This window comes from Comamonas sp. MYb21 (assembly GCF_037479395.1).
Lineage (GTDB): Bacteria > Pseudomonadota > Gammaproteobacteria > Burkholderiales > Burkholderiaceae_C > Comamonas.
Genome location: NZ_JBBGZC010000002.1, coordinates 192,489 through 306,173 on the forward strand (window position 1 = coordinate 192,489; position 113,685 = coordinate 306,173).

Sequence of the window (113,685 nt, forward strand, 5' to 3'; positions counted from 1 at the left end):
TGGTGGTCGTAGTGGGACTTGAACCTACGACATCAGCATTATGAATGCTGCGCTCTAACCAACTGAGCTATACGACCGACGAGCTCCATTGTAGGGGCGGATGGCTGCGAAGCCGCGCGCTGGCCGCGACTTTTTCGGCACGACTTGCAGCCATCAAAACGGATGCGCCAAAGAGAAAAGCCGCAGTGATCATGCAATCACTGCGGCTTGAAACCTGGTGGTCGTAGTGGGACTTGAACCTACGACATCAGCATTATGAATGCTGCGCTCTAACCAACTGAGCTATACGACCGGCAGAACGAAATTATATACCGAAAATTTGGGCCGGCGATCAATGTCGCCAGGTTTTGTCAAAATTGGGCCATTTGGCGTGGCGGGCGCCGGCCGTGCCTGTACTGGCCGTGCCTGTACTGGCCGTGCCTGTACTGGCCGTGCCTGTACCGGCCGTGCCTGTACCCATTGGCCTGGCGCCAACGGCACCGCTACGCCGATCAGCTGTTGCTGAACTGGGCCGGGCGCTTGTTGACGAACGCGTCCATGCCTTCCTTCTGGTCATTGGTCGCGAACAGCGCGTGGAACAGGCGGCGCTCGAACATCACGCCATCGTTGAGGCTGCCCTCGAACGCGCGGTTCACCGATTCCTTGGCGGCCATCACGGCCAGCTGCGAGAAGCCGCTGATGATGATGGCCGCGCCCAGCGCTTCTTCCATCAGCTTATCCACCGGCACCACGCGGCTGACCAGGCTGGCACGCTCGGCCTCGTCGGCGTTCATCATGCGGCCGGTGAGGGCCAGGTCCATGGCCTTGGCCTTGCCCACGGCGCGGGGCAGGCGCTGCGTGCCGCCGGCGCCGGGGATGACGCCCAGCTTGATCTCGGGCTGGCCAAAGCGGGCGTTGTCGGCGGCGATGATGAAGTCGCACATCATGGCCAGCTCGCAGCCGCCACCCAGTGCGTAGCCGCTGACGGCGGCAATGACGGGTTTGCGGATGCTGCGGATCGCTTCCCAGTTGCGGGTGATGTAGTCGCCGCCATAGGCATCGGCAAAGCTGTACTTGGCCATGGCGCCAATGTCGGCACCTGCGGCAAAGGCTTTTTCGCTGCCGGTGATGATCATGCAGCCAATGTTCTTGTCGGCGTCAAAGGCCTTGAGCGCCTCCCCCAGCTCATTCATCAGCTGGTCGTTCAGCGCGTTCAGCGCCTTGGGGCGGTTGAGCGTGATGATGCCCACCTTTTCGGCTTCGACGCGCACTTCGATCATTTCATAGGCCACGGTCTATCTCCTTGGGTTTGTGGGGCAGCAGCGGCCTGCTGGCGCCCGCATGGTCGACAGGCATCCTACACCAAGCGGGCTGTTGCGGCGCAGCAGCCTGCGCAAGATGGCGCTTTTTGGGTGCAGGTGGGCGCGCCGCTATCGGCGATCAGCGCCCGTCCAGCCAGAGATTGACCAGATTCACATCGGTGACAGCCAAGGTGACGGTATCGCTCTGGCTGGCAGTTTTTGGGGGCTTCTTGCGGCCTTTGCCCGGGGAGCTGGCGGCGCGGGCCGGCAAGGCCAGCGGCAGGCGCAGCAGGCGTTTGTCGCGGGCCACCAGGGCCAGCACCTGCTGGGCATCCCCGGCGTACAGCGGCAGGTCGTCCAGCTTGTGCAGGCGCCAGCCAATGCTGTCGGTGCTGGCCTGCAGCGGCTCGATGCCCAGCCATTCGTCACCGGCCATCATGCCCGCGGCCTCGGCCGCGCCACCGCGCAGCACCACCTTGATGCTGATGCCTGCAGCGCCTTCGGCCACCCGCAGGCCCAGCTGCTGGGCGATCTGGGGCTTGTCGGGCTGGCAGTCCACGCCATGGGCCTGGAGCAGGGCGGCCACGGGCAGATCGAGCTTGCCATGCACCCAGGCGCTGATGTCGGCGGCCCAGCTGCGGCCCGTCAGCTCATGCAGCACATCGAGCAGGTCCTGCTCGCGCATGGGGCCGGCCTTGCAGCGCCGGTACAGTGCCCGCATCACCACGTCCAGCCCGCTGTGGCCTGCGCGGCGCAGGCTCAGGTCCAGGCACAGCGCCACCAGCGAGCCCTTGGTGTAGTAGCTGACGGTGGCGTTGGGCGTGTTCTCGTCCTGGCGGTAGTACTTGACCCAGGCGTCATAGCTCGATTCGGCCACGCTTTGCAGATGGCGGCCCGGCGTCTGCAGCACCTGGTTCAAGGTCTTGTTCAGCAGCTTGAGGTACTGGCTGTTGTCCAGCAGGCCGGCGCGGCGCAGGACCAGGTCGTCGTAGTAGCTGGTAAAGCCCTCGAAGAACCACAGCAGCTCGGTGTAGTTCTCGCGCTCGTAGTCGTAGCTGGCCAGCTCCATCGGGCGCAGGCGCTTGACGTTCCAGGTGTGGAAATACTCGTGGCTGATCAGGCCCAGCAAGGTGATGTAGCCGCTGCTGGCCTGGGCCTCGCCCTTGCGGGGCAGGTCGCGCCGGCTGCAGATCAGGGCGGTGGAGTTCTTGTGCTCCAGGCCGCCGTAGTTGTCGTCCATGGCGTTGAGCATGAACACATAGCGCTCGAAGGGCGGCTTGCCACGGGGGTGCCAGAGCCGGATTTCGGTCTCGCAGATCTTTTGCGTATCGGCAATGAGGCGTGCGCCATCAAAGCTGGGCGGTGCGCCGGCCACCACAAAGCGGTGCGCCACGCCATGGGCGCTGAACTCGGCGCTCCAGAACGGCCCCATCTCCACCGGGCAGTCCACCAGCTCGTCGTAGCTGCTGGCATGGTAGCGGCCAAAGCCCTGGGGGTTGGTCTGCGCGGCCAAGAGGCCGGTAGCCACCTGCCAGTGGGGCTGCTGGGCCGGCGGCTCGATGTGCAGCACCTGCAGCAAGGCCTCGCTGCCATGCACACGCAAAAATACGCTGGTGCCGTTGAAGAAGCCGCGCTGGCTGTCGAGCCAGGCGGTGCGCACCGAGCTGTCGTAGGCGCAGATCTGGTAGCTCAGGGTGACGGGTTCCGCTGCGCTGCAGTCCACCACCCAGGTGTTCTTGTTCTGCTGCTGGATATCGACCAGCTGCCCGTTCTGGCTGGCGCCGAGGCCCTGCAGCGATTTGGAGAACTCGCGCACCAGGTAGCTGCCAGGGATCCAGACCGGCAGCGACACGGTCTGCATCGCCTTGGGCCGGGGGATGTTGAGCACGACCTGGTAGAGGTGGGCATGCAGATCGATGGGCGTGATGGTGTACTGGATGGCGTGCGGTGCCAGGGCGGGTGCGCTTTTGGTCATAGCCTGCAAGCGTAGCCCCAATTGCATGGTCGCGTGCCGACCCAGGAATTCAACGGACGCAAAAAAGGCCCCGAAGGGCCTGATGGGATGCGGGCAGCAAGCTGCCAGGCTTACTTGACGGCCTTGAGGCGTTTTTCCAGGTCATCCGAGCCGATCGCGCCGGGAACGCGCGAGCCATCGGCAAAGAAGATCGTTGGCGTGCCGGTGATCTTGTACTTGCGGCCAAATTCCATGTTGCGCTGCAGCGCGGTCACGTCGCAGCTCGATGCGGCGGCGGGGGCATCGGTGCCCTTGAGCATGTGGCTGGCCCATTCCTTGGCCGGGTCCTTGGCGCACCAGATATTGCGCGACTTCTCGACCGAGTCGGGGCTCAGGATCGGGTAGAGGAAGGTGTAGACCGTCACGTCCTTGACGTTTTGCAGGTCTTTCTCGAAGCGCTTGCAGTAGCCGCAGTTGGGGTCTTCAAAGACGGCAATTTTGCGCGAGCCATTGCCCTTGACGGTCTTGATCGCGTCCTTCAGGTTCAGGCTGTTGAAGTCCACCGCCGTCAGCTTGTTCATGCGGTCTTCGGTCAGGTTGCGGTGCGCCTGGGTGTCGATCAGCTCGCCCTGGATCAGGTAGTTGCCCTTGGCATCGCTGTAGAAAAGATCGGTGCCCACGCGCACTTCATAGAGGCCCTGCATCGGTGTGGCGCTGACTTCGTCAATCTTTTGCAGCTGAGGGATACGCTCTGCCAGCGCCTTGCGGATCGCGTCTTCTTGCGCACTGGCAGAGAAACTGGCCGCGATGGCAGCACTGGCCAATACGGTAGAGAGAATTCGCATGAGAAACCTTTTTGAATCTTGATGGTGAAAGCCTGCGCGCTGGAGAGACCCCAACGCAGGGAAAGCCGCTTGGCGGTGCACCGCTGTCCGTCTGGGCAGGAACTGCGCCTGAACGCTAAACCCCCGTCAATATGAACATTTTGGTACCGCAAGCGGCTTTTGGCCGAACGACGGTTTGTACCAGATGGGCGCTAAAAGTTCACTCCCATGGCCTGACGGGTGACCCAGGATTTCAGCGGGCCGCTGCTCTCAAAGCCGCGCATGCCCCAGTTTCTCAGGCTCTGCAACGGTGTCTCTGGCCTGGTAAACAATTGTTGAATGCTGTCCATCGCCAAGCCGATGGGGGCCAGGCGCGCCTTGCGTTCGCGCTCATAGCGGCGCAGCAGGCGCAGGTCCGACAGGCGGCGCCAGCGCGCATCTTCGCTGGTCAGCAAACGGGCCAGTGCGGCGATATCGGCCATGCCCAGGTTCAGGCCCTGGCCGGCCAGCGGATGCACGGCATGGGCGCTGTCGCCGGCCAGCACCCAGCTTTGGGCCCGGGCGGTATCTTGCAGGGCGCTCCCCGGCATCGGGCCACACCACTGGCGCGCGACCGACTGCTGCAACGGCCAGGCGGCGCGCTCGGCGCAAACCGTCAACTGGCCCAGCATGCCCTGGCTGGCCGATTCCAGCGCCATCGCCAGGCCTGCATCGTCCAGCGCCTTGACGCCTTCGACCTGGCTGACCGGCAGCGACCAGACCACGGCCACCTCATGGCCGTCCGGGCCGCCCAGCGGCAAAAAGGCCAGAATGTCGCCAGCGGCCGAAAACCACTGGCGCGCGGCCTGGCCATGGGGGCGCTCGCAGCGCAGGCGGGTGGCAACAGCCGTCTGGTGGTAGGGGATGGTGGCGAACTCCACGCCAAATTCTTCGCGGGTGCGGCTGTGCTTGCCTTCGCAGACCACCGTCAGCGCGGCATCGACCGGGCTGCCTACCGTCTCGACCATCGGCTGGTAGCGCACGGCGGCGGCCAGTTGCGCTTCCAGCGCGGGCACATCGACGATCCAGTTCAGCGCCTCGGTATGCTGCTGCGCCGCATCAAAATGCACCTCGCCGCCCAGGTCGCCATAGACATCCATGCGGGTCACCGGGGTGGCGTACTGCGATTCGGGCCAGCTGCGCACCGACTGCAGCACCTCGCGCGAGAGCTGGTTGAGCGCATAGGCGCGCACATCGCCGTGGCCGCTGTTGCTGGGCGCAGGCGCCGTGTCCACCAGCGCCACGCGCATGCGCTCGCGCGCCAGCAACAATGCCAAGCTGCGGCCCACAATGCCCGCGCCACGGATACAAACGTCGAATTCAGAAGCCATAAGCGATCTATTGTAGTGGGGCACCGTGGCAGTGCAGCGCGCAGGTACGACTTGCCGCAGGGGGCTGGCCACCGTTGGGCGCTCAGCAGGGTGTCCCCAGATGCAAGGCGGCTATTTACTCGTTACAGTGTGGTTTGCCCAGAATCAACCCAGGCGCAGAGCAGCATGGCAAATAGCGATTTTTTTGATGTCACCGGCCATATTGGCCAATTGTGGGTTTTTCCCATCAAATCCTGTGCCGGCATCGCCGTGCAAAGCGCACGCCTGTTGGCCACGGGCCTGGAGCATGACCGGGCCTTCATGCTCGTCGATGGCCGGGGCGAATTCATCTCGCAGCGCGAAATCGCCCGCATGGTGCTGGTACAGCCGGCCATTGCCGATGGCGTGATGACGGTCACGGCCCCGGGCATGGACCCGCTCCAGGTGGACATGGCCTTCAGCGGCCCCGAGCGCGCGGTGCGCGTCTGGGATGACCGGGTGACGGGCCTGCAGGCGCCCGATGCGGTCAATGCCTGGTTCAGCGCGTTCCTGCAGACCGAGTGCTATCTGGTACGCATGGCGCCCCAGGCGCTGCGCCTGGCGAGCAAGAAGTGGACGGGCGGGGCCGATGCGCCCACGCAGTTTGCCGATGGCTTTCCGGTGCTGGTCGTCAGCCAGGCCTCCGTCAATGAGCTCAATGAGCGCCTGCGCCAGGCGGGTGAAGTGCCGGTGGTGGCTGAGCGCTTTCGCGCCAATATCATCGTCGAGGGTTTCCAATCGCATGACGAAGACCGCATCGAGAGCCTGTCGGTGCAGCAGGGCGGCGCCGGCAGCCAGCAATGGGCCGATCTGCCCCTCGTCAAGCCCTGCGCGCGCTGCCCCATCCCCGATATCGACCCGGCCACCGCCGCCAGCGGTACCAGCGTGACCGACACTTTGCAGACCTACCGCCACGATGAGCGCCTGGATGGCGCCGTGACCTTTGGCATGAACGCCTATGTGCCAGCGGGCACGGGCGGGGTGCTGCGGGTGGGTGATGCTGTCGGCGGCGCCCTGCAGTTTGACTGAGGCCCCCCGTTAATACGCCTGGATTCGCGATTGCCATGCAGTCGGCTTAAAATACCGGGTTTGTCCGAAAGAATAGAGAAAGCACTGCCATGAGCCTCAAATGCGGCATCGTCGGTTTGCCCAATGTTGGCAAGTCCACCCTTTTTAATGCGTTGACCAAGGCAGGGATTGCCGCCGAAAACTATCCTTTCTGCACGATCGAACCCAATACCGGCGTGGTGGAAGTGCCTGATCCGCGTCTGGACCAGCTGTCCAAGATCGTCGAGCCCGAGCGCGTGGTTCCGGCCATCGTCGAGTTTGTCGACATCGCCGGCCTGGTGGCAGGCGCCTCCAAGGGCGAAGGCCTGGGCAACCAGTTCCTGGCCCATATCCGCGAAACCGACGCCATCGTCAACGTGGTGCGCTGCTTCGAAGACCCCAACGTGATCCACGTGGCCAACAAGGTGGACCCGATCGCCGATATCGAAGTCATCCAGACCGAACTCTGCCTGGCCGACTTGGCCACCGTGGAAAAGGCGCTGAACCGCTACAGCAAGGCGGCGAAGTCGGGCAATGACAAGGAAGCCGCCAAGCTGGTCTCGCTGCTGACCCCCATCCAGGCCGTGCTCGACGAGGGCAAGCCTGCCCGCATCGTGCCCGTGTCCAAGGAAGACGCGCCGCTGCTCAAGCAGTTCTGCCTGATCACCGCCAAGCCAGCGATGTTTGTCGGCAATGTCAGCGAAGACGGTTTTGAGAACAACCCGCTGCTCGACAGCCTCAAGGCCTATGCCCAAGCGCAAGGCGCGCCCGTGGTCGCCATCTGCGCCAAGATCGAGGCAGAAATGTCCGAGATGGGCGACGAAGACCGCGACATGTTCCTGCAGGAAATGGGCCTGGAAGAGCCTGGCCTCAACCGCCTGATCCGCGCCGGCTTTACCCTGCTGGGTCTGCAAACCTACTTCACCGCCGGTGTGAAGGAAGTGCGCGCCTGGACAGTGCCCGTGGGCGCCACCGCACCCCAGGCCGCTGGCGTCATCCACGGCGACTTCGAGCGCGGCTTTATCCGCGCCCAGACCATCGCCTTTGACGACTACATCCAGTACAAGGGTGAGCAAGGCGCCAAGGAAGCGGGCAAGATGCGCGCCGAAGGCAAGGAATACATCGTCAAGGATGGCGATGTGCTGAACTTCCTCTTCAACGTCTGACCGTTTCGGCGACGACACTGCCTGCGCGCACTCGCTGCGTGCTGGCGAACCCCACGAGCCCGCTGCTTTGTCAGCGGGTTTTTTCATGGCGCCTTGCGGTCATGCGCATGTGGCAGCGGGATGGCAGAGCAGCGCGGCAAGCCGTTATAAGATAGCCGCTGCTTGCCAGACTGTGGCCCCGTTGGCGGTCGCTGCAGGCGCAGCCCCGTCCATCGATTCTTGAAAGCCCCCTTTGGTGACCCCACCTGCCGCCAACACACTAGCCACTGCTGCGCCCGCGCCCCTTGCGCAAAGCGCCGCCGAGCGCGAGCAGCATTCGGTGCAGGCCGATCTGGTGGCGGTGCTGGTGGCGGTGACGGGCGGGCAGCCGCGCATATTGACCACGCAGGCGGGCGAGACGCTGCCAGCGGGGCCTTTCACCGCCAACCACCGCTCGCTGCAGGCCAGCCTGCGCGCCTGGGTGGAGACCCAGACCCACCACCCGCTGGGCTTTGTCGAGCAGCTCTACACCTTTGCCGACCGCGACCGCTCGCAGGAGCTGGGTATGCGGGCCATCTCCATCAGCTACCTGGCATTGACGCGCGAGCTGGACGATGCCGGCCAGGCCCAGCCGGGCTGGCAGGACTGGTACCGCTATTTCCCCTGGGAGGACTGGCGCAGTGGCGCGCCGGCGATGCTGGGCCAGCGCATTGCACCCGCCTTGCAGGCCTGGAGTGAGCAGGCGGCGGAGAAGGCAGCGGCCAGCGCGAGATGGGAGCGGGCCTGTGTGAGCTTTGGCCTCGACGGCAACGACTGGAACGAAGAGCTGGTGCTGCAGCGCTACGAGCTGCTGTTTGAAGCGGGCCTCGTGGCTGAGGCCTGGCGCGATGGCATGGCGGCCCCCCAAGGCCAGACCTTGCTGGGCATGGCGATGCGCAATGACCACCGCCGCATTCTGGCCACCGGCATGGCGCGGCTGCGGGCCAAGATCAAGTACCGCCCGGTGGTGTTCGAGCTGATGGCCGACAGTTTCTCGTTGCTGCAGCTGCAGCAGACCGTGGAGGCACTGGCCGGGCGCAGCCTGCACAAGCAGAACTTTCGCCGCCTGATCGAGCAGCAGGCGCTGGTGGAAGAGACCGGCGAGATCAGCAGCCAGGGCGCAGGCCGCCCTGCCAAGCTGTTTCGCTTTCGCCGCAATGTGCTGGTGGAGCGGGCAGTGGCGGGCAACAAGCTGCCGCTGGCACGCGGCTGACCACCCCAATTTCTCTATGAAAGCCTGATCGCAGGTGACAGGCCATCAGGGGTCAGCGCTTGACAGTATTTATGCTCAGATTTAGCATAAATCCCCGTGCGACTGCTACAAGGCTGGTGCGCCCCTTTTTTTACTCTACAAATACTCAAAATGAGCATTAATCAAACCGCTGCGCTGCCCGTTCCTCCTTTGCCCGATGTGATGCTGGAGCCGCTGGTGCGCATGGCGCTGCTCGAAGACCTGGGCCGCGCCGGCGACCTGACGACCGACACCATCGTGCCAGCAGATGCCAGGGACAGCCTGCGCCTGGTGGCGCGGCAAGCGGGCGTGCTGGCAGGGCTGGATCTGGCGCGGCTGGCCTTTCATCTGCTCGACAGCGGTCTCGTGTTTGAGCCGCTGTGCGGTGATGGCACGGTGCTGGCGCCGGGCATGGAGATCGCCCGCATCCACGGCAAGAGCCGGGCGATCCTGACGGCGGAGCGCACGGCGCTGAACTACCTCTGCCATTTGAGCGGTGTGGCCAGCGCCACCTATTCGATCGCCCAGGCGATCCAGCCCTATGGCACGCGGGTGACCTGCACGCGCAAGACCATGCCGGGCCTGCGTGCGCTGCAAAAGTACGCCGTGCGCGTGGGCGGCGGCAGCAACCACCGCTTTGGACTGGATGACGCCGTGCTGATCAAGGACAACCATATTGCGCTGGCTGGCGATGTGGCCACCGCCGTGGGCCGCGCCCGGGCGGGCGTCGGCCATATGGTCAAGATCGAGCTCGAGGTGGACACGCTCGCGCAGCTTGATGCGGCATTGCAGCTCGGGGTGGACGTGGTGCTGCTGGACAACATGGACCTGGAGACCCTGCGCACGGCGGTGGCCATGTGCCGGGGCAAGGCCGTCACCGAGGCCTCGGGCCGCATCACGCCCGAGACGGCGCCCCAGGTGGCCGCCACCGGGGTGGACCAGATTGCAGTGGGCTGGCTCACGCACAGCGCCAAGGTGCTCGATATTGGCCTGGATGCCTGAGCCGGCCCTGTTTCCCCGAACACCTGGCATAACCTGGAAGGAGGCCTGTGATGCCCCGAGTTTTCCAACGCTTTTCCTGGTGGTGGGTCGCCAGCGCCACTGTGGCCTGCATTGCAGCTGGCCTGTGGCTGGGCGGCAGCAGCATGGCCGCCGCCCGCTTTGACAAGCCCATCACCATCGTCGTGACCTTTCCGCCCGGCGGTGGCACCGACCTGCTCGCGCGCAAACTGGGCGCCGCCTTGCAGCAGCGCAGCGGCCAGACCGTGGTGGTGGAAAACCGCCCCGGGGCCAGCGGCAATATTGGCGCGCGCCATGTGGCGCAGGCCCCGGGCGATGGCAGCAGCTGGCTGATGGTGAACAGCTCGTTCGCGATCAACCCGGCCGTCTACCGCCAGCTGGATTTTGACCCACGCCAGGACTTCAAGGCCGTGTTCAATGTGGGCACGATCGCCTCGGTGCTGGTGGTGCCGCAGGCCAGCGCGCTGCACAACCTGGCCGATGTGCGCGCTTCGGCGCAGCGGCTGCAGCTGCCCTTTGCCTCTTGCGGCAATGGCACGCCACAGCACTTGGCCGGCGAGATGCTGGCCCAGGCCGCACAGCTGCATTTGCAGCATGTGCCCTACAAGGGCTGCGGGCCGGCCATTACCGCCGTGGCCGCTGGCCAGGTCGCCATGGGCATGGTCACCGCCAGCAGCGCTGCGCCGCTGATCGATGCCGGCCGCGTGCGCGCCATTGCCATCACCGCGCCCCAGCGCCTGGCGCAGTGGCCGCAGGTCGCCACCGTGGCCGAGCAAGGTGCAGCCGGTTTCAGCGTGGAGCAGTGGCATGGTCTGTTGGCGCCTGCCGCTACCAGCGATGCCGTCGTGCAGCACATGCATGCGGAGCTGGCGCTGATTCTGGCCGAACCTGCGATGCAGCAGTGGCTGCGCGACCAGGGCTACACGCCGGTGCAGCAGAGTGCGGCTGAGTTTGGCCGGGTGATTGCCAGCGACATCGACCGCTATGCGGCCGTGGCGCAGCAGCTGGGCCTGCGGGTGGATTAGTGCGGCAGAGGTGGGCACCAGCCTCAGCGCGACTTCACGAAGGCCAGAAATGCAAAATGGTGGCGGTCATCACCAGGTAGCGCAAGAACTTGCCCACCGCCATATAGAACACGCAGGGCCAGAATGGCAGGCGCAGCCAGCCGGCCACGGCGCAGAGCGGATCACCGACGATGGGCAGCCAACTGAGCAGGCAGGCCTTGGCACCAAACTTGCGCAACCAGATGCGGGCCATGCGCTGGTGGCGGCTTTGCTTGTTGGGTGGCGCAGGGGGCTGGCTGGGGTCGGTGGGGTCAAGCCCAACCTTACGCAGGCTGCGGGCCTTGTACCAGGCGGTGCGGGCCAGCGCGCCGGTCCACCAGCTGATGGCGCCGCCCAGGGTGTTGCCGGCGGTAGCCACCAAGATGGCCTGCCAGAACAGATCGGGGTTGAGGTGTAGCAGGCCGGCCACAGCGGGCTCGGAGCCGAGCGGCAGCAAGGTGGCCGAGATCAGGGCCACGATAAAGACCGTGCTGAGCCCGAACTGCGGCAGGGCCAGCCATGTCAGCAACTGTTGAATCCAAGCTTCCATGGCTGCCAGTGTAGCGGCTGGGGGCCGCCCGCCAGCGGCGCTGCGGGCTGCGGCCGTGTCAGCCAAGAGGCCGAAAAATGCCATCTGGACAAGCGCTTGCGGCCGAGGCGCTGGAGCGCTCACTGCGGCTGCCAAGCGCGCCTTTGGGGCGTCTCTGGGGCGTCGCCAGCGGGCACCCCATCGCCCATTTTTTGGGCATTCCCAAATGTCAAGCGGGTAGATTGGATGTTTGCTACTTTTTTAAGCAGTACAATCTGCCCCTTCCCCTCACCACAACAACCAGCACTTCGGTGGCGAAGTGCTCGCTTTTTGCATTCCATGTCCGTTCGCATCGGTCCCTATACTCTGGCCAACAACGTGTTTGTGGCGCCCATGGCGGGCGTGACGGACCGGCCTTTTCGCCAGCTGTGCAAGGCGCTGGGGGCGGGGTATGCGGTCAGCGAGATGGTGACCAGCCGCAAGGACCTGTGGGACAGCCTCAAGACCAGCCGCCGCGCCAACCATGCTGGCGAGCCCGGCCCGATCTCCGTGCAGATCGCAGGCACCGACGCGCCGATGATGGCCGAGGCGGCGGTCTACAACATCGAGCGCGGCGCGCAGATCATCGACATCAACATGGGTTGCCCGGCCAAGAAGGTCTGCAACAAATGGGCAGGTTCTGCGCTGATGCAAAACGAGCCGCTGGCCGTCGAGATTGCTGCAGCCGTGGTGGAGGCTGCTGCCCCCCATGGCGTGCCGGTGACCTTGAAGATGCGCACCGGCTGGAGCGATGACCACAAGAATGCCGTGCAGCTGGCGCGCCAGTTCGAGCAGGCGGGCATCCAGATGCTTACCGTGCATGGCCGCACGCGCGAGCAGGGCTACCGGGGCCTGGCCGAGTACGACACGATCCGCGCCGTCAAGCAGGCGGTGTCGGTGCCGGTGGTTGCCAATGGCGATATCACCAGCCCGGCCAAGGCACGCGATGTGCTGGCCTTCACTGGTGCGGACGCGGTGATGGTGGGACGGGCGGCCCAGGGCCGCCCCTGGATTTTTCGCGAGATCGTGCATTTTCTGCAGACCGGCGAGCTGCTCGCGCCCCCCTTGGTGGCCGAGCTGCGCCGCCATCTGCTCGAGCACCTGCAGGACCACTATGCGCTGTACGGCGAGAGCACGGGCGTGCGCTCGGCGCGCAAGCACATTGCCTGGTATGTGCGCGATCTGCCGGGGGGCGATGCGTTTCGGCGCGAGATGAATGTGATTGACAACAGTGCGGCGCAATGGCAGGCCGTAGCCGATTACCTGTTAGCCCTGGGGCAACAGATGGACCGGCTGCCTGGCATGGCACCAGCACCAGAGGCCAGCGGGAGTGCGATGGCCCAAGCAACAACAATGAGTGATGACTTTGTATGAGTAAGACGACGATTGAGCAGTCCGTGCGGGACAGCCTGCAGACCTATTTTCAGGATCTGGAAGGCGAGGTGCCGGACCGCGTGTACGAGATGGTGGTGCGCATGGTGGAGCGCCCGATGCTGGAGGTGGTGATGAACCACGCCGACAACAACCAGTCACGGGCCGCCGAGTGGCTGGGCCTGAACCGCAACACGCTGCGCAAGAAGCTGGTCGAGCACAAGATGCTCTGACCCGCGCCCTGATTTCAGTGCTGCTTGCGCCCGCTGCGCATGCGGCACAAGCCTGTTTCTATCTTTGAAGTGATTGACATGAAAGCCCTGATTTCCGTTTCCGACAAAACCGGTATTGTCGAGTTTGCCCAGGCCCTGCATGCGCTGGGCGTGCAGCTGCTGTCCACCGGTGGCACCGCCAAGCTGCTGGCCGACCAGGGCCTGCCCGTGACCGAGGTGGCCGAGGTCACCCGCTTCCCCGAGATGCTCGATGGCCGCGTCAAGACCCTGCACCCCATGGTGCACGGCGGCCTGCTGGCCCGCCGCGACCTGCCCGAGCACATGGCTGCGCTGAAGGAACACGGCATCGAGACCATCGACCTGCTGGTGGTGAACCTCTACCCCTTCGAGGCGACCGTCGCCAAGGTTGGCTGCACCCTGGCCGATGCCATCGAGAACATCGACATTGGTGGCCCGGCGATGGTGCGCTCCGCTGCCAAGAACTGGAAGGATGTGGGCGTGATCACCGCCGCCGACCAGTACGACGCCGTGCTCGCCGAGCTGAAGGCCGGTGGCAAGCTGAGCAACCAACTGCGCTTTGCACTGTCGGTGGCCGCATTCAACCGCATCAGCCAGTACGACGGCGCGATCAGCAACTACCTGTCGTCGGTTACCTTCGAAGACGAGAAGCTGTCGGAAGAATACGTGCCCGAGCGCGCTGCCTTCCCCGGCCAGAGCAACAGCCAGTTCATCAAGATCCAGGACCTGCGCTATGGTGAAAACAGCCACCAGCAAGCGGCCTGGTACCGCGATCTGTACCCCGCACCCGGCTCGCTGGCCACGGGCGTGCAGCTGCAAGGCAAGGAGCTGAGCTACAACAACATCGCCGATGCCGATGCTGCCTGGGAATGCGTCAAGAGCTTCGAGGTGCCGGCCTGCGTGATCGTCAAGCACGCCAACCCCTGCGGCGTGGCCGTGGGTGCCGATGCATTTGAAGCCTACTCCAAGGCCTTCCAGACCGACCCGACCAGCGCTTTTGGCGGCATCATCGCCTTCAACCGCGCAGTCGACAAGGCTGCGGCCGAGGCCGTGTCCAAGCAGTTCGTCGAAGTGCTGATGGCCCCTGAGTTCAGCGCCGAGGCGCTGGAGATCTTCAAGTCCAAGGTCAATGTGCGCCTGATGAAGATTGCACTGCCCGCTGGCGGCAACAGCGACTGGGAGCAGGGCCGCAACGCCATTGAATCCAAGCGCGTGGGCTCGGGCATCCTGCTGCAATCGGCCGACAACCACGAGCTGCAACTGGCGGATCTGAAGGTGGTGACCGTCAAGCAGCCCACCCCGCAAGAACTGCAGGACCTGCTGTTTGCCTGGAAGGTGGCCAAGTTCGTCAAGTCCAATGCCATCGTGTTCTGCAAGAACGGCATGACCATGGGCGTGGGCGCGGGCCAGATGTCGCGCCTGGATTCGGCCCGTATCGCGTCGATCAAGGCGGAAGCGGCCAAGCTGTCGCTGCAGAACACCGTTGTGGCGTCCGATGCCTTCTTCCCGTTCCGTGACGGCCTGGATGTGGTGGTCGATGCCGGCGCCACCTGCGTGGCCCAGCCTGGTGGCTCGATGCGCGACCAGGAAGTGATCGATGCCGCCAATGAGCGCGGCGTGGCCATGGTGTTCACCGGCGTGCGCCACTTCCGCCATTGATGGCACAGGCGGCGCCTGCCAAGGCGCTGCCGCTTTTCACCCAGGGCCGCGAACCTGCGCGTTCGCCGGCCCGTTTCCAGCGCTGGCCCCCGGGCCGATTCCAGCATGAGCGATTCGCAGCACCCCGACCCCGCCCCCAACCCCGATGAGGACAACGAAGCGCCACGCCGTTCGCGCTGGCTCGGTGTGCTGATCGTCGCATTTGCGCTGGTGGTGGGCCTGGGCATGTTCAATATCGGGCGGCTGATCATCCGCCCCAAGCCCGAGGTGACGGCCGCTGATCGCCTGATCGAGGCCAGCCCCCAGCTGCAAAAGGGGCGTGAGCTGGTCACCCGCAGCAGCGACTGCATGCGCTGCCACACGATGGAGCTCGATGTGGTGGGCCCCGGCTTTCGCAACATCGCCAAGCGCTATGCGGGCCGCGACGATGCCGTGCCCTACCTGGCCGGCAAGATCCGCGAAGGCAGCGTGGGCGAATGGGGCCGCATTGTGATGCCGCGCCACCCGCAGGTCACGCAGGAGCAGGCCGAGCTGATGGCCGGCTGGCTGATGGCGCTCAGCCCCGCCAAGACCCCGGCTGCCAGCCCGCCTTGATGGCCTGCTGCAGCGATGCTCTGGAGCCCGCTTCCACGCGGGCTTTTTTGTGCCCGGTGGCAATGCCCGTAGGCAGGGCCTGGAAAGGCCCAGCTTTGTAAAGCAAATCTGCGATACTGCTCCGACATAGACCTGAAGGAGGACGCATGAACTTTCCCGAATACGCCGGACACGGCGGTGGCCTGGCCGAGGCAAACAGCCGTGGCCAATTCATCAAGGCGGCTTACAGCCATCTGGCCGTAGCCATCTTGGCTTTTGCCGTGCTGTCGTTTGGCCTCTACGCCAGCGGCGCATCGTTTGCGATGCTCAAGATGCTGGGTGTCAGCAAATGGGGCTGGCTCGCGGTGATGGGCGCCTTCATGGTGGTGGGCTGGCTCGCCACCAACGCGGCGGACAATTCGGAAAGCACCGGCGTGCAGTACCTGGCGCTGGGCGGCTTTGTGTTTGCCGAGTCGCTCATTTTCGCGCCGATGCTGGCGATGGCCAGCATCATTGCCCCCGGCTCCATCCAGGCGGCATCGGTTGCCACGCTGGCACTGGTCGCAGGCCTGACCTTCACGGCCTTCACCAGCAAGAAGGACTTCTCCTTCCTGGGCGGCTTCCTGAAGATCGGCGGCCTGGTGGCCATCGGTATCATCCTGGCCGGCGTCGTGTTCGGCTTCAAGCTGGGCATCTGGTTCTCCGGCGCGATGGTGCTGTTTGCCGGCGCTTGCGTGCTGTATGACACCTCGCAGATCATGCGCCACTACCCTGCAGACCGCCCCGCTGGCGCGGCCCTGCACCTGTTCGCATCGGTGGCCCTGCTGTTCTGGTATGTGCTGCGCCTGATCATGCAACTGGGTGGCAGCGACGACTGATCGCCTGCGACAGACCACAAAAAACCTCGGCATGCCGAGGTTTTTTATGCCCGCCAGAAGCGCTGGCGGAGGAGGGGGCGTGGCTTACAAGGTCTTGAAGACTTCGCGGGCCGCTTCGATCGTGGCCTGGATGTCGGCATCGGTATGCGCGCTGCTGACAAAGCCGGCCTCGTACAGCGCTGGCGCAAAGTAGTGGCCGCGCGCGAGCATGCCATGGAAGAACTTGTTGAACAGCGGCTTGTCGCTCTTCATCACCGCCTCGTAGTGGCTGGGCAGCTCGGGCAGCAGGAAGAAGCCGAACAGGCCGCCCTGGTGGTCCACACTGAAGGGCACGCCGGCGGCATCGGCCTCGGCCTTGAGGCCGGCCATCAGCTGGCCGGTCTTGGCATGCAGCGCTTCATGGAAGCCCGGCTGGCTGATCAGCGCCAGCGTCTGCAGGCCACAGGCGGTGGCAATGGGGTTGCCCGACAGGGTGCCGGCCTGGTAGACCGGGCCCAGCGGCGAGAGCTTTTCCATGATCTCGCGGCGCGCGCCAAAGGCGGCCATCGGCATGCCGCCGCCAATCACCTTGCCCAGCACGGTGATGTCGGGCTTGAAGCCGGGGATCTGCTGCGCATACAGGCTTTGCGCGCTGCCCAGGGCCACACGAAAGCCGGTCATCACCTCGTCGTAGATAAGCAGCGCGCCGTGTTCCTTGGTCAGCTCGCTGATGCGGCGGGTAAAGGCAGTGCTGGCGCGCACAAAGTTCATGTTGCCGGCAATGGGCTCCATGATCACGCAGGCGATCTGGCCGTCGTACTTGGCAAAGGCTTCTTCGAGCTGGGCAATGTCGTTGTATTCGAGCACGATGGTGTCCTGCACCACATGGCTGGGCACGCCTGCCGAAGACGAAGCGCCAAAGGTGGCCAGGCCCGAGCCGGCCTTGACCAGCAGCGCATCGGCGTGGCCGTGGTAGCAGCCGTTGAACTTGATGATCTTGTTGCGGCCGGTAAAGCCGCGCGCCAGGCGGATCGCGCTCATGCCCGCTTCGGTGCCGGAGCTGACCAGGCGCACCATGTCCATCGACGGCATCAGCTTCAAGATGGCTTCGGACAGCGCGATCTCGCGCTCGGTCGGCGCGCCGAAGGAGAAGCCTTCGAGCAGCGCGGCCTGCACGGCGCTCAGCACCTGCGGATGGCCATGGCCCAGAATCATCGGGCCCCAGGAGCCGATGTAGTCCACATACTGCTTGTCATTGGCATCAAACAGGTGCGCGCCCTGGGCGCGGGCAATGAAGGCCGGCGTGCCGCCCACCGCATTGAAGGCCCGCACGGGCGAGTTCACGCCACCGGGGATCACCTGGCGGGCACGTTCAAACAACTGGGCGTTTTTATCGATCGTCATAAGGGGCTCACATCTACACTGGCCTTGGATTGTCGGCCAAGCGGGCGCTTGGGGCTGTCAATCCGGTATTCACTGCACTGGAATGCGCAGGCTTTTGAACCGATTCTTTGAACAGGTTTTAGAGCGGGCGGGTATCGATACCGCCACCCTCATCGCCCGCTTCGCTCTCGTCTTCGTCTTCATCATCGGCATGCACCCAGAACAATCGGTCGGGCACGGTCTTGCCCATGCCGGGGCGCAGGCCGCCTTCGAGGCATTTGTCCAGGTAGGTCATCGCTTCGGCGGTGGCGTCGCTCAGGGGCACCTCGGTGGCCAGCAAGGCCGTGAGGGCGGCGCTCAGGGTGTCGCCCGCGCCGATGAATTCGGTCTCGAACAGCTCGAACTCGCCGCTGCCATAGATGGTGTCGGCCGAGGCAAGCACGTTTTCCACATGCTGGTCAGGCGTGGGAATGCCGGTCACCAGCACAAAGGGCACGCCGTGGTCGGCCGCTGCCTTGGCCAGGTCGCGGGGGCTGGGGCGGTGCTCGGAGGTGCGCTCGGGCAGCAGCCAGCGCCACAGCAGCCCATAAGCCCCGACCAGCACGGTCACCTGGGGCAGCAGCAGCTCCTGGTAGGCGTCCAGGTAGTCGTCGATCAGCTCGCTGTCCCACCAGGCCATGCCGGCGACATAGGCTACCACCGGCACATCTGGGTAGTCGTTGGTTACTTCTGCACACACGCGTACATTTTCAATCGAGCCCAGAAAGCCCAGTTTGATCGCGCGGATCGGAATGTCCTGTAACACCGTCTGCGCCTGTTGTTGTACCGCATCATCGGATAGCGGGTAAAAGTCGATGGTGTCGAGGGTGTCACGGATCAGGGCACCGGTCACCACGGTGCAAGGGTGCCCGCCCATCGAGGCCACGGCCAGCGCATCGGCATTGGTGCCGCCTGCGCCACTGGGGTCGTTGGCATTGATGCACAGGATACTGGCGGTATCGATGGTGGCTGCCAATGTGCTCTCACTGGGGCTGGATTCTGGCTGGTTTGTCAAGGAGGATGTCATAGGTCAACGAGATAGGGCACATTGGTACGGGAATCACCGTTAAATCTGTGTTGAAAAGCTACAATCGTTGCATTCTATGTAAAGCCTCTGTAAGCTTTTCAAAATTAGGAGCAGGGACGACGGGTGCAGTGTACGCGCTGTGGTGCAAAATGCATCTCCAGCACATGCGGATTCGTCGAAAGAAAAATTGCCATAGGGCGTATGTGTTCAATGCAAACGGGTGGGAGGGGCTTTGTCAGCCTTGGCTGCCGCGTGCATTCACATTTCATGACATGCAATGAGGAGGGTGGCCGGTGACAGTTTCCGCAGACAACTTCAAGGTATTGGTGGTCGACGATAGCAATACCATTCGCAGAAGTGCTGAGATTTTTCTGAAGCAGGGCGGCTACGAGGTGCTGCTTGCCGAAGACGGCTTCGACGCCCTCTCCAAAATCAACGATTTCAAGCCGGACATGGTGTTTTGCGACATCCTGATGCCAAAACTGGACGGCTACCAAACCTGCGCCATCGTCAAGCGCAATGATGCTTTTGCATCGACACCCGTGGTCATGTTGTCGTCCAAGGACGGCGTCTTTGACAAGGCCCGGGGACGAATGGTGGGGTGTGAAGACTACCTCACCAAGCCATTTACCAAAGATCAATTACTGGAAACCGTCGGACGTTTCGTTGCCGAGCGTTAAGGAGGGGTCGTGCCTATTCAAAAAGTTCTTATCGTTGATGACTCAAAAACTGAATTGATGTTTTTGAGCGATCTGCTTGTTCGCCAGGGTATGGTGGTGCGCACTGCGCAAAACTCGGACGAGGCGATGCTGCGCCTGTCGGAAGACCGCCCTGACCTGATTCTGATGGACGTGGTGATGCCCGGACAGAACGGCTTTCAGCTGACCCGTCTGATCACCCGCAGCCCCGAGTATGCGGATATCCCGATCATCATGTGCACCAGCAAGAACCAGGAAACCGACCGGGTCTGGGGCATGCGCCAGGGCGCGCGTGGCTATGTGACCAAGCCGGTGGATCCGGCCGAGCTCAAGGCCAAGATCGAGGCACTGGGATAAGGCATGGCACAGCGCGAAGACTTGCGAGAGCTGCAAACCCGGCTGGCCGATCGTTTGAGCCAGGCACGCAACCAGACCGCAGTAGGTGCCTCGTGGTTGGCCGTCAAGATCAGTGGCAAGAACTTTCTGCTGCCTTTGAGCCAGTCTGGCGAAGTGCTGGGCTGGAGCGGGGTGGAGCCTGTACCCTACACCAAACCCTGGATGCTTGGCGTGACCAGCATCCGGGGTATTTTGTTGACGGTGGTGGATTTGGCCCGCATGTTGGGCCTGCCCGTCGCGCGCAGTGAGCAGGTGTTTGCCGGGGCCTCGGTGGTCGCGCTCAACCCCATGATGGGCGTCAATGCCGCACTGTTTGTCGAGCAGCTCGAAGGCTTGCGCGGCAGCAATGATTTCTCGCAATCCAAAGACAAACCGGCCGATGCGCCGGAATTTTTTGGTGCGCTCTACCTATCCGCCAATGGCGAGCAGTGGCAGGAACTCAACCTGCAGCTGCTGGCCAATGCGCCCGATTTTCTCGATATCACGGTTTAGTGCGGGGCTTCCGCGGCTTCATCCTTTTCGGTATTTGTATGTTCAACAAACTATTCAAACGTAAAGAAGACGTGGCAGACCCAGGTGTCAGCATCTTCCCAGATGGTGACCAGGTGATGCTCTCCGAAGGTTCGACCGGCGACGGCCTGCCGCCCGCCAAGACGGCGGCAAGCGCCTCGGGCGCTGCGGTGCAGGACGATTACATGGCCCAGCTGGTCGAAGGCGATACCGCCAGCGAAGACCTGGTGACCTTGCCCATCCTGGGCGCTGCTCCGGCTGCCAAGCACCAGAAGACCTTGCTGACCATCGTGGTCGTCGGTCTGGTGGTGTTCTTTGGCCTGGCGGTGTGGGCGATTTTGCAGTCGCGCACCACCGGTGGCCAGCTGGCCGCGACCGGCCAGGCCCTGACCCAGTCGCAGCGTCTGGCCAAATCGGTGGGCCAGGCCGTCAACGGTAACGAGCAGGCCTTTGTCGAAGTGGCAGAAGCCTCGTCGATTCTGAAAAAGAACATCGACGGCCTGAACATGGGCTCGGACGACCCGGCCATCAAGGCGCTGGGCAGCTCCTACGCCGAGGTGCTGGCACCGCTGGTGGAAGCCTCGGACCGCACCGCCAGCAAGAGCGATGCGGTGGTCAAGCAAAAGGCCTCGCTGGTCGCGATGAACAAGGACTTGCAGGCTATTCACAAGAACACCCAGACCCTGCTGGAGCTGAGCGAGGCGGTGGTGAGCCTGAAGCTGCAGCAAGCGGCACCGACCGCTGAAATTGCCGCCGCCAGCCAGCTGGCCATGCTGACCCAGCGTATCGGCAAGTCGGCCAACGACTTCCAAAGCGCCTCGGGTGCGAACGCCGAAGCGGTGTTCCTGCTGGGCAAGGACTTGAACACCTTCAAGGAAATCGTTGCCGGTCTGCTCAATGGCAGCGCCGAGCTGCGCCTGAGCCCTGCCCGTGACGGCGCCGTGCGCGACAAGCTGCTGGAGCTGTCGGCCCAGTACGACATCACCCTGAAGGACGGCTCCTCGGTGCTGAGCAACCTCAAGGGCATCTCGGAGGCCCGTGAGGCCGAAGTCTCGATCCAGTCGGCCAGCGATCCGCTGCGCAAGGGCCTGGAAGTGCTGCAGGCTGACCTGAACAGCTGGTCCGACCGCGTCTGGCTGTACCTGGTGGGCATTGTGCTGGCCGCCTTGCTGGTGGGCCTGGGTGTCTGGGGCCTGGTGCGTCTGCAGCTGGCAGACAGCTTGAACCGCCGCCGCTCTGCCGAATCGCTGCAGCAAGAAGCCACGCGCCAGGAGCAGGAGGCCAAGCGCCTCAACGACGCCAACCAGGCCGCTATTTTGCGCCTGATGAACGAGTTGCAGTCCGTCGCTGAAGGGGATCTGACCCAGGAAGCGACCGTGACCGAGGACATCACCGGCGCGATTGCCGACTCGGTGAACTACACGGTGGAAGAGCTGCGCATGCTGGTGGGCAGCGTGCAGAACACGGCGACCCGCGTGGCGCAAACCACGTCGACGGTGGATTCCACCTCGACCGAACTGCTGGCCGCCTCGACCGAGCAGCTGCGCGAGATTCGCGAAACCGGCAAGTCCATTCTGGACATGGCAACCCGTATTAACCTCGTGTCCTCGCAGGCGCAGGAATCGGCCTCGGTGGCGCGCAAGTCGCTGATGGCTGCCGAGTCCGGTCTGCAGGCCGTGGAAAATGCGATCGGTGGTATGAACTCCATCCGTGACCAGATCCAGGACACCTCCAAGCGTATCAAGCGCCTGGGCGAGTCCTCGCAGGAGATTGGTGAAATTACCGACCTGATCTCGGACATTACCGAACAGACCAACGTGCTGGCGTTGAACGCGGCCATTCAGGCGGCGTCCGCTGGTGAAGCCGGTCGCGGCTTCTCGGTGGTGGCCGAAGAAGTGCAGCGCCTGGCTGAACGTTCTGCCGATGCGACGCGCCAGATCTCGGTGCTGGTGAAGGCGATTCAGACCGACACCCAGGACGCGGTGGCCGCTATGGAACGCTCGACCCAGGGTGTGGTGGAAGGGGCCCGTCTGTCAGACAGCGCCGGTACGGCACTGGCGGAGATTGACCGTGTGTCGCGTGAGCTGGCAGATCTGATTCAACAGATTTCGCGTTCCGCGTCCGATGAAGCCGTTCAGGCCAATGATGTGGCGGAGAATATCCAGCATATTTTTGCGGTGACGGAGCAGACCAGTGATGGCACCCGTACCACGGCGCAGCAGGTGCGTGAGCTGTCGCAAATGGCCGAGGAACTGCGCCAGTCGGTGTCTCGGTTCAAGATTGCCTGACCCCATGCCTGCTGTTTAATTTTGACCCGCAATCGGGGACTGTTGCATGTCTATAGCTATTGAAAATAAAGCGGAAAACGCACAGCCAACAGAAGAGAGGGATCTCGGGCCATTGGCGTGGATCAATGACGAGGTACGCCGGTCATTGGAATCCACGGTCAAGGCATTGCTTCGCTACAGCCGGGATGTGGAAGCGGCCAAGGTATCGGATCTGGAGGCGATCGACAACACCGGCATCCGCGTGGCCAAGCAGTACCTGCACCAGGTCAAGGGTGCCTTGCAGATGGTGGGTGTCGACCAGGCCGCCGAGCTGGTGGGTTTGATGGAAGTGGCAGCGCAGCGCTTTGCGGCCAAGCCCCATCTGTGTACCGAGAAATCGGTGGCGCTGATGGAGAAGACCTCGTTTGCGCTGCTGGAGTACCTGAGCCATGTGCTCAAGGGCCGCAATGTCTCCTTTGTGGCCTTGTTTCCGCAATACAAAGAGATGCAGGCCTTTGCCGGCGTGGAGCGCGTCCACCCGGCCGACCTGTGGCATGGCGACCAGGCGCAGCAGGAGCCGCTGACCCCGGCAGTCGCTGCACTGCCGCTGGACCGCAGCGCGCGTGAGCGCCTGGACTCGGACATGCTGCAGATCATCAAGTCTGCCGACAGCCGCGCCGCGCAGGATTTGACGGCCGTCTGCCTGGGCCTGGCCCAGGGCCAGACGCAAAAGCCGCTGAAACTGTTCTGGAAGGTGGCCGCAGGCTTCTTTGACGCGCTCGCGTACAAGTTGCTCGACCCCGACCTCTATGTGAAACGCTCGGCGTCGCGGGTGATCATGCAGTTCGCAGCGCATGCCAAGGGTGGCAGCGATGTGGACCAGGGCCTGCAGCATGAGCTGAATTTTTTCTGTGCCGTGGCCCAGGGCCCAGATGAGGCCAAGGCCGCGGTGCTGCAAGCGGTGCGTGTCAGCCTGCAGACCGACGCGCTGCAAGGCGTCAACTACGGCCAGGAGCGCTTTGGCCAGTATGACCCAGCCGTGCTGGCGCAGGCGCGCAAGCGCCTGGAGTCTGCTGCCGAGCTGTGGTCGTCGCTCGCCGATGGCGACCGCTACAAGATCAAGCCGGTGGCCGACCAGTTCCACCTGATCCGCGAATCGCTGCACAAGCTGCATATCGGTGCCGACGAGCTGGGTGCAGCGCTGGGCCGCGTCACCGAGCGGCTGGTGAGCACCAGCACGCCACCGTCGACGCCGATGGCCATGGAAGTGGCCACGGCCGTGCTGTACCTGCAGGCCAACCTGGAGTCGCTCGATGTCAAGCCCGCGCTGATGCGCGAGCGCGCCGACCGCCTGGCGCAGCGCCTGGACCATGTGCTGGCCGACCAGCCGCCCGAGCCGCTGGAGACCTGGGTCGAGGAGCTGTACCGCCGCGTCAGCGACCACCAGACTATGGGCAGCGTGGTCGATGAACTGCACTCCACCTTGGCCGAGGCCGAAAAGCACCTGGACCAGTATTTCCGCAACCCCGACGATGTCTCGATGCTGGGCACCGTCACCGGTTCGCTGTCGCAGATGCGCGGCGTGCTGTCGGTGCTGGGCCTGGACCAGGCCGTCGCTGCCACGCAGCACCTGCGCACGGTGGTGGACCAGCTCGCGGCCGGCCAGGTGGCCGACGAAGACAAGCCGGTCGTGTTTGAAAAGCTGGGCAACAGCCTGGGCGCACTGGGTTTCCTGCTCGACATGCTGGGCTACCAGCGCACCTTGGCGCGCAAGCTCTTTGTGTTTGATGCGACCAGCGGCGAGCTGCGCATTGTGATGGGCACGCAAAAGGCCGGCGATGTCGCGCCTGCCCCCGTGCCCGTGGCAGCAGTGCCGGTCGCAGCGCCTGCGGTGCCCGAAGAGCCGGAAGACGATTCCGTCTACTTTGCGCCCACCATTCCGGCGCCGCTGTTCGATGCCAGCCCCGCTCCGGCGCCCAAGGCGCCTGCGGTGCTCGCGCCCGATCTGCAGTTTTTTGCGCCCAGCCCGGCACCGGTCGCCGCAACCGCAGCGCCGGTGGCGGCGCCCGCACAGCCAGAGGTTTCGGAAGAATCGCTGGACGAAGAGCTGCTGGACATCTTCTTGGAAGAGGCCCAGTCGGTCGTGCAGACCGGCGGCCAGGCACTGCAGTCCTTGCGCCGCGATGCGGCTGACGCCGAGGCCTTGACGACCCTGCGCCGCGCCTTCCACACGCTCAAGGGCAGCTCCCGCATGGTCGGGCTGGTCCAGTATGGCGATGCCGCCTGGTCGATGGAACAGGTGCTCAACAGCTGGCTGGCCGAGCACAAGCCGGCCAATGCGCCGCTGCTGGCGCTGAGCGCTGAGGCACTGACCGGCTTTGGCCGCTGGGCCGAGGACATTGGCGCGCAGCGCCAGTCCACCTGGAACCCCGAGATCTTCCGCATCTCGGCCGATGCCATGCGCATCGATGGCCTGCACCTGCCGCTGGTGGTGCCCGCCGAGTCAGGCCAGGCGCCCGAGGCCGAGGAATGGCCGCACGATACGCAGCAGATGGCGCTGGAGGCCGATGCCAATGATGCCCCTGACACCCCTGACGCGGTAGAGACTGCCCAGGCCCTGGCCGAGCTGGAGTTGCCCGCGGAGGGCGATGCCCCCGCACCCGTGGCCCAGGCCGAGGCAACCCCTGCGCTGGTCTGGCCGCTCGACGGCATCGACCTGGAGCTCGATCCGCCCGCTGCGCTGGAGCCTGCGCCCGCGCTCACCACGCCTTCGGGCCTGGTGCCGCTGGCCATGGCACCAGAAAGCGCCGAGGAAGTGGACTTCTCCGAGTTTGCGCAGGCCATGGCCAGTGCCGAGGCCAAGACGAGCGAGGCGCAAGCGCCCGAGTCGCTGCAGCCGCATGACAGCGCGCTGGACTTTGTCTCGATGGATGCCGGCCTGGAGTTTGTGGCCGAGGACGAGGTGGCCAAGCTCGATCCCGCCCCGACCCGCTTGCCGCTGGAGCTGCCGTCGCTGGACCTGGTGGAGCTGCCCCTGGTCCCCGAGCCATCTGCGCCACCGGCGCAGCCTGCCGCCACCGCTTTTGACTCCATAGAGTTTGCAGACACCATGCTGCCCGAGCTGGAGGCGCTGCCCGAGGAGCCGGTGGCCGAGCCCCAGACCCTGCTGGAAGTGCCCGCTGACCTGGTGCTGCCTGCGGTGGCTACGGACGCGGTGGAAACCCCGCCCGTTGCAGAGCCCGAGCAAGCGCAGCAGGTGGACACCCCGGCAGAAAGCCTGGGCGAAGCGCTGGCCCCTGCCGCTGTGCAGGAGCCCGAGGCGGAGCTGCAGCCCGAAGCCGTCGCCGACCTGGAAGCTCCCGCCGAACCAGAAGCTCCTGCTGAAGTGCCTGCAGCGCAGGAAGCACCCGAAGTGCCTGTGCAGCCCGAAGCTTTGGTAGCAGCGCAGGTGCAGGAGACCGCCCCGGCAGCCCCGGCCGTGGCAGACACCGAGGAGCCTGCCGAGGTGGCCAATGTGCTGGGCGTGAGTACCGCGCTCTTCAATGTCTACCTGGCAGAAGCGGAGAACTGGTCGCACAACCTGGAGAAGGTGCTGTATGCCTGGGCCCAGGCGCCCAACCGCAACTTCCCCGAAGATGCGATTTCCTATGCCCATTCGCTGGCGGGCAGCTCGTCCACGGTGGGCTTTGGCTCGCTGTCCGAGCTGGCACGTGCGCTGGAGCACGCGCTCTCCCATATCCACAACTTCTCCAACCCGGAGGTCTCCTGGCTCAATACCTGCCAGGCGGCGGGCTCGGAGATTCGCAAGCTGCTGCACCAACTGGCGGCTGGTTTTGTCAAACCCGCCAGCGAGATCGTCGTGCAGGACCTGGTCGATATCGCCAACCAGGAAATCAACTCGCAGCTGCACCCGCCTTATGGCCTGGCCGAGTTCGACGCCGAGCCCTCGGGCCTGGCCGAGCTGCACGAGCACGCAGCCGCAGCGCCCGCGCCGGTGCGCACGTTTGCGCCAGTGGCGGCGGTATCCACGGCCGCCTTGCCCGATGTGCTGGAGCTGCGCAATGACGATGCGATCGAAGTGGTCGACGTCATCGACCCGGACCTGTTCCTGATCTTCGAGGAAGAAGCGCAGGAGCTGCTGCCCAAGCTGGGCGCGGCCTTGCGGGAATGGTCGGCTGACCCGCAGTACCTGCCGCCACGCGGCGAAGTGCTGCGCCATCTGCACACCCTCAAGGGCAGTGCACGGCTGGCGGGCGCAATGCGCCTGGGCGAGATGTCGCACCGCATGGAGTCCGAGGTCGAGGACATTGGCACGGAAAACCTGACCAGCCAGGACATCGAGATTCTGCTGGCGCGCTACGACGGCCTGCAGCACGAGTTTGTCGGCCTGCAAGAGCGCGGCAACCAGGTGCTGGCAGAAGGCGCCTTGCCCCAGCAGGTGCCAGCTTCGACCGAGATGGGCGAAGTGGTGGCCGAAGTGGCCGCCAGCACCCCCGCTGCGCAGGAAAGCGCCGGTGCCGAGCAGGCTGCGCAAGCGGCGGATACGGCCGACGCAGGCGCTGGCGTCCAGCACAAGCCGCTGATGCTGCGCATGGCGCCGGTGCGTGCCGCTGCTGGCCAGTCGGTGCGTGTGCGCTCGCAGCTGCTCGACCGCCTGGTCAACGAGGCGGGCGAGGTGCTGATTGCGCGCTCGCGCCTCGATATGCGCCTGAGCAACATCCGCTCGTCCATCAAGGACATGTCAAGCAACCTGGAGCGCTTGCGCACCTTGCTGCGCGATGTGGAGATGCAGGCCGAGTCGCAGATGCAGTCGCGCATGGCGCTGGCCAAGGATTCGGACTCGGGCTTTGACCCGCTGGAGTTCGACCGCTTCACCCGCGTGCAGGAACTCACCCGCATGATGGCCGAGTCGGTCAACGACGTGGGCACGGTACAGCGCAATCTGCAGCGCACGGCCGAAGGCGCCGAAGACGACCTGATTGCCCAGGGCCGCCAGGCCCGTGAGCTGCAGCGCGACCTGCTGCGCACGCGCATGGTGGAGTTCGACTCCATCTCCGAGCGCCTGTATGCGATCGTGCGCCAGATCTCCAAGGAGCTGGGCAAGCAGGTCAAGCTCGACATCACCGGCGCCTCGATCGAGATCGACCGTGGCGTTCTGGACCGGGTGACCCCGGCGTTCGAGCACTTGCTGCGCAACAGCGTGGCGCACGGTATCGAGACGCCCGAGGAGCGCAAGGCCCAGGGCAAGCAGCCGGTGGGCACTATCGCCATCGATGTGCGCCAGGAAGGCAACGATATCGCCGTGTCCATCCACGACGACGGCGCCGGTCTGCAGCTCGATGCGATTCGCCGCAAGGCGGTGCAGTCGGGGCTGATCACAGCCGACGAGCCGCTCGATGTGGACCAGGCCGCGCAGCTGATTTTTGCGCCGGGCTTCTCCACCGCCTCCGAGGTGTCCGAGCTCTCGGGCCGCGGTATCGGCATGGACGTGGTGCGCACCGAGATCCAGTCGCTGGGTGGCCACATCGTGACCACCTCGGAGACGGGCAAGGGCACGCGCTTCCAGATGGTAATGCCGCTGACCACCGCCGTCACCCAGGTGGTGATGATGCGCGCGGGCGACATCAAGTTCGGCGTACCGGCTAACCTGGTGGAGTATGTGCGGCGCGTGCCCAAGGCCCTGATCGAGCAGGCCCATGGCAACAATATCTACACCGACAACGAGCAGGAGCTGCCGTTCTACTTTGCCGGCGCGCTGCTGCAGGGCAACCTGCGCAGCAACGAAGAGCCGGAGAAGACCAGTGCGGTGGTGATTCTGCGCTCGGCGACCAAGCGCGTGGCGGTCCACGTAGACGAAGTGCTGGGCAACCAGGAAGTCGTGGTCAAGAACCTGGGCCCGCAGCTGGCGCGTTTGCCAGGCCTGGCAGGCATGTCGGTGCTGGCATCGGGCGCGATTGTGCTGATCTACAACCCGGTGGCTTTGTACACCGTGTATGGCGATCAGATCGCCGAGCGCATTGCCCAGGCGGCCGTGCGCCCCGAGGTGGCCAAGGCGCCGGTGCGCGAGCTGGCCGAGCAAGTGGTGCAGACGCCGTTGGTGCTGGTGGTCGACGACTCCATCACCGTGCGCCGCGTGACGCAGCGCCTGCTGCAGCGCGAAGGCTACCGCGTGGCGCTGGCTGCCGATGGCCTGCAGGCACTGGACCGTCTGCGCGAAGAGCGCCCGGTCATGGTGCTGTCGGACATCGAGATGCCGCGCATGGACGGTTTCGAGCTGGTGCGCGAGATCCGCGCCGATGCGGCGATGAAGGACCTGCCGGTGGTGATGATCACCTCGCGCATTGCCGACAAGCACCGCGAGCACGCCGCCAGCCTGGGCGTGGACCACTACCTGGGCAAGCCCTATGCCGACGAGGTGCTGCTCTCGCTGGTACGCCAGTGCGTGCTGGACCACGAGATCAAGGCGGCCGACGCCGGCACGCTGCACTGATCGGGTGGAGGGCTCCTGCCAGAAGGGCTGCCTGCGGGCAGCCCTTTTTTATGCGCGCCAGGCAGCGCATGCAGAGGGCTGTGCAGACAAAAGGGCGGCAGCCTGCCCGTACAATGGTTCCCATGAGCGCTGAGACTGACACTTCCGGGACCATGAACCTCACCCACCACTTTCTGATTGCAATGCCTGGCATGCAAGACGAGATGTTTGGCCGCAGCGTGGTCTATGTGTGTGAGCACAGCGAAAAAGGCGCGCTGGGCATCATCATCAACAAGCCCTCGGACATCACGATGGGCAAGCTGTTTGACAAGGTCGACCTGCCGCTGCGCCGCGAGGACCTGGAGCTCGAGCCCGTGTTCCAGGGCGGCCCGGTGCACACCGAGCGCGGCTTTGTGCTGCACGACCGGATCGTGATCGAGTCGGGTGCTGCCGATGAGTCGGCGTACTCTGCCACCCTGACCATTCCTGGCGGTCTGGAGATGACCACCTCGCGCGATGTGCTCGAAGCGCTGTCCACCGGCGCCGGCCCGCACCGGGTGCTGGTCTCGCTGGGCTATTCGACCTGGGGCGAAGGCCAGCTGGAGTCGGAGATCACCGAAAACGCCTGGCTCACGGTGCATGCCGATGCCGGCGTGATTTTTGACACGCCCGTGGCCGAGCGCTATGACACCGCGCTGGCGCTGCTGGGCGTGCAGCCCTGGGCGCTGTCTGCCGCCGCAGGCCGCGCATGACGGACGCGGCCACCAAGCCTTTGCTGGCCGAGGCGGCGCGCATGCAAAGCTTTATCGCTTTTGACTTTGGCATGAAGCGCACCGGTGCCGCCTTTGGCACCCGCATGCTGGGCACGGCCCGGCCGCTGCCGACGATCAACGCCGAAGGAAAGGCCCGCTTCACCCCGATGGAGAGCCTGATCGCACAGTGGCAGCCCGATGCGCTGGTGGTCGGCATTCCCTTTCACCCCGATGGCGCCGCCCATGAGAACACGGCGCTGGCGCTGCGTTTTGCGCGCCAGTTGCGGGGGCGCTTTGGCCTGCTGGTGTTTGAGGTGGACGAGCGCTACAGCACCACCGAAGCGCTGGCCAATGGCGCGCGCGACGCCGATGCGGCCTCGGCCTGCATCATTCTTGAACAGTTCATGCGCAGTCTGGATGTGCCCGATCTGGGCACCACGACCTGAAAGCAGCCAAGACAGCTTCCGACACCCCACCCATGCAAGCACTGACCCGTTCTTTTATTGGCCTGGTACGCCTGGCGCGGCTGGGCCTGCATATCGTTGTCGGTGTCATCACCATCTGGCGCACCTTTGGCCGCCTGGGCCATGCGGAGCGCAACCGGGCGGTGGAGCGCTGGGCCGGCAAGCTATTGCAGCTGAGCGGCATCGAGCTGCGCGTGCTGGGCACCGTGCCCCAGCAGGGCCCCTTGCTGATCGTTGCCAACCACCTGTCCTGGCTCGATATTCCGGCCATCCATGCGGCCAAGCATTGCCGCTTTGTCTCCAAGTCCGATGTCAAGGCCTGGCCGGTGATTGGCGGGCTCGCCAGCGCTGCGGGCACCTTGTTCATCGAGCGCAACTCTCGGCGCGATGCGATGCGCACCGTCAGCCGCATGGAAGAGGCCATGCGCAACGGCGATATGGTTGCCGTGTTTCCCGAAGGCACGACCGGTGATGGCCAGCAGCTGCTGCCCTTCCATGCAAACTTGCTGCAATCGGCGATTGCCGCTGAGGCCCCGGTGCTGCCGCTGGGCCTGTGCTTTTACGACAAGCACAGCGGCCGCATGAGCAGCGCCCCCAGCTATGTCGGCGATGAGAGCCTGCTGGGCTCCATCTGGCGCACGGTGACGGCCCCGCCGCTGGTGGCCCAGCTCAACTATGGCGAGCCGCAAAGCAGCGCAGGCCGCAACCGGCGCGACTGGTCGGCCGAGCTGCAGGCGGCGGTGGACCAATTGCGCCAGGTGCAGCGCTGATCAGGACGAGATTTGTTGGGCTTGAGACCCGCGCGTAACGGGGCTTGAGTCTTTGAACAGGTTCTCAGTGCTCGGGCGCGAAGCAAACGAGGTGCTCGGGCTGGGCGCGCAGGCCAATGCTCTCGCCCACCGTGTGCTGCAGCTGGCTGGAGACCTGGGCGTAGACCAGCTGCTGGCTGGGCAACTGCAAGGTGTACAAAAACTGCGATCCCCGAAACGACTTGCGCAGCAAGGTTGCCCGGTAGGGCGAGTCCGCATCAAACACCACCTCGCTGGCGCGCAGCAGCACATCGCAGGCCTCTGGGGCCTCAGGCGTGGCAACGGCACCGAGGGGGGTGTCCAGCTGCCAGCCCTGTGCAGACGGCAGCGGGCTGGCCGGCAGCAGGCTGCCATGGCCAATAAAGTTGGCCACAAAGCGGCTCGCGGGCTTTTGGAACAGGGTCGTGGCATCGGCCCATTGGTGCAGATGGCCGCTTTCCATCACGCCGATTTGGTCGCCAATCGCAAAGGCTTCGAGCTGGTCATGGGTGACGAAGAGGGCGGTCGCCCGTGCGGCCTTGAGGATGTCGCGCAGCTCATGGGCCAGGCGCTCGCGCAGGTCCACATCGAGGTTGGAGAAGGGTTCATCGAGCAGCATCAGCTGCGGCTCGGGTGCCAGCGCCCGGGCCAGCGCCACGCGCTGCTGCTGGCCGCCCGAGAGCTCATGCGGGTAGCGCGCAGCGCTGTTCTCCAGTCCCACCAGGCGCAGCACCTCTTGCACGCGCGCCTGTTGCTCGGCCTTGGGCCGCTGGTGGATGCCAAAGGCCACATTCTTGCCGACGCTCAAATGCGGGAAGAGGGCGTAGTCCTGGAACACCATGCCGATGCGGCGCTTTTCGGGCGGCAGGCTGGTGCTGGTGCTGCTGACCACCTGGCCTTGCAGACGAATCTCGCCGCCGCTGATGGGCTCCAGCCCGGCCACGGCGCGCAGCAAGGTGGTCTTGCCGCAGCCCGAGGGGCCTATCAGCACCCCGATATCGCCAGCTTGCAGCTGCAAAGACACCTGCGCCACAGCAGGCTGGGGGCGCCCGGCGTAGCGCACATTCAGTTGGGAGACCTCAAGAAACATGGCGGCATTGTAGAGGGCCGCCCAATGGTAAGGGCATAAGGATGCTTTGCATAACCCTCGCCCGATGGAATGGACGCGGATCGGGATGAGCCGCAAGGCGTCTTTTGCAGTCAATAGCCGTAGCTATTGACAAGGGAGACAACGCAGCGGATCGCCCGAGACCGCGTTCAGGCCATGGCAGGGATTTATGCAGAGGATCCTTCGCAAGGGCGCAGGTAGAATCGCCAGCTTTTGGCCCGTCAGTGATTCGCATTTGCAAAACCTTGCCCACTTCCGTCGTCAGCTGCTGCTCGTAGCCATTGCCCTGGTGTTGGTGTTGCCGGTGCTCACGGTCTTTAGCGCCTGGCTGCCCGGGGCGGGCAATGACCTCGATGCCTTTGCCGTGGTGCGCGAGATGTTTGCCACGGTGCTGCCTGGCTATATCCGCACTACGGTGGCGCTGGGCCTGATGGTGGCGCTGGGCGCGGCGGTGCTGGGCAGCTTGTGCGCGGCGGTGGTGACCTTGTTCGATTTTCGCGGCCGCAAGACCCTGGAGTGGCTGCTGCTGCTGCCGCTGGCGATGCCCGCCTATGTGACGGCTTATGCCTATACCGACTTTCTGCAGTTCAGCGGACCGCTGCAGGTGTGGATGCGTGCCAGCTTTGGCTGGGAAGGGCGCTTGCTGCCCGAGGTGCGGTCGCTGGGCGGCGCCGTGCTGGTGTTTGTGGTCTCACTCTACCCCTATGTCTACCTGCTGGCGCGCACGGCGCTGAGCGAGCGCGCCGCGCACCTGATGGAGGCCGCGCGCCTGCTGGGCGCCTCGATGCCGCGCCGCATCTGGACGGTGGCCTTGCCGATGGCCCGGCCGGCCGTGGTGGCCGGGGTGGCGCTGGTGATGATGGAGACCCTGGCCGATTTTGGCGTGGTGAGCTACTTTGGCATCCAGACCTTCACCACCGGCATCTACAAGGCCTGGTTGGCGATGGAAAACCGCAGTGCCGCAGCCCAGCTGGCCACGATGCTGCTGGTGCTGGTGCTGGTGGTGCTGCAGCTGGAGCTGCGCGCGCAGCGGCGCATGCGCTTTGTCACCAGCGGGGTGGGGCGCGCCTCATCGGCCGAGGCCCAGCCTCACCGACTGCAAGGCGCGCGCTGTCTGGCCGCCTGGCTGGTCTGTGGTCTGCCGGTGCTGCTGGGCTTTGTGCTGCCCGTCATGTTCATGCTGCGGCCCCTGGCGGCCGATTGGTCGGTGATTCCGCTGGACCGCTTTGTGCAGTGGGCCGGCAACAGCATCCGCTTTGGTGCCATCACCGCCGTGCTGGCGGTGGCCGTTGCGATGCTGGCTGCCTACGCGGCACGCCGCAGCCAGGACTGGGTCACGCGCAGCACCGTGGGCCTTATCAGCCTGGGCTATGCGGTGCCCGGCGCGGTGATTGTGGTGGGCTTGCTGCTGCCCGTTGGCTGGGTGCAGCAGGCGCTGCCGCAATGGGGTTTTCCGGCGCTGATCACCGCCACCTCGACCGGCATCATCTGGGCCTACCTGGTGCGCTTTACCGCCATTGCGCTGCAGGCCTTGCAAAGCGGCTACACCCGCATCCCCAAAAGCCTCGATGAATCGGCGCGCATGCTGGGCGTGGGCAGCGCCGGCCTGCTGGCCCGCGTGCATGGCCCGCTGCTGCGCCGCTCGGCCTTGACCGCTGCCTTGCTGGTCTTTGTCGATGTGATGAAGGAGCTGCCCGCCACCATGGTGCTGCGGCCCTTCAACAGCGACACCTTGGCCGTCGTCGCCTACCAGCTGGCACGCGATGAGCGCCTGGGCGAGGCGGCGCTGCCTTCGCTGGCACTGGTGCTGGTGGGGCTGGTGCCGGTCATCTTGCTGATCCGCACCATGCGCAGCTCGGCCGCGCGCTGAGAATCCTCGGCGCCCATGCCTTTGCCTGTCTGCTGATGCAGCGGGCAGACCTGGCTATGCGCATGCCATCTGCCGTCCACCATCGGCGCGCGGTGGCCGCAGCTTGCTGGCCTCCTAGCCGCAATAATTGGCGATTCTGTGGTGTTCTCGCCGGATCCATAGCTGACCTATATCGCATTTGATCTGGATCAAACAAGCGCTTCGGGTTTCCCCCTAAACTGCATTTTTGAAACATTAATTGACTATTGGTGTTTCGTTTTTTGAATCAAGGGGATGGCCGCCATCCGCTCGGTCGGATGGCTGGCGTGCCGAGCTCGTGCCCGGCTTGGCTCCTTGTCCACCTCCCAATGCCGCCCAGCGGCTCCCATCGCGTGCAAACACCAACACCTGTTCTGGAAACAGACAACTGGGGCGTGGCCTATGGCGACAAGGTCATCCTCTCCGGCCTGCAACTGCAGATTGCGCCCTGCGCCGTGACTGCCCTGATGGGGCCGGTGGGTGGGGGCAAGTCCACGGCGCTGCGCAGCCTGGCCGGTCTCAATGACGAGAACCCGCGCTTTGTGCAATGGGGGCAGCTGCGCTACAGCGGCCAGCCGCTGGCAGGCACGCACCGGCCCCAGCTGGTGCGCCAGCATGTGCGCCTGATGCAATCGAGCGTGCTCGATTCGCTGACCGAACTGCTGCAACACAGCCATCCGCTCTCCGGCCTGGACCGGCGTGCCTGGTGCGAGGCCTATCTGGAGCGCATGGGCTTTGCCGATATCCAGCCGCTGCTGGCGCGCACAACGATCGAGCTGTCGGCGATGCACCAGCGTGCGATTGCCATCTTGCGCGAGGCCGCGGCCGAGCCTGCGCTGCTGATGTGCGACGAGCCCACCGCCGACCTGCAGGACTACGACAGCTACCTGCTGCTGGAGCTGCTCAAGCGCATCGCCCAGGAGCGCGCCGTGCTGCTGGTGACCCACAACCAGCGCCACGCCCAGCGCGTGGCCGACCATGTGCTGCTGCTGGCCGGCGGCGCGGTGCAGGAGACGAGCCGCGCCGAGCGTTTTTTCTCCGCGCCTTATTCACCCGCCGGCCAGCAGTTTGTGCGCAGCGGCAGCTGCGCGGTGGTGGCCCCGCAGCAGACCGTGCAAGAGGCGATGCAGGCAGAGCCAGTTGCCGCCACTGCCGCCGCGCCGGCGCCGACCGCTGCCCAGGCCGCACGCCAAAGCCAGCGCGCGGTATTGCCCGATCTGGTGCTCGCCAACCCAGTGCTGGCGGCCGAGCATTTTGTGCCCGGCGCGCGCGGGCCGCGCGGCTTTGCCTGGCTGGTGCCGGGCAAGCTGGCGGGCACGCCGCTGCCAGGGGTGGTCAACGACACCGATGTGGACATGCAGGCCTTGAAGCGCTGCGGCATCACGGTGCTGGTGTCGCTCACCGAAAACGACATCGACCAGGCGGCGCTGGCGCGCAACGGCCTGCGCAATGTGCACCTGCCCGTGCATGACCGCGAGCCGCCCTCGGTGTCGCAGCTGCAGATGCTGATGCTCAAGATGAAGCGCCTGCTGCTGGCCGGCGATGTGCTGGCCGTGCACTGCCTGGCAGGCCTGGGCCGCACCGGCACCGTGCTGGCCGCCTGGCTGGTGTTTGAAGGCGTCACCGCCGAGGAAGCGCTGCGCCGTGTGCGCGAGATCGAGCCGCAGTACGTGCAGTCCAGGCAGCAAGAGCTGGCGCTGCTGGCCTACGAGGAAATGCTGCTGGAAAAAATGGGCTGATCGCCGCCCGGCGTGTCGGCCCTTGACCCACCCACTTTGAAGGAACACAACTCATGTCCATGGATACCGTTTTACAGAAAGTCGCCACCTTTGTGCCCGAATGCCTGGCTGCCGGCTATGTCGATGTGGCCACCGGCATGCTGCTGGCCATTCGCACGGTGGATTCGCACCCGCGCGAGGTGATCGACCTGGTGGCCGCTGCAACGGCCGACCTTTTCAACGGTCCCAATGTCTCGATGATCGAGCGCATGTTCAAGAAGTCGCGTGGCCTGCAGGACGACGGCCACCACTACTTCCAGGAGATCATCGTCAACAGCGACAACCTGATCCACATCTTCATGCGCGGCAAGGCCAACCCCGAGTATGTGGCCGTGCTGGTCTGCCGGCGCACCGCCAACCTGGGCATGGCGCTGACCAAGGCGCGCATCATCATGCCCGAGCTCGAAGCCTCTCTGTAATAAGATCGGGGCCATGGCCCAAGAAGACACGATCACCATCTACCACAACCCGCGCTGCAGCAACTCGCGCGGCGCGCTGGCGCTGATTGAGGCGCGTGGCATCCAGCCCCAGGTCATCGACTACCTGCACGCACAGCTGAGCCCCGCGCATCTGACGGCGCTGATCGCCCAGCTGGGTGTGCCGGTGCGCGATGTGATGCGCAGCAAGGAAGCCATTTACCAGGAACTGGACCTGGGCCGCGAAAGCCTGAGCGATGCCGAGCTGATCGCGCAGATTGCCGCCCACCCCCAGCTGCTCAACCGGCCGATTGTGCTGAGCGCCAAAGGGGCCCGTTTGTGCCGCCCGCCCGAGCGGGTGCTCGACCTGCTCTGATGGGCCCGGCCGCCCAGTTGCCAAGCCGCAGCCCTGTACCAGCAGACGGGGGCTAGCAGATGCTGCGCGTGACCGTCCTGTCCGGCCTGGGCCACACCATTGCGGTGATGGTGGCACTCCTGGTCTACACGCTGGTCACCCGCGCCGGCCACCAGCGCCGTCACCCGGCATCGGCCATCGGCTGGGTGCTGGGCATGGTCACCTTTCCCTATCTCTTTTTGCCGCTGTTTCTGGTGTTCGGGCCGCGCAAGGCAGTCCGGCCCCCGGCGCATGCGGTCATCCCCAACAGCGGGCAGCGCCGCAGCAGTGTGCCCAGGCAGGTGCCGGCCTGGGCCGGCCAGCTGCTGGCGAGCATGGAGCTCGATGCCGCCCAGCCCAATGCCGAGGTGGTGTTCCACCAGGATGGTCTGCAGGCCCTGCAGCAGTTGCTGCGGCTGATTGAGCAGGCCCAGCGCAATCTGGACCTGTGCACCTATGTGTTTGCCGACGATGTGGTCGGGCGCCAGATTGGCACGGCGCTGCAGAAGGCAGCGGCGCGGGGCGTCAAGGTGCGCTTGCTGCTCGATGGCGTGGGCTGCTGGCGCCTGCTGCCCGGGCGCCTGCGCCAGTTGCGCCGCTCGGGCGTGCTGGTGCGCCGCTTCATGGTGCCGATGCTGCAGCCCATTCGCGGCGGCAGCAACCTGCGCAACCACCGCAAGCTGGCGGTGGCCGATGGCGTGCATGTCTGGAGCGGGGGGCGCAATCTGGCCGATGAGTACTTTCTGCCCAGCAGCGCCGGGCACCCGGCCTGGGTGGACCTGAGCTTCAATGTGCAAGGGGCCTTGGCCGGCGTGGTGACGGCGCAGTTCGAGGCCGACTGGCGTGCGGCCCGAGGGCGGCGCCGCCCGGTGTGGCTATCGCCCGCAATGGCGCTGGGCGGCGGGGACCAGGCCTGGGCCCAGTGGCTGCCCAGCGGGCCCGACCATGCCGACGACAGCTTGCATGCGCTCTACCTGGCCAGCGCCTTCCATGCGCAGACCTCCATCACCTTGGTGAGCCCGTATTTTGTGCCCGATGACGCGCTGCTCGAAGCCTGGTGCCTGGCCTGCCGGCGCGGCGTGCACCTGCGCGTGGTGGTGCCCCAGCGCTCCAACCACCGCCTGGCCGACTGGGCGCGCGAGCGCGCGTTGCGCGCCTTGGTGCTGGCCGGGGCCGAGGTGTTTTGCTCTCCCCACATGGTGCATGCCAAGGTGGTGATTGTGGACGACAGCATGGGGCTGTGCGGATCGGCCAACCTCGACGGGCGCAGCCTGTTCCTGAACTACGAGGCGATGACGGCCTTCTACAGCGCCCCCGACATTGCCTGGCTGCAGCAGTGGTCTGAGCAGCAGATGGCGCAAAGCTCTGCCTACGCCTACCGCGCGCCCGGCTGGTGGCGCGATGTAGGGGAGGGGCTGGTGCGCGCAGTCGCCTTTCAGCTCTGAGGCGCCCAGCACCCGCGCTACAAAAAAGCCACCCGCAGGTGGCTGGCATCAGGCCTGCGGGCGTTTGCGTGACCGCGCCAGGCCCCATCCGGCGACCAGGCCCGACAGACCGAGCAAGGCCCAGATATCGAGCAGCGGAACTGCCTTGGGTGTCACAGGTTGCGGCGGCGTCGTGGTCTTGACCGGACCAAAGGCGGCACTGCAGACCTCGGCGCCCACCAAGGTTCCGCGCTGGGCCACCGGGGTGACGCAGTAATACAGATAGGCCTTGTCGTCGGCCGCTTGCGTGGTGTAGGTCACCGTGCCTGATGCGCCCATCGTGTTGCCCGACTGCAGCACCGTGCCCTGGGCCGCCTGGGTGAGGCTGGCATTGTCACTGCGCACCCATTGGTAGCGCGTACCTGCCGTGCTGCCGTCTTCTGGGTCGGTTTCGGTGTCGGCATAGCTGTAGCTGCCGGTCAGCGTCTGGCCGATCTCGGGCTGGCCATTGACGGCAGGGATCGCGCTAGGCGCCTCATTGGCGGTGCAGGCATTGGCGCCTGCGATGGCGGCGGCAAAGCCCATCGCGGGGTTGCCGCTTTTGACATAGACCGTGATGGTGTTGGCCCCTGCCTGCCAATCGGGCGAGGCCATCGCGATGGTGAGCCAGCGAAAGCCCCCAAAGCCGTTGTAGCCAAACTGGTTGGCGCTGCCCGCCTGGGGCAGGCCCCAGGTGCCCGCGCCGCGTGCCAGCTGCGATTGGCCGTTGATGAAGATGTCCACCACGGAGTTGTCGGCGCTGTAGGTCATCGAGGGCTGAAAGCTGCCCAGAGACACGCTGGGGTCGAGGTTGAACTGCACCTGGAACAGCGCATCGATATTGCCAAAGTTGGCGCCATCCACATAGGGCTGGCCGCCCCAGGCATTGAGGCCAATCCATTGCGCGGTGGTGCTGTTGGCAGGCGTGCTGGTCCAGCTGGCGTTGCGGCTGGTGACGATGGCCGCATCACCAAAGCTGCCCCAGTTGGCTGGCGAGCTGCCCGCGTAGGCCGCCAGGTACTGGAAGCGCCAGCGGCTGTCTATGGCCGGGTTGGTGCTGCTGGGCTGGCCGGTGTTGAGCTGCGCCAGCGAGTTGGGGCTGCAGTCGATGGTGACGGGGCTCTGGGCCTGCGCCGGCAGGGCACAGACGGCCAGGGCTGTCGCCAGCAGCGAGCTGGCAAGCCAGGCTTGGGGTTGTGGTGTGGACCGGAAAAACATCGTAAATGGCATCCAAGAATTCAATTGATTTTTTATTATTTCAAATCGAATTGCCCGCGTCTGTTACCAATGCTGCCCAGGGATGCCTTTTGATAATTGTCCACAGAGTTGTGGCATTTTGCTGCTGCTCCGCTGCGGGCAGGCTGCCTGTGGCGGCTCTGTCGACGGCTTAGCGTGGGGCAGGGCGTGGCTTGCCGCTGCACCAAAGGTATGGCCTGCGCTGCAGGCAGCCATTGACAAGTAAACCTGACATTTGCTAAAGTCAGGTTTACTTTACATCTCTCTTGGTTCTGACCATGCACAATGCTCTTCCTCCCCCATACCCCAGCCCCAGCATGCGCGCCTACCTCCTCCGGACGGCGCTGTGGATGGGCCTGTACTGCGCCATCCATGCGCTGGTCATCGTGGGCGTTTTTGATGCCATCCTCGGCACGCCAGCGGCCTGGCTGCTGGCGCTGGCCGTTGCGCTGCCGATTGCCGCGCAGCTGCGGGCGTCCTTGCAGTGGATACAGGCGGCGGACGAGTACCAGCGCGCGCAGGCCATCCGCAGTGTGGTGATCGCCTGCGGCCTGGTGCTGATGCTGTGCAGCGTTTGGGGTTTTGGCGAGAGCTATGCCGCAGCGCCCCATGCGCCTGCCTGGCTGGTGGTGCCGCTGTTCTGGCTGGTCTGGGGGCTCGTCACTGGCGTGATGCGGCTGCGCGGCTGATGGACAACCATCTGCGCACGCTGCGCGCCCAAGCCCAATGGACCCAGGCCGATCTGGCGCAGCGCCTGGGGGTATCGCGCCAGGCCGTCAATGCGCTGGAGACGGGCAAGCACGATCCCTCGCTCGACCTGGCCTACCGCATCAGCGTGGTGTTTGAGCTGCCAGTCGAGGCGATCTTTCAGAACCCTTACCGCAGCGCACCGGGCTGACGGTTGCGCGCAGGGCGTAGATCGCTGATCTGCGTCAAGCAGGGGCGTGCATAGCCCCATATCGTCGGCATTGGCTGACAGGGTTTTCTCTGCTTTGGTATGAAGCTAGTGGCTCTCTGAATAAGAGAGCTGAACAACATGCGCGCCGCCATCTGGCTGCCATCATCGGGCCGGATACTTGTTGGTGGCGCCACCCGCTCTCGCTTCGCTTGTCTACAACCCTTATGTGAAAGGTGCACCATGGCCAAATCTGAACGCAGCAGCAAAACGGATATCAAGGCACGCCGCAAGGCCCCGTTGCTCACCCCCAGTGATCTCGATGCCGGGGCCACCAAGGACATCAGCGCGGCCCTCAACGGCATCCTGGCCGATGTGTTTGCGCTCTACCTGAAGACCAAGAATTTCCACTGGCACATGAGCGGCCCGCACTTCCGTGACTACCACCTGCTGCTCGATGAGCAGGCCGACCAGCTCTATGCGATGACCGACGCGATTGCCGAGCGCATCCGCAAAGTGGGCGGCACGACCTTGCGCTCCATCGGCCATATCGCGCGCCTGCAGCGCATCAGCGACAACGATGCCGACTATGTCGATCCGCTCGACATGCTGGCCGAGCTGCGCGAGGACAACCAGCAGCTCGCGGCCCGCCTGCGCGAAGCCCATAACGTGACTGACGAGCACCGCGACATCGCCTCGTCCAGCCTGCTGGAAAACTGGATCGACGAGACCGAGCGCCGCACCTGGTTCCTGTTTGAATCCAGCCGCAACGCGGGTTAAGCGCCCCAGGCTGTCCCCGGTTCAGTAACCGGGGACCTTGCGTGGCTCAGCCCCGCGCTGGCTTTGCCGCTACGCGTTGGCGGCGTTGCTGCATCCAGCCCAGAGGTGCCAGCAGCAGCGACAGCAAGGCCAGACCCCATGGAGCCATGGCGGGCACCGGGGTGGGAGCTACGGCAGGCACCACCACCGCACGACCCACCACCTCACCCGAGGCGATAAAGCGCATGGCTCCCGGGCCTGAACAGGTGGCATCAGGGCAGAAGGTAGAAAAGGCCTTGTTCCGTAGTGCCACCGTGACTTCCACTTCTCCTTCAGGCGGCTTGATCGCAATCGTGCCGCCGGCATCTGTCATCGGGCTTTGCAAGTCCAACAAAATGACTTGTTTGCCCGTCAGATCGCTGGTGTCAGCAGGCACAAAGATCATGTTCTGTGCAGGATCGGACAGGTAGGCGTCGCAGTTGGAGCCATTGCAGGTATTGCTGAAGCTGGCAGCCGGTATGCCTTCCGTGCCCGTGGCGGTCACATTGATCTGGCTAAAGGTCTGGGTGGTCGCATCAAACACATAGGAGCCAGAGGCGGTGCCGCCATCGACGAACGTCACATCCGTCAGGGTCCACTGCACCAAGGCAGCGTTCGCGGCCGAGGCAAAGCCTCCAACGGCCAGTGCCAGGGCGCTGGCGCACAGCAATGTCTTCATCGCAATCTCCATGTGTTGAATGCAAACAAATGTATCGCATTTGCAAGTATTTACTATCCCGTATTCTGGGGATTTCATGCGCGTTGAAGCTGTGTTAGGCGCCATTGTCAGACGCCACGCCTTTTTGCTGAGAGCCGCGCTGGCGAGAGGATCGGCACAGGTAAAGATTGCTACAGTTTGAGCCTGCATCAATTTTTTTGTGGTGGATATATGGATAACCAAGAAACAGTCACCATCCATACACCTTTTGCGATCTCGCCCCGGGGGGCGGAGGTGCTGGCAACGGGATGGAGCGTCAAAAAGGAGTTCATCGGTGAGCCGGTGCACGACACCAATGGCCAAGAAATTGGCACCGTAGATGATGTGATCGTCGGCAAGGAAGACAATCTGATTTTTGCCATTGTCGGCATCGGCGGCTTTATGGGCCTGGGCACCTATGACGTGGCCATCGAGTTCTCCCGCTTCAAGCTGGGCAAATACGGCTTGCTGCTGCCAGACGCCAGCAAGGAAACCTTGCAGGGCCTGCCCCAATTTGTGTACCCGAAGGCTACGACCTAATCTCAGTCATCTCGTGCAAAGCGCCGTGTGCTGTGCAAGGCAGCGCCGGCGCTTTTGCCTTGGTGGTCTTTGCGCCGGGGTACCCGTGCCCGACCAGGTCATGCCTCCAGTCGGATATGCAGGCTACCCCAGCCGCTGGCACATCTGCCCAGCATGCGTGGACATGAAAAAGCCACCTTGCGGTGGCTATCCGTGGTCGGCGTTGGTATTTAGCCGATGTGCTTGCGCTGGCGCCGGATCCCCAGCAGCGCGATCAGCGGTGTCAAGCCCAGGAGCGCCCAGGGGCCCAAGCCTGGCACCGGTGTAGGCGCCTGCTGCACCACGCGGGTGGTGACCGGCCCTACAGGGCTGGTGCACACCTCCAGCCCAGGGCTTGCACCGGTCTGTGCGGCAGGCTTGACGCAGAAGAAGACATATTGGTTCAGGTCTGCGGCTTGCAGGGTATAGGTCGGCGTCTGGCTTGCGCCCCCGGTGGTGCCGCTCGCCACCACCGTGCCGTCGCTGGAGCTGCTGATGCTGGGGTTGGCGCTGGTCACAAACTGGTAGGTGGTGCCGCTGGGGTTTTCAACGTCGCTGTTGTTGTCGGCATAGCTGTAGCTGCCGGTCACGGTGGAGCCGACCTGCGGTGTGCCGGTGATGGCCGGGACGGCAGTGGGCACCACATTGGGAGGCAGCTCGGTCACCGGGCCCAGCGCGCTGGTGCAGACCTCCAGCCCTGGCGTTGCGCCGGTTTGGGCATCTGGCTTGACGCAGAAAAAGACGTTTTTGTCCTGGTCCGCTGGCTGCAAGGTGTAGGTGGGCGTCTGGCTCGCCCCCCCGGTGGTGCCGCTCGCCACCACCGTGCCGTCGCTGGAGCTGCTGATGCTGGGGTTGGGGCTGGTTACAAACTGGTAGGTGGTGCCGCTGGGGTTTTCAATGTCGTTGTTGTTGTCCGCATAGCTGTAGCTGCCGGTCACGGTGGAGCCGACCTGCGGTGTGCCGGTGATCGTCGGCTCGGCAATGGGTACGGTGTTCGGTGGTGCGCGTTCGATCAAGGCCACCATGTGCTGGTACGCCGGATCGCGATTGCGAAACAGGTCCATCGTGTAGGTGTTGGAGCGGTACGAGGTACGCAGTGTCGGCAGATTGGCCTTCATATCGTCGTACAAGGTGTTGTAGGCGTTGACAAACACGGCTTGGTCCGTGCCGCCATATAAAAGGACGTTCTCTAAAGCGGGACGCGAGGAGCCTGCATTGATGTTGATGCTCTCGGCAGTTCCGTCGTAGTCGTTGCCAAGCTCCCACAGCGCGTACTGGAGCGCGCGGCGATGATTGTTGTCGCCATTTTTGTAATAGCTGAGGTAGTACTTGTCGAGCAGCCAGTAGATCGCCGCCTCGCCTGCTGCACCGGAGGCGCCCTTGATGGCGCTGGCGCCGGCTTCCGTGTCGAATAGAGCAGGATCGATTTTGTAGTCAAAGGGTGGCTGTGTGCTGTGATCGATGCAAATCAAAAGTACCGAGGCATCGCTGTACAACGTCCCGTCAGCGTCATATCTCAAATTTTCTGATGTTCCAGAGTAGATGGCGCTTTGGTTATAGATAACGCTGCCTGATACAAACGCGGCGCTGGACAAACTGGGCACCGCCATCGCAAGCACAGCGGCAAGGGTCAGCATTTGTTTTCGCATGATTGAATTCCATTCTCTAGGTGAGGCGAGGATTTGCCTTGGTTGAGAAAATGCCTGCCATCGATTCAAGACAGCCATGCTTACCAGGGCGTCATATGTACACCCAGATAATCCTGTGGAGATAATTTGCTGATCCCTGTTAATAATCAAATGACTAAATATAAAAAATATTTGAATCTAATGGGCGTGGAGTGATCAGCGGTTTGACTCCTAAGGTCTTGGCTGTGCAGCAAAAAATTACAGTTAGAACTGTACAACGCGAGGCCATGTATACGTCTTTGGTTTTATTAAAATAGCTTTGTTATTTGTATTTTTTTTTAAATAGTAAAGGTGAAAATGGCGATAGAGATTTATATTGTTCACAATCGCGCGCATCTTTTATGGAGTGGCGAGATAAACCAAAACAATTAATAATGCTTGGTTAATAATTGCGCGATGCCTTTGGAGTGAACGAGGTACGGTGCTGTTTGACCATCAGTGGGTCCCGTGCTCGCTCTCAGCGTTGACGCCCGCCGGAGATGGTTGCTGGGTGCTCTGGTAGCCATCACAGAGAGGACCCTGGGCGTGACAGCAGGGTTAGCTTGTCCACCCAAGGGCATAGTTGGCCGCTGGCAAGCGCAAAGGGTGTCAGCCGCTGATCGGCTCTGGGCGATGCGCAGCCATCCTGGCTTGGCTGAGCCGACACGGGTACCCGCCTACCAAAGGCGCAGCTGGCCCCTATCCACGCGTTGGCGCGAGTCGCGTTAAAGCGCGGGTGCTGGCCGCTTTGGCCTCGTAGGTGGGACTGCGCTATCCACTGGCCAGGACCTGCGTGCGATCTGGATGATCAGGATGAAGCGGCTGGCTTTTGCACGGCCTGCTCCGCTGGTGGAGGCTGCGTGCTCTGCACCTGGCTGAGCATGTAGTTGGCCAGGGTCTCGTACAGCGGCCTGGCGATCATGCGCGAGACCAGGCTGGCCAGCATCGCGGCGGCCATCAAGCTCAGCACCATCGAGTGCCCATCGACCATCTCCATGACGATGATGAAAGCCGTGAGCGGCGCTTGCGTGACAGCGGCCAGAAACGCGGCCATGCCCATCGCAATCAAGGCGGGGGCGATATCGCTGCCCATCATCAGCGAGACGTTGTGGCCCACACCTGCGCCAATCGACAGCGAGGGCGCGAAGATCCCGCCAGGCACGCCCACCCAGGCAGACAGCCAGGTGGCGATGAATTTGAGCGTCACATACAGCGCAGGCAACTCGGCCTCTCCCGCCAGCATGTGCTTGACTTCTTCCGAACCGGCGCCAAAGGTGGCGCCGCTGGTGGCCAGGCCGATGACGGCAATCAGCAAGCCGCCAGCAGCTGCAAAGCGGATGGGATACTGCGCGCGCAAGCGGTTGAGGCGCTCTGGCGCGCCGGTCAGGGACGCGGCCATCAGCTTGGCAAACAGGCCCCCCAAGACGCCGCAGCTCAAGGCGACACAGATGCCGGGCAGCAGTGCGTGCCAGTTGAGGCTGGGCACCTGGATGCGCCCAAAGTAGTTCAGGTTGCCAAATGCGGAGACGCCCATCAGACCGGCCAGCACAATGGCGGCAATGATCAGGCCGCTGGCGCGCGACTCCAGCTTGCGGGACAGCTCTTCGATGGCGAAAACGATCCCCGCCAGCGGTGCATTGAAGGCGGCTGCAATGCCCGCTGCACCGCCTGCCACCAGCAGCGCATGGCTGGTGATGCCCGAGCGCGGACCAAACCAGCGCTTGGCATGGTGCATGACGCCGGCGGCCACCTGCACGGACGGCCCTTCGCGGCCAATCGACAGGCCCGCCAGAAACCCCAGGCCTGCCAGCGCAATCTTGCAGGCGGACAGCCACAGCGAGACAAAGCGGCTGCGCTGCTGGTCATTGAGCGCCGTCTCTTGCGCGGCCATGACCTGCGGAATGCCCGAGCCCGCAGCGCCCGGTGCCCAGCGGCGTGTGGCCCAGACAATGGCTGCCGTCAGGCATGGCGTCCACAGCAATACCGCCCAGCCCCCTTGCCAGTGGTAGATGTGCATGAACCAGTCAAAGGCCTTTTCAGCCACCATCGTGAAACCGACCACGCACAGGCCCGCTGCGGCGGCATAGGCCAGCACAATGCAACGCTCCACCCAGCGCCATCCATCCCCGAATTCTTGCCTCAGGTTCTGTACGAAATCGGGTTCTTGCTGCATTGCGCCCTCATGGAGTGAGGGTACCAGTCTAGTCAATTCGATGGGGGGCAGGCTTGCTGCATCCAAGCCCGTGACCATAACGCTCAGGCTTTGGAGCCGCCGCAGGTGCCTGTGTCTGTCGCGTTTGGGGCTTTGTCATTCAGCCCTGCTGCGGCGCGAGGAGACTTTGAACAGTTTCTTAGGCCTGCGAAGCCTGCATGGGATAGAAGTGCTGGCAATCGCGCCATTCCTGCACAGGCTGGTCGTCCAGATAGGTGGTGGGTTTGGGCAGAAAGCCGGAAAAGCACTGGGCAATTCCCAGCGCATCGGCGGTATTGCGGCAATAGTCTGCGCCGCCAGAACTCCAGAGATACAAGACGGCACCGTCTTGATGAAGGCGCCGCACCTGGTTGATCACCGAAGGCATAGGAATCCTCTTGGTGCCGACCGTGCGCACCAAGGTGTCGTCGACATCGACAAATACCACTTTCTTCTGCATAGGTCAGGTGCTCAAGCGTTGATGAAGCCTGCATCCTAGACCAAGGCATGGTCGCTGGATAAGCCCGTTTACCGCTGCTTGCATTCGCACCCTATCAGCCAGAGCCCGTGCGTTCTACTCCCCATTTCCGCTGGGTGACGAAGCCCTGTTAAAGCCACTGGGCACCCTGCCCAAGCGCTTGCGAAACATGGTGGAAAAAGCACTGGGGCTGTCATAGCCCAGATCAAGCGCGACCTGGGTGACCGACTGCCCGCCCGCCAGCCGGGGCAGGGCCGCGAGCAGGCAGGCTTGCTGCCGCCAGGCGCCAAAGCTCATGCCGGTCTGCTGGCGAAAATGCCGGTTAAAGCTGCGCAGGCTTTTGTGCAGCTGCGCAGCCCATGCCTCAGGCGCAGCCTGGATCTGTGGCGCCTTCAAGAAGGCCTGGCACTGCGCAGCCAGCGCCCTGTCTTGCGGGATGGGGGCGAACAAGGGCATGGTGGGCGCCTGGCGCACTTCGTGCATCAGCAACTGGGCCAAGGCGCCATCGCGCCCTTGCTCGTCATACAGTGCTTCCATCGTGATCGAGGCCAGCAGCAGCTGGTGCAGCAGCGCGCTGACCACCAGCGCTTCGCAATGCCGGCCCTGGCGGGGCGCAGCGGCGGGCTCAATATACAGGCTGCGTGTGCTCACGCCCTGCATGCGCACCCGGTGGGGCTTGCCAGCGGGAATCCAGACACCGCTAAAGGGCGGGATCACCCAGGCGCCATCGTCCGTTTCCACCTCCATCAGGCCGCTCATGCCGTACAGCACCTGCGCGCGCCGGTGGCTGTGGGTGTCCAGCAGGGTGCCAGGTGCATAGTCGGTGCTGATGGCCAACAGCGGCCGGGCCACGGTATCTACCGACGCGAGAGGGATGTTGTGCATCGGCCAATTTTGGCCTAAATGCAAGGGTACTTGGCTTTTTATCGAAAGTCAGCCGCAGTCTGGCGCTCTATCGTGGCGTTTTGCAACCGTTGATGGTCCTTGTCCATGTATTTGCTGCTACTGTGTTTTGGGGTTCTGGCCGGTGTGACCACCGTGCTGTTTGGTTTTGGTGGCGGCTTTGTCGTCGTTCCGGTGCTGTATGCGGTGCTGGTGGGGGTGTATGGCGCAGACAGTGCGCTGGGGCTTGCCGCCATGCACATCGCGGTGGCCACATCCACCTGTGTGATGGTCTTTGGCGCGGGGCTGGCCAGTTGGCGGCACCACCAGGCCGGCACAGTGCCCTGGGGCCAGGTGCGGCCGCTGCTGGGCTATGTGGCACTCGGGGCCATCCCTGGGGCGATGGCTGCGCTGATGCTGAGCGGCCGCTGGATCCGCTGGGCGTTTGTCGGCTATCTCGCGGTGACGATTCTCGACAGCCTGCTGCGGCCCGGTTTTACCCAGGAGCGCAGCAGCAGCATGCGCCCTCTGGCCAGGCCAGCGGCCGCTGCGCTGGGGCTCTTTATCGGCGCAATTGCCGCTTTTCTGGGAGTCGGCGGCAGTGTCATGACCGTCCCACTGATGCGCCGGCGCGGCGCCAGCATGACGGCCGCTACTGCGGCAGCCAATCCGCTGTCATTGCCGATGGCCATCGTGGGCACCGCCACCTACGCGCTGCTGGCGTCCAACACGGCGCCGTTGGGGGCATGGCATCTGGGCTACATCGATGTGCGCGCCTGCCTGGTGCTGGTGGCGGGCTCCTGGTTGGGCATCCGGGTCGCGTCGCGCTGGATTGGCAAGATCCCGGACCGTCTCCATGCCAAGGTCTATATCGCCTTGCTGTGTGCGGTGCTCTTGGCCATGGTGGTGCATTGACGGCCGCTGGATGAATGGGCGCCGGCCGAGGGGTTGCGCAGCGATGGGGCTGCGCAAACCAGCGGTAGAACCCCAAAGCGGTCTATTCCTTGGCATCTTCTGCCAGACCCTTGTTCCACCGGATCAGCGCGGATGGCCCGCGCCTGCGTTCAGACCACAGCTAAGCGTGTTGCAAAGGGTTCCTAGACCTTGCGGCCCCTCGAGAATCCCAGGAAGCCGGCTAGCGCCATGATGGGCGAGAGCGCCAGCAGGCCCCAGGCTGTCATCGTGGGCACAGGGGTCGGCACGGGAGTGGGCTCCACGGGCGTTGTCGGTGGATCCGGCTCCACGACAAAAGTCATGCGGACCATGCCGGCCTGCCCCGCTTGCCCACCGTCGCCGCCAGCGCCGGCCCCGACGTTGATGCCTCCGGCGGCGCCGCCGCTTGCCCCCGATCCATTGGCGCCTGCGATGCTTTCTCCTTCGCATGCTGCCACGGCCAATGGGCCTGTCAGGATCAGGCCGTCTGCTCCCGGCATGCCGGGCACTCCAGGTACGCCATTGGTACCTATGTTTCCGTAGCCATAGCCGGGAGAGCCCGAGCCACCGTTTCCACCATGGCCTTCGTAGCCCGCCTGTCCGCCAGCGCCGCCTATCCCTGCTATCGCACCGTCACCGCCGTTGCCGCCATCCCCGCCATTGCCGCCGTCCGTCCCATTTGATCCGTCTATGCCGTTCCCTTCCCAGCTGCCATCCCAATCAGGTGCGCTACTTCCGTCCACTCCATTGGCGCCATTGCCACCTGCACCACCCGATCCTCCAATGGATCCAGCGCCGCCGCCTCCGCCCAGGCCGCCAGGGCGCCCCAGGAAATTGGCACCTCCAGCACCCCCCGTGCCGCCGCTGTGCGTTGTCGCACCTTGACCTGGTAAGCCGCGCGCGCCATCGAAATAGTTGAGATCCACGGTGCTGCCGCCGCCGCCACCGCCGCCATGGGCCGTGACACCGAGCACACCGGGGCCCGACACTGCGGAGAACCCGCCTCCCGTGCTGTGCGTCCCGGTGGCTGTCCAATCTGCGCTGTTGACCAAGCCAGCCGCGCCGCCGGCCGCGACGATGACCAGCAGCTCGTTGCCTGCAGTCACGGCAAGACGGGCTTTGCAATAGGCCCCGCCGCCGCCGCCGCTGCCGCCCCCTGCGATGCCGTTCCAGCCCTGGTCATTCGAGCCCCCGCCACCGCCGCCACCCCAGGCCTCAAAGCTGATGTGGGTTACCCCTGCAGGCACGGTGCAGGTCCCCGCTGCATTGACGCCATTGACGCAATCTGCGGCTATGGCGTGGCCTGCAACCCCGAAGCAGGCCACGGTTGCTAACTTTGCGAGTATTGGATTTTTCATTTTTTTCCAGTGAAAGCATGGGAGAGGGCTGGCCCATTGAGCGAGGGTGATGCAGAGAATCCCTCAGGGGTGTTGCTGCGTGATCGAAGGTCTTGTCGCTTTCCGCTGCACGAGCTCCAAAAAAAGAGCCTCGCTGGGGCCAATAAGGCACTTACGAAGCTCTTTTGTCGCAGCTGGGATCAGCGTGTACGCACATATGCGGAGGTCATACCTTGCGACGGCGAGACAAGCCCATAAAGCCCGCCAAACCCATTAATGGAGAGAGCAGGAGCAGGCCCAGCGCAGTCATCGTGGGCACGGGGGTAGGTGCAGCAACGGGGGGAGCAGTGGCAGGGGTATCGGTGTCCGTTGCCGTGTCGTTGGAGGGGTCCGGGTCGGGATTGGTATTGACTGCGCTGGCGCTGGAGCCATCGGCTTCGACCGTGGCGGTGTTCACCAGATTGCCCGTGAAACCGGCTGGGATGGCCATGGTCAGCGTATAGGTCGCAGTCGCATTCACCGCAAGATTGATGGTGTCATCAATGCTGCCTGTGCCACTGGCAGCACAGCTTCCGCCGGCCGAAGCGCTGCAGGACCAAGAGGCGGTGCTGATGCCGCTGGGCAATACATCCGTCACCTTGGCGCCTACGGCGGTGAACGGACCGTTGTTGCGCACGGTAATGGTGTAGACGACATTGGTGCCCGGCACATAGGTGGTTTGGCCGTTGGTTTTGGTGATGCTCAAATCCGCAGGGAACTGGATGGGCGCATTCGGGCAGTTGGCGCCATCGTTGGTGCCCGATCCGGGCGAGCCGGCAATGAGCGTTTTGACACCGGTGAGCAGGTTGATCTGGTAAAAACCGCTGCCATTGTTGGCCGAGCCAAACATACCGTTGGTGGCACCGAACTGCGCGCCCAGCACACCACCGGTGCCGTCTGGCGTACCCATGGCCGAGACGGCTCCAGTACCCACATCGATGGCATAGAGCTGGCCTGTGTCGGACACCGAATACAAGCCCCCGGAAGCGCCACCGACCCAGGCGATGTCCGAGGCCGTGAATGCTGTATCCAAGGTGATGGTGGTAGCGGTCAGTGCGCTCGTATCAATGGCATAAATCACCGAGGTGTTGCCAAAGGGTTTGACATAGTAGGTGCCATCGCTGCCCACTGTGCCCGAGTTGTAAGCGGGACTCGCTGGCAGCCCCGTCACAGCGCCCACAACGGTGACAGCTCCGGTGCTCTGGTTGACGCTGAGCAGATTATCGCCATTGGCATCGGTCCGCATCGCATAGATCTGGCCATCGGTGGGGGAATAACCCAAGGCGTTGTAGGAAACCGCAGAAGCCCCCCCAATGCCGGTAAACACCATTGGATTGGTATCCGTAGACACGCTGTTTAACGAGGTCGGTGCGTTTTGCGACAGAAAAAGCCGGCCATCGCAGGCGACTTGTGCCATCGATATGGCTGGCAATACCAAAGCGGCCGAGATAAGCAGATGCTTGAATGTTTTTTTAGGGGCGGGAGAATTCGTCAGCGGCGACGAAAATGCTGGAAAGGCTGGGCCAGGCGGCATTTTCTTAGAATCGGTCATATTCACCCTTTACTGAATTGAAGCGGATGCAGTAATAAAACAAAAATGCAAGTTCTCTTGGCTGTGAATGAGGGACGGATCGCGATAGCGGAACCCTATGTCCTTCTATTCACTCGGTCACGCTGTTTACAATGCCATACACCTAAAACATGGTCAAGGCGCAGGTGGACATGGGTAGCATTTTTTTTGTTAGCTGTTTCAAATCGGATGGTATGCAAATTCAAAATCTTTGCTTTTTATCCATTTTCTTTGTTTTTATTTAATTTCCTTTGATTTTTTGATTTTTATAGATAACTTGGGATTTGGCATTGTCAATACCCCCTTTCAACCAAGCGGGTGCGAATGATGGGGCGGTGCGGCTTCACAGTGCAGCAGGGATGGGGTTATCCAGCTATTTTTTGAGGCAGATGGATGGTCCGCTGCGTGATGCGTGCCGAATACCGGTTCACGGCAGGGATGTGATATAGGCTGTGGGCCTTGGGAACTTCTGCACAACTTCCTGCCATGGTCTGAACGTGCTCTCGGGGGATCCAATCCCATGTCTTTCTCGGCAATACCTCCGGTTCGCCTTTAAGGGGCGCCTTGTGCGTTTTATCCCGATCAGTGTCCGTCGCGCTTGGTGAGGCTTGTGCAGAGGCAGCCCAAAGAGGGCGGTGTCTTGTCTGGCTAAAGCGCTTGGTCAATATCTTGGCAAATGCCGCTCGTCACACCGGTTTGTTGGGGCGGCCTGTCAGCAATGGCCGAGTCGGCTGTGGGTATTGCATTTTCGAAAGGTCTTGGAATAAAAAAATCGCCTCCAGCTGGAGGCGATTGTGAGTAACTCGGCAAGTCTTCAAGCCCTGAGGCTTCTAGCCATCACTGGTTGCGTTGGCGGCGGCGCAGTGCCAAGGCACCGATACCGGCACTCAATCCGCCCAGCAGCGCCAGGCCAGCCAGGTCCAATGCAGGGACTGGGGTGGCAGGGCCAGCGGTGGCGATGACGCTGTTGGCGGTTGCGCTGTTGTTGGCCGGAGTAGGGTCATCAATGCCCGCTGGAGCCGCGATGCTTGCCGTGCTGGCCAGCGAACCGGTGGCATTTGCAGCGACCTTGGCCGTGACGGTGTAGGTCACGCTGGCGCCCATAGGCAGGTTGACCGTGTCATTGATATTGCCGCTGCCCGATGCGCTGCAAGTACCGCCGCCTGCGCCCACACAGGTCCAGGTGGCATCCGTCAGTGCGGCAGGCAGGGTGTTGGTGACCGTGGCGCCCGTGGCTTCCACCGGGCCGGCATTGCTGGCGGTGACGGTGTAGGTCACCGTGGCACCGGGTGCTACGCTGGCAGCGGCACTGGCGTTGGTGATGGACAGGTCGGCGCTTGGGGGCTCACCCGTGCAGGCTGCGGTGACATAGAACTCGGCAATGGCGCCCAATGCACATGTTCCACCGCTACAGTCGTTGGTTTCTTGCCCGCCATCCAGCCGGAAGCCCACGGTGTTGTTGCCGCGTGCAAAACCAAGCGCTGCAGACGTGGTATAGGTCTGGAATGCACCGTAGCCATTGGGAAGATAGGTAGGTCCAGCAGCGGACTCTGCACCCGCTGCAGGCTTCACATAGACGGAGCTTCCATAGTCATCAAATGCGAAACGCCCAGTGAGCTTGATGCTGGCCAAATCAACATTGCTGCCGATGTTGACGGGCTGGTTCATCACAAATGTGGAGCCGTCCTGGATGCCACGAGACTGCCCGGTAGCCGCTGGGTAAGGCACACCCGGAATGTCGCTGCTCGCAGGGTTGGTCGTTCCAGGGCTGATCCAGCGGGCGTCGGTCGCCGTAGTCAGTGTCGATGGATCGAAATAGCTGCGATACCGGTAGCTGTCAAACAGAGGCTGCTCGACGTTCTCCAGGGCGGTGCCCGCTGCATTCATGCGCTGCGTCCATTTCCAGTCCCTGGCGTTGGTGGTAAATGGGCCAACACGGACTTCATCACCCGCTTGGCTGCCGGCGGGGCAAGCCAGAATGGTGGTGGGCTGGGCGGGCGGCTCCTCCTGGCAGTCGGCCGTGATTTCAAAATCTGCAATAAGGCCGGTTGGATTTCCAGAGCTGGCGGTGGTCGACGCAGTGTTATATACCACAAAACCGATGGTGTTGTCGCCATAATAGAAACCCAGACCGTTGTTATTACCGTCTAGATTAATAGTTCCTGGAGAGCCATAGCTCATGCCCAGATTCTGCATTTGCAACCAGGTCGTGCTGCCAGAAGGCGGGCTAGCGGGGCGAACAACAAATTCCGAACTGTCATCCACTCCTCCACTGCCAATGATCTTGATGCTGGAAAGCTTGATATTGCTAGGAATAGTAATAGGCTCGTTGTAGTAGAAAGTAATTCTATTTTCAACCCAAGCGCCATTTGCCACCACACCGCGCGCGTTCACTTCCGGATAAGGTCCACTACCCGTAGTAACCGATGAACCAGTTCCTGCACCCACTGGATATTGGGCATCGCCAAAGGAAATCCAATCCCCTTGGAGCGGAGTGCCGGCAAGATCGCCTGCACCGCTGGTATGCACCGCAGTCGCTTTATCAAACCAGCCGCGCCAATGGTAGTCGTCCACAATGGCTGCCGCACCTGTGGCGGTGCCACTTGGAGGGGCTACGTATTGGGCATCCGTTGACCAGGTCGCCTTAGCGGTGTGAATGCGTAAGGGCGCACCACAAGCCAATGTCGCAGCCTGTACGCCAGCGGCAGCCGTCAGCCCTGCAAGCGACACTGCAAAAAGAGCAGCCTGTCTGTGAATTAATTTCATCCTGAAAACTCCATCCCAATTGAAAAATATCCCATACGCACCCGAAAGATAAACTAAATCAATTGAATATTATTTAGTATAACTTACGTCTATCGTGTATATGTGAGCCGCAAAACAGGGAGAAATCTAGCAGATGGTTTCAAACTGCATCTTTGCTTAATTTAAATATTTTTTGGATTTCTTGAGATTTCTTTCAATACTCCATTATTTCGTTCGATAGCGTTGTGTTTCTGATTGTAATTTTTAAAAATTAACATATCCCGATGGCCAAGCCACTACATTGCATGTAGATTTTCTTGACTCATTTTTCTGCTTTGAAAAATGAATATCTATAGTTTGTAGCGGGGTTCAATATGTTGCATCGAAAGAAATGCGTCAGGGTCCTGGGTTTGCTTGGCGCCTTGTTCATGGGCAGTGCCACTGCCGCGCCCCTGGAATGGGACTACACGGTCACGGCCGAGTTTGTGACGACCACGGGCGCTACCAGGTTCGTTGGCGCGGGCCCAGGTAACAACAATGGCTGCGAACAGGTCAAGGCCGCCGAGATCTCCTGGGGGGTTTGCCCCATTGGTCCTGCAGGGCCAGGGCGCAGCGGTATCAGTGTGTCAAGCAGTGCGCAGACGGGGACCTTGGTGGCCAATGGCGCCGCGCAATACGCCAATGTCTACACCCATACCAATAACGTGGTGGCGTTGAACTTTGCGACCCTGACCAGCGCCACGATCAGCACCACGCTCGGCCTCAAAGCCAAAGGCAGTAGCGATCCCTACACCTATGAGACCTTCGTCTACACCATCAAATTTTCAGAAACCCCGAACGGCAGTGACCCGACCGCCTGCGTAGTGAAAGGCGGAGACCCTTGCAGCGATATCTGGGTGCTGGACGGCTCGGTCAATCGCACGGTGGTCATGGATGGCCAGGAGTTCACTTTCAGCTTTTTCCCTGAGCCTGCAGCCATTCCGCTGGATCCGGAGATTTGCGAGGCGGCAGGCGCGGAGGTTGGCTGCATCGGCTTTACCACCCAGGAGAACATGGTCAACGCGATCCCCTTCATGATGAACCTGACCCAGGTGGCCAATGTCTCGGGCCGGGTATATGCAGAGGGTAGCGACCCCGCCAACACGCAAGACGATGGCAACAGCGTCGATACCGGTATGGCGCTGGCGGTGTCTATGCTGTGCACAGGCCCCGACTACAGCGCAGGCCCGGTCGATGCAGCAGCGGATGGCAGCTTTATTTTTGAGAATGTACCGGCCGGGGCGGACTGCGCCATCACCACAACGCCGCCCGCGGGCTACCAAGCGGCCTATACACAACAGGGCACGACCGGGGCGAGTGGCGCGCCCGGTGCGCTCGACACCAGCGTGGCGGGTAGCACGGCTGCGCAGAGCATTGCCATCAGCGTGCCGTCCGATGGATCGACCGGCAATCTGTTTGCGCTGCGCGCAGTGACCGACATGCAAAGCACCACCGTCTGCAGCCCTGCCACGGCAGCCGAGGGGGCCACTGTCAGCTGCACAACGACCTGTACCAATACCGGCAGCAGCACGGCACTGCATGCTTTTTGCACCATCCCCAACGCCGCCAGCTTGCCCGGCAGCCCCACACCTGTCTGCAGTGCGCCCGCTGATCTGCCGCCCAATGGCACGCTCAGCTGCACACTGAGCTTTACGATGGCCGGCAACGCCAGCATCACGGTGGTGGGCGGGGCTGGTGCGGACAATGACAGCAATGGCGGGGGCGATGCAGCGGCGGGCAACAATGCATCGAGCGCGGCGGTTGCCCCGCAGGTCACGACGCCGACCAACCCTACGAATCCCGGCAACCCCACGCCTGTGCCTGGTCTCGGAGGCTTTGCGCTGGTGGTGCTGGCGGCCTTGATGGGGCTTGTGGTGTGGCGCCGGCCACGGCTTGTGGCAGGCGGCCGCATGCGATGAGCGCGGCAGGGCCGCCCGCGAGGCTGCAACGTGGTGTGCGCTGGCGTTGCGAACCCTGGTGATGGGTCTAGAGCCATGGCAATGGGTCAGTCTGCGACAGCCGCCGGTTGGCCAGGAGCAGTCGCTGGATGAACGCTGTCCAGACCGATTCACCAATCCCAAAATGCAGTTCAAATGGGCGAGGTGCCGCGCAGCACTTGAGGGTTTTTTGCGGGCAGCAACCGGCTTGTTTCGATGAAGTCTGACGCCATTTGAGCCATGACTTTGCCGGGGGCGAAGCAGGTGTTCTATCGCTGTCTATGGATGCTTTGCATGCCCGCCACGCTGCAATGCCAGCGTTTGTATGCCGGAAAAATCGAAATTCTCCAGCATGTCTTTGACGAGGGCCGTCATCGGCACATGGAGGGGATCTTGGCCATGGCGTTCAATCCAGTTTTCAATGTCTGTGAGACGGCCTTGGACGGCGAGGTGGGCCAGTTCCTCGAGAGCCGGATCATCGGGCATGGGGATTGCTGGCAATGCTGACGCAACGCAGGTGTGATCTCGCTCTGGGCCTCTTGGCACGATGATGGGCCATTCCGATTCGGATGTGTGAAGCACCGGCACCGACAACGCGAAGGAGAACTCCGTACCTTCGCCGGGCTTGCTGGTCACGCTCAACGTACCACCCATGGCCGCCAAAATACGCTGCGCAATGAACAGGCCCAGCCCGTTGCTACCGCTTTGGGCCTGTATCTGCTGGAAGGCGCCAAAGATATCGACGCCCTGGTTGAGGTCCATGCCTATTCCGGTATCACTGACAGCGATGTGCAGTGTGCAGAAATCACCCACGGGCTTGGCTGTGACGGAGAGGGTGACCACGCCACCGTGCGTGAACTTGGCGGCATTGGAGAGCAGATTGAGCAGCACCTGCTGCATGCGCTTGCCGTCCAGCACGATCTGCTGAGGGAGCCGATGCGAGGGCTGGTAGCGGAAGCGGTTGTCCTGCTGCGCGCACAGCGCAACGGCGAATTCAGAAATACCGTCGAGCAGTTGAGGAAGGTCGATGGTGGCCGGCTGCACCCGCAAAGGCTGCAGCTCGCCCTTGGTGTATTCCAGCAACTCATCGATCAGGTCGAGCTGGTATTTGACACTGCGCTGGATCGTCTGGAGCGGTTTTTTATGCGCTTCTGGCACATCGGCGAGCAACAGTTTGGAGTACCCACTGATGGTGACCAGAGGGGCACGTAAATCGTGGCTGATGTATCCCAGCAGTTCGACTTTCTGCCGGTCGCTGGCCCTGGTCGCTGCGAGCGCTGCGCTCAGATCTGCCTGCAGAGCGAAGGCGTGCATGTTCCCGAACGCGAGTGCGTAATTGATGTGAATCAGCATCAGCCCAAAGGCAAGCAGCGTCTGGAAGTTGCCTGCAGCCAGAAAATCTTGCGGCATGGGGAAGAATGCGGTGCCGGCTATTCGAGCACCATGCCCCACCAAGAACAGTGCAGTCACCACCACCACTTCGGGGTTGACGCCTTCGGCCCGCTCTTTACCCACTGCCAAGAGGGTGTGAAGCGTCATCCATGCGATCAGCGTTTGCGCTGCGCAATGGCTATAAACACGCGCCGTCGTGTTGTAGTCAAAGTAGCAGTAGTAAGCCAGCAATGCCCCTTCCATGACCAGCACCGCCAGCATCGATAGCACCCAGGATCGGCGTCGGCCATAGAAAAGGCAGATACCAATCTGGAACATGATCGAGCTGAGTGTGATGGCGAGGTTGGCGACGACGATGGATAAGAGATCAGGAATTCGGTCCCGCCAGGTGACCATCACCGCACCGGCGCTGAACAGGAAAAAACCTGAGCTCCAGTAAATAAGATAGCTGGACCGCTGCCTGAGCCACAGCACCAAAATGCCAATGCCCAGGGCAAACTCAACCAGAGCGCTGAAGAACGCAGCAGTGCCAATACTAAAGTTCATGGGAGGAGACGCTTTGTCGGTGGGGCGTGCTGTCGCATGTTGTGGCGACAAGAGGGAGCAGTATGCAATCGAATTGCAAGAAAAAGTGCAGCGCTTCAGGCAATTTTTGAAGGCCAAGCTGGCGGCTGACGTGGCGCCTGTGCCATCAGCGCTGGAAGGAGGCCGACACTGTCGCAAGGTCACCCACAGCCCAGATGCCTCCCAAGCTCAGCAAAGCTAGCGGTCACCCCTCATAAAATTTCCTGACCGGAGCCGCCACCGGTTTGTTCAGGCTTGGAGCTACCGCAGGTACATGCATTTTTTCTGACGGCTTGAAAGACATGTCGGCGAAATGTACACCATCGCTTAGGGTGGGTAGCCGCTGCCCCTTGGCATTAGAACCAGGGTGCTCTGGCCGAGGAAGGGCTCCACCAGAGGCGCGCTGCCGGCGCTATTTGCCGAGCCCCGCGCTGGTTCGCAGTGTGTAGCGAGGTATCTGTGCAAAGCGTTGGGGCAGGTGCCGGAGAAGTGCGGCAAGTACATCGCGCTGTTGCCGCGGGGGCGTCTCAGGCCTGCCCAAAGGCGGGGAGGGACAAACTAAACCAATGGAAAAAACCAGTCAACGACCTGCAAAAACAGTTTGCATGGGTCTGGTTTTGTCCCGGTGTTGTGCTGTTGGTGGTTAGCACTTCTGTGCTTGATTCCATTGCAGAATCTTGGTCCCCCCGACAGGAATCGAACCTGTATCTAGCGCTTAGGAGGCACTCGTTCTATCCATTGAACTACGGAGAGGGGCAGCGCTGTATTGTAGAGGACTTGCAAAGCTCCCAAGCCAATCTGCGAAGCCACAACGATGGGACTCCCGGTTGCGGCATGGTTGGGATGTAGGTTCTCAGCGCCGCCTGCGGTCAGATCCTCTTTGCGCAGCTGGCCATTCCCGGCGTGGAGGGCGCAAAATGGCAGCGCATGTTCCCCGTTCATCCCATCCCACTTCCCTCCGATCTCCAAGACAGCTGGCAGCCCATGGGTACGCTGCAGGCGCTTTACGTCCGGGTGGGCCAGGAGCCTGAGCCCCGTTCCGTGGCCGAAGTCCAGGCAGTCGGTGGCTATGGGCTGGCTGGCGACCGGCATGCTTCCTCGTTATCCCCCCGGCAGTTGCTCGTCGCCGGCACTGATGCCTACCAGCGCTGGGGCTTGGCGGAAGGCTCGCTCCGAGAGAATATGCGGGTGGATTTCTCCACCAGCGGGTTGGCCTCCGGTGATCTGTTGCGCATGGGCAGCGAGGTTGTCGTCGCGATCAGCTTTCTCTGTGAACCTTGCCGGTTGCTGGAGCGCAGGTGCCCGGGCACCCTTGCTTCGATCGGCCGAGACAGGGGCATGCTCGCCCGCGTGTTGCGAGGCGGCACCATTCGCCGTGGTGCCGAGGTATCGCTGTGCCGTGCCAGGGGGCCTGTGTTCAGCGACCAGTGGCAGGCAAGGGTCCGACAGGTGGCCTGCGCGGTTCCGGAGGGTGCCTGGATCAGCTATCGGCAGCTCGCTGAGATGGCGGGTGTGCAAATGGCCTACTGCCGCGCTTTCCCCAAGGTACTGTCCCAGCTCCCAGAGCGCATGGCCGCCAGAGTGAGGGGCCAGCGCGATGCGCCGGGCGCTGCGCCGTGGTCGGGTGCTGGATTCTTCGGCATGGGCACGGATTGATGCCTACGCTGCCAGCGCAACGCTGAGCCCAACGTCTGCGGAGCCCCTGGCAAACAGGCCCCCGCCGTTTTGCAACTGCGGGGGCCTGTCATAGGTCACATGGCGCATGGCAGGCGCTCATGGGCTCCATCAGTCATAGCGCAAGGTATAGATCAGGTCCAGCGCGCTGGTGGTACCGGCAGAGCCGCGCAGCTGCAGGTTGCGCGTGAAGTCGAAGAAGATGTACAGCGCACCCAAGGTGCCGGCCAGGCCCGCTTCGTAGGTCACGTACAGGTCTTGCGACAGGCGCTTGCCGACGGACAGGCTGGCCGAATCGCGGTCGGTGCCGCCAAAGCCGATTTCGTCCAGGCCCAGGCTCTTAGCGATATTGCCGGTCACGCTCTCGCCCGAGCCACCGCTGAGCAAGGCCAGCGCCGCTTGCTGCATCAGCGCGCTGCTGGCGCCGCCGCCGGCAGGGTCGCGCCCCATCACCACCCAGGATATCTTTTCCGCATCGGGCATCTCGGGGTTGGAGTAGAGGCTTACGCGTGGGGCTTGCGCCGAGCCGCTGACCTGTACACCGGCCTTCACTGAAATATTGGGGCGCAGCGCCAGAATATCGAGCGAGGGGTTGTTGTAAGGGCCGTTGAAGCGGATCAGGCCGGTTTCCACATTCAGTACCTGGCCCCAGGCGCGGTAGCGGCCTTCTTCGGTGCTGATGACGCCGGTGATGCGCGGCATGCCAATGCCGGCGCCGCCGCTGCTTTGCACATTGAGCGTGCCAGTCAGGCGCGTGGTGATGCCATAACCTTGCAGCGCAAAGTCACGGCCCATGTCCAGCTTGATATTCAGGATCAGCGGCTTGGCGGGCTCGACCCGGCCGGCGGGGGCATCGAGCTTGGCCTGCGCAGCCTTGGCCGCTTCTTGCTTGGCCTTTTCGGCAGCCGCTGCGCGGCTGGCCTTGGTGCTGACCACCACATCGCTGCCCAGCGTGGGCGAGGATTCATCGGCCAGCATGATGCTGGCGCGGTCCACGGTCAGGTCGCCGGTGATGCTCATCTGGCCTTGCTGCAGCTGGCTACGCACCTGGCCGGAGACGCTGACCTGGCGGTCGGCGCGCACCAGCACCTGCAGCGCCTTGGCCTGGGTGCGGATGTCCATGCGGATATCGGGCGCGGCGCCGTTTTGCGGCATGGTCCAACTGATGGTGCCGGTGGCATCGAGCGTGCCGCCGCTGGTGGGCGCGGCCGTCAGGTTGCCGCTGTAGCCGGCAATGCGCGCACGGCTGCCTTCGCCGCCATCAAAGTGCAGGCTTTGCAGCTCCAGCGTATTGCCGTTGAGCTGGGCGCGCAGGCTGCCGTTGCGCAGGTCCACGCCATCCAGTTGCGACTGGATACGCATCTTGTCTGCGGTGATGCTGCCGCTCCAGCGCGGGTCTTGCAGGTTGCCCGCCAGCTGCACATTGGCCGCCAGGCTGCCGGCCACGCGCCAGCCCGGGGGGGCAAAGCTGGCCCAGATGCCCAGGTCAGGCATTTGGGCCTGCACGTTGCCGGACAGCGGTGCATCTGGGGCCATGGTGGCGCCCAGGTAGTTCTTGCCTTCGTACTGCAGCGCCGTTTGCACATCGGCCGTGAGCTGGCCGGCGTTGACCGAATCCCATTGCACGCGGCTGCGCAGCTGGCGGTCCTGCACGGTCAGCTCGACCTTGGCGGTGCGGATGCGCGCAATGATGGTCTGGCCCTCGGCCGAGAAGGCCTTGGAGACCGCACCTTCCTTGCCGCTCGAGTGGAAGGTGACGTTGGTAGGCGCGCTGCCCTGGGTGTGCAGTTGCAAGTCGCCGCTGGCGCGCTCGATCTCGACCTTGGCGTTGAGGCCGTTTTGTGTGTTGACATCCCAGCGGCCCTGGACCACCAGGTCAGAGTCAAAAGGGCTGTGCTTTTGCGCTTGGCTGGGATCGGGCTTTTGGAAAGCGCGGATCCAGCGCAGGGGCAGGCCTTGCAGGCTGCCGGTGCTTTGCAGTTGCACAGCCTGGTCGGCCCCCTGGCTGAATTGCAGCGGGTTCCATTGCAGGGTGACCGTGCCCGGCTCGGGCCCGGTCAGCTGCAACTGGCTGGCGCCGGTGCTGGCGCGCAGCGGCTGGTTGCCGGCGGGCAGCTGCAGTTTGAAGTCCAGCGGCTGCTGCAGCTGCACCTGCCACGGCGCCTTGTTGGGCGGCAGCGTGGCGCGCGCTTGCAGTTTGCTCAAGGCGCCGCTCCACTGTTTGGCCGCCGTGCTGTTGGCGGCCAGGCTGACCTGGGCAGCCATCTGCTGCTCGCCGTGCTGGGCTTGGGCACGCAGATCGAGCTGCACTTTTTTGAGGTTGCCAACCAGGGCCAGCTCGGTATCGCGCAGCTGCCACAGGTCCGCAGCATCGGCGCTGGTGCGCAGGCTCAGCTGTGGGGTGCTGATGTTGGCATCCAGCGCAAAAGGCTGGCCACCGGAAGGAATGCCCGCAGGCAGCTGGGCCAGCAGCCCCGCTTGCTGCAGCTGGCGCAGTGCATCGCCATAGCCACCGCTAAAGCGCAGCTTGGCGTCGAGGCTGCCCTGGGCCAGCATGCCTTCGGGCAGTGCCTGGGCCATGCCCGGCAGCTTGCGCAGCCATTGCAGCAGTTGCTCGGCGCTGCTCAGGCGCAGTGCGATGGTGCCCTGGCCTTGCTGGGGCGCGGCCTGCGCCTTGGCGTCCAGGTTGGCACCGGGCGCCTGCACCGACAATTCACCGGCGCCGCTGCGCTGGTCGATGTTGGCGGTCAGCTGCTTGGCGCTGATGTGGGCGCCCAGCGCATCGATCTGCGCGCTCTGCAGCTGCAGCGCGGGCGCTTTCCACTGGCCCTTGGCGATCACGCGGTCGATCGGCAAGCTGGTGCTCGCTGCGGTGGCCTTGGCCGGTGTGCGGCGCTCGGACGTGATGTTGGCGTCAAACACAATGGCGTCGTTTTGCGACTGGGCCGACAGGCTGCCGGACAGCGTTGCACTGTCGATGCGGGTGTCGACCAGTGCCGGGTTGATCGCGCGCAATGCCGCCTGGATACCGGCATGGTGGTCGGCCAGGCGGTAGTGGCCTTGGGCGCTCAGGTTGCCGCTGCCCAGCTGGACTTCGCTGCCTTCGAGCACGTCCACCCGCTGGCCATCAAACAGCGCATGGGTCTGCACGGCGCTCACCGGCAGAAGCTGGTGGTTGATGGGGCCGGGCAGGGCGTTGCTGATATCGATCTGGATATCGAGTGGCACCGGCAGCAGCGCAGGGGGTGCTGCGGGTTTGGTATCTGAGGTGTCTGAACCTGCTGGTGCTGCGCTGCTGGTGGCCATGGGGTCCACCGGCGCATCCACCAGTGCGGGCGCTGGATGGGCGGTATGGGTGCTGCTGAGAAGATCAGCGGCCGCCTCCGTCACTGCCAACTGGCCATTGAGCAAGGTGGTGGGCAGGCTGGGCAAAAAGGCAGCCAAGTTGACGCTTTGCAGCTGGGCCTGCGCGGGGCCCAGCGGCCAGGGGCGCCAAGGGTAGACGGTGGCATCGACATCGGCCTGCATCGGCGCTGCGCCCGCCAACGCCTCGGCGGAGCGGGCGGCCTGGGCCTTGGCGGCTTTCTCTTGCGCCGACGGCGCCTTGGCGGCCGTCTTTTTGCGGGCGGCGGTGAGTGCCGGTGCATCGGCCGCCGTGGGCTTGGGGGCCGCTGCCTCAAACTGCGGCTTGACCTGGGCCTGCACGCGCAAGGCGGCATCCAGGCCGGACAAGGTGCCGGTCACCTGCACACCGGCATCGGCCAGGATGGCGGGCAGGGTGTCGGTGGCGGGCTGGTCCAGCTGGGCTTTTAGATCGGCAGCGATCTGCATGGGCGCCAGTGCATCCACATCGGCTTTGAGCTGCAGGCGGCTGTTGAAGGCCTCGACCTTGTCGATCTGCAGCTGGTGCTTGTCAGCGGCATAAAGGTAGTGGCCCTGCAGTTGCGTGACGGTGATGGGCTGCGGCGCGGCCCAGACGATTTCGTCCACCGCGAAGGGCACCTCCAGCACGCGCAGCGGCAGGGGCAGCTGCTCCAGAGGCGGGCTGGGTTCCTTGGGCTGGTCGATGCCCGACGGCGTGATGCTGACCTTGGCGATATGGATGGGCGCCAGGCGCAGCTCGCGGTCCCAGATCTTGTCCAGGCTCCAGCCAATGGTGGCCTGGTCCACCTGTACGCTGATCGACGGATTGCTCCACTGCAGCTGGCCAATGCTGCCGCCGCCGCGCAGGCTGCCGCTCACCTCTTGCGCTTGCAGCTGCATGTCGGCCGGCAAAAAGCGCTGGGCCAGGGCGATGCTGCGGGCGAGCGAATCGTTCTGCCCGGTCCACCACCAGGCGCCGCCCAGCAGTGCGGCCAGCAGCAGGATCAGGGCGACGAACAGCCACAGCAGCACGCGCACGGCGCGCCGCAGGCCGCTGCGCTTTTTGGGGGAAGAAGGGCCGCTGGGCGGCGACGCCGCTGGTTGCGCTGCGCTGGCGGTGGGTGCGGTTGCGTGTGTATCTGCCATGTTTTAGAAGCTGTATCCCAGACGCAGGTGCAAGCGGAAGCGTTCGTCTTTCAAGCCATAGGCCACATCGGCCTGCAGCGCGCCCACGGGGCTGCGCCAGCGCAGGCCCGTGCCAATGCCCCAGTAGGGCGACAGATCACCGGCCTTGTCGGCGACCGAGCCCACATCGGCAAACACGGCCGATTCCCAGGCGCTGATCTCGCCATTGCGCACCAGGGGACGCTGGTACTCGACACTGCCCACATACATGTAGCGGCCGCCATAGACTTGGTCATCGGCCACGCGGGTGCCGATCTTTTTGTAGCCGTAGCCGCGCACGGTGGTGTCACCACCGGTGATGAACAGCTGGGTAGCGGGGATCACGGCCGAGTCCTTGGCGAGGATGGCGCCGCCCTCGGCACGCAGTGCGATGCGGGCGCTGCGCGAGCTGCCGTTGGGCGCGGTGACCCTGCCTGCCGGCACAAAGCCTTGCCAGCGCAGCAGGCTGCGCACAAAGGGGTCGCGGTCCGGCGTGATGGTGTAGCCCGCGCCCAGCTCGGCGGCAATGCCGTAGCCGCGCGTGGGGTCGGTGTTGTTGTTGAAATAGCGGCCCGTCCAGCCGTAGTTCACGCTCAGTGCGCTGCTCGATGGGATCTTCTCCTGGCCCTGCACCGACGAAAAGTCGTACTGCAGAAAGGCGCTGCGGTCGATATGGTCGCTGCTCTTTTTGTGGCCGCCGCGCAGCTGCATGGAGTTGACGGTGAAGTCGCCGTTGAGCTCGCGCTTGACCTCGCCCGCACCAAAGTAGGCCCAGCCGCTCTCCTTGGGCAGGTCGGTCCATTCGGTGGACAGCAGCTTCTTGTCGCGCTCGAAGGAGAACTTGCTCACCGCGCGCCAGCCCAGCCAGGGCATCTTGTTGTGGGTGTGGTCCAGGCTCAGGCGCGGACCGGTGTCGGTGGACATACCGATACCGAACACCACCTTTTGCATCTTGGCCTCGCGCACCTGGGCGATCACTGGTGCTTCCTTGGGGTTGGCGGTGTCGGTGTCCAGCGTGAGGAACACCGAGTCGTAGTAGCCGCTGCCCGCCAGCCGGGTCTGGGCGTCGAGCATGTCGGCCTCGCTGTAGTTCTGGCCGCTGGGCAGGCGTGCAATGCGGGCAATGCCTTGGGCGTCATAGCGCTCGGCGCCTTCGATGCGCAGCGGACCAAACTTGTAGAGCGGGCCGCTGTCATAGCCCACCGAGAGCTTGGCTTCGTTGCTATCGCCATCGATATTGGCCTGGCTGTTGCTGATCTTGGCGGTGGGGTAGCGGTTGCGCTGCAGGCTGCGCAGGCCCTCGGACTTGGCGCTGCTCCATTCCTTTTGGGTAAAGCCCTCGCCGGGCTGCAGATCCCAGTTGCGCTCGAAGCGCGCGCGGCGCGCGGCAAAGTTCTTCTCCTCGGTGACCTCACCGCTGTAGTCCAGCGCCACCTCGGTCACCTTGGTCTGCGGGCCGGGCTCGACCTCGATGACCAGCTGCGGCCTTGTCTGGCTGTTCTCGGCCGATATGCCACTGTCGGCAGGGGCAGCGCCGGTGTCGTAGGCGTCAATCTTGATTTCGGGGCTGAAGTAGCCCAAGGTGCCCATCAGCTCGCGCACATTCTCATCGGCGCCGCCCAGCAGGCGCGTCATCTCGCTCATCTGCAGGCCCGGAAAGTTGCGGTAGCGCTTGAGCTCGACATACTGCTCCAGGTACTCGCGCACATTCTTGGGTGCCTTGACGGTGATATCGAACGCGGGCTCGCTGCTGGCATGCGTCGCGGTGTCGTCCGCGTCGTCGGCCTTGGGGGTGCTGCTGCAGCCTGCCAGCAGGGCAGCAGTAAGAATAAAAAACGCCGGCAGAACCGGCGTTGTCAGACGGTGTCGCATGGTCACTTTGACAGCAAACGCATGGTGTCCTCCAGCCCTTTGAGTGACAGGGGAAACATACGGTCGCCTACGAGTTGTTGTATCAGGCTGATGCTTTGGCGGTATTGCCACACGCCTTGGGGCTCCGGATTGATCCAGGCGTGTTTGGGAAAGGCGTGGGTCAATCGCTTAAGCCACTCGGCCCCAGGTTCCTCATTGTTGTACTCAACAGAGCCCCCTGCTTGTAGGACTTCGTATGGACTCATTGTGGCATCGCCCACAAAGATGAGTTTGTAATCTTTGTTATATTTTCTGATGATGTCCCAGGTGGGGAATTTCTCAGCGTAGCGGCGTTTATTGTTCTTCCACATATAGTCGTAGACGCAATTGTGGAAATAATAAAACTCGAGGTGCTTGAACTCGCTTTTGACGGCGCTGAATAATTCCTCGACGCGTTGAATATGGTCGTCCATGGTGCCGCCCACATCCATCAGCAGCAGTACCTTCACATGGTTATGGCGCTCGGGCACCATCTTGATATCGAGGTAGCCGGCATTGGCCGCAGTCGCGCGGATGGTGTCTGGCAGGTCCAGCTCCAGTTCATTGCCTTCCCGGGCAAAACGGCGCAGGCGGCGCAGTGCCACCTTGATATTGCGGGTGCCCAGCTCCTGGGTGTCGTCGTAATCGCGGTAGGCGCGCTGCTCCCAGACCTTGACGGCGCTGCGGCTCTTGCCCGGGCCGCCAATGCGCACACCTGCCGGGTTATAGCCGCCATGGCCAAAGGGACTGGTGCCGTTGGTGCCAATCCATTTGTTGCCGCCTTCGTGCCGGCCTTTTTGCTCTTCCAGGCGTTTTTTGAGCGTCTCCATCAGCTCATCCCAGCCCATGGCTTCGATGGCGGCCTTTTCTTCGGCGCTCAGCTCTTTTTCCAGCACCTGCTTGAGCCAGTCCTCGGGCAGCTCCTTCTTCCAGTCAGTGAGCATTTCCATGCCCTTGAAGTAGGCGCCAAAGGCCTGGTCGAACTTGTCGAACAGCTTCTCGTCCTTGACCAAGCACAGGCGGGCCAGAAAATAGAAATCGTCCAGGCTCCAGGCGTCTTCGGAGCGGGGCCCGGCCAGGCCCTTGTCCAGTGCTTCGAGCAGGGTGAGCAGCTCCTTGACCGACACTGGCAACTTGGCCGCGCGCAAGGTGTAGAAAAAGTCTATCAACATGGTCTTGTAAACAATCCGTAACAGTTTGGCGCTAGCCTCTCCAGTCTAACGGGTACTCAAAAGGCAAGCTGTCATGGTGATGATCAAAACGGACAAGGCACGCCAGGCGTTGCGTGACCGCGGCAGCCTGTCCGTGCAGGAGCGCCAGATTCTGATCTTGTGCGATGGCAACCGCTCGCGTCAAGAGATCGCGCGTTGGGTCGGGGACAGCGCTGGCAGCGTGCTCGATGCCCTGGTCACGGCCGGTTATCTGGCGATGCAACAGCCGCCTGCTCCTCCGCCACCACCACCGCCTCCTCCGGCCCCACCGCCACCCCCACCGGTGGCAGCGCCTGCGCCGGTGCAGGCCGCTCCCAGACCGCCTGCGGCCCCCGTCTATGTCGAGCAAACGCGTGCCAGCCAGGGCAGCAAACGTTCGCTGGCGGGCTGCAAGATGTATGCGGTGGGGATTTTGCAGATGCAGCGCAGTGCCGATGCGATGGCGCTGGCCGTGCGGGTGCAGCAGGCCAGTGACGAGACCGAGCTGCTCCTGGGTCTGGTGGACATGGTCACTTTCCTCGAGCAGATGACCAACACCGGCTATGCCGACAATGTCAAAACCCATCTGCGCCAGATTCTGCCCGAGCAGTACCTGGGCGTGCTGAACCTGCAGACGGCTTAAATCAGCCGTCTCTTTAATGTCAGCGCGGCTGGTTCAGCAGGTACAGCAGCTGCGCCTTGGCTTCGGGCCATTCACCGGCGAGCATGCTGTAGAGCACGGTGTCGCGCACGGTGCCATCGCGGCGCAGTGCATGGTGGCGGATGACGCCGTCCTTCTTGGCGCCCAGGCGCTCAATGGCGCGCTGGCTGGCAAAGTTGTAGTTGTCGGTGCGCCAGCCCACGACGGCCGCGCCCAGCGTCTCAAAGGCATGGGTCAGCAGCAGCAGCTTGCAGGTGGTGTTGACATGGCTGCGCTGCACGCTGCTGGCGTACCAGGTGTAGCCAATCTCCACGCGCTTCAAGGTGGGCACGATGTCGTGGTAGCTGCTGGTGCCCAGCAGCTGGCCGCTGGCCTCGTCTACGACCGCAAAGGGCATGCGGCTGCCGGCATCGCGCATCGCCAGGGCCTGCTCGATGTAGGCGCGGGTGTTCTCGGGCTCGGGCACCGAGGTGACGCGGATGTTCCACAGCTCACCGTCTTGCGCGGCGGCGCGCAGGCCTGCCTCATGCGCCAAGGTCAGCGGGGTCAGCAGCACGCCACGGGCGCGCAGTTCGGTGGGTTCTACAAAGGCCATTGCCTCGTCCTATTCAGTGTGGTTGTTGCGGCGGATGCGCCAGCGCCGGGCCAGTTGCAAGCCGGCGCCGCCGCCCAGGCCCACCAGCGCAATGGCGGCGATGCTGCTGGCACCATAGCCTTCGGAGAACAGCTGCCAGCCCAGCAGCGCGCCAATGCCCCAGCCCAGCAGCGCGCCGGCGAGAAAACCGGCCGCGTCGCTCAGCCCTTCGATCAGCAGTTGCTGTGGGGTGGCCATGGCGATTTAGCGGTTGCGCTGGTTCATGAACACCAGCTTTTCAAACAGGCTCACATCCTGCTCGTTTTTCAACAGGGCGCCTACCAGCGGTGGTATGGCGATTTTCTGATCGGCCGTCTGCAGCACTTCGGGCGGAATGTCTTCGGCAACCAGCAGTTTGAGCCAGTCGATCAGCTCGCTGGTGGAGGGCTTTTTCTTCAGGCCCGGCAGGTTGCGGATGTCGAAGAACACCTTCATCGCCGCCGACAGCAGCTCCTGCTTGAGCGCAGGAAAGTGCACGGCCACGATCTGCTGCATGGTCTCGGCATCGGGGAACTTGATGTAGTGGAAAAAGCAGCGGCGCAGGAAGGCGTCCGGGAGTTCCTTTTCGTTGTTCGACGTGATGACCACCAGCGGGCGGTGCTTGGCGCGGATCATCTGGCGCGTCTCGTAGCAGTAGAACTCCATGCGATCGATTTCGCGCAAGAGGTCATTTGGGAATTCGATATCCGCCTTGTCGATCTCGTCGATCAGCAGCGCCACCGGCGCGTCGGCCGTGAAGGCCTGCCACAGCACGCCTTTGAGGATGTAGTTGTTGATGTCCTTGACGCGGGCTGCGCTCTCGGGGTCGGCGAGCTGGCTGTCACGCAGACGACTGACCGCATCGTACTCATACAAACCCTGCTGGGCCTTGGTGGTGGACTTGATATGCCACTGCAGCAGCGGCATGCCTAGCGCCTGTGCAACCTCCTCCGCCAGCATGGTTTTCCCTGTCCCTGGTTCCCCCTTGACGAGAAGCGGTCTTTGAAGGGTAATTGCCGCATTGACCGCCAGCATGAGGTCATTGGTCGCGACGTAGTTCTGTGTGCCTTGGAATTTCATGGAAGTGGATGCAGAATCGTGATGACGGGGCCAGTACAGCGTTGACTATAAACCCAGATCTCCGCATCACTGCGGCGGCCTGAACCACACGATTGTGCGCACAATGAATAAAAGATGGACCACGATATTTGCCTTGCTTGTCGCGTCAGCGACCGGCGCAGTCTGCGCGCAGGAGATCAAGGGCAATGCCAAGGCGGCTGAGGGCAAGGTGGCGATGTGCATCGGCTGCCACGGCATTGTGGGCTACAAGGCCAGCTTCCCCGAGGTCTACCAGGTGCCCAAGATTTCGGGCCAGAGCGAAAAATACATCGACGCGGCCCTGCATGCCTACAAGAAGGGCGACCGCAAACACCCGACGATGCGCGCCATTGCCGATTCGCTGAGTGAGCAAGATATTGCCGATCTGGCCGCCTACTACGCGCAGCACACGGTGGGCGAGACCCAGCTGGCAGACAAACCGTCCAAGGTGCCCAGCGCCGAAGTGGCCGAACTGCTGAAAAAAGGCACCTGCGTCAGCTGCCATGGCGACAACTTCTCCAAGCCGCTCGATCCCTCGTACGCCAAGCTCGGCGGCCAGCATCCCGACTACCTCTACGCGGCGCTCAAGTCCTACACCATCGAGAAAAACGCCCGCATCGGCCGCAACCACCCGATCATGGTGGGCATGGCCAAGCAGCTGACCCATGCCGAGATGAAGGCGCTGGCCAACTACATTGGCAGCCTGGATGGCCCGCTGCAGATCGTGCCCGAGTCGCGCTTTCGCAGCAAGCAGGCGTCCAATTGAGGCTGCTGGCCGGTCTCTGACGGATCAGTCCTTGGTGGCCTGGCGCTGCACGGCCGCCACATAGGCATTGCCGTCCGGCGGGCGGCCCGAGCGCTGGCTCTCCCACAGCATCGTGCCCAGGCATTCCATGGCCACATGGTGGGCGTCGTGCAAGGAGCCCAGGCGCTTGGCCAGCAGCTCCACCGCCTGGCGAATGCCGCGCGGCTGGTCAATGCTGCACTGCTCGCTGATCGACAGGTGCATCGACAGGTGCAGGAAGGGGTTGGTCTTTTCCGGCGTCAGGTCGTAGTTGCGGGCAATGGCCGCATCCACATCACTCAGGTCTTCACGGTATTCCGGGTGCTCATCGATCCACAGGCTGGCCAGGGTCTCGATGGCTTCCATGGGCTGGCCCGCCTGGTGCTTGGCATAGGCGGCGCAGAAAAATCGCCGGACATCGGCTTGGGAGGGGTTGAACATAGGGCGCACAGCGTAGCATGCACCTGGCAGCTACGCTGGGTTGTGGTTAAGCCGGTTTTGTGCGGCGCGAGGGCTCAGATCTGGCTGTGCGGGTCTTCGGGCGGCGGTGGGTAGGGGCTGCTTGGCGCGTCCTTGGCTTCCTGCACCTGCTCTTGGCGCTCCTGGCGCTCGCGCGCCATCTGCTCAACCAGCTGCTCGCGGCCCTGCTTGGCAACGGCGAGCATGGTTTCGCGGTCATGGTGGTGTTCGTACATCTTGTCCGACAGCTCGATGTTGTGCGCGCGGAACACCGTCACCACATACTGGGCGTCTTCGGCGCTGTAGCCCATCAGCTCCAGCGCCTTCTCGGCCGTCTGCAGGCTGGAGTCAAACACCTCGCGGTCGACATGGTGCACGCCCATGTCACGCAGCGCATACCAGTGCGCCACATCCTTGGCACGGGCGACGATCTTGAGGTGCGGAAAATGCTGCTGCACCAGGCGCACGATCTGGTTGGTCTGCAGCTCGTCATCGACCGCAATCACCATGACCTCGGCCTTCTCGGCGCCAGCAATGCGCAGCAGATCCTGGCGCGTGGCATCGCCATAGAACACCCGGTAGCCAAAGTTCTGCGCCACTTCCAGCATCTCCACGCTGTGGTCCAGGATGACGGCCTTGATGCCCTGGCTCAGCAGCACGCGGGTGACGATCTGGCCGTAGCGGCCAAAACCGGCGATCAGCACCGTCGCTTCTTGCTGTTCACTCAGTTCTGCGGGGGTGTCACCACCTTTGCTCAGGTTGGCAAAGCGCGGCATCAGCCAGCGGTCCATCGCCGCTACGATGAGTGGCGTGGCCACCATCGAGATGGCGACCGAGCCGATCAGCAGGGACGACTGCTGGGGCGTCAAGATGCGCTGCGCCTGGGCGGCGCTGAACACCACAAAGGCAAACTCCCCGCCTTGGGCCAGCAGCAGGGTAAACAGCGGGCGCTCCTGCACCGGCATGCGCAGCAGCTTGGCCAGGCCATAGATGACAACGGACTTGATCAGCAGAAACAGCAGCACCAGCACCAGCATGGCCAGCGGCGCCTGCACGATGACCGCGAAATCGATGCTCATGCCCACCGCGATGAAGAACAGGCCCAGCAGCAGTCCCTTGAAGGGCTCGATGTCGGTCTCTAGCTCGGCGCGGAACTCGCTGTCGGCCAGCAGCACGCCGGCGAGAAAGGCACCCAGCGCCATCGACAGGCCAATTTGCAGCATCAGGAACGCAATGCCCACGACCAGCAGCAAGGCGGTGGCGGTCGATATCTCGCGCGACTCGCTTTGCGCAATCCAGCGCAGCACCGGGCGCAGCAGGTAGCGGCCCACCAGGATGACGGCCACGATGATGGCCAGCGTCTTGCCGATTTCCATCAGCACATTGCCATCGTTCTGCGCGGCCTGGTGGCCCACGGCCAGCAGCGGGATCAGCGCCAGGATCGGGATGGCGGCGACGTCCTGGAACAGCAATATCGCAAAGCTGGTCTTGCCGCTGGTGGTGGACATCAGGTTGCGCTCGGCAATGCTTTGCAGCGCGATCGCGGTCGATGACAGCGCCAGGCCCAGTGCGGCAATCAGCGCCAGATGCCAGTCATAGCCAAAAGCCAGGCCAGCGGCAAACAACCCGGCAGTACACAGCAACACCTGGGCGGTGCCTACGCCAAAGATGGGCCGGCGCATGCTCCACAAGCGGCTGGGCTGCAGCTCCAGCCCGATCAGGAACAGCATCAGCACGACGCCGAATTCGGAGAAATGCAGGATGTCCTGCACATTGCTGACCAGCTGCAGGCCGCTGGGGCCGATGATGATGCCCGCGACCAGGTAGCCGATGATGGTGCCCAGGCCCAGCGCGCGCGAGATCGGCACCGCGATGACGGCCGCGGCCAGGTAGAGAAAGGTGTAGGTAAGCCAGGCGGGAGCGTGTTCCATGCTTGCGTTTTGTTATCGGTGTTTTGTCGTTGCGCTGCACAGATTACTTTTATTTGCCGGGTCACGGTAATTTATTGCAATGTTTTGCGGTTGGCGCTTGTGGGTATTGCCGCCTTAGCTATCAAAAAAATAAATTTACAACAATGGCCGAGCGCCTACGTGCCTGGCCGGGCCGCGCGATAATCGCCGCTTTGCCCCACAGGGGCTGCGTTGGTGGCGGACGGCTCCGCTGCCCCAGGATGAACCATGGATTTGCATACTTGGATGGCGTATCTCGTTGCGGCTTGCATCATTGCCGTATCTCCCGGATCGGGCGCCGTGTTGTCAATGAGCCACGGGCTCTCCTACGGGGTGCGCAAGACCAGCGCCACCATCCTGGGCCTGCAATTGGGCCTGCTGCTAATCCTGTTGATTGCCGGCGCCGGCGTGGGCTCGCTGCTGATCGCCTCGGAGACCGCCTTTAATGTCGTCAAGATTGTCGGGGCCTGCTACCTGATCTACATCGGCTTTGCCCAGTGGCGCGCCAAGGGCGGCATCGTGGACACCCAGGCCGAGCAGCCCGCCAGCGGCAGCTGGCAAAAGCGGGCGCTGAGCGGCTTTTTGACCAATGCCACCAACCCCAAGGGCATCATCTTCATGGTGGCGGTGCTGCCCCAGTTCATGACCTCCGAGCGCCCGCTGTGGCTGCAGCTGCTGATTCTAGCTGCTACGACCTTGGCCGTCGACACCGTGGTGATGCATGGCTACGCTGGCAGCGCCAGCGTGCTGCGCCGCCTGCTGCGCGACAGCCGCGCCATGCGCATCCAGAACAAGGTGTTTGGCGGCCTGCTGATGCTGGTGGGCATGGGCCTGTTCTTCGTCAAGCGCTCGCAAAGCGCGGCCTGACCCTGAGGTATGCCCCGCTGAGTTTGCGGGGCAGCTAAGTCCTTACTGCGCTGGCCTGCCGTCCGGCATCGCAAAGCCATTCTGGCGCCAGGCCTCGAACACCGTCACCGCCACCGCATTGGACAGGTTCAGGCTGCGCTGGCCCGCCACCATCGGCAGGCGCACGCGCTGGCTCGTGGGAAAGCTCTCGCGCACGGCGATCGGTAAACCTCGGGTCTCACAGCCAAACACCAGCCAGTCGCCGGGCTGAAAGCGCACATCAAACGCCGGGCTGCTGCCATGGGTGGTCATTGCAAACATGCGGTCGGCGGCAGGCTGCATGCGCTCGATAAAGGCGTCCCAATGGGCATGGCGCTGGGTGGCGGCGTACTCGTGGTAGTCCAGGCCGGCGCGGCGCATCAAGCGGTCTTCCATCGAAAAGCCCAGCGGCTCGATCAGGTGCAAGCGGCTGCCGGTATTGGCACACAGGCGGATCACATTACCGGTGTTGGGAGGGATTTCGGGTTCGACCAGGACGACGTTGAACATGGCAAATGCGCAAAAACAAGGGCGCCAGTGTAGCGGCCCCGCCAAACAAGGGTGGACCGCTGCGCTATTGGCCGGGCGCCGGCGTTCTGGCAAACACCAGTGCCTGCACCGCTGGCGTGCCTTGCGCCTGCAGCAGCTGCGCCACCGCGCCCAAGGTGGCGCCGGTGGTCATCACATCATCGATCAGCAGTGGGTACTCACCCAGATCCTGCGCCTGCAGGCCCGGACGCAGCGCAAAGGCATGGCGCAGGTTGCGCAGCCGGGCAGCGCGCCCCAGGCCGGCCTGGGCGGGCGTGTCCACCAGCCGCTGCAGGTAGCGCGGCTGCACTGTGGCCAGCGCCAGGCCGCTGGGCGCCTGCCGGTGCAGTGCCTTGGCCAGCAGCAGTGCCTGGTTGTAGCCGCGCTCGCGCATGCGGGCGGCAGACAGCGGCACCGGCAGGATGACGCTGGCTTGCTGCAGGCTGGCCAGCACCCCTGGCGTGTGCAGCAGCAGCTGGGCCATGCGGTTTGCCCATGCCAGCTGCTGGTGAAATTTGAGCCGCAGCACCATGCCATCCCAAGGCGGGCTATAGTCCACGGCGGCATGGCAGCGCTGCAACAGCGGCGCTTCGCGCAGGCAGCCGGCGCAGACCTCGGTGCTGGCCGGCAAGGGCAGCGCGCAGCGGCTGCAGCGGCGCAGGCCCGGCTGCCAGCAGACGCTGGCGCAGGCCGTGCAGATCCAGTCACTGGGCCAGCTGCGGCAGACCAGGCACTGGCTGGGCCAGTGGCCCAGCACCTGGGCCGCACGCTGCCACAGGCTGGGCCGCTGTTTCTCGGGTGTGGCTGCTGTCATCGCTTTAATACCAATCAATAATCTGCGCGCCAAAGCGCAGGTGTTCTCCCATGGCTGAATTTACCGCACCTCCGTCGATCGACCCCAACGCCGCCCATGCCTGGCAGCGGCGCGCGCCTGCGCACAGCCCCTGGCTGCACGAAGAGGTGGGCCGTCGCATGCAGGACCGGCTGCAGTGGATCGTGCAAAAGCCAGAGGCCTGGTGCAGCTGGGAGCCCGTATACGGCGGGCTGGAGGCGCACCGGCAGGTGGCCGAGCGCTACCCGGCGGCCGATATCCATATCGTGGAAAGCCGCCCGGCCCATGCCGCGCTGCTGCGCAGCCAGCTGGACAAGCCCTGGTGGGCGCTGAGCCGCTGGCGCCAGGCCAAGCTGCACTGGGGCCTGCCTGCGCCCGCAAGTGTGCAGATGCTCTGGGCCAATATGGCGCTGCACCAGCATCCCAACCCCCAGCAGCTGCTACAGACCTGGCACCAGAGCCTGGCGGTCAACGGTTTTGTGATGTTCTCCTGTTTCGGGCCCGATACGCTCAAAGAGCTGCGTGCGGCCTATGCCAGCCAGGGCTGGCCCGCTGCCAGCCATGAGTTCACCGACATGCACGACTGGGGCGACATGCTGGTGCAGGCCGGCTTTGCCGAGCCGGTGATGGACATGGAGCGCATCAGCTTGTCGTACTCAGGCGCCGCCCAGTTGCGTGCCGAGCTGCGCGAGCTGGGCCGCAACCTGCACCCGGCCCGCTTTGGCGGCCTGCGTGGCCGCCAGTGGCGCAACGAGCTCGATGCCTTGCTGACCGCCAAGCTGGCCGATGCCCAGGAGCAGGGGCGCCTGGTGGTCTCGTTCGAGATCATCTACGGCCATGCCTTCAAGCCCACGCCACGCATGAAGGTGCAGGGCGAGAGCAGCATCAGCGTGCAAGACATGCAGCAGATGCTGCGCCAGGGGCGCCCTGGCGGCGTCTGATGGTTGGAGTCGCCGCGTGCGTCGCTGAATAGTGGTGCGCAGGCGGTTGTGTGGCTCAGCAAACGATCTACCATAATCGCGCGCTGTCCAGTGGTGGACAGTCGCTGTTGTCAATCTCCTATGATCCCGGGATTGCATGGGTTGCAATCTTGCGCGGTTGCGGCCATGCTCGCTGTAATGACCAAGTGGCATGGGTGCAAGCGGAGATGCACCCGGCGGTGTCTGCACCACGCGGCTGGATGTCTTCCCCACCGACACGCCAGCCTGCCCTACATAACGATGAGAAGATGAGAAGTAAGTGACAACTATGAAAAGTGATTCTCATAAGCTGGCTTCTTGGCTGCTGCTGGTGGCATCTGGCCTCACCTCTGCAGCACATGCGGTGCAAAGTCTTCCCGGCGGCCCGGCCGTTGGGCAGATGAACCTGGCGCCCCCCGTCACCCGAATTGCCCAGGAGCAGCACACGCTGCACTGGATGATGCTCTGGATCTGCACCATCATCTTTGTCGGTGTGTTTGCGGTGATGTTCTATTCCATCTGGAAGCACCGCAAATCCAAGGGGGCCGTGCCTGCCACCTTCCATGAATCGGTCACGGTCGAGGTCACCTGGACCGTGCTGCCCTTCATCATCGTGATCCTGATGGCCTTGCCGGCGACCAAGGTGCTGGTTGCGCAAAAGGACACCACCAATGCCGACCTGACCGTGAAGGTGACCGGCTACCAGTGGAAATGGGGCTACGACTACCTGACCGGCGAAGGCGAGGGCCTGAGCTTTATCTCTACGCTGGACAGTGGCCAGCGCGCGATGTCCAACAGCGGTGATGTCTCCAAGGCGCCCAATGACTACCTGCTGCGCGTCGACAAGCCCTTGGTTGTGCCCGTCGACAAGAAGGTGCGCATCATCACCACCGCCGCCGATGTGATCCACTCCTTCATGGTGCCGGCCTTTGGTATCAAGCAGGATGCGATCCCCGGCTTTGTGCGCGACACCTGGTTCCGCGCCGAGAAAACCGGCGACTACTACGGCCAGTGCGCCGAGCTCTGCGGCAAGGAGCATGCCTACATGCCCATCCATGTGAAGGTGCTGTCGGCCAGCGATTACAGCGCATGGGTGGCCGAGCAAAAGAAGTTGCTCGCCGCGCAGGCCGATGACCCCAACAAGGTCTGGGAGCTGGCCGCACTGGTGGCCCGGGGCGAGAAGGTCTATGCCGCCAACTGCGCCGCCTGCCACCAGGCCAACGGCAAGGGGGCCGGCCCCATCAAGGCGCTCGATGGCAGCCCGGTGGTGCTGGGCCCCACGGCCGACATGATGCACACGGTGCTCGAGGGCCGCGCCAATGGCGCCATGCCGTCCTGGAAGCAGCTGAGCGATACCGACCTGGCAGCGGTCGTCACCTTTACCAAGAACCACTGGAGCAACAAGACCGGCACCATGGTGCAGCCCGCCCAGTTTGTCGCGGCACGCACCGGCAAATTCCCGGAAGGTGGAGGTTCGGCAGCGGCTGCGCCGGCCGCAGCCCCCGCTGCGGCTTCTGATGCCGGCGCCGCTGCGGCAGCCACCCCTGCAAGTCCTGCCGCCGCTGCACCTGCTGCTGCAGCAACTGCAGAAGCACCGATCTCCCAGGTGCTGTTTGCCAGCGGCAAGAGCGAGCTGGACGGCCAGGCCCAGGAGGCGGTGAAGAAAGCCGCCGCCACGCTGGCCGGCCAAAGCGGCAAGGTGGCGTTGTCCGGGTTTGTCGATGGCACCGGCCATGCCGACCAGAATGCCGAGCTGGCCAAGAAGCGCGCCCAGGCCGTGGCCGAGCTGCTGGTAGCCCAAGGCGTGGCAGAGGCGCGTATCGAGATGCGCAAGCCGCAGACCATTACCGCAGGTGAGGGCGCTGACAGCCAGGCGCGCCGTGTCGATATTGTTGCTGCACCCTAAGGCGTGCAAGCCCTAGAAGAGCCATCGGAGTCAAGATTTATGAGCGCTGTTCTCCCCACAGACCCCAGCCATAGCGACCACGGCCAGGCCGACCATGCCCATGACGACCACCACCATGGTGCCCCCACGGGCTGGCGGCGCTGGGTGTTTGCCACCAACCACAAGGACATCGGCACGCTCTACCTGCTGTTCTCGTTCACCATGCTGATGGTGGGCGGCGTGCTGGCGCTACTGATCCGTGCCGAGCTGTTCCAGCCCGGGCTGCAGCTGGTCAACCCCGAGCTGTTCAACCAACTGACGACGATGCACGGGCTGATCATGGTGTTTGGCGCGATCATGCCGGCCTTTGTCGGCTTTGCGAACTGGATGCTGCCGCTGCAGATTGGCGCCAGCGACATGGCCTTTGCGCGCATGAACAACTTCAGCTTCTGGCTGATGATCCCGGCCGGCCTGATGCTGGTGGGCTCGTTCTTCATGCCTGGCGGCGCACCGGCTGCCGGCTGGACCTTGTACGCACCACTGACCCTGCAAATGGGTCCGTCGATGGACACCAGCATCTTTGCGATGCATGTGATGGGTGCCTCTTCCATCATGGGCTCGATCAACATCATCGTCACCATCCTGAACATGCGCGCACCGGGCATGACCTTGATGAAGATGCCGATGTTTGCCTGGACCTGGCTGATCACCGCCTACCTGCTGATCGCCGTGATGCCGGTGCTGGCGGGCGCGATCACAATGACCCTGACCGACCGCCACTTTGGCACCAGCTTCTTCAACCCCGCTGGCGGTGGTGATCCGGTGATGTACCAGCATATCTTCTGGTTCTTCGGCCACCCCGAGGTCTACATCATGATCTTGCCGGCCTTTGGCATCATCAGCCAGATCGTGCCGGCCTTCAGCCGCAAGAAGCTGTTTGGCTATGCTTCGATGGTCTATGCGGTGGCGGCGATTGCGATCCTGTCCTTCATCGTCTGGGCGCACCACATGTTCACCACCGGCATGCCGGTGACCGGCCAGCTGTTCTTCATGTACGCAACCATGCTGATCTCGGTGCCGACGGCAGTGAAGATCTTTAATTGGGTGGCGACGATGTGGCGCGGCTCGATGACCTTCGAGACGCCGATGCTGTTCTCGGTGGGCTTTATTTTCGTGTTCACGATGGGCGGCTTCACGGGCCTGATCCTGTCGATGGCGCCTATCGATATCCAGCTGCAGGACACTTACTACGTGGTGGCGCACTTCCACTATGTGCTGGTGGCCGGTTCGCTGTTCTCGATGTTTGCCGGCTACTACTACTGGGCGCCCAAGTGGACGGGCGTGATGTATGCCGAGTCGCGCGGCCGCATCCATTTCTGGGGCTCGCTGATCTTCTTCAACATCACCTTCTTCCCGATGCACTTTCTGGGCCTGGCCGGCATGCCACGCCGCTACGCCGACTACCCGATGCAGTTTGCCGACTTCAACATGATTGCCTCGATCGGTGCCTTCGGCTTTGGTCTGATGCAGGTCTACTTCTTTGCCTTTGTGGTCTGGCCTGGCATGCGCCACCGTGGCGAGAAGGCGCCGCAAAAGCCCTGGGAAGGTGCCGAAGGTCTGGAGTGGGAGGTGCCATCGCCCGCGCCTTTCCATACCTTTGAGACCCCGCCCAAGCTGGACGCTACTGCAACCAAGGTGATTGGATGATCACCCCCGCGCAGCGCAAGGCCAACCGGCGACTGGCATGGATTCTGGCGTCGATCGCGCTGGCCTTCTTCATCGGATTTCTCGTAAAAATGACGGTGCTCTAGCAGCACAGGGAGCAGCAGGTGAGCAGACATGCAGACAACGCGAAGATGGTGGGCAAGCTGGCCGTGGTCGCCTTTGGCATGTTTGCCTTTGGCTACGCGCTGATCCCGCTGTACAAGCGCATCTGCGAGGTCACGGGCATCAACATCCTGGCGCTGACCGAGCGCGATGTGCCGGGCAACGGCACGGCCGGCAAGAACGTCAAGCTCAACAGCCAGGTCGACGAGAGCCGCACCATCACCGTTGAGTTCGACGCGAATGCGCGTGGGCCCTGGAGCTTCAAACCGGCGGTGCGCACGATGCAGGTACACCCCGGCGCGCTGAGCACGGTGATGTACGAGTTCCGCAACGAGCAGGACCACCGCATGTCGGCCCAGGCGATTCCCAGCTATGCGCCCAAGCAGGCAGCGCCCTATTTCAACAAGCTCGAATGCTTTTGCTTCAACCAGTACACCCTGGAGCCCGGTGAGCGCAAGGAATGGCCAGTGGCCTTTGTGATCGACCCCAAGCTGTCCAAGGATGTGACGACGATCACCTTGTCCTACACCTTCTTTGAGGTCGGTGGCCGCATCCCGGCGGCACCTGCGTCGACGGCGGTGCTGGCGCCTGCGGTGCAGGGCGCCGGGGTGCAGGCAGGGGCATCCTGATGGCCAGCGCGCCCGGCCCGCAACCGCCGCGCAAGGGCAATCTCTGGCGCACGGTCAAGGCTGTGGCTTGGTCGTTTTTGGGGGTGCGCAAGGGGTCGGAATGGCAAGAGGATGGCGTGCAGATCACGCCACTGCAGGTGATTGCCGTGGGTTTGGTGGCGATCTTCCTGTTTGTGCTGGGGTTGATGGCCCTGGTGCAATGGTTGGTTTGATGCCAGTATTGGCATCGCGGAAGAATGAATCAATAAACGAAATACCAGGAGCAGCGATGAGTGCGACTTCCCATGGCACCACACCGTACTACTATGTTCCGGCCGAGTCCCGCCACCCGGTGATGGCGGCCATTGGCCTGGGCTTTGTCATTGCCGGCGCCGGCAACTGGGTCAATGGCCACACCTGGGGCATGTACCTGCTCTTTGTCGGCATTGCCTGGTGGCTGTTTGTGCTGTACCAGTGGTTTGGCGATGCGATCCGCGAAAGCGAGCAGGGCCTCTACAGCCACCGCATCGACCTGTCCTACCGCTGGAGCATGAGCTGGTTCATCTTCTCGGAGGTGATGTTCTTCGGTGCCTTCTTTACCGCGCTGTGGTGGGCACGGGCCCATTCGCTGCCGGCGCTGGGCAGCCTGGACAATGCCATTCTCTGGCCCGACTTCAAGGCCGTGTGGCCCAGCGTGGAAATGGGCGCCACGGCCTCGCCTGCGGGCATCGTCGAGCCGTTCCAGACCGTGGGCCCTTTCTGGCTGCCCACCATCAATACCGCGCTGCTGCTGACCTCGGGCGTTACCTTGACCATCGCCCACCATGCCCTGCAGGCCGACCAGCGCAGCAAGTGCATCCGCTTTATGTGGATGACCGTGGTGCTGGGCATCGTCTTCCTCTGCGTGCAGGGCTATGAGTACTTCCACCTCTACACCGAGCTGAACCTCAAGCTCAACTCCGGCACCTACGGCTCCACCTTCTACATGCTGACGGGCTTCCACGGCTTGCATGTGTTCATCGGCATGCTGATGCTGCTGGTTATTACCCTGCGGCTGCAGAAGGGCCATTTCACCGCCAAGAAGCACTTTGGCTTTGAGGGCGCCGCCTGGTACTGGCATTTTGTCGATGTGGTCTGGCTGGGGCTCTACATCCTCGTGTACTGGATGTAGTTGGGGGGCTGCTGAGGGCCTCAAGCCCCCATTGGTATGCCATGGGGCTGCAGGTAGCCCAGCTTCCAAGCCAGCAAGATGCCGGCAAACACCAGCACCGACAGCGCAATGCGCAAGGTCAGCGCCCAGGCCATGCGCTTGCTGCCGGCGCCCGACGGGTTGCCGCGCAGCATGAAAAGCCCGGCCGCTGCCAGGCAGGCCAGTATCACGACAAAGGCGAGTGCGATTAGCAGATGCATGGTGCTGTCCTCAGGGTGGTCTCGGTGTTCTTGGAGCGCGCTGCAAGTCGCTTCGAACGGCTGTCTGGCGCCCGGCGCAACAAACCCATTGTGCGGCAGCGCCAGACGGGGCGCTATCGGCCTGCACCCCAATAGCCTCTCCCCGCAGTATCTTGGCCAGCGCGCTGGTGGCTGCCGCGCTCTGCACCGGGTATAAGCAGCGTATGCCCGCGCCTTCTGCTTCCTCATCCATCCCCAAGGCCCCTATGGAGCGCCGTGCGCAGCTGCGTTTCGTGCTGATCACCGTCGCGGCAGCAGCCTCGATGCTGCTGACCGCCTCGCTGGGGTTCTGGCAGCTGCGCCGCGCCGATGAGAAGCTGGCCTACCAGGCGCAGCTCGATGCGCGTGCAGCCCTGCCGGCGCTGGACGGGGCGAGCTTGCTGCAGCCCCTGGGTGAGGCCGAGCGTGCCAGCCTGCAGCACCGCCAGGTGGTGCTGCGCGGCGAATGGCTGCCACAGTACACGGTCTACCTGGACAACCGCCAGATGCAGGCGCGCCCCGGTTTTTATGTGCTGACACCGCTGCGCCTGGCCGGCCCGGTAGCGCCAGGCCAGCCGCAGACTGTGCTGGTGCAGCGGGGCTGGGCGCCGCGCAATTTTGAAGACCGCTTGGCGCTGCCGCAGGTGCAAACGCCTGGTGGTACCGTGCAATTGCAGGGCCGGGTGGCGGGCCAGCCGGCACGCCTTTTGGAGCTGCAGACGTCCGCCGCGCACCCAGGGGTTTCCCGAATCCGGCAGAATCTCGATACCGATGCTTACGCGCAGGAGACCGGCCTGCCCTTGGCTGCACTCACCGTGGTGCAGACCGGGCCGGCCAGTGAGGGCCTGCTGCGCGACTGGCCTGTAGTAGGCAGCGGCGTGGAAAAGCATTATGGTTATGCATTTCAATGGTTTGGTCTGTGTAGCCTGATTGCGATCCTCTATGTCTGGTTCCAAATTGTCCGACGTGTCCTTCGACGCCGCAGCCACCCAGGCGCCGCCGCCCGCTGATGAGGCGCTGCTGGGCCTGACCGTGCATGGCCTGCCGCCTGCCGAGCAGGCCGAAGCCGCACTGGAGGAGGCCGAGCGCTCGCGCAGTGGCCGCCTCAAGATGCTGCTGGTGCTGCTGGTCTGTGCGGCGCCGGTGATCGCGTCCTACTTCACCTACTACGTGATCCGGCCCGAGGGGCGGCGCAATTTTGGCGAGCTGGTGGGCCAGCAGCCGACGATTCCGGCCGCAAAGGTCAAGACCCTGGACGGCCAGCCGTTTGAGCTGCAAAGCCTCAAGGGCCAGTGGCTGCTGCTGAGTGCCTCGGGCGCGGCCTGCGACGAGGTCTGCCAGAACAACCTCTACCTGCAGCGCCAGCTGCGCGAGAGCCTGGGCCGCGAGAAGGACCGGCTGGACTGGGTCTGGCTGGTGACCGACGACGGCGAGCCGCCGCCAGCCTTGCGCACGGCACTGGACCAGGCCACCGTGCTGCGGGTGCCCCAGGCGCTGGTGGCCCAGTGGCTGCAGCCGGCAGCCGGCCAGCAGCTGGGCGAACATTTGTACGTGGTGGACCCGCTGGGCCACTGGATGATGCGTTTTCCTGCCCAGCTCAGCCGCTCCGATGCGGCCAAGGCGCGCAAGGATCTGGAGCGGCTGCTGCGTGCGTCGTCGAGTTGGGACAAGGAAGGGCGGTAGTGGATAGCTAGCATGACATCGCAGGATTTATATGATTTCGCGCCGCTGGCGCGTGTGTTGCTGACCGGGGCCATCATTGCGCTGGGCCCCATCGTCTGGATTTGGTGGCGCCACCGTGGTGCCACGCCGCTCAAGCGCCTGCAGGTGCTGGCGGTACTGACCCTGTTCCTGTCCTTTGACCTGGTGATGTTTGGCGCGTTTACGCGCCTGACCGATTCGGGCCTGGGCTGCCCGGACTGGCCGGGCTGCTACGGCAATGCCAGCCCGATTGGCGCGCATGCTGAAATCTCTGCCGCGCAAGAGGCCATGCCGACCGGCCCGGTGACCCATGGCAAGGCCTGGGTGGAGATGATCCACCGCTACCTGGCCACCGCCGTGGGCGGCCTGATCATTGTGCTGACGGCCAGTGCCTGGCTGCAGCGCAAGCGCCGGGGTCCGCAGCCGATCAGCCCCTGGTGGCCGACCGCCACCCTGGTCTGGGTGCTGATCCAGGGGGCCTTTGGCGCGCTCACGGTGACGATGAAGCTGTTCCCGGCGATCGTCACCTTGCACCTGCTGGGCGGCACCGTGCTCTTGATGCTATTAACCGTGCAGGCAACGCGCCACACGCAATTTGCCGATAATCTAGGGTTAGTCCCAGTGCCGCGCCTGTTGCGCGGTCTGGTGGCGGTCACGGCGCTGCTGGTGTTTGCGCAGGTGACCCTGGGTGGCTGGGTCAGTACCAACTATGCGGTGCTGGCCTGCACCAGCTTTCCCATGTGCAATGGTGCCTGGTGGCCGGCGATGAACTTTGACGGGTTCCAGATCTGGCGCCCGCTGGGCTTTCTGGCCGATGGTGCGCATATCAGCTACGAAGCGCTGGTGGCCATCCACTACATGCACCGGCTGTTTGCCTACCTGGTGATTGCCGCCTTGCTGTGGCTGGGCTGGGCCCTGCGCACGGTGCCGCTGCTCAGGCAGCAGCGCCGCTGGCTGGTGGGCCTGACGCTGCTGCAATTTGCCACGGGACTGTCGAATGTGGTGCTGGACTGGCCGATGCTGGCGGCCGTTTTGCACACCGGGGGCGCTGCCGCCATCATGGTGGTGCTGACCTGGATCTGGTGTACTGCGGGCCCTGAACCTGCCCGCAGTGCTGCGAGTTGATGACGCTGTATGGAACAAAGACTGAGTGCCCCGATGACCGAACTTGCCGCAACGCCAATGCCGAACCGCTTTGCGCAGTTCTATGCATTGACCAAACCTAAGGTGGTGCAGCTGATTGTGTTTTGCGCACTGATCGGCATGGTGCTGGCCGTGCCTGGTGTGCCCACCGGCGCCGAGCTGCTGCGCATGGCCGTCGCCTGTGCGGGCATCTGGCTGGTGGCGGGGGCCGCAGCGGCCTTCAACTGCCTGGTCGAGCAGAGCATCGATGCGCGCATGAAGCGCACCGCCTGGCGCCCCACCGCGCGCGGCGAGCTGTCCAACCTGCAGACCCTGATGTTTTCTGCCGGGCTGTGCATCGCCGGCTCGGCCATTCTGATCGTCTGGATCAATGCCATCACGATGTGGCTGACCTTTGCGACCTTTGTCGGTTATGCCGTCATCTACACGGTGATCCTCAAGCCGCTGACGCCGCAGAACATCGTGATCGGTGGCGCATCGGGCGCGATGCCCCCCGTGCTGGGCTGGGCCGCGATGACCGGCGATGTCTCGCCCCAGGCACTGCTGCTGTTTTTGATCATCTTCCTGTGGACGCCGCCGCACTTCTGGGCACTGGCGCTGTACCGGGTCGAGGACTACCGCAAGTCCGGCCTGCCGATGCTGCCGGTCACCCATGGGAACTATTACACCCGCGTGCAGGTCTTGCTCTACACCGTGGTCTTGTTTGCCGCCGGCCTGCTGCCCTTCATCATCCAGATGAGCTCCTGGATCTACCTGGTGGCCGCAGTCGTGCTGGGTGCCGGGTTCTTTGGCTATGCCTTTGCGCTGTGGCGCAATTACTCCGATGCGCTGGCGCGCAAGACTTTCCGTTTTTCGCTGGTCTACCTCAGCCTGCTGTTTGTGGCGCTGTTGGTGGACCACTATGTGAGCTGGTAAATCTGCAATGAACAAGCGCAATGCCCTTCGCTGGCTGGCGGGCTCGGCCATGCTGGCCTCGGCCGCCGGTGTCCTCACCGCCTGTAAATCCAAGGCCGATTTCAACGCCATCGACCTGACCGGCAGCAAGGAGTATGGGCAGGACTTCTCCATGCCCGACCAGCATGGCCAGCGCCGCAGCATGGCGGATTTCCAGGGCAAGGTCGTGCTGGTGTTCTTTGGCTTTACCCAGTGCCCCGATGTCTGCCCGACCACCCTGGGTGACCTGGCCGCCGTCAAGCAAAAGCTCGGCGCCAAGGGTGACAAGCTGCAGGTGATCTTTGCCTCGGTCGATCCCTCCCGCGACACGCCCGAGATTCTGCAGGCCTACCTGGCCAACTTTGACCCCAGCTTTCTGGCGCTGCGCGGCAGCGACGAGGAAACGGCCAAGATGGCCAAGGACTTCAAGGTCTACTACAAGCGGGTCGAGGGCCAGACCCCGGGCAGCTACACGATGGACCACACTGCGGGTGACTACATCTTCGACTCCGAAGGCCGCCTGCGTCTGTACAGCCGCTATGGCACGCCAGTCGATACCCTGGCCAAGGACATTGAGCAGCTGATCGACGGCGCTTAAGCGCTTACACGCTTAACAGCGCAGGGCAAGCGCTGCACTCACATCGACCAGATACGCGGCCGCTGCGCTGGCAAGCCCCAGAGGCTGCTGCGCCAGTGGCCCCAGACCGTCTTCCACAGCTGCATGGCAGGCTCCACCACGGGCGCCAGGCCACGCAGCACCAGCATGTGCTCGTTGGGTGCGGTCACCCCGGCCATCAACTCCACTGGGGCAGTATCTAGCAACATTTGGGTGCTCTCCAGCAGCGCTTCGCGTTGCGCGCGGGTGATCGGCGAGCCGCTGGCATAGAGCAAGCTGCCCATGCAGCGCTGGCCCGCCAGGCCCAGCCGGCCGTTGAGCAGCAACTCATCATCGGCCCGGATGCGGCCCCGTTCCAGAAAATGCCCCGGCCAGGCGATGTGCTGTGAAAACACGCCCTGGGTAAAGGGCTGACCGGCCAGCGGCAGGCCCAGCGCGGTGATGTCCCAGGTCAGCAGCTCGGCTCCCGGTGCCAGTTCCATCTGCAGCTCATTGGCCGCGTCGCAGGCATTGTAGGCAATGGCCTCCAGCGGCAGCCATTCCAGCCGGGCGCCGGCCTGCAGCTTAAGGCGGGTGCGCTGCAAGGCCGGCTGGCCATTGCTCTTGTAAAAGCGCGTCGCGCCCGGCGTGGTGATGAGCGCATGCGCGCCCGCCTCTACCTCCACCGAGATATCCAGCACATCGCCCCCCACCAGGCCACCGGGCGGGTGCACCAGCACGTTGTGGCAAATGCCTGGGCCTTCGGGGTAGAGGCTTTTGAGAATGCGCAGCGGGCCATCGTGGCTGAACTGCACTGACGTCTTGCCGGCTTGCTGGCCGTAGCGCAGGTCTAGTTGGGCATGCCAGCTCATGGCTGCGGCTGGTGCTGAATGCCCGCTGGGCAGCAGGGCCCAAGGGCCGGGATTGGAGGTGAGTAGGGTGCGCAAGACATGGCTGGGGTTTTGCAAGCCACGTGCCAGGAACTGCACCGCTCTGGGGTGCTGGCTGTGCTGAATTGGTGCATGCGCGGCAGGTCTGCATGCTTGTGGTGCAAGGAGCAGAGGATGCAGCACGGAAAGCGTGCATGCCCTGCCGCTGCAGCGCCTTGGCATGTGCCTTGCTTTGCACTAGGTATGGAACTGACACCTCGCGAAAAAGACAAGCTGCTGATCTTTACCGCCGCCTTGCTGGCCGAGCGGCGCCTGGCCCGGGGGCTCAAGCTGAACTACCCCGAGGCGGTGGCGCTGATCAGCGCCTTTGTGATGGAGGGCGCGCGCGATGGCAAAACGGTTGCCCAGTTGATGAGCGCTGGCCGCACGGTGCTCACGCGCGCCGATGTGATGGAGGGCATCCCCGAGATGATTGCCGATATCCAGATCGAGGCGACCTTTCCCGATGGCACCAAGCTCGTCACCGTGCATGAGCCCATTGTCTGAATCCCCTCTTTTCCCTTGCGCAAGCCTAGCACCATGAACTTCAAGAAACTCTCTGCCACCGTGGCGGCTGCCGCTGCCGCCTTGCCCCTGTCCGCACTTGCCCATGTGGGCAGCGACGGCGGCGGCCACCATGGCTTTTTGAGCAGCTTTGGCCATGCCTTTGCCCACCCGTTTACCGGCGCGGACCATATGGCGGCGATGCTGGCCGTGGGCGCCTGGAGTGCGCTGACGGTGACGCCCGCCTGGCGCGCCCCGGCCGCCTTTGTGGCCCTGCTGGTGGCGGGGGCGCTGGCAGGTTTTGCCGGTCTGTGGGTGCCCGGCGTGGAGCCGATGATTGCCGCATCGGTGCTGGTGCTGGGCCTGCTGGTGGCGGTGCAAAAGCAGATGCCCTGGGTGCTGGCCGCTGCGCTCGCCGGGGTGTTTGCGTTTTTCCATGGCGCGGCCCACGGCTTTGAGCTGGCGGCCGATTCTGCGCTGGCATCGGCAGGGGCCCTGGCGGGCATGGCGCTGGGCTCGGCCCTGCTGCATGTCGGCGGCATGGTGCTGGGCAAGGCCCTGATGCAGCGCCACCGCTGGCTGGCCAAGTTGGCAGGCGGCGCCACCGCGGTCTTGGGCGCGGCCATGCTGACGCGCCTGGCCTGACGAGGAGCCGCAACATGATCCCAGGTGAACTACTGCTGAATGACGGCGAACATGTGCTGAACCCGGGGCGCCGCACCGCCACGCTGGTGGTGCACAACGCCAGCGACCGGCCCATCCAGGTCGGCTCGCACTACCACTTTGCCGAGACCAATGCCGGCCTGGTCTTTGACCGCCAGGCGGCGCATGGCATGCGACTGCATATTGCCAGCGGCATGGCGGTGCGCTTTGAGCCCGGCCAGCAGCGCACGGTGGAGCTGGTGGATGTTGGCGGCGAGCGGCAGATCTACGGTTTTCGCGGCCTGGTGCAAGGGGCGCTGGAATGAGGCCCGGCATGCTGTGCCTGTGCCCAGGTTCTAAGACAGGATGGTTCTGATGGCAACGATGGACAGACGCGCATACGCAGAGACCTATGGGCCCACGGTGGGTGACCGCCTGCGCCTGGCCGATACCGAACTGGTCGTGCAGGTGGAGCAGGACTTTACCCTGCGCGCGGGCGGCTATGGCGAAGAGGTGAAGTTTGGCGGTGGCAAGACCATCCGTGACGGCATGGCGCAAAGCCAGCGCAGCAGTGCGCAGGACGCGATGGACACGGTGCTGACCAATGCGCTGATCATCGACCACTGGGGCATCGTCAAGGCAGACATTGGCCTGAAGGCCGGCCGCATTGCCGCGATTGGCAAGGCCGGCAACCCGGACACGCAGCCAGGTGTGGACATCATCATCGGCCCAGGCACCGAGATCATCAGCTGCGAAGGCATGGTCGTCACCGCTGGCGGCATCGACACGCACATCCACTTCATCGCGCCCCAGCAGATCGAGGAGGCGCTGACCAGCGGCGTGACGACGATGATTGGCGGCGGCACCGGCCCGGCCACCGGCACCTTTGCGACGACCTGCACGCCCGGCGCCTGGAACATGGAGCGCATGCTGCAGGCGGCCGATGCCTTCCCGATGAACCTGGGTTTTCTGGGCAAGGGCAATGCGAGCTTGCCGCTGGCCCTGCATGAGCAGATCGATGCCGGCGCGATTGGCCTCAAGCTGCACGAGGACTGGGGCAGCACGCCAGCGGCCATCGACAACTGCCTGGACGTGGCCGAGCTCACCGACACCCAGGTGGCGATCCATACCGATACGTTGAACGAAAGCGGCTTTGTCGAAGACACGGTGGCCGCGTTCAAAGGCCGCACCATCCATACCTTCCACACCGAAGGCGCGGGCGGCGGCCATGCGCCCGATATTTTGAAGGTGGTAGGCGAGGCTAATGTGCTGCCCAGCTCCACCAACCCGACGCGGCCCTACACGATCAACACGCTCGACGAGCATGTGGACATGCTGATGGTCTGCCACCATCTGGATGCGGGCATTGCCGAGGACCTGGCCTTTGCCGAAAGCCGCATCCGCAAGGAAACCATTGCGGCCGAGGACATCCTGCACGACATCGGCGCGATCAGCATGTTCAGCTCCGACAGCCAGGCCATGGGTCGGGTGGGTGAGGTGATCCTGCGCACCTGGCAGACGGCGCACAAGATGAAGCTGCAGCGCGGCCCCCTGCCGGGTGACAGCGAGCGGCATGACAACTTCCGCATCAAGCGCTATATCGCCAAGTACACGATCAACCCGGCCATCGCCCATGGCATCAGCCATGAGGTGGGCAGCCTGGAAGTGGGCAAGTGGGCCGATATCGTCATCTGGAAGCCGGCCTTTTTTGGCGTCAAGCCCAGCTGCATTCTCAAGGGCGGCTTTATCGCGATGGCGGCCATGGGGGACCCCAATGCCTCGATCCCGACGCCCCAGCCGGTGCACTACCGCCCGATGTTTGGTGCCTTTGGCGGCGCGATCGCCAAGACCTCGCTGACCTTTGTCTCGCAAGCGGGCCTGGCTGCCGGCATCGGCCAGCGCTTTGGCCTGGCCAAGACCTTGTCGGCCGTCAAAGGCATACGCGGCCTGCAAAAGCAGCACATGGTGCACAACGACCTGGCGCCGCACATGGAGGTGGATGCCCAGACCTATGCGGTGCGCGCCGACGGCCAGCTGCTGACCTGCGAGCCAGCGAGCAGCCTGCCGATGGCCCAGCGTTATTTTCTGTTTTGAACCGGTAAGCACCCATGGCAAGCCCATTGATTTTCGAGCAGGACCCCGTGACCGATGCGCGCGTGCTGGCCTTTTTGGAAGCGCACCTGAGCGATATGCGCCGCATCTCGCCGCCCGAGAGCGTGCATGCGCTCGACCCCGCGCAGCTGCGCGCGCCTGGGCTGCAGCTGTGGACCGGCTGGACCGCCGCGCAAGAGCCCAAGGCCCTGGTCGCCACCTGCGCGCTCAAGATCCTGGATGCGGGCCACCTGGAGCTCAAATCGATGCGGGTGGAGGCGGCGCAACGCGGCTCAGGTGCTGCCCAGCAGGTGCTGGACCATGTGCTGGCCCAGGCCCGCGCGATGGGGGCCAGGCGCATCAGCCTGGAGACGGGCACCGAGGCCTTTTTTGCACCGGCGCGCCGTTTTTACGCGCGCAATGGCTTTGTGGACTGCGCACCGTTTGGCAGCTACCAGCCCGATCCGAACAGCTGCTTTATGCGCCTGGAGCTGCCATGACGGACGGGGCGATGCTGCAAGTCTCCAAATGCCTGCCCGCTGGCCAGGGCCTGGCACCGGCCCTGCGCAAGCGCGCGAGCTTTGTCGAGCTGGACTGGGATGTGCGCCAGAAGTCGCGCTTCTCGGCCACCGACAGCAGCGGCCGTGCGCTGGCGATTTTTCTGCCACGCGGCCAGGCCGTGCGCGGAGGCGATGTGCTGGTGGCCGAGGACGGCTCGGTGATTCTCGTGCAAGCCGCGCCGCAGAAAGTGCTGCATATCAGTGCCTGCGCGCAGCATGGCTCGGCCTTTGACCTGACGCGCGCCGCCTACCACCTGGGCAACCGCCATGTGCCCATCGAGCTGCAGCCCGACCACCTCAAGATCGAGCCCGACCATGTGCTGGCCGACATGCTGCGCAGCATGCACATGACCGTGGTTGAGGCGGAGCTGCCCTTTGAGCCGGAAGGCGGCGCCTATGGCGGCCATGTCACCAACGATGGCCACAGCCACCATGGACATGGGCATGCGCACAGCCATGACCACGGGCATGACCATGCCCATCCGCACCACCACGGATGAGCATGCAACCCCTCAGCCTGTCGCCCGCCAGCTTTTTGCAGCTGATGTGGCTGGCTTCGCCGGCCTTGCCGATAGGAGGATTCTCCTATTCCGAAGGGCTGGAGGCGGGCGTGAATGCCGCGCTGGTGGGCAACGAGGCGCAGGCGGCAGACTGGATTGACCAGCAGCTGCAGCTCTCCCAGGCCCGAGGCGATATGGCAGTGCTGGCCCAGGCCATGCAGGCCTGGCACAGCAATGAGCGCGTGCGCCTGGTGGCCCTCAACGCCTGGGTGCTGCAGACGCGCGAGAGCAGCGAGCTGCGCCTGCAGACCGAGCAGATGGGCCGCTCGCTGGTGGCCTGGTTGCAGAACCGCTATGCCGATGATGCCCAGGCCTTGGTCCTGGTGAACTGGCTGGCGGCCGAGGATGCGAGTTATCCGCTGGCCTTTGCGCTGGCTGCGCACCTGGCAGGCGCAGGCGCGCGTGATGCGCTGCTCGCCTATGCCTTTGGCTGGGCTGAGAACATGGTGCAGGCAGCGATCAAATCCGTGCCGCTGGGCCAGAGCGCCGGCCAGCGCATTCTGGCGCGGCTGGCAGAGGCGATACCGGCGGCGGCCGAGCATGCGCTGGCGCTGGGCGATGACGAACGCCAGGCTTTTTCCCCGATGCTGGCCATTCTCTCGGCCCGGCATGAACACCAATATTCACGGCTTTTTCGATCATGAGCACTGCACTGCACCACATTCCCCACCGCAGCAAAAAACTGCCTCCGTTGCGCGTCGGTATCGGCGGGCCCGTGGGCTCGGGCAAGACCACCATCTTGGAGATGCTGTGCAAGGCCATGCGGGGCAAATGGGACCTGATCGCTATCACCAATGACATCTACACCAAGGAAGACCAGCGCCTGCTGACCGTCAGTGGCGCGCTGCCGGCCGAGCGCATCATGGGGGTGGAGACGGGCGGCTGCCCGCACACGGCGATCCGCGAAGATGCTTCGATCAACCTCGAAGCGATCGACCGCATGCTGGGCCAATTTCCCGATGCCGATATCGTGTTTATCGAATCGGGCGGCGACAACCTGGCTGCAACCTTCAGCCCCGAGCTGTCGGACCTGACGATCTATGTGATCGATGTGGCGGCCGGCGAGAAGATTCCGCGCAAGGGCGGCCCCGGCATCACCAAGAGCGATCTGTTTGTGATCAACAAGACCGATCTGGCCCCCTATGTCGGTGCCAACCTGGAGGTGATGCGCAGCGACACCGAGCGCATGCGCAGCTCGCCCAAAGGCACCAAGCCCTTTGTGATGACCAACCTGAAGACGCTCGATGGCCTCGATGAGGTGGTGGCCTTTATCGAAAAGCAGGGCCTGCTGCTGGGCTGAGTTGCCGTACCGAGGGCATCAGCTCTGGGGCGTATTGAGGCTAAAAGCCGTATCGGGGTGATCGCGTCCCTGCTCTGCAATCCAGGCCAGCCAGTCCTGCGCGCTGATCTGCGTGCGGCCTTGCAAGGCCGGGGGAAGGGCCTCGTACACGAGTGCCTCCAGCGGCTGCTGGCCACCGCCGACTAGCTTCACATCCAGCGTTAGCACGCGCTTGGTGTACTCGCCCACATCCTGGGGCCAGATGCCTTCGATGCGGTCCATGGCCTGCTCCAGCGCATCGTTCAAGGGGTAGACCTCGGCGAGCACCAGGCCGCTGCCCTGCAATTGCAGGCCCGGGTACCAGCCCAGGTCAAACAAGGTGCCGGTCAGCAAGCTGCGGCCCAGGCAGCTGATGCCAGGCTGCAGCCGGGCAATGTCGTTGACGCCGCCGGCACGCAAGGTGCCATAGACGGCGACATGGCGCGCGCCGCAGGGGTGCCAGGGCGGGTTGCGGATGGGGTGTTCTGGGCGTGGCGTCTGCATCGAAGGCTTTGCGGGACAAGGATCAGCTGGCCTGCGCAGGCCGGCCGGCTGCCTGCCGGGTCTTGGCGATTTCGCGGCTGGGCAGTGGGGTCTCGCCGGTCGCCATGCGCATCAGCAGGCAGTGCAGCATCTCGGTGGACAGGCCATGGAGCACCAGGCGGTGGCCGGCGCGCAAGGTGGACAGCGGCACGAGCGGGTGCTTGTTGTTGAGCATCACCAGGTGCTCGGGCGAGGACAGGATCTTGGCCGCATAGATGGCAACGGTTTCGTCCAGCTGCAGCGAATTGCTGGCGCGCCAGAAATCGTTGTCGGTCAGCAGCAGCTGGTAGACCGGCGTGTAGACCTCGATGGCGCTTTGTAGATCGAGAATGTTCAGCCGGCCATGGGGCATCGCGGCCAGCTGCAGCGGCGGGTCGCAGAGCATGCCAAAGTCGGGCTCGGCCACCGGGCCCATGTGCTGGCCGTGGCTGCGCAGCGTGGTGTTGAGCCGGATGACAAAGTTGAACAGGTTCAGGTCGTGCTTGAGGAACAGCTCGTCCTTGATGTCATCGATCTCCATCGGTGCCAGCGGCTTGGTGGGCACGGGGGTGGGCGCATTGGCGCCGATAAAGCTCAGGATCTGCGAGCCCAGGTGGAAGTGGCGCATGATGAGCCAGTTCGCCTCGGGCGAGACAAAACGGTTCATGCTGAAGGCCAGGGTGCGGTGCAGCAGCTTGGAATGCGCCCAGCGCTTGGGCAGCAGCACCTTGAGGATCTGGATCAGGATGATGCTCAAGCGCGCAAGCGGCCGGATAAAGGGCAGCAGAAACTGGCGCGAGCGGCTGCTCGAATCCTTGAGCCAGGCTGCCTTGACATGGTCGGGCAGCGGCGTGCTGTCGTCCAGGTAGAGCGCCAGCCAGGGGTTGGGGTCGCGCTCGTCGTGGGGAATGTCGCGGAAATCGGTCATCGTGCGCGCTCCGTGGCCGTGGCATCCAGAATATGCCGGAACTGCATCAGGTAGAGCGCAGAGGTATGGCGTGCGGTCGCGGCAATCGCTGCTGCGGCGGTGCCGGTCTCGTCCAGCGCCATCACCATCTGCACGGCCAGCAGCCAGCGCTCCAGGTGGTCTTCGTCATTGGCGCCGTGGTATTCCAGAAAGCGGAAGCAGTCCGGGCCCAGCGCCAGGTGCTGGCGCAGCAGTGGCAGAAGGCTGGGCACAATGCGCTGGCCCGTGCCTTCGATGATGTAGATGGCGCCCAGGAGGCCAATCGGGTTGGGGGTGGCTGCCAGGCTGTGCAGGTAGCTGTTGAGCGCCTCGCCACCCGGGTTGCGGTGCAGTTGCTGGATATCGGTTTGCGTGCCACCGGCGTTCAAGTAGTCCTGGTGCAGGATCTTGAAGTCGTTCTGCTCCTCGCTGGCGTGCACGCCCATCAGCGCGGCCAGCTCGGCATAGGCCCCTGTGAGCGAGGCGGCGCCTTCGCGCATCCACAGGCTGCCTTCGCGCACCTGAGGCACCCACTGGCTCATCCAGCGCACATAGTCGGCCTGCTGGATCTGGCCGCTGTGGATGCGGTGCACCAGCGGCGTGCGCCAGACCTGGGAGCGGTAGTCATGCCAGATGCTGGCCAGCTCGGTCAGCAGGGGCGCCAGGCCTGCCGGGGCGGCGGCCGGGTCATGGGGCGGGGCGATCAGCGCGCTTTCTGCAGCGGCTGCGTGCTGTGGCGCGCGCTGGGCCGGGGTGCTGGCGCTGTTGGAAGACGTGCCGGCAGGCGCGCTGCGCTCCACCTCCAGCAGCATATAGCCGGCGGTAAAGCGGCCGGACTCGGGCACAAAGCACAGCATGGTGTCGCCGGGCTTCAAGCGCTCGTGCTGGGTCTGCAAATACTCGGCAATCATCACAAAAATGGAGGCCGCGCCGGTATTGCCGCGCCAGGCCAGGTTGCTCCACCAGCGCTCGCGCGGGATCGACAGTTGCGCCTTGTTCAGCAGCTCATCGACGACGGGAATGAATTTCTCGGACGAGTAGTGGCAGAGAAAGTGGTCAATGCCGCGCTCGGGCAGCCAGCCCTGGTGGGCGATGCGGGCGTACTCGTGGATGCAGACATCAAAGAGGTGCGGCAGCAGGCGGATGTCCTGGCGCAGGGACAGCGCGCCAGCCGCCTCGGCCTCGGCCCAGGAGGGGAAATCGAGGTGGCTGCGCTGGCGGTCATGCGTCAGGCCCAGCTGCATGCACACGGGGTAGTCGCCGGCAAAGCTGCGCTGGTGGGTCCAGCGCAGTTTGAGGCGCAGATCGGGGCGCTGGGGCAGGGCGGCGCCCTGGCCCAGCAGCACGGCGCCGGCGCCATCGCTCAGCATCCAGCGCAAAAAATGCGCATCGAAATCGGTGTTGTAGTCCTGGCCCGCGTAGCGCGAGCGCTTGAACAGGCGCGAGGGCATCTCGCTGGCCACCGCCAGCGCATGGCCGTGCGTGCCGTGCTCCACCGCCAGCGCCGCGCTTTGCAGCGCGCCCACACTGGCCGCGCAGACGCCCTGCACGCTGAGCAGTTCCATCGGCGGTGCGGCCATCTCGCCCTGGATCATGCTGGCAAAGCCGGGCATCAGCGCGTCGCCGCCTGATGAACCGCTGGCCAGAAAGCCGATATCGGCCAGCGGCCGTGCGGCCTGCGCCAGGGCCGCCTCGATGGCGCCCTTGGCCATTTGCGCATTGCTGTAGCTGGTGCTGCCATCGGGCGCAATCGCGTAGTGGCGCTGCTGGATACCGTTTTCCGCGAGGATGCGGCGCTTGATGCGTTCGGACAGCCGGTTGAGCGGCGCGACATAGGCATCCATGCCGTCGTTGGCAATGGGGGCGCCGGGCATGAAGTGACCGGCGGATTCGATATAGACCTGCGAATAAGCGACTGGCATAGATGACTACTTTTTCTCCATAGGCGGCATCAGCGACCGGCTGCGGGCCGATCGGCAAACCATCCCTCCAACAAAGACCCGCGCCATATACGGCAGCAGGCCTGCCTCATTGAGCACCGGGTGGACCCGGTGTCGGTATTCATCGGCATGCAAGCGGGTCAGCGCGGACCAGTGGGCATGCGGACATTCATGGTGGGCGGTGTGCAGGCCAATATTAAAGAGCAGCGGGTTGACCCAGCCTTCAAAATTGCGCGCGTAGTTCAGCATGCCACCGTCGGTATCGTTTTTGGACTTTGGGGGCTTGCGGCCATCGGCATGGGCGTGTTGCAGGTAGTTGGTGGCCAGCAGCCAGTGCAGGCCATGGAGCTGGGGCAGGATGACAAAGACCAGCGCTTTCTTCCAGTCCAGCGCCAGCAGCGCCGCCCAGCTGCCCAGCCACAGCGCGTACTGGCCCATGCAGTAGCGAAAGGCGCCGGGCTGGCGCAGGCGCAGCCCCGCCAGCCAGCGGATGAACAGCGGGTACAGCACCCAGGCCGCCTGCAGCGGGTGGAGCAGGTAGCCCCAGAGGTGGTTGCTGTCACCGCCAAAACGGTAGGTGCGGGCGATATCCTGCTCGCCATGCTTGTAGCGGTGGTGGTTGGCCACATGGGCGGGCCAGAACACAAAGGTGGGGTGGCCCTGCAGCAGGGTCAGCGCATAGTCGGTGGCGCGGTTGGCCCAGCGGCTGCGGGGCCCCGTCCACATGCGCAGATGGGTGTGGTTGTGGTGGATGACGCCGATACCCAAGGTCAGAAACAGCTCGACCAGGTAGAGCCACCAGACCAGGCCATGCTGCCACTGCCAGGCGGCGATCAGCGGCAGCGCCAGCATGTAGAGCAGCGATTGCCAGTCACGCCAGTGGCGCAGCCGGGGCAGTGTGCGGGAGGCGGTGGCGGGCAGGGGTGGGCTGTCGTCGCGGGTCATGCCAACCGGGTCAAGCAGCGGGGCGGCCTGGGGCCGGGCGTGGGGGCAGCGGGTCTGCTTCGCTGCGCATCAGGCGGTCCATAAAGGCCAGTGCAAAGCCGTAGTTGCCGGCCGGCCGGGCATGGTGCAGGTGGTGGCGGCGGCTTGCGGCCAGCGGGTGGCGCGGCCCTACGCGCGGGAAAAAATCGTAATTGGCATGGCCCACGGCGTTCAGGAAGATGCTGAACACCGGCACCGAGGCCAGCGACCAGAAGGCAAAGTCATGCAGCACCATGGGCAGCAGGATCACATTGCCCAGCATCATCGCCTCGATGGGGTGGAAGCTGTAGGTCGACCAGGGCGTGACGACGACCGAGCGGTGGTGGTCGCCATGGAAGCGCTTGAACCAGCGCGTATGCAGCAGGCGGTGGTTGATCCAGAAATGCACGTCGTTCCAGATCAGCAGTACCCAGATCTCGATGGCAATCTGCCAGCCGCTGGGCGCCACTGCAAAATGCGCCCAGCCCAGCTGCACAAAGCCCCAGGGCACGACCATGCCCAGGCCAAACACGAGGATGGAATGAAAAGACTGGCGCCACTCGCGCCGCAACTGGTCGGGCTTGAGTGGCCGGGTATCGAGCACCCGGCCGATGCCGCGCTTTTGCAAAAAGCCGGTGAGCGCCGTCATGCCCAGTCCCCCGATCAGGTACAGCGCGCTGAAGAACACGAGTCCCCAGGCCATGACCTGCCAGGCGCTGAGATCGGTGAAGACTTGGGCGGCCGTCATTGCGCGCGGATGTTCTGCTCTTTGATGATGGCGCCCAGCGCCTTCACATCGGCATCAATGCGGTTCTTCAGACCTTCGGGCGAGCTGCCCACGGCCTGCCAGCCCTGCAGGGCGAGCTTTTGGCGCATCTCGGGGCTGCGCACGATCTCGCCGACGGCAGCGGCGAGCTTGTCGACATGGGCTTTGGGCATGGCCTTGGGGGCGGCCACGGCGTTCCAGATTTCCATGTCGTAGTTGGCAATGCCCAGCTCCTTGAGGCTGGGCAGGCCGGGGGCCAGCGGGCTGCGGGCGGCCGAGCTCACGCCAATGCCGCGCAGCTTGCCGGCCTGGATCTGGTTCATCGCCAGCGCCGGTGGCAGCATCGAGAGCTGCAGATCGCCGCCCTGGATGCCGTTGAACACCTGCGGGTAGCCAGGATAGGGGATGTGCTCGGGCTTGATCTTGGCGCGGCTCTTGAGCAGCTCCATGCCCAGGTGGCCGATGGTGCCCACGCCGGGTGAGCCATAGCTCCAGCTGCTGCCCGCCTGGGTGGCGGCTTCGAAGAAGGCCTTGCCCTCAGGCGCCTTGGCTGGCGCCACCAGCACCAGCGGGGCCACGCCAATCAGGCCGACGGGCTGCAGATCGGTCAGCGGGTCGTAGCGGATCGCGGGGTTGAGCAGCTTGGCAATCGTCATATTGCCGTTGATCATCACGCTGAAGGTGTAGCCATCGGTCGCGCGCGCCACGTACTCGGCGGCGATGTTGCCGCCGGCCCCGACCTTGTTCTCGACGATGATCGGCTGGCCCAGGGCCTTTTCCAGCGGCTCGGCCAACGCGCGGGCGGTCAGGTCAGGTGAAGATCCCGCCGGAAAGCCCACGATCAGGTGCAGGGGTTTGCTCGGCCAGTTGTCCGCAGCCAGGGCGCCGGTGCTGGCGAGGGTGGCCAAGGTGGCTGCCACCAGGCAGCGGCGGGACAGGGAAAAATGCATAAAAGCTCCAGATTCGCATGGCTGCCCGCATGGGTGGAGGTTTATCCGTCTGTACGTCCGCCGGGCTCATACGGGCCATAAAAAAGCGCACAGGCCAGAAGGCATGTGCGCTTTGATTATCGCCAATTGCGATGCGGGTGTGTGCTGCGATAGCAGATCGTTGCAATACGGCTTAAGCGTACTCGGCCAAGGCCTTGCGCATTTTCTTCATGGCAGCCGATTCGATCTGGCGAATCCGCTCGGCGCTGACGCCATACACCGCAGCCAGGTCGTGCAAGGTCATGCCGCCCGAGCCATCGTCGTTCACCTTGAGCCAGCGCTCTTCCACAATGTGGCGGCTGCGCTCGTCCAGGGTGGCCAGCGCTTCCTGAATGCCATCGGTGGCCAGGTAGTCGCGCTGACGCGATTCGATCATCGCGGTGGGCTCGTGCGATGCATCGGCCAGATAAGCGATCGGGCCATAGGCCTGCTCGCCGTCATCGGAGGGGCTCGGATCGAGCAGCACATCGCCGCCCGACAAGCGGGTTTCCATCTCGATCACATCTTCGCGCTTGACATTCAGGTGCGCGGCCATTGCGTCGATTTCGCTCTCGGAGAGCGTCTCGCGCTGCATCGCGCCGTCTTCCATGCCCGCTTCTGCCTTGAAGCCCTGCTTCATCGAGCGCAGGTTGAAGAACAGCTTGCGCTGGCTCTTGGTGGTGGCCACCTTGACCATGCGCCAGTTCTTCAGGATGTATTCGTGGATCTCGGCCTTGATCCAGTGCATGGCGTAGCTGACCAGGCGCACGCCCTGGTCCGGGTCAAAGCGCTTGACGGCCTTCATCAGACCGACATTGCCTTCCTGGATCAGATCGCCATGCGGCAGGCCGTAGCCCATGTACTGGCGGGCGATGGATACCACCAGGCGCAGGTGCGAGAGCACCAGACGGCCGGCGGCCTCGACATCACCGTTTTCCTTGAGTTTTTTCGCATAGCCCAGCTCTTCCTCGGGGGTGAGCATGGGGATGCGGTTGACCGCAGTGATGTACGCGTCCAGATTGCCCAGGGGTGGTACCAACGACCATGGGTTTGCAGGAGCCAATGCGGTAGAAATGGTGGCGGCTCCAGAATGAGTTGTCACGCTAGAAGTCCTTTCGTCTATGCGATACATAGTAACACCGGTAGGAGTCCCTTGATGCTGTGGGAGTTCCCATGCTGCGGTGCAGTAATCTCGGGTTTAAGTTTCAACTAAGAATGGCGGGGATTGGCGCCGATAAAGAATAGCTTGCTCCTGATTTTGATGCTATTTACATTTCTTTATCGTGGCCATAGCGGCTGGCAGGGCGCTGTCTGACACCTCTTTCCGCTTTCAGGGCAGTTGGAGTGGGAAGTCTGTGGATAAGTTCCGTGCAGGGAACTAAAAAATCTGGATATATTCTCAGTGTTTTTACGCTGTAGAGCAGCCTTTGAACTGCAGCGTGTTTGATAAAAATCATGGAGTTGAATGATGCATCCCTTGGCCATGAACCCCGGCCCCGCCGGCCACTACCTGGTGGCATGGGCGAGCACGACGGTAGACAGTGAGGCCGCGGCCCATGCGCTGGCCCAGGCGGGCGTGCAGGCCCGCTTGGCGGCCTGCGCCCAGGTCGAGAAAATCCATTCGCACTACTGGTGGGACGGTCAGTTGCAGCAGGCCGATGAATGGCGCATTACCTGGAAGACCACGCCTCCCAGCCTGCCGGCCTTGCAGCGTTTGCTGCTGCCGCTGCACCCCTATGCGCTGCCGCAGTGGCTATGGGGTGAGAGCGCGGCCAGCCCCGCCTATGCGGCTTGGGTCGCGGCGGAAGTGGGCGCTGCGCTGCAGGTGTGAAGGGCTACGGCGTCTGGTCAGCCCGATCAGACGGGCAGCACAGCCACGCCTTGGGCGCCGAGCGCTGCCAAGGCCTCGGTGTTGGCGGGGTGGGCATTGGTGATCAGGGTCTGCTGGGCGGGTGGGCAGGCGACGGCGTAGCGGCTGCGCAGCCCTATCTTGCTGTAGTCGGCCAGCACCAGCATGGACGAAGACTGCTCGGCCATGGCGCTGGCCAGGCTGGCCTCATGCTCGTTGCCAAAGGTCACGCCATCCTCGGCGCTGATGCCCACCGGCGAGAGCAGGGTGACATCGGCGCGGTAGCGGCGGATCTCGTTGAGGGTGACCTCGCCATAGGTGCAGGGGATCTCGGGGTTGGTATCGCCGCCCAGCAGCACCACGCGCATGCGGTTGGCCGTGCCAGCGGGCGCCTGGGTGCCAGCGAGCTTGAGGGCGACGGTGATGGAGTTGGTGACCACGACCAGGCGGCTGATCAAGCTGAGCTCTTCGGCCAGGATGGCGGTGGTGGTACCGGCATCGATAAACACCATCTGGCCCGGTTGCAGGCGTTTGATCGCTGCCTTGGCGATGGCGCGCTTCTCGGCCACGCGCAGCGCCTGGCGTTGCACAAAAGGGGGCTCGTCCTGCGTGACGCGGGCGACGCCACCGTGCACCCGCCGCACCAGGCCCATGGATTCGAGCGCCAGCAAATCCTGGCGTACCGTTTCGCGGGAGACCTGCATGTCCTGGATGAGTCGGTCGGTGCTGAGCCGGTCGATCGAGGCGAGCAGCGACTGGATACGGACAAAGCGGTCTTCTTGCAGCATGGATGCGTTTCCTTCAAAGGCAGGCCGGCAGCGCGGCCAGCGCTATTTTGCAGTAACGGCCTTGACGGCCGTGTGTAATCAAAAAGGGCCCCTGCAAGACCCATGCCCAAGGGCAGAAGGTGGTGCAGAGGGCCCGGAGGCTGCCAATCAGCGTTGACGACGCGCGAGCGCAGCGCCTGCCATCAGCAGCATCGACACCAGCAGCAGGGCCAGCGGCTGGTTGGTGGGCACGGGCGTTGCCGCTTGCGATGGCGGCACCACCACATCGGCAGGCACGGCGACCAGCACCGGATCGACGATGGCGCCGTTCACCAGGCCGTCTTCGTCGAGCGGGCCGCCGTCGGTCACGGTATAGCGCACCACGCCGCCGGCCATGCTGGCGCCGGCGATCTCGCTGACCTGGCGCTTGCCGTCAGCTGCGGTGTGCACCTTCATCACGCGGCTGTTGGCGGGCAGGCCGGCGGGCACCTCCAGGCGGACCTGGGCGCTGAAGCCTTCATGGGCGCAGCCCGAGAGTGTGAAGGACAGCAGACCGGTGGCGGCTTTCAGGCCGGCGGGCAGCAGGCCCGCAGGCACGGCGCTGACGCTGGCGTTGGACTGGTCGCAGCGGGTGGCGGCCTGGATGTTCAGGGCCATCGCGGGCAGGTTGCCGCCGGGCGTGGGCAGCTGGGTGTCGATCAGGTCTTGCAGGGGTGGCTCGGGTTCAGGCGCAGGGTTGCCCAGCTCGAAGGAGCCGGTGGCGCTCCAGCCGGACCAGTTCAGGTGCGTATCGCGCACCCGCACACGCCAGTACCAGCGCTCATCCTGGCCCAGCTGCAGCACCTGCGGGGCCTGGCCCTGGAAAGGGTCCCAGACCGAGCCCTTGCTGCCATCGGCCTTGGCCAGCTGCGCGTAGCACTGGCGGCCGCCCTGGCGCTCAGCGCCGCTGTCACCATCCTGATCCCACTTGTAGCCGCAGCTCCAGCGGTCACGCAGGCTGTTGCCGCCGGCAATGATGGCGCCGGTCAGCTTGCCGCGCGTCGTGCCCGCATCCACATTCGGGTAGACACGCTTGGGGTTGGCCAGCAGCTGGCCCAGCGGCAAGGTCGCAATATCGGCATCCTTTTGCGTGTTGACGCGCACACCGTTCAGGTAGGTCCAGTTCTCGCTGCGGGTGTCGTTGCCCCAGACGTCGTAGACCGGTTGGCCAGCGGCAAACTGCGGGTCCTTGGAGACCTGCCATTGCGCTTCATAGAGCGCCGGGCCTGCGCCTGTGCGGTAGGCGAGCTTCAGGCTGGCAGGGTCGACCTGGCCGAGCTGGGCCTGGACCAGTTCCGGCTTGAGGGACCAGGCCTGGCTGGTGATGGCGATGCTGTCGTCTGGCGTGCTGCTGGTGTTGGAGCCGCTCAGGTCGTAGCGCTTCCAGGTCAGGGCGGGGGTGGCGCTGCCAAAGCTGGCTTCCAAGGTGCCGTAGCCAAAGCTGAGCTTGGTGTTGGCGATGACGTCCAGGTCGCTGTCGTCGTCTTGCTTGGCGCCTTCCAGTGTGCCGCTGCCCGAGGCCACATTCAGCCAGAGGTGGCGGCTGTTCATCGAATTGCCGCGCTCATAGAAGTGCACATGGCCGTTCAAGTTGGCGGTGATGGCGCCGGTCGTGCGGCCATAGTCTTCCATCTGGGAGATGAAGTCGCAGGTGGCCATCACCTCGCCCTGGCGCCATTTCTCGCTCAGGCAAGGGTGGTGGTTGAGCAGCACCATATAGGGCTTCTTGTCCACACGGGTCTGGGCCATCAGGCCGGTAAACCAGTTCAGGTGCTCTTGCATGTAGTCGGCGCGGAACAGGCCCCGGCCGTTGTCATAGCCGGTCCAGCCACCGGTGTTGTGCATGGCCGAGGCGGGGTTGAAATCGCTGCCGACAATGCGCATGCCCAGGTAGTCCAGCTGGTACCAGTGCAGCGGGTGTTTTTCCGAGCCATTGGCGGGCATGCGGTTGAAGTACTTGCGGTAGGTCTTGGCCCAGCTTTTCTCGCTGCCGGCGCTGGCCTGCTCGCCGCCAAAGTACTCGTGGTTGCCGGGCGAGGGGATCAGCGGCACATAGGCCGTGATGGCGGCGAGCGGGCCGAAGAACTGGTCTTTCCAGTTGCTGCGTGTACCGCCCGAGCCGACCAGGTCGCCGGGCACCATGAAGCCAGCCAGGCTTTGCGCGCACTGGGCAGCAGAGCCCGCGCAGTCGTTGTTGATCACGCCCTGGGTGATGTTCTTGAGGCGGTTGGCCAGGCCATCCTGGGTGTCCGAGACCACGGCGAACTTGGCGCTGGCAACGCCATCGCTCTCGCGTGGCCAGGTCTTGAACTGGAAGGGGCCGGCCAGCTTGGGCGCTGCGCTGGTGCCAGTGACCACGGCGTACTCATAGAGCGTGTTCGATTGCAGGCCGGCGATATCGGCAAAGAAGATGCTGCTGTCGGCAAAGTCACCCACTGGGTTGATGGCGGGCGCCAAGGTGTAAGGCCCGCTGCTGCCGGCCAGGCGCCACCAGATGGTGGGGGCCGACTCGCTGGTCTCCAGCATCACGGCCATGTGGTCGGGGCCGGGGTTTTGCAAGGTCGGGCCCACGGTCAGCGCCGGTGCATTGGCGGTGCTGGGCAGCTTGGCGGGGTCAAAGGGCTTGGGCGGTTCGCTGCTGGTTTGCGTCAGCACCACGTCATCGAGGCCCCAGTACCAGTTGTTGTCGGTGTTCAGGTAGCTAAAGCGCAGGCTGACTTTTTTGGCGCCGGCCGGGGCACTGAAGGCCAGGCTCTCGGTCTGGTTCAGGCGCGAGGCACTGGTCTCATGCAGCAGGGTCTGCACGGAGCTGTCATCAAACACGGCCTCGACCTTGATGCTTTCCTTCTTGGTACCACCCATCTGGAAATGGCTGAGAAAGCCCAGCGCGTAGCTGCCGCCGCCCAGCACCGCAATGCTGGGGCTTTCCATCACGGTGTTGAAGAACAGACCGCTGTTGGGCCGCAGGCCATCGGATTCGGCCACCGCGATCTTGCCGCTGGCCTTGGTCAGCTTGGCGCGCTCCCCTCCCGAGACCTGGGCGGTCCAGTAAGCGGGCGTGACAAACTTCCAGCCCAGCCAGGGCAGTTTGGCGGCGGTGGAGCGGCCACTGGTGGCCACCGTCTCGGCGTTCTCCAGGCGCAGCGTCCAGCCGGCCGGGCCTGTCGTGCCCAGGCCGGCAGGTGCGTCTGCGCCCGCCGCATCAAAGTTCTCGCTAAAGACCACCGTTTGGGCCAGGGCCAGTCCGCTGACTGCCCAGAGCCCGGCGGCACACAGCTGCCGCAAGCTTGCTATTTTCATGAAACCTCCTGCCGTCAAGGCCGATGTGGTGAATGCATGTTTTCACCAGGAAGTGCAAAAAATAACAAGATTGCATGAAACTACAATGACGCGGGCGCAAAAAAAGCCCTGCGCCAGAGGGCAGGGCTTGGAACTGCGACGGGGCTGCTGGGCGTTCAGGCCAGCAGCGCCTGGGCAAACTCCTTGGCGCTGAAGGTCTCGAGGTCTTCGACCTTTTCACCCACACCGATGAAGTACACGGGGATCGGGCGCTCCTGTGCGATGGCCGCCAGCACGCCGCCCTTGGCCGTGCCGTCGAGCTTGGTGACGATGAGGCCCGTCAGCTGCAATGCATCGTCAAAGGCGCGCACCTGGTTGAGCGCGTTCTGGCCGGTGTTGCCATCGATCACCAGCAGCACTTCGTGCGGCGCACTGCCATCGGCCTTGGTGACAACGCGCTTGATCTTCTTGAGCTCTTCCATCAGGTGCAGCTGGGTGGGCAGGCGCCCGGCGGTATCCACCAGCACGACGTCCTTGCCCCGGGCCTTGCCGGCGGTCACCGCATCAAAGCTGACGGCCGCCGGGTCGCCGCCTTCCTGGCTGATGATCTCGACCGTGTTGCGGGTGGCCCAGACGCCCAGCTGCTCACGCGCCGCAGCGCGGAAGGTGTCGGCCGCCGCCAGCAGCACGCTCTGGCCGGCATCGGCCAGGTGCTTGGTCAGCTTGCCGATCGAGGTGGTCTTGCCAGCGCCATTGACACCGGCCACCATGATGACCGTGGGGCTGTGCTCGCCAATGACCAGCGGTTTCTCCAGTGGCGCGAGCAGATCGGCGAGCGCGCTGGCCAGCAGGTCCTTGACAGCGGCGGGGTCGGTGGTCTTGCTGTCCTTGACGCGCTGCTTGAGGTCATCGAGCAGATGCTGGGTTGCCTTGACGCCGGTATCGGCCATCAAGAGCGCCTCTTCGAGCTCTTCGTAGAGCTGCTCGTCGATCTTGGTGCCGGTGAAGACCGTCGCAATGCTGGAGCCGGTTTTGCGCAAACCGCTCTTCAAGCGGTTCATCCAGCTATCGCGGCTGCCTGCGGGCTCGGGTGCTATAGTGATAGGAGCTACCGGCGCCTGCGGGGCTTGTGTAACTGGGTTTTTCGTGACCGTTTCTGCAGCCGTGGGCGCCGGGGCTGCGGCCTTGCCACCCATGCCCAGGCCACGCAGCCAGCCCGTCTTGGCGGGCTCTGCGGCCACAGGGGGGGTCGGGGTCACCGGCGCGCTGGGCACCTGGGGTGCGGGCGGCGGGACATCAGCCGCTGGAGCGGGCGCAGGCGCTGGCTCGGCGGCGGAAGGGCTGGGGGCTGCGTCGGCAGCGGGAGATTTTTTCTTGAAAAAACTGAACATTGTGCGCTACGTAGAATCAGCCTATTTTATGAAACGTTCCACCATTTTGCTGGCCTTGATGGCCTCCCTGGGCGCTGGGGCTTCTCCAGCCTGGGCTGCATCGCCTGTGCCCACCACTGCCATCGCCTCCAATTCTGCTGGTGCCCAGCAGTTCCAACTGTCCAATGGCATGGGCCTGATCGTACAGCCTGACAAGCGCGCGCCCACGGCGGTGCACATGGTCTGGGTGCGCGTGGGCTCGATGGACGAGGTCGACGGCCGCTCGGGCCTGGCCCATGCGCTCGAGCACATGATGTTCAAGGGTACGGCCACTGTGGCGCCCGGCGATTTCTCGCGCAAGGTCGCAGCGCTCGGCGGGCAGGACAATGCCTTTACCAACCGCGACTACACCGGCTACTACCAGCAAATTCCTTCGGGCAAGCTCGAAGAGGTGATGCGCCTGGAGTCGGACCGCTTTGCCAACAACCAGTGGCCCGACAGCGAGTTCAAGAAAGAGATCGAGGTCATCAAGGAAGAGCGGCGCATGCGCACCGATGACAACCCGCGCGCCAGCCTGATGGAGCAGCTCAATGCCGCGACCTGGCAGGCCTCGCCCTACCACCGCCCGGTGATTGGCTGGATGGGCGACCTCGACTCCATGCACCCCGATGACGCCCGTGCCTTCCACAAGGCCTGGTATGTGCCGGAGAACGCCGTGGTGGTGGTCGCTGGCGATGTGGATGTGGACAAGGTGCGCGAGCTGGCCGAGAAATACTACGGCAGCATTCCAGCGCGCGCCTTGCCCGAGCGCAAGCCCCGGCCCGAGCCGCTGCAAAAGGGCGAGCGCCGGCTCGACTACAAGGCGCCTGCCGAGCAGGCCTATGTGGTGATGAGCTTCAAGGTGCCCGACCTGCGCAACCTGGTCGAGCCCAAGGACAGCGACAAGGATGCGATGGCGCTGTTGATGCTGGGCTCTGTGCTCAGTGGCTATGACGGCGCGCGCCTGGACCGCCAGCTGACCCAGGGCCCCGGCCGCGTGGCCGATGCCACCTTCAGCGGTGCCAGCGTGGTCAACCGGGGGCCATCGACCTTCTTGCTGGGCGGTGTGCCGTCGCAAGGCAAGACCGCCAAGGAGGTCGAGGCGGCCTTGCGTGCCGAGGTGGCGCGCGTGGCCAAGGAAGGCGTGGGCGAGGCCGAACTGGAGCGGGTGCGCACGCAGTGGCAGGCCTCTACCGTCTATGAGCGTGACTCGGTCTTTGGCCAGGCCAATGACCTGGGCTCCAACTGGGTGCTGGGCTTGCCACTCGATGCCAACGACAAGCTGCTGGCGCTGATGAAAACGGTGACGGCCGCGCAGGTGCAGTCGGTGGCTGCGCGCTATTTTGGCGATGACCAGATGACGGTGGCGACCCTGGTGCCCCAGCCGCTGACCGATGCCGACCGCGCCGCGCAAAAGCGCAGCGGTGCCGCGACCAAGGACGGGGCGGTGCACTGAGCACCACCTCGCGGCGGATGCGCGGCTTGGCGCACCCGCCAACGATTGTTTTTACCAGGGCCTGCCGCAGATGGCAGCGGGCCCTGGCTAGCAGAGATACCCATGCGAACCTCTTTTTGCAAAACACTGGTCGGCGGCGCAGCCGCCTTGCTGGCCTCCCATTCGGCCTGGGCCTTGCTGCCCATCGAGCATTGGACGCAGGACAGCGGCGCCCAGGTCTGGCTGGTCAACAGCCCCACGATCCCGATGGTGGATGTGCAACTGAACTTTGATGCCGGCAGCCGGCGCGACCCGGCGGACCAGGCAGGCCTGGCCAGTGCGGCGGCCATGATGGCCTCCAAGGGCGTCAAGGCCCAGGGCAGTGCGCCTGCGCTCGACGAAAACGCCGTTGGCGAAGCCTGGGCCGATCTGGGTGCCAGCTTTGGTGCTGGTGCCAGCAGCGATGCGCTGACCTTTTCGTTGCGCTCGCTGACCGATAGCAGCCTGCTGGGCCGCGCCGCTGACCTGGCGGCGCGCCAGATGGCCCAGCCCAGCTATGACGATGCCGTCTGGCAACGCGAGCGCGAGCGCTGGAATGCCGCGATCAAGGAGGGCAATACGCGCCCAGCGGTGGTGGCGGGCCGCGCCTTCAACCAGGCCGTGTTTGGCAGCCACCCTTACGGGCAGCGTGCCACCGAAGAAACCCTGGCCCGGATCAGCCCGGCGCTGATGCAGCAGTACCTGGCGCGCTCGGTCGATGCCTGCCGCGCCAAGGTGACGCTGGTGGGCGCGCTGGACAAGGCCCAGGCCGATGCACTGGTCAAGCGCCTGCTGGCCCAGGTGCCGGCCACGCCCAAGGCGCAGTGCGCGGCGCCCTCCGAGGTGCCGGCCGTGCAGCCGCTGGCCAAGGCCGATGACATCCAGATCGCGTTTGACTCGGCCCAGGCCCAGGTGCTGCTGGGCCAGCCCGGCATCCGCCGCGCCGATCCGGATTTTCTGGCCGTGCTGGTGGGCAACCATATTCTGGGCGGCGGCGGATTCGCGTCGCGCCTGATGGAAGAGGTGCGTGAAAAGCGCGGCCTGGTGTATGGCGTGTACTCGTCGTTCAACCCGGGGCTGGATGCGGGCGCGTTCCAGATCGGTTTGCAGACCCGGCCTGACCAGGCAGCCGAGGCGCTCAAGGTGACGCGCGAGGTGCTGAGCGATTTCATCGCCAAGGGCCCCACCGCCGAGGAGCTGCGCGATGCCAAGGACAACCTGATTGGCGGCTTTGCGCTGCGCGTGGACAGCAACGCCAAACTCTTGGGCAATGTGACCAATATCGCCTGGAATGGCCTGCCGCTGGACTACCTGGACCACTGGACGGACCGGGTCGAAGCCCTCAGCGCCGACGATGTGCGCAAGGCCATGGCGCGCATGGTGCAGCCCGACAAGCAAGTGACCGTGGTCTTGGGAGCAAAACCATAATGGGACGCAGTGCCATCAAAAGCGAGGGCGCGTTGCGCGCCCTGGTGCAAAAAGCAGCCGCTGCGGCCGAGGCCGTGCCTGACGCGGCGCCCGCCCGCAAGCGCGGCACGACCGGCAACACCGGCAATGCCGCCCGCGTGGCAGCGTCCGCTGCCGGCGAGATCCGCATCATTGGCGGCCAGTGGCGCCGCACCAAGCTGGCGGTGCTGACCCGCCCCGATCTGCGGCCCACGCCCGACCGGGTGCGCGAGACCTTGTTCAACTGGCTGGGCCAGGACCTGGCCGGCTGGCGCTGCCTTGATGCCTTTGCCGGTACCGGTGCGCTGGGGCTGGAGGCCGCATCGCGCAACGCGACCCAGGTGCGCATGGTCGAGTCCGATGTGCAGCTGGCCGCGCAGATCAAGCAGCTGGCGCAGAAGCTGGGTGCCACGCAGGTGGAGGTGAGCCGGGGCGATGCGCTGGCTGCGCTGCAGGCCTACACCGCGCACTGGGACCTGGTCTTTCTGGACCCGCCGTTCTCCGGCCAGCTGTTTGTGCCAGCGCTCAAGGCGGCGCAGGCGGCGGTGACGGCGCAGGGCTTTATCTACCTCGAAGCGCCCGAAGCCTGGAGCGACGAGGCCCTGGCCGAGCTGGGCCTGGTGCGCCACCGCTACCTGAAGGCGGGCGCCGTGCATGCGCACTTGCTCAAGAAGGCGGAGGCCGCAGCCGACTGAACGGGAATGCCTTCCCGCTGGCGGGGTGGTGGCAGAAATGGTTTATGCTGCGCTGCAATGCGCCAGGAGACTGGCACAACGATGATGCTTTGCAGGAGACAGACATGACACTGGCCATCTACCCAGGCACCTTTGATCCCATGACCCTGGGCCACGAAGACGTGGTGCGCAGGGCTTACCAGTTGTTTGGCAATGTGATTGTGGCCGTGGCCGAAGGCCACCACAAAAAGACCATGTTCTCGCTCAAGGAGCGCATGGACATGGCGCGCGAAGCGGTCAAGCACTACCCCAGCGTGCGGGTCGAGAGCTATTCGGGCCTGCTGCGTGATTTTGTTGTCGCGCAAGGCGGCAATGCGATTGTGCGTGGTCTGCGTGCGGTCACCGACTTTGACTACGAGTTCCAGCTCGCTGGCATGAACCGCTCGCTGATGCCCGATGTGGAAGCCGTGTTCCTGACGCCCAGCACCCGCTACCAGTTCATCAGCAGCACCTTTGTGCGCGAGATCGCGATGCTCAGCGGCGAGGTCGACAAGTTTGTCTCGCCCTATGTCGCGCAGGAGCTGCAGCGCAAGGTGGCGCAGCGCCGGGCCGAAGAGGCCTGATGTCGGCGCGCAGCCGCTCAGTGCTGGTGCATCACCGGTGGGCGGCCACTCTCGAGCGGGTGGGGCCGCCGCACGATGTCATGTACATAGCGCAGCTTTTGCAGCGCCCCGGCCGATAGCGCAAATGGGTAGGCATCCTGCTGGCCCAAACTGCGGTTGAGGCTGTTGAGCAGCAAGGTCACCGGCACCCACTGTGCGACCATGTCTTCAAAGCGCGGAGGCGGCCGGACAAAGGGGTCGCTGATGGTGACCGAGGGGCGGCCTTCGGCCATCGTCAGATCGGTTTGGTAGCTGGCTGCAGTTTCCAGCATGTCGACCATATGCAGATAGTGGGCCCAGGATTCGGCCCAGTCTTCCCAGGGGTGCGCGCTCGCATAGGCGCTGACGAATTGCGCACTCCACTGCGAGTAACCCGGCGGGTTGGCATAGTAGTCTTGCAGCGCCTGCGCATAGCTTTGGCGCTCATCGCCAAAGAGCTGGCGAAAGCTGTCGAGCTCGCCGCCATCGCGCACCAGCTTGTCCCAGAAGAAATGGCCCGACTCATGGCGCAGATGGCCCAGCAAGGTGCGGTAGGGCTCGTGCAGGGCTACACGGCGGCGCACGCGCTCGTCATCGTCGGCCTCTGCGATGTTGATGGTGATGAGCCCATCGGCATGGCCGGTGATCACCGGCTGGTCGGGCACATCGGCGAGGAACTGGTAGTGGGGCGTCCAGCTCGGCTGATCGGGGTGCAGCCCCAGGCGCGCCAACGTAACGTAGAGGCGCCGCTTGGCGCTCTCCAGCTTTTGCCAGCGCAAGGTGTTGCCCGCGACCGAGAGATCGGGCAGCACCAGTGTCTGGCGGCAAGAGCTGCAAAGGTGGTTGGACTCGCCGGCCGGAATCGCAAAATTGCAGGCCTGGTACTGGTCGCGGTTGGCGCACATGCGGTAGCACTGGCTGCTGTAGGTCGCCTTGGAGGGAATGCGTTGCCACAAGGGGGCTGGCTCGCCGGCCGCAGGTGCTATACCGTCCGCCTTCACTGCTGCCATGGCCCCGACGTCGTCGCAGTCGGGCAGGTAGGCGAGCGTGGCGCCGCAATTGACGCAGTGCACGCTCTCAAAAAAAACCAGGTGACCGCATTGGTCGCAGTGGAAAAGACGCATCAATCAAGCTTAACGCATCGCTGCGCAATTGACCATGGCTCCCAGGTCGGACGAGGCCTGCTTTCAGGGACGAAAAAAAACCAGCTGGCATGCACCAGCTGGTTTTTGGTGAGTCAGGCTCGCGCAGCTTATTGCTTGACGATCAGGCTGTTGCGCACTTCGGTCACGCCCTTGACGCCGCGAGCGATCTGACCGGCACGGTCCTTTTCCATTTGCGACTTGGCAAAACCGGACAGCTGAACAATGCCGCCGTCCATGGTCTTGACATTGATGGAGCTGGCCGAGGTTTCCTTGTCTTCAGCCAGCTTGGCCTTGACAGCGGTGGTCACAGCGGAGCCATCGATGTATTCACCCACGGTTTCTTGCTTGCGAGCCACGGAGCAGCCAGTGGCCATCACCAGGGTTGCACCAGCAAAAGCAGCGATAGCGATAGTACGGGAGAGTTTCATTTTTGTTTCCTCGCAAAGTGTTGTTAGGGTGCTTGAAAATCGATCGGCATCTGCACCGCACTTATCCGTTGTATGCCGATAGATGCTTGAAAATCAGTCGCGACGGCGGGTTGCCATGATGACCAGGGTTGCCAAGGCGGCACCTGCTGCCATCGCAATCGCCATCGACTTGCCCGGTTGGTCGGAGACGTACTCGTTGGCACGCTCCTGGGCACGGTAGAACTGCTCACGGGCACGGTGCGAAGAGTCAGCCGCCAGGCCAATGCCGCGCTCAGCCCAGTCCTGTGCACGGGAGGCAATGTGATCGATGGAATGGTTCTTTTCATGGCCGTATTCATCGATGGCACGCTCGGCCTTGTTGGCCGCAGACTTCACGGCACGGCGCGTGTGGCCCACCGCCTTTTCAGCGCCATCGAGCACGTCGTTGGCGGTGTCTTCCACTTTGTCCACAGCGTCCTTGGCAATTTTTTCGGTATCCATGAAATAGCCTCTTTCTATGATGTTCAATGAAGATCTTGCAGTGTACGTTGACCTGCGCGTACCAGATAAATGTATCGTGTGGTGAGCACAGGTTCAAGGGTTGTCAAAGTGCTACTTCTTCAACAATCCCATCAGGAACGATGCGACAGCCAGCACGATAAAAATCACAAACAGGATCTTGGCAATGCCGACCGCACTGGCCGCGATACCACCGAAGCCGAAGACGGCGGCAATCAGTGCGATGACCAGGAAGACAACAGCGTAATGCAGCATATTTTTCTCCTCATGTTGTTTGCTGTGCAAGAAGGTGCGAGCAATGACTGCATTCTGGCCGCTGCCCGCATGCAGCCTTGCCAGTAGGTGCGAAGAACAGGTGTAGGACAGCTCCCGCGATGCGCTGATGCGCAGGGGCTGAGGCGCTGTTTGACAGGCGCGCAGCAAGTGCAGCGCGCGAAGTTTTGCGCGCTGCCTGGGGTGCTTGCTGTGTGGGAGGGGAGGGGTGGGCAGAGAGGCTGCGGAGCGCAGCCTGCGCCCCTTTAGTTCTGCGGCAGATTGGCCGAGATGGTGGTGCCTTGCTGCGGGGCAGAGGCGATGTGCAGCCGCCCGCCGCTCGCCTCAATGCGGTGGCGCATGCCGGCCAGGCCGTGCGAGTTCGGATGGGCCTGGCTGGGGTTGAAGCCGACGCCGTCATCGCGCACCTGCACGAACACATGCTTGGGGTGGCTTTGCAGGCTGATGAGCACATTGCGCGCCTGCGCGTACTTGCCGATATTGGTGAGCGACTCCTGGATCAGGCGGTAGATGCTCAGCTGCATCGCCTCGGGCACATTGATCTGCTCCAGACTCAGCTCGACGGCCACATTGCTGCTTTCGGAAAACTCCTTGGCCAGGATCTCCAGCGAGGCCGTCAGGCCCAGGTTGGACAGCGACGAGGGGCGCAGGTTTTCGATGATGCGGCGCTTGAGCGCGATGCCGCTGTTGAGCGTCTCGATCAGGTGCTTGATGCGCTCCTGTACATCGGGTGCAGCCATGTCGATCTTGGATTTGAGCCGTGCCACATCGAGCTTGGCCGTGGTCAGCAAGGCGCCCAGCTCGTCGTGCAATTCGCGCGCCAGGTGGGCGCGTTCG

The 113,685-nt window shown here is 63.9% G+C and carries 102 protein-coding genes, 3 tRNA genes and 1 pseudogene (1 of these 106 cut by a window edge); 58 read left to right on the forward strand and 48 right to left on the reverse strand.

Annotated features, from left to right (window positions below):
• The 6 genes from WH367_RS03780 to WH367_RS03805 all read right to left on the reverse strand — a co-directional run bounded on the left by WH367_RS03780 (window position 1) and on the right by WH367_RS03805 (window position 5,428).
• Window positions 1-77 (reverse strand) — tRNA-Met (locus WH367_RS03780).
• A gap of 138 nt (window positions 78-215) precedes the next feature.
• Window positions 216-292, reverse strand: a tRNA-Met gene (locus tag WH367_RS03785).
• 199 nt (window positions 293-491) lie between these two features.
• Window positions 492-1,271, reverse strand: a complete 780-nt coding sequence (locus tag WH367_RS03790; RefSeq protein WP_021025456.1) for an enoyl-CoA hydratase — start codon at window positions 1,269-1,271, stop codon at window positions 492-494.
• Window positions 1,272-1,419: 148 nt separating this feature from the next.
• Window positions 1,420-3,255 (reverse strand): M61 family metallopeptidase, encoded by a 1,836-nt coding sequence (locus tag WH367_RS03795; protein WP_339534334.1) that lies wholly within the window; start codon window positions 3,253-3,255, stop codon window positions 1,420-1,422.
• Window positions 3,256-3,365: 110 nt separating this feature from the next.
• Window positions 3,366-4,079 (reverse strand): DsbC family protein, encoded by a 714-nt coding sequence (locus tag WH367_RS03800; protein WP_021027301.1) that lies wholly within the window; start codon window positions 4,077-4,079, stop codon window positions 3,366-3,368.
• 191 nt (window positions 4,080-4,270) lie between these two features.
• Window positions 4,271-5,428: an FAD-dependent monooxygenase gene (locus WH367_RS03805; protein WP_339534336.1), complete on the reverse strand. Its 1,158-nt coding sequence runs from the start codon at window positions 5,426-5,428 to the stop codon at window positions 4,271-4,273.
• A gap of 165 nt (window positions 5,429-5,593) precedes the next feature.
• On the opposite strand from WH367_RS03805, the gene WH367_RS03810 reads away from it, so the two are divergent.
• From WH367_RS03810 to WH367_RS03830, 5 genes are all read left to right on the forward strand, one after another.
• Window positions 5,594-6,475, forward strand: coding sequence for an MOSC domain-containing protein (locus WH367_RS03810; RefSeq protein WP_339534337.1), 882 nt, complete (start codon window positions 5,594-5,596; stop codon window positions 6,473-6,475).
• An 89-nt stretch (window positions 6,476-6,564) separates the two neighbouring features.
• Window positions 6,565-7,659: a redox-regulated ATPase YchF gene (gene ychF, locus WH367_RS03815; RefSeq protein ID WP_021027298.1), complete on the forward strand. Its 1,095-nt coding sequence runs from the start codon at window positions 6,565-6,567 to the stop codon at window positions 7,657-7,659.
• Between the two features lie 319 nt (window positions 7,660-7,978).
• On the forward strand, window positions 7,979-8,890 hold the full coding sequence (locus tag WH367_RS03820; RefSeq protein WP_339534592.1) for an NUDIX hydrolase: 912 nt from the start codon (window positions 7,979-7,981) through the stop codon (window positions 8,888-8,890).
• Between the two features lie 150 nt (window positions 8,891-9,040).
• Window positions 9,041-9,910, forward strand: coding sequence for a carboxylating nicotinate-nucleotide diphosphorylase (gene nadC / locus WH367_RS03825; protein ID WP_339517310.1), 870 nt, complete (start codon window positions 9,041-9,043; stop codon window positions 9,908-9,910).
• 50 nt (window positions 9,911-9,960) lie between these two features.
• Window positions 9,961-10,953 carry a tripartite tricarboxylate transporter substrate binding protein gene (locus tag WH367_RS03830; RefSeq protein WP_445228064.1) on the forward strand — a complete coding sequence of 331 codons (993 nt, stop codon included), beginning with the start codon at window positions 9,961-9,963 and terminating at the stop codon, window positions 10,951-10,953.
• A 34-nt stretch (window positions 10,954-10,987) separates the two neighbouring features.
• Here WH367_RS03830 and WH367_RS03835 read toward each other — a convergent pair whose 3' ends face one another.
• Window positions 10,988-11,521, reverse strand: a complete 534-nt coding sequence (locus WH367_RS03835) for a YqaA family protein (protein ID WP_339517311.1) — start codon at window positions 11,519-11,521, stop codon at window positions 10,988-10,990.
• 318 nt (window positions 11,522-11,839) lie between these two features.
• Here WH367_RS03835 and dusB point away from each other — a divergent pair, with 318 nt between their 5' ends.
• From dusB to WH367_RS03860, 5 genes are all read left to right on the forward strand, one after another.
• Window positions 11,840-12,913, forward strand: a complete 1,074-nt coding sequence (gene dusB / locus WH367_RS03840) for a tRNA dihydrouridine synthase DusB (RefSeq protein ID WP_021027293.1) — start codon at window positions 11,840-11,842, stop codon at window positions 12,911-12,913.
• Window positions 12,910-13,143 carry a Fis family transcriptional regulator gene (locus WH367_RS03845; RefSeq protein ID WP_021027292.1) on the forward strand — a complete coding sequence of 78 codons (234 nt, stop codon included), beginning with the start codon at window positions 12,910-12,912 and terminating at the stop codon, window positions 13,141-13,143. Before dusB ends, WH367_RS03845 begins: the two co-directional genes overlap by 4 nt.
• Before the next feature lie 78 nt (window positions 13,144-13,221).
• On the forward strand, window positions 13,222-14,820 hold the full coding sequence (purH, locus tag WH367_RS03850) for a bifunctional phosphoribosylaminoimidazolecarboxamide formyltransferase/IMP cyclohydrolase (protein WP_339534340.1): 1,599 nt from the start codon (window positions 13,222-13,224) through the stop codon (window positions 14,818-14,820).
• A gap of 105 nt (window positions 14,821-14,925) precedes the next feature.
• Window positions 14,926-15,414: a c-type cytochrome gene (locus tag WH367_RS03855; protein ID WP_339517314.1), complete on the forward strand. Its 489-nt coding sequence runs from the start codon at window positions 14,926-14,928 to the stop codon at window positions 15,412-15,414.
• Window positions 15,415-15,560: 146 nt separating this feature from the next.
• Window positions 15,561-16,271 (forward strand): Bax inhibitor-1/YccA family protein, encoded by a 711-nt coding sequence (locus tag WH367_RS03860; RefSeq protein ID WP_312990270.1) that lies wholly within the window; start codon window positions 15,561-15,563, stop codon window positions 16,269-16,271.
• An 84-nt stretch (window positions 16,272-16,355) separates the two neighbouring features.
• Here WH367_RS03860 and hemL read toward each other — a convergent pair whose 3' ends face one another.
• Window positions 16,356-17,654: a glutamate-1-semialdehyde 2,1-aminomutase gene (gene hemL / locus WH367_RS03865; protein ID WP_312990271.1), complete on the reverse strand. Its 1,299-nt coding sequence runs from the start codon at window positions 17,652-17,654 to the stop codon at window positions 16,356-16,358.
• A 118-nt stretch (window positions 17,655-17,772) separates the two neighbouring features.
• A complete protein-coding gene (thiD, locus tag WH367_RS03870) occupies window positions 17,773-18,687 on the reverse strand; it encodes a bifunctional hydroxymethylpyrimidine kinase/phosphomethylpyrimidine kinase (protein ID WP_312990272.1) in 915 nt (304 codons plus the stop codon).
• Between the two features lie 305 nt (window positions 18,688-18,992).
• On the opposite strand from thiD, the gene WH367_RS03875 reads away from it, so the two are divergent.
• The 8 genes from WH367_RS03875 to WH367_RS03910 all read left to right on the forward strand — a co-directional run bounded on the left by WH367_RS03875 (window position 18,993) and on the right by WH367_RS03910 (window position 31,025).
• The gene (locus tag WH367_RS03875; RefSeq protein ID WP_021027286.1) at window positions 18,993-19,379 is read left to right on the forward strand and encodes a response regulator; all 387 of its coding nucleotides are present in this window, start codon (window positions 18,993-18,995) and stop codon (window positions 19,377-19,379) included.
• A 9-nt stretch (window positions 19,380-19,388) separates the two neighbouring features.
• Window positions 19,389-19,754 carry a response regulator gene (locus WH367_RS03880; protein ID WP_021027285.1) on the forward strand — a complete coding sequence of 122 codons (366 nt, stop codon included), beginning with the start codon at window positions 19,389-19,391 and terminating at the stop codon, window positions 19,752-19,754.
• Window positions 19,755-19,757: 3 nt separating this feature from the next.
• Window positions 19,758-20,285: a chemotaxis protein CheW gene (locus WH367_RS03885; RefSeq protein ID WP_021027284.1), complete on the forward strand. Its 528-nt coding sequence runs from the start codon at window positions 19,758-19,760 to the stop codon at window positions 20,283-20,285.
• 38 nt (window positions 20,286-20,323) lie between these two features.
• Window positions 20,324-22,591 carry a methyl-accepting chemotaxis protein gene (locus WH367_RS03890; protein ID WP_021027283.1) on the forward strand — a complete coding sequence of 756 codons (2,268 nt, stop codon included), beginning with the start codon at window positions 20,324-20,326 and terminating at the stop codon, window positions 22,589-22,591.
• 46 nt (window positions 22,592-22,637) lie between these two features.
• On the forward strand, window positions 22,638-29,060 hold the full coding sequence (locus WH367_RS03895) for an Hpt domain-containing protein (RefSeq protein ID WP_445228065.1): 6,423 nt from the start codon (window positions 22,638-22,640) through the stop codon (window positions 29,058-29,060).
• Window positions 29,061-29,182: 122 nt separating this feature from the next.
• Window positions 29,183-29,791: a YqgE/AlgH family protein gene (locus WH367_RS03900; protein WP_021027281.1), complete on the forward strand. Its 609-nt coding sequence runs from the start codon at window positions 29,183-29,185 to the stop codon at window positions 29,789-29,791.
• A complete protein-coding gene (gene ruvX, locus WH367_RS03905) occupies window positions 29,788-30,237 on the forward strand; it encodes a Holliday junction resolvase RuvX (RefSeq protein WP_021027280.1) in 450 nt (149 codons plus the stop codon). Before WH367_RS03900 ends, ruvX begins: the two co-directional genes overlap by 4 nt.
• Window positions 30,238-30,269: 32 nt before the next feature.
• Window positions 30,270-31,025, forward strand: a complete 756-nt coding sequence (locus WH367_RS03910) for a lysophospholipid acyltransferase family protein (RefSeq protein ID WP_339517317.1) — start codon at window positions 30,270-30,272, stop codon at window positions 31,023-31,025.
• Between the two features lie 64 nt (window positions 31,026-31,089).
• Here WH367_RS03910 and WH367_RS03915 read toward each other — a convergent pair whose 3' ends face one another.
• Entirely contained in the window at window positions 31,090-32,133 is a 1,044-nt protein-coding gene (locus tag WH367_RS03915) for an ABC transporter ATP-binding protein (RefSeq protein WP_339534345.1), read from the reverse strand.
• A gap of 253 nt (window positions 32,134-32,386) precedes the next feature.
• On the opposite strand from WH367_RS03915, the gene WH367_RS03920 reads away from it, so the two are divergent.
• From WH367_RS03920 to WH367_RS03940, 5 genes are all read left to right on the forward strand, one after another.
• On the forward strand, window positions 32,387-34,021 hold the full coding sequence (locus WH367_RS03920; RefSeq protein ID WP_339534347.1) for an ABC transporter permease: 1,635 nt from the start codon (window positions 32,387-32,389) through the stop codon (window positions 34,019-34,021).
• A 371-nt stretch (window positions 34,022-34,392) separates the two neighbouring features.
• Window positions 34,393-35,778 carry a phosphatase domain-containing putative toxin gene (locus tag WH367_RS03925; RefSeq protein WP_339517320.1) on the forward strand — a complete coding sequence of 462 codons (1,386 nt, stop codon included), beginning with the start codon at window positions 34,393-34,395 and terminating at the stop codon, window positions 35,776-35,778.
• Between the two features lie 53 nt (window positions 35,779-35,831).
• Window positions 35,832-36,236 (forward strand): hypothetical protein, encoded by a 405-nt coding sequence (locus WH367_RS03930; RefSeq protein WP_133855284.1) that lies wholly within the window; start codon window positions 35,832-35,834, stop codon window positions 36,234-36,236.
• Between the two features lie 13 nt (window positions 36,237-36,249).
• Window positions 36,250-36,609: an arsenate reductase (glutaredoxin) gene (gene arsC / locus WH367_RS03935; RefSeq protein WP_021025577.1), complete on the forward strand. Its 360-nt coding sequence runs from the start codon at window positions 36,250-36,252 to the stop codon at window positions 36,607-36,609.
• Between the two features lie 59 nt (window positions 36,610-36,668).
• Complete coding sequence (locus WH367_RS03940) at window positions 36,669-38,072, forward strand: phospholipase D-like domain-containing protein (protein ID WP_339534350.1); 1,404 nt, start codon at window positions 36,669-36,671, stop codon at window positions 38,070-38,072.
• A 48-nt stretch (window positions 38,073-38,120) separates the two neighbouring features.
• On the opposite strand, the gene WH367_RS03945 is transcribed toward WH367_RS03940, so the two are convergent.
• Complete coding sequence (locus WH367_RS03945) at window positions 38,121-39,320, reverse strand: IPTL-CTERM sorting domain-containing protein (protein ID WP_339534352.1); 1,200 nt, start codon at window positions 39,318-39,320, stop codon at window positions 38,121-38,123.
• 323 nt (window positions 39,321-39,643) lie between these two features.
• On the opposite strand from WH367_RS03945, the gene WH367_RS03950 reads away from it, so the two are divergent.
• The 3 genes from WH367_RS03950 to WH367_RS03960 all read left to right on the forward strand — a co-directional run bounded on the left by WH367_RS03950 (window position 39,644) and on the right by WH367_RS03960 (window position 41,001).
• On the forward strand, window positions 39,644-40,015 hold the full coding sequence (locus WH367_RS03950; RefSeq protein ID WP_339534353.1) for a hypothetical protein: 372 nt from the start codon (window positions 39,644-39,646) through the stop codon (window positions 40,013-40,015).
• On the forward strand, window positions 40,015-40,224 hold the full coding sequence (locus tag WH367_RS03955) for a helix-turn-helix transcriptional regulator (RefSeq protein ID WP_021025365.1): 210 nt from the start codon (window positions 40,015-40,017) through the stop codon (window positions 40,222-40,224). The genes WH367_RS03950 and WH367_RS03955 overlap by 1 nt, the downstream gene beginning before the upstream one ends.
• A gap of 240 nt (window positions 40,225-40,464) precedes the next feature.
• Entirely contained in the window at window positions 40,465-41,001 is a 537-nt protein-coding gene (locus WH367_RS03960; RefSeq protein WP_021025364.1) for a Dps family protein, read from the forward strand.
• Between the two features lie 46 nt (window positions 41,002-41,047).
• Here WH367_RS03960 and WH367_RS03965 read toward each other — a convergent pair whose 3' ends face one another.
• A complete protein-coding gene (locus WH367_RS03965; protein WP_339517325.1) occupies window positions 41,048-41,698 on the reverse strand; it encodes an IPTL-CTERM sorting domain-containing protein in 651 nt (216 codons plus the stop codon).
• Window positions 41,699-41,908: 210 nt separating this feature from the next.
• On the opposite strand from WH367_RS03965, the gene WH367_RS03970 reads away from it, so the two are divergent.
• Window positions 41,909-42,256: a PRC-barrel domain-containing protein gene (locus tag WH367_RS03970; protein ID WP_021025362.1), complete on the forward strand. Its 348-nt coding sequence runs from the start codon at window positions 41,909-41,911 to the stop codon at window positions 42,254-42,256.
• Window positions 42,257-42,465: 209 nt separating this feature from the next.
• Here WH367_RS03970 and WH367_RS03975 read toward each other — a convergent pair whose 3' ends face one another.
• From WH367_RS03975 to WH367_RS03990, 4 genes are all read right to left on the reverse strand, one after another.
• A complete protein-coding gene (locus WH367_RS03975) occupies window positions 42,466-43,746 on the reverse strand; it encodes an IPTL-CTERM sorting domain-containing protein (RefSeq protein WP_339534355.1) in 1,281 nt (426 codons plus the stop codon).
• 1,003 nt (window positions 43,747-44,749) lie between these two features.
• A complete protein-coding gene (locus tag WH367_RS03980) occupies window positions 44,750-46,114 on the reverse strand; it encodes a chloride channel protein (protein ID WP_339517327.1) in 1,365 nt (454 codons plus the stop codon).
• A 178-nt stretch (window positions 46,115-46,292) separates the two neighbouring features.
• A complete protein-coding gene (locus tag WH367_RS03985) occupies window positions 46,293-46,592 on the reverse strand; it encodes a DUF705 domain-containing protein (protein ID WP_339534357.1) in 300 nt (99 codons plus the stop codon).
• Between the two features lie 114 nt (window positions 46,593-46,706).
• A complete protein-coding gene (locus tag WH367_RS03990; protein WP_339534358.1) occupies window positions 46,707-47,495 on the reverse strand; it encodes an AraC family transcriptional regulator in 789 nt (262 codons plus the stop codon).
• 105 nt (window positions 47,496-47,600) lie between these two features.
• Between WH367_RS03990 and WH367_RS03995 the strand changes: the two genes are divergently transcribed.
• Entirely contained in the window at window positions 47,601-48,407 is an 807-nt protein-coding gene (locus WH367_RS03995; protein ID WP_339534360.1) for a sulfite exporter TauE/SafE family protein, read from the forward strand.
• Between the two features lie 182 nt (window positions 48,408-48,589).
• On the opposite strand, the gene WH367_RS04000 is transcribed toward WH367_RS03995, so the two are convergent.
• From WH367_RS04000 to WH367_RS04010, 3 genes are all read right to left on the reverse strand, one after another.
• Window positions 48,590-49,672: a hypothetical protein gene (locus WH367_RS04000; RefSeq protein WP_339534361.1), complete on the reverse strand. Its 1,083-nt coding sequence runs from the start codon at window positions 49,670-49,672 to the stop codon at window positions 48,590-48,592.
• Between the two features lie 316 nt (window positions 49,673-49,988).
• Window positions 49,989-51,353, reverse strand: a complete 1,365-nt coding sequence (locus tag WH367_RS04005) for a DUF6923 family protein (RefSeq protein ID WP_445228066.1) — start codon at window positions 51,351-51,353, stop codon at window positions 49,989-49,991.
• A gap of 855 nt (window positions 51,354-52,208) precedes the next feature.
• Window positions 52,209-54,137, reverse strand: a complete 1,929-nt coding sequence (locus tag WH367_RS04010; protein ID WP_339534365.1) for a DUF11 domain-containing protein — start codon at window positions 54,135-54,137, stop codon at window positions 52,209-52,211.
• Window positions 54,138-54,490: 353 nt separating this feature from the next.
• Between WH367_RS04010 and WH367_RS04015 the strand changes: the two genes are divergently transcribed.
• Window positions 54,491-56,074 (forward strand): THxN family PEP-CTERM protein, encoded by a 1,584-nt coding sequence (locus WH367_RS04015; protein ID WP_339534367.1) that lies wholly within the window; start codon window positions 54,491-54,493, stop codon window positions 56,072-56,074.
• A 297-nt stretch (window positions 56,075-56,371) separates the two neighbouring features.
• On the opposite strand, the gene WH367_RS04020 is transcribed toward WH367_RS04015, so the two are convergent.
• Window positions 56,372-58,030, reverse strand: a complete 1,659-nt coding sequence (locus tag WH367_RS04020) for a sensor histidine kinase (RefSeq protein ID WP_339517334.1) — start codon at window positions 58,028-58,030, stop codon at window positions 56,372-56,374.
• Window positions 58,031-58,726: 696 nt separating this feature from the next.
• A tRNA-Arg gene (locus WH367_RS04025) sits at window positions 58,727-58,801 on the reverse strand.
• Window positions 58,802-59,032: 231 nt separating this feature from the next.
• Between WH367_RS04025 and WH367_RS04030 the strand changes: the two genes are divergently transcribed.
• On the forward strand, window positions 59,033-59,704 hold the full coding sequence (locus WH367_RS04030; RefSeq protein ID WP_339534368.1) for an MOSC domain-containing protein: 672 nt from the start codon (window positions 59,033-59,035) through the stop codon (window positions 59,702-59,704).
• Between the two features lie 129 nt (window positions 59,705-59,833).
• Here WH367_RS04030 and WH367_RS04035 read toward each other — a convergent pair whose 3' ends face one another.
• The 3 genes from WH367_RS04035 to WH367_RS04045 are packed head-to-tail and all read right to left on the reverse strand — an operon-like array spanning window position 59,834 to window position 67,311.
• Window positions 59,834-64,231 carry a translocation/assembly module TamB domain-containing protein gene (locus tag WH367_RS04035; protein WP_339534370.1) on the reverse strand — a complete coding sequence of 1,466 codons (4,398 nt, stop codon included), beginning with the start codon at window positions 64,229-64,231 and terminating at the stop codon, window positions 59,834-59,836.
• 3 nt (window positions 64,232-64,234) lie between these two features.
• On the reverse strand, window positions 64,235-66,121 hold the full coding sequence (locus WH367_RS04040) for an autotransporter assembly complex protein TamA (RefSeq protein ID WP_339534372.1): 1,887 nt from the start codon (window positions 66,119-66,121) through the stop codon (window positions 64,235-64,237).
• 2 nt (window positions 66,122-66,123) lie between these two features.
• Entirely contained in the window at window positions 66,124-67,311 is a 1,188-nt protein-coding gene (locus WH367_RS04045) for a vWA domain-containing protein (protein WP_339534373.1), read from the reverse strand.
• A 73-nt stretch (window positions 67,312-67,384) separates the two neighbouring features.
• Here WH367_RS04045 and WH367_RS04050 point away from each other — a divergent pair, with 73 nt between their 5' ends.
• Window positions 67,385-67,972 carry a hypothetical protein gene (locus WH367_RS04050; RefSeq protein WP_021025347.1) on the forward strand — a complete coding sequence of 196 codons (588 nt, stop codon included), beginning with the start codon at window positions 67,385-67,387 and terminating at the stop codon, window positions 67,970-67,972.
• 19 nt (window positions 67,973-67,991) lie between these two features.
• Here WH367_RS04050 and WH367_RS04055 read toward each other — a convergent pair whose 3' ends face one another.
• From WH367_RS04055 to WH367_RS04065, 3 genes are read right to left on the reverse strand one after another with little or no spacing between them, the layout of a single operon-like run.
• Window positions 67,992-68,585 (reverse strand): GNAT family N-acetyltransferase, encoded by a 594-nt coding sequence (locus WH367_RS04055; protein WP_339534374.1) that lies wholly within the window; start codon window positions 68,583-68,585, stop codon window positions 67,992-67,994.
• A 9-nt stretch (window positions 68,586-68,594) separates the two neighbouring features.
• Complete coding sequence (locus WH367_RS04060; protein WP_021025345.1) at window positions 68,595-68,822, reverse strand: hypothetical protein; 228 nt, start codon at window positions 68,820-68,822, stop codon at window positions 68,595-68,597.
• A 6-nt stretch (window positions 68,823-68,828) separates the two neighbouring features.
• Window positions 68,829-69,683, reverse strand: coding sequence for an AAA family ATPase (locus tag WH367_RS04065; RefSeq protein WP_021025344.1), 855 nt, complete (start codon window positions 69,681-69,683; stop codon window positions 68,829-68,831).
• 103 nt (window positions 69,684-69,786) lie between these two features.
• On the opposite strand from WH367_RS04065, the gene WH367_RS04070 reads away from it, so the two are divergent.
• A complete protein-coding gene (locus WH367_RS04070) occupies window positions 69,787-70,467 on the forward strand; it encodes a c-type cytochrome (protein WP_182345088.1) in 681 nt (226 codons plus the stop codon).
• Window positions 70,468-70,491: 24 nt separating this feature from the next.
• Here the strand turns inward: WH367_RS04070 and WH367_RS04075 are convergent, their stop codons facing one another.
• The gene (locus WH367_RS04075) at window positions 70,492-70,926 is read right to left on the reverse strand and encodes a DUF1841 family protein (RefSeq protein ID WP_021025342.1); all 435 of its coding nucleotides are present in this window, start codon (window positions 70,924-70,926) and stop codon (window positions 70,492-70,494) included.
• A 74-nt stretch (window positions 70,927-71,000) separates the two neighbouring features.
• Window positions 71,001-72,875 carry a glutathione-regulated potassium-efflux system protein KefC gene (gene kefC / locus WH367_RS04080; protein WP_339534377.1) on the reverse strand — a complete coding sequence of 625 codons (1,875 nt, stop codon included), beginning with the start codon at window positions 72,873-72,875 and terminating at the stop codon, window positions 71,001-71,003.
• A gap of 246 nt (window positions 72,876-73,121) precedes the next feature.
• Here kefC and WH367_RS04085 point away from each other — a divergent pair, with 246 nt between their 5' ends.
• On the forward strand, window positions 73,122-73,760 hold the full coding sequence (locus tag WH367_RS04085; RefSeq protein ID WP_339534379.1) for a LysE family transporter: 639 nt from the start codon (window positions 73,122-73,124) through the stop codon (window positions 73,758-73,760).
• 42 nt (window positions 73,761-73,802) lie between these two features.
• Here the strand turns inward: WH367_RS04085 and trmL are convergent, their stop codons facing one another.
• Both trmL and WH367_RS04095 read right to left on the reverse strand, forming a co-directional pair.
• The gene (gene trmL, locus WH367_RS04090; RefSeq protein WP_339534381.1) at window positions 73,803-74,288 is read right to left on the reverse strand and encodes a tRNA (uridine(34)/cytosine(34)/5-carboxymethylaminomethyluridine(34)-2'-O)-methyltransferase TrmL; all 486 of its coding nucleotides are present in this window, start codon (window positions 74,286-74,288) and stop codon (window positions 73,803-73,805) included.
• Window positions 74,289-74,352: 64 nt separating this feature from the next.
• Entirely contained in the window at window positions 74,353-75,120 is a 768-nt protein-coding gene (locus WH367_RS04095) for a ComF family protein (RefSeq protein ID WP_339534383.1), read from the reverse strand.
• 50 nt (window positions 75,121-75,170) lie between these two features.
• Between WH367_RS04095 and WH367_RS04100 the strand changes: the two genes are divergently transcribed.
• The 7 genes from WH367_RS04100 to WH367_RS04130 all read left to right on the forward strand — a co-directional run bounded on the left by WH367_RS04100 (window position 75,171) and on the right by WH367_RS04130 (window position 81,588).
• Window positions 75,171-76,079 (forward strand): biotin synthase, encoded by a 909-nt coding sequence (locus tag WH367_RS04100; protein WP_339534384.1) that lies wholly within the window; start codon window positions 75,171-75,173, stop codon window positions 76,077-76,079.
• A gap of 307 nt (window positions 76,080-76,386) precedes the next feature.
• Window positions 76,387-78,003: a cytochrome c oxidase subunit II gene (gene coxB / locus WH367_RS04105; RefSeq protein ID WP_339534386.1), complete on the forward strand. Its 1,617-nt coding sequence runs from the start codon at window positions 76,387-76,389 to the stop codon at window positions 78,001-78,003.
• A gap of 39 nt (window positions 78,004-78,042) precedes the next feature.
• Window positions 78,043-79,689, forward strand: coding sequence for a cytochrome c oxidase subunit I (ctaD, locus tag WH367_RS04110; protein WP_021026280.1), 1,647 nt, complete (start codon window positions 78,043-78,045; stop codon window positions 79,687-79,689).
• Window positions 79,686-79,793, forward strand: coding sequence for a cytochrome oxidase small assembly protein (locus WH367_RS04115; protein ID WP_021026279.1), 108 nt, complete (start codon window positions 79,686-79,688; stop codon window positions 79,791-79,793). The genes ctaD and WH367_RS04115 overlap by 4 nt, the downstream gene beginning before the upstream one ends.
• A gap of 18 nt (window positions 79,794-79,811) precedes the next feature.
• Window positions 79,812-80,438: a cytochrome c oxidase assembly protein gene (locus WH367_RS04120; RefSeq protein ID WP_339534387.1), complete on the forward strand. Its 627-nt coding sequence runs from the start codon at window positions 79,812-79,814 to the stop codon at window positions 80,436-80,438.
• Window positions 80,438-80,650, forward strand: coding sequence for a DUF2970 domain-containing protein (locus WH367_RS04125; RefSeq protein ID WP_021026277.1), 213 nt, complete (start codon window positions 80,438-80,440; stop codon window positions 80,648-80,650). The genes WH367_RS04120 and WH367_RS04125 overlap by 1 nt, the downstream gene beginning before the upstream one ends.
• Window positions 80,651-80,706: 56 nt before the next feature.
• The gene (locus tag WH367_RS04130) at window positions 80,707-81,588 is read left to right on the forward strand and encodes a cytochrome c oxidase subunit 3 (protein ID WP_027010763.1); all 882 of its coding nucleotides are present in this window, start codon (window positions 80,707-80,709) and stop codon (window positions 81,586-81,588) included.
• Between the two features lie 20 nt (window positions 81,589-81,608).
• Here WH367_RS04130 and WH367_RS04135 read toward each other — a convergent pair whose 3' ends face one another.
• The gene (locus WH367_RS04135) at window positions 81,609-81,827 is read right to left on the reverse strand and encodes a DUF2909 domain-containing protein (protein WP_339534388.1); all 219 of its coding nucleotides are present in this window, start codon (window positions 81,825-81,827) and stop codon (window positions 81,609-81,611) included.
• Between the two features lie 203 nt (window positions 81,828-82,030).
• On the opposite strand from WH367_RS04135, the gene WH367_RS04140 reads away from it, so the two are divergent.
• Genes WH367_RS04140 through WH367_RS04160 form a run of 5 tightly spaced genes read left to right on the forward strand, consistent with a single transcriptional unit; the run spans window position 82,031 to window position 86,220 of the window.
• A complete protein-coding gene (locus tag WH367_RS04140) occupies window positions 82,031-82,855 on the forward strand; it encodes an SURF1 family protein (RefSeq protein ID WP_339534390.1) in 825 nt (274 codons plus the stop codon).
• A complete protein-coding gene (locus WH367_RS04145) occupies window positions 82,788-83,528 on the forward strand; it encodes an SCO family protein (protein ID WP_027010761.1) in 741 nt (246 codons plus the stop codon). The genes WH367_RS04140 and WH367_RS04145 overlap by 68 nt, the downstream gene beginning before the upstream one ends.
• Before the next feature lie 12 nt (window positions 83,529-83,540).
• Window positions 83,541-84,671 carry a COX15/CtaA family protein gene (locus WH367_RS04150; protein ID WP_052329889.1) on the forward strand — a complete coding sequence of 377 codons (1,131 nt, stop codon included), beginning with the start codon at window positions 83,541-83,543 and terminating at the stop codon, window positions 84,669-84,671.
• A 33-nt stretch (window positions 84,672-84,704) separates the two neighbouring features.
• Window positions 84,705-85,604: a heme o synthase gene (gene cyoE / locus WH367_RS04155; RefSeq protein WP_027010760.1), complete on the forward strand. Its 900-nt coding sequence runs from the start codon at window positions 84,705-84,707 to the stop codon at window positions 85,602-85,604.
• Window positions 85,605-85,611: 7 nt separating this feature from the next.
• Entirely contained in the window at window positions 85,612-86,220 is a 609-nt protein-coding gene (locus tag WH367_RS04160) for an SCO family protein (RefSeq protein WP_339534392.1), read from the forward strand.
• A gap of 38 nt (window positions 86,221-86,258) precedes the next feature.
• On the opposite strand, the gene WH367_RS04165 is transcribed toward WH367_RS04160, so the two are convergent.
• Window positions 86,259-87,089 (reverse strand): urease accessory protein UreD, encoded by an 831-nt coding sequence (locus tag WH367_RS04165; protein ID WP_339534393.1) that lies wholly within the window; start codon window positions 87,087-87,089, stop codon window positions 86,259-86,261.
• A gap of 261 nt (window positions 87,090-87,350) precedes the next feature.
• Between WH367_RS04165 and WH367_RS04170 the strand changes: the two genes are divergently transcribed.
• The 8 genes and pseudogenes from WH367_RS04170 (at window position 87,351) to ureG (ending at window position 92,803) form a co-directional block, all read left to right on the forward strand.
• Window positions 87,351-87,653 (forward strand): urease subunit gamma, encoded by a 303-nt coding sequence (locus WH367_RS04170; RefSeq protein WP_116924691.1) that lies wholly within the window; start codon window positions 87,351-87,353, stop codon window positions 87,651-87,653.
• Window positions 87,654-87,686: 33 nt separating this feature from the next.
• Window positions 87,687-88,295, forward strand: coding sequence for a HupE/UreJ family protein (locus WH367_RS04175; protein WP_339534394.1), 609 nt, complete (start codon window positions 87,687-87,689; stop codon window positions 88,293-88,295).
• 14 nt (window positions 88,296-88,309) lie between these two features.
• Entirely contained in the window at window positions 88,310-88,618 is a 309-nt protein-coding gene (locus WH367_RS04180; protein ID WP_339534396.1) for an urease subunit beta, read from the forward strand.
• A gap of 49 nt (window positions 88,619-88,667) precedes the next feature.
• Window positions 88,668-90,386: an urease subunit alpha gene (ureC, locus tag WH367_RS04185; RefSeq protein ID WP_339534398.1), complete on the forward strand. Its 1,719-nt coding sequence runs from the start codon at window positions 88,668-88,670 to the stop codon at window positions 90,384-90,386.
• A 14-nt stretch (window positions 90,387-90,400) separates the two neighbouring features.
• Window positions 90,401-90,883 carry a GNAT family N-acetyltransferase gene (locus tag WH367_RS04190; protein ID WP_339534399.1) on the forward strand — a complete coding sequence of 161 codons (483 nt, stop codon included), beginning with the start codon at window positions 90,401-90,403 and terminating at the stop codon, window positions 90,881-90,883.
• Between the two features lie 11 nt (window positions 90,884-90,894).
• Window positions 90,895-91,440: pseudogene (gene ureE / locus WH367_RS04195) on the forward strand (urease accessory protein UreE); the annotation flags it as partial.
• A 5-nt stretch (window positions 91,441-91,445) separates the two neighbouring features.
• Complete coding sequence (locus tag WH367_RS04200; RefSeq protein ID WP_445228067.1) at window positions 91,446-92,147, forward strand: urease accessory protein UreF; 702 nt, start codon at window positions 91,446-91,448, stop codon at window positions 92,145-92,147.
• Window positions 92,144-92,803 carry an urease accessory protein UreG gene (gene ureG / locus WH367_RS04205; RefSeq protein ID WP_339534405.1) on the forward strand — a complete coding sequence of 220 codons (660 nt, stop codon included), beginning with the start codon at window positions 92,144-92,146 and terminating at the stop codon, window positions 92,801-92,803. The genes WH367_RS04200 and ureG overlap by 4 nt, the downstream gene beginning before the upstream one ends.
• A gap of 18 nt (window positions 92,804-92,821) precedes the next feature.
• Here ureG and WH367_RS04210 read toward each other — a convergent pair whose 3' ends face one another.
• The 7 genes from WH367_RS04210 to rpoH form a co-directional block, all read right to left on the reverse strand.
• Complete coding sequence (locus tag WH367_RS04210; protein WP_339534406.1) at window positions 92,822-93,325, reverse strand: gamma-glutamylcyclotransferase family protein; 504 nt, start codon at window positions 93,323-93,325, stop codon at window positions 92,822-92,824.
• Between the two features lie 22 nt (window positions 93,326-93,347).
• Window positions 93,348-94,271, reverse strand: a complete 924-nt coding sequence (locus WH367_RS04215; protein WP_339534407.1) for a DUF6999 family protein — start codon at window positions 94,269-94,271, stop codon at window positions 93,348-93,350.
• A complete protein-coding gene (locus tag WH367_RS04220) occupies window positions 94,268-96,211 on the reverse strand; it encodes an iron-containing redox enzyme family protein (RefSeq protein ID WP_339534409.1) in 1,944 nt (647 codons plus the stop codon). Before WH367_RS04220 ends, WH367_RS04215 begins: the two co-directional genes overlap by 4 nt.
• A gap of 6 nt (window positions 96,212-96,217) precedes the next feature.
• Window positions 96,218-97,081, reverse strand: coding sequence for a fatty acid desaturase (locus WH367_RS04225; protein ID WP_445228071.1), 864 nt, complete (start codon window positions 97,079-97,081; stop codon window positions 96,218-96,220).
• A gap of 103 nt (window positions 97,082-97,184) precedes the next feature.
• Entirely contained in the window at window positions 97,185-97,940 is a 756-nt protein-coding gene (locus tag WH367_RS04230; protein WP_339534410.1) for a sterol desaturase family protein, read from the reverse strand.
• Window positions 97,937-98,908 (reverse strand): Bug family tripartite tricarboxylate transporter substrate binding protein, encoded by a 972-nt coding sequence (locus WH367_RS04235; RefSeq protein WP_339534412.1) that lies wholly within the window; start codon window positions 98,906-98,908, stop codon window positions 97,937-97,939. The genes WH367_RS04230 and WH367_RS04235 overlap by 4 nt, the downstream gene beginning before the upstream one ends.
• Window positions 98,909-99,080: 172 nt before the next feature.
• A complete protein-coding gene (gene rpoH / locus WH367_RS04240) occupies window positions 99,081-100,058 on the reverse strand; it encodes an RNA polymerase sigma factor RpoH (RefSeq protein ID WP_052329887.1) in 978 nt (325 codons plus the stop codon).
• Window positions 100,059-100,391: 333 nt separating this feature from the next.
• Between rpoH and cutA the strand changes: the two genes are divergently transcribed.
• Window positions 100,392-100,757: a divalent-cation tolerance protein CutA gene (cutA, locus tag WH367_RS04245; protein ID WP_339534414.1), complete on the forward strand. Its 366-nt coding sequence runs from the start codon at window positions 100,392-100,394 to the stop codon at window positions 100,755-100,757.
• 26 nt (window positions 100,758-100,783) lie between these two features.
• Here the strand turns inward: cutA and WH367_RS04250 are convergent, their stop codons facing one another.
• From WH367_RS04250 to ftsY, 3 genes are all read right to left on the reverse strand, one after another.
• Window positions 100,784-101,563: a DeoR/GlpR family DNA-binding transcription regulator gene (locus tag WH367_RS04250; protein ID WP_339534416.1), complete on the reverse strand. Its 780-nt coding sequence runs from the start codon at window positions 101,561-101,563 to the stop codon at window positions 100,784-100,786.
• Between the two features lie 147 nt (window positions 101,564-101,710).
• The gene (locus WH367_RS04255) at window positions 101,711-104,881 is read right to left on the reverse strand and encodes a metallophosphoesterase family protein (protein WP_339534417.1); all 3,171 of its coding nucleotides are present in this window, start codon (window positions 104,879-104,881) and stop codon (window positions 101,711-101,713) included.
• Window positions 104,882-105,036: 155 nt separating this feature from the next.
• Complete coding sequence (gene ftsY, locus WH367_RS04260; RefSeq protein ID WP_339534418.1) at window positions 105,037-106,251, reverse strand: signal recognition particle-docking protein FtsY; 1,215 nt, start codon at window positions 106,249-106,251, stop codon at window positions 105,037-105,039.
• Between the two features lie 28 nt (window positions 106,252-106,279).
• Between ftsY and WH367_RS04265 the strand changes: the two genes are divergently transcribed.
• The 4 genes from WH367_RS04265 (at window position 106,280) to coaD (ending at window position 110,486) form a co-directional block, all read left to right on the forward strand.
• A complete protein-coding gene (locus tag WH367_RS04265; RefSeq protein WP_021026251.1) occupies window positions 106,280-107,725 on the forward strand; it encodes a M16 family metallopeptidase in 1,446 nt (481 codons plus the stop codon).
• Window positions 107,726-107,827: 102 nt separating this feature from the next.
• On the forward strand, window positions 107,828-109,171 hold the full coding sequence (locus WH367_RS04270) for a M16 family metallopeptidase (RefSeq protein WP_052329884.1): 1,344 nt from the start codon (window positions 107,828-107,830) through the stop codon (window positions 109,169-109,171).
• Window positions 109,171-109,884, forward strand: coding sequence for a 16S rRNA (guanine(966)-N(2))-methyltransferase RsmD (gene rsmD / locus WH367_RS04275; RefSeq protein WP_339534419.1), 714 nt, complete (start codon window positions 109,171-109,173; stop codon window positions 109,882-109,884). Before WH367_RS04270 ends, rsmD begins: the two co-directional genes overlap by 1 nt.
• Window positions 109,885-109,988: 104 nt before the next feature.
• Window positions 109,989-110,486, forward strand: coding sequence for a pantetheine-phosphate adenylyltransferase (gene coaD, locus WH367_RS04280; RefSeq protein WP_043339436.1), 498 nt, complete (start codon window positions 109,989-109,991; stop codon window positions 110,484-110,486).
• A 17-nt stretch (window positions 110,487-110,503) separates the two neighbouring features.
• On the opposite strand, the gene WH367_RS04285 is transcribed toward coaD, so the two are convergent.
• The 5 genes from WH367_RS04285 to WH367_RS04305 all read right to left on the reverse strand — a co-directional run.
• Window positions 110,504-111,628 carry a zinc-binding metallopeptidase family protein gene (locus tag WH367_RS04285; RefSeq protein WP_339534421.1) on the reverse strand — a complete coding sequence of 375 codons (1,125 nt, stop codon included), beginning with the start codon at window positions 111,626-111,628 and terminating at the stop codon, window positions 110,504-110,506.
• Window positions 111,629-111,756: 128 nt separating this feature from the next.
• The gene (locus tag WH367_RS04290) at window positions 111,757-112,077 is read right to left on the reverse strand and encodes a BON domain-containing protein (protein ID WP_116924709.1); all 321 of its coding nucleotides are present in this window, start codon (window positions 112,075-112,077) and stop codon (window positions 111,757-111,759) included.
• 93 nt (window positions 112,078-112,170) lie between these two features.
• Window positions 112,171-112,557 (reverse strand): hypothetical protein, encoded by a 387-nt coding sequence (locus WH367_RS04295; protein ID WP_021026245.1) that lies wholly within the window; start codon window positions 112,555-112,557, stop codon window positions 112,171-112,173.
• A 111-nt stretch (window positions 112,558-112,668) separates the two neighbouring features.
• Complete coding sequence (locus tag WH367_RS04300; protein ID WP_021026244.1) at window positions 112,669-112,830, reverse strand: DUF1328 domain-containing protein; 162 nt, start codon at window positions 112,828-112,830, stop codon at window positions 112,669-112,671.
• Between the two features lie 263 nt (window positions 112,831-113,093).
• Window positions 113,094-113,685, reverse strand: the 3' end of a protein-coding gene (locus WH367_RS04305; RefSeq protein WP_027010752.1) for a sensor histidine kinase. The gene runs 746 nt beyond the window's last position; only the last 592 of its 1,338 coding nucleotides appear in the window; its start codon lies beyond the right edge, outside the window; it ends in the stop codon at window positions 113,094-113,096.

Coding starts and splice junctions, on each gene's coding strand:
- WH367_RS03795 (WP_339534334.1), bottom strand. CDS start 3,255: ATGACCAAAAGCGCACCCGCCCTGGCACCGCACGCCATCCAGTACACC.
- WH367_RS03800 (WP_021027301.1), bottom strand. CDS start 4,079: ATGCGAATTCTCTCTACCGTATTGGCCAGTGCTGCCATCGCGGCCAGT.
- WH367_RS03805 (WP_339534336.1), bottom strand. CDS start 5,428: ATGGCTTCTGAATTCGACGTTTGTATCCGTGGCGCGGGCATTGTGGGC.
- WH367_RS03810 (WP_339534337.1), top strand. CDS start 5,594: ATGGCAAATAGCGATTTTTTTGATGTCACCGGCCATATTGGCCAATTG.
- ychF (WP_021027298.1), top strand. CDS start 6,565: ATGAGCCTCAAATGCGGCATCGTCGGTTTGCCCAATGTTGGCAAGTCC.
- nadC (WP_339517310.1), top strand. CDS start 9,041: ATGAGCATTAATCAAACCGCTGCGCTGCCCGTTCCTCCTTTGCCCGAT.
- WH367_RS03830 (WP_445228064.1), top strand. CDS start 9,961: ATGCCCCGAGTTTTCCAACGCTTTTCCTGGTGGTGGGTCGCCAGCGCC.
- WH367_RS03835 (WP_339517311.1), bottom strand. CDS start 11,521: ATGGAAGCTTGGATTCAACAGTTGCTGACATGGCTGGCCCTGCCGCAG.
- dusB (WP_021027293.1), top strand. CDS start 11,840: ATGTCCGTTCGCATCGGTCCCTATACTCTGGCCAACAACGTGTTTGTG.
- WH367_RS03845 (WP_021027292.1), top strand. CDS start 12,910: ATGAGTAAGACGACGATTGAGCAGTCCGTGCGGGACAGCCTGCAGACC.
- purH (WP_339534340.1), top strand. CDS start 13,222: ATGAAAGCCCTGATTTCCGTTTCCGACAAAACCGGTATTGTCGAGTTT.
- WH367_RS03855 (WP_339517314.1), top strand. CDS start 14,926: ATGAGCGATTCGCAGCACCCCGACCCCGCCCCCAACCCCGATGAGGAC.
- WH367_RS03860 (WP_312990270.1), top strand. CDS start 15,561: ATGAACTTTCCCGAATACGCCGGACACGGCGGTGGCCTGGCCGAGGCA.
- hemL (WP_312990271.1), bottom strand. CDS start 17,654: ATGACGATCGATAAAAACGCCCAGTTGTTTGAACGTGCCCGCCAGGTG.
- WH367_RS03885 (WP_021027284.1), top strand. CDS start 19,758: ATGGCACAGCGCGAAGACTTGCGAGAGCTGCAAACCCGGCTGGCCGAT.
- WH367_RS03890 (WP_021027283.1), top strand. CDS start 20,324: ATGTTCAACAAACTATTCAAACGTAAAGAAGACGTGGCAGACCCAGGT.
- WH367_RS03895 (WP_445228065.1), top strand. CDS start 22,638: ATGTCTATAGCTATTGAAAATAAAGCGGAAAACGCACAGCCAACAGAA.
- WH367_RS03900 (WP_021027281.1), top strand. CDS start 29,183: ATGAGCGCTGAGACTGACACTTCCGGGACCATGAACCTCACCCACCAC.
- ruvX (WP_021027280.1), top strand. CDS start 29,788: ATGACGGACGCGGCCACCAAGCCTTTGCTGGCCGAGGCGGCGCGCATG.
- WH367_RS03910 (WP_339517317.1), top strand. CDS start 30,270: ATGCAAGCACTGACCCGTTCTTTTATTGGCCTGGTACGCCTGGCGCGG.
- WH367_RS03915 (WP_339534345.1), bottom strand. CDS start 32,133: ATGTTTCTTGAGGTCTCCCAACTGAATGTGCGCTACGCCGGGCGCCCC.
- WH367_RS03930 (WP_133855284.1), top strand. CDS start 35,832: ATGTCCATGGATACCGTTTTACAGAAAGTCGCCACCTTTGTGCCCGAA.
- arsC (WP_021025577.1), top strand. CDS start 36,250: ATGGCCCAAGAAGACACGATCACCATCTACCACAACCCGCGCTGCAGC.
- WH367_RS03940 (WP_339534350.1), top strand. CDS start 36,669: ATGCTGCGCGTGACCGTCCTGTCCGGCCTGGGCCACACCATTGCGGTG.
- WH367_RS03945 (WP_339534352.1), bottom strand. CDS start 39,320: ATGCCATTTACGATGTTTTTCCGGTCCACACCACAACCCCAAGCCTGG.
- WH367_RS03950 (WP_339534353.1), top strand. CDS start 39,644: ATGCGCGCCTACCTCCTCCGGACGGCGCTGTGGATGGGCCTGTACTGC.
- WH367_RS03955 (WP_021025365.1), top strand. CDS start 40,015: ATGGACAACCATCTGCGCACGCTGCGCGCCCAAGCCCAATGGACCCAG.
- WH367_RS03960 (WP_021025364.1), top strand. CDS start 40,465: ATGGCCAAATCTGAACGCAGCAGCAAAACGGATATCAAGGCACGCCGC.
- WH367_RS03965 (WP_339517325.1), bottom strand. CDS start 41,698: ATGAAGACATTGCTGTGCGCCAGCGCCCTGGCACTGGCCGTTGGAGGC.
- WH367_RS03970 (WP_021025362.1), top strand. CDS start 41,909: ATGGATAACCAAGAAACAGTCACCATCCATACACCTTTTGCGATCTCG.
- WH367_RS03980 (WP_339517327.1), bottom strand. CDS start 46,114: ATGCAGCAAGAACCCGATTTCGTACAGAACCTGAGGCAAGAATTCGGG.
- WH367_RS03985 (WP_339534357.1), bottom strand. CDS start 46,592: ATGCAGAAGAAAGTGGTATTTGTCGATGTCGACGACACCTTGGTGCGC.
- WH367_RS03990 (WP_339534358.1), bottom strand. CDS start 47,495: ATGCACAACATCCCTCTCGCGTCGGTAGATACCGTGGCCCGGCCGCTG.
- WH367_RS03995 (WP_339534360.1), top strand. CDS start 47,601: ATGTATTTGCTGCTACTGTGTTTTGGGGTTCTGGCCGGTGTGACCACC.
- WH367_RS04005 (WP_445228066.1), bottom strand. CDS start 51,353: ATGACCGATTCTAAGAAAATGCCGCCTGGCCCAGCCTTTCCAGCATTT.
- WH367_RS04010 (WP_339534365.1), bottom strand. CDS start 54,137: ATGAAATTAATTCACAGACAGGCTGCTCTTTTTGCAGTGTCGCTTGCA.
- WH367_RS04015 (WP_339534367.1), top strand. CDS start 54,491: ATGTTGCATCGAAAGAAATGCGTCAGGGTCCTGGGTTTGCTTGGCGCC.
- WH367_RS04020 (WP_339517334.1), bottom strand. CDS start 58,030: ATGAACTTTAGTATTGGCACTGCTGCGTTCTTCAGCGCTCTGGTTGAG.
- WH367_RS04030 (WP_339534368.1), top strand. CDS start 59,033: ATGGGTACGCTGCAGGCGCTTTACGTCCGGGTGGGCCAGGAGCCTGAG.
- WH367_RS04035 (WP_339534370.1), bottom strand. CDS start 64,231: ATGGCAGATACACACGCAACCGCACCCACCGCCAGCGCAGCGCAACCA.
- WH367_RS04040 (WP_339534372.1), bottom strand. CDS start 66,121: ATGCGACACCGTCTGACAACGCCGGTTCTGCCGGCGTTTTTTATTCTT.
- WH367_RS04045 (WP_339534373.1), bottom strand. CDS start 67,311: ATGTTGATAGACTTTTTCTACACCTTGCGCGCGGCCAAGTTGCCAGTG.
- WH367_RS04050 (WP_021025347.1), top strand. CDS start 67,385: ATGGTGATGATCAAAACGGACAAGGCACGCCAGGCGTTGCGTGACCGC.
- WH367_RS04055 (WP_339534374.1), bottom strand. CDS start 68,585: ATGGCCTTTGTAGAACCCACCGAACTGCGCGCCCGTGGCGTGCTGCTG.
- WH367_RS04060 (WP_021025345.1), bottom strand. CDS start 68,822: ATGGCCACCCCACAGCAACTGCTGATCGAAGGGCTGAGCGACGCGGCC.
- WH367_RS04065 (WP_021025344.1), bottom strand. CDS start 69,683: ATGAAATTCCAAGGCACACAGAACTACGTCGCGACCAATGACCTCATG.
- WH367_RS04070 (WP_182345088.1), top strand. CDS start 69,787: ATGAATAAAAGATGGACCACGATATTTGCCTTGCTTGTCGCGTCAGCG.
- WH367_RS04075 (WP_021025342.1), bottom strand. CDS start 70,926: ATGTTCAACCCCTCCCAAGCCGATGTCCGGCGATTTTTCTGCGCCGCC.
- kefC (WP_339534377.1), bottom strand. CDS start 72,875: ATGGAACACGCTCCCGCCTGGCTTACCTACACCTTTCTCTACCTGGCC.
- WH367_RS04085 (WP_339534379.1), top strand. CDS start 73,122: ATGGATTTGCATACTTGGATGGCGTATCTCGTTGCGGCTTGCATCATT.
- trmL (WP_339534381.1), bottom strand. CDS start 74,288: ATGTTCAACGTCGTCCTGGTCGAACCCGAAATCCCTCCCAACACCGGT.
- WH367_RS04095 (WP_339534383.1), bottom strand. CDS start 75,120: ATGACAGCAGCCACACCCGAGAAACAGCGGCCCAGCCTGTGGCAGCGT.
- WH367_RS04100 (WP_339534384.1), top strand. CDS start 75,171: ATGGCTGAATTTACCGCACCTCCGTCGATCGACCCCAACGCCGCCCAT.
- coxB (WP_339534386.1), top strand. CDS start 76,387: ATGAAAAGTGATTCTCATAAGCTGGCTTCTTGGCTGCTGCTGGTGGCA.
- ctaD (WP_021026280.1), top strand. CDS start 78,043: ATGAGCGCTGTTCTCCCCACAGACCCCAGCCATAGCGACCACGGCCAG.
- WH367_RS04115 (WP_021026279.1), top strand. CDS start 79,686: ATGATCACCCCCGCGCAGCGCAAGGCCAACCGGCGACTGGCATGGATT.
- WH367_RS04125 (WP_021026277.1), top strand. CDS start 80,438: ATGGCCAGCGCGCCCGGCCCGCAACCGCCGCGCAAGGGCAATCTCTGG.
- WH367_RS04130 (WP_027010763.1), top strand. CDS start 80,707: ATGAGTGCGACTTCCCATGGCACCACACCGTACTACTATGTTCCGGCC.
- WH367_RS04135 (WP_339534388.1), bottom strand. CDS start 81,827: ATGCATCTGCTAATCGCACTCGCCTTTGTCGTGATACTGGCCTGCCTG.
- WH367_RS04140 (WP_339534390.1), top strand. CDS start 82,031: ATGCCCGCGCCTTCTGCTTCCTCATCCATCCCCAAGGCCCCTATGGAG.
- WH367_RS04145 (WP_027010761.1), top strand. CDS start 82,788: ATGTCTGGTTCCAAATTGTCCGACGTGTCCTTCGACGCCGCAGCCACC.
- WH367_RS04150 (WP_052329889.1), top strand. CDS start 83,541: ATGACATCGCAGGATTTATATGATTTCGCGCCGCTGGCGCGTGTGTTG.
- cyoE (WP_027010760.1), top strand. CDS start 84,705: ATGACCGAACTTGCCGCAACGCCAATGCCGAACCGCTTTGCGCAGTTC.
- WH367_RS04160 (WP_339534392.1), top strand. CDS start 85,612: ATGAACAAGCGCAATGCCCTTCGCTGGCTGGCGGGCTCGGCCATGCTG.
- WH367_RS04165 (WP_339534393.1), bottom strand. CDS start 87,089: ATGAGCTGGCATGCCCAACTAGACCTGCGCTACGGCCAGCAAGCCGGC.
- WH367_RS04170 (WP_116924691.1), top strand. CDS start 87,351: ATGGAACTGACACCTCGCGAAAAAGACAAGCTGCTGATCTTTACCGCC.
- WH367_RS04175 (WP_339534394.1), top strand. CDS start 87,687: ATGAACTTCAAGAAACTCTCTGCCACCGTGGCGGCTGCCGCTGCCGCC.
- WH367_RS04180 (WP_339534396.1), top strand. CDS start 88,310: ATGATCCCAGGTGAACTACTGCTGAATGACGGCGAACATGTGCTGAAC.
- ureC (WP_339534398.1), top strand. CDS start 88,668: ATGGCAACGATGGACAGACGCGCATACGCAGAGACCTATGGGCCCACG.
- WH367_RS04190 (WP_339534399.1), top strand. CDS start 90,401: ATGGCAAGCCCATTGATTTTCGAGCAGGACCCCGTGACCGATGCGCGC.
- WH367_RS04200 (WP_445228067.1), top strand. CDS start 91,446: ATGCAACCCCTCAGCCTGTCGCCCGCCAGCTTTTTGCAGCTGATGTGG.
- ureG (WP_339534405.1), top strand. CDS start 92,144: ATGAGCACTGCACTGCACCACATTCCCCACCGCAGCAAAAAACTGCCT.
- WH367_RS04210 (WP_339534406.1), bottom strand. CDS start 93,325: ATGCAGACGCCACGCCCAGAACACCCCATCCGCAACCCGCCCTGGCAC.
- WH367_RS04215 (WP_339534407.1), bottom strand. CDS start 94,271: ATGACCGATTTCCGCGACATTCCCCACGACGAGCGCGACCCCAACCCC.
- WH367_RS04220 (WP_339534409.1), bottom strand. CDS start 96,211: ATGCCAGTCGCTTATTCGCAGGTCTATATCGAATCCGCCGGTCACTTC.
- WH367_RS04225 (WP_445228071.1), bottom strand. CDS start 97,081: ATGCTGGCGCTGCCGCTGATCGCCGCCTGGCAGTGGCAGCATGGCCTG.
- WH367_RS04230 (WP_339534410.1), bottom strand. CDS start 97,940: ATGACGGCCGCCCAAGTCTTCACCGATCTCAGCGCCTGGCAGGTCATG.
- WH367_RS04235 (WP_339534412.1), bottom strand. CDS start 98,908: ATGCATTTTTCCCTGTCCCGCCGCTGCCTGGTGGCAGCCACCTTGGCC.
- rpoH (WP_052329887.1), bottom strand. CDS start 100,058: ATGTATCGCATAGACGAAAGGACTTCTAGCGTGACAACTCATTCTGGA.
- cutA (WP_339534414.1), top strand. CDS start 100,392: ATGATGCATCCCTTGGCCATGAACCCCGGCCCCGCCGGCCACTACCTG.
- WH367_RS04250 (WP_339534416.1), bottom strand. CDS start 101,563: ATGCTGCAAGAAGACCGCTTTGTCCGTATCCAGTCGCTGCTCGCCTCG.
- WH367_RS04255 (WP_339534417.1), bottom strand. CDS start 104,881: ATGAAAATAGCAAGCTTGCGGCAGCTGTGTGCCGCCGGGCTCTGGGCA.
- ftsY (WP_339534418.1), bottom strand. CDS start 106,251: ATGTTCAGTTTTTTCAAGAAAAAATCTCCCGCTGCCGACGCAGCCCCC.
- WH367_RS04265 (WP_021026251.1), top strand. CDS start 106,280: ATGAAACGTTCCACCATTTTGCTGGCCTTGATGGCCTCCCTGGGCGCT.
- WH367_RS04270 (WP_052329884.1), top strand. CDS start 107,828: ATGCGAACCTCTTTTTGCAAAACACTGGTCGGCGGCGCAGCCGCCTTG.
- rsmD (WP_339534419.1), top strand. CDS start 109,171: ATGGGACGCAGTGCCATCAAAAGCGAGGGCGCGTTGCGCGCCCTGGTG.
- coaD (WP_043339436.1), top strand. CDS start 109,989: ATGACACTGGCCATCTACCCAGGCACCTTTGATCCCATGACCCTGGGC.
- WH367_RS04285 (WP_339534421.1), bottom strand. CDS start 111,628: ATGCGTCTTTTCCACTGCGACCAATGCGGTCACCTGGTTTTTTTTGAG.
- WH367_RS04290 (WP_116924709.1), bottom strand. CDS start 112,077: ATGAAACTCTCCCGTACTATCGCTATCGCTGCTTTTGCTGGTGCAACC.
- WH367_RS04295 (WP_021026245.1), bottom strand. CDS start 112,557: ATGGATACCGAAAAAATTGCCAAGGACGCTGTGGACAAAGTGGAAGAC.
- WH367_RS04300 (WP_021026244.1), bottom strand. CDS start 112,830: ATGCTGCATTACGCTGTTGTCTTCCTGGTCATCGCACTGATTGCCGCC.